91 protein-coding genes, 1 tRNA gene and 1 pseudogene (2 of these 93 cut by a window edge) are annotated in these 115,343 nt (G+C 67.6%); 45 read left to right on the forward strand and 48 right to left on the reverse strand.

The annotated features are described in order from the left end of the window. Window positions 1-45, forward strand: partial view of a site-2 protease family protein gene (locus OG326_RS00500; RefSeq protein WP_327142659.1) — the end only. Its footprint begins 738 nt before the window's first position; only the last 45 of its 783 coding nucleotides appear in the window; its start codon lies off the left edge, out of view; its stop codon occupies window positions 43-45. Here OG326_RS00500 and OG326_RS00505 read toward each other — a convergent pair. Both OG326_RS00505 and OG326_RS00510 read right to left on the reverse strand, forming a co-directional pair. Continuing rightward, window positions 42-1,136, reverse strand: coding sequence for an FUSC family protein (locus OG326_RS00505; RefSeq protein WP_327146307.1), 1,095 nt, complete (start codon window positions 1,134-1,136; stop codon window positions 42-44). The two genes, OG326_RS00500 and OG326_RS00505, sit on opposite strands and share 4 nt — an antisense overlap. A 61-nt stretch (window positions 1,137-1,197) precedes the next feature. After that, window positions 1,198-1,632 (reverse strand): DUF3151 domain-containing protein, encoded by a 435-nt coding sequence (locus tag OG326_RS00510; RefSeq protein WP_327142660.1) that lies wholly within the window; start codon window positions 1,630-1,632, stop codon window positions 1,198-1,200. 2,571 nt (window positions 1,633-4,203) lie between these two features. On the opposite strand from OG326_RS00510, the gene OG326_RS00515 reads away from it, so the two are divergent. Together OG326_RS00515 and OG326_RS00520 are read left to right on the forward strand one after the other, a co-directional pair. Further along, a complete protein-coding gene (locus OG326_RS00515; RefSeq protein WP_327142661.1) occupies window positions 4,204-4,686 on the forward strand; it encodes an Rv0361 family membrane protein in 483 nt (160 codons plus the stop codon). A gap of 244 nt (window positions 4,687-4,930) precedes the next feature. Beyond that, complete coding sequence (locus OG326_RS00520; protein WP_327142662.1) at window positions 4,931-5,980, forward strand: fused (3R)-hydroxyacyl-ACP dehydratase subunits HadA/HadB; 1,050 nt, start codon at window positions 4,931-4,933, stop codon at window positions 5,978-5,980. A gap of 199 nt (window positions 5,981-6,179) precedes the next feature. On the opposite strand, the gene OG326_RS00525 is transcribed toward OG326_RS00520, so the two are convergent. After that, window positions 6,180-7,646: a DUF4185 domain-containing protein gene (locus tag OG326_RS00525; RefSeq protein ID WP_327142663.1), complete on the reverse strand. Its 1,467-nt coding sequence runs from the start codon at window positions 7,644-7,646 to the stop codon at window positions 6,180-6,182. Between the two features lie 177 nt (window positions 7,647-7,823). Between OG326_RS00525 and OG326_RS00530 the strand changes: the two genes are divergently transcribed. Continuing rightward, a complete protein-coding gene (locus OG326_RS00530) occupies window positions 7,824-8,102 on the forward strand; it encodes a hypothetical protein (protein ID WP_327142664.1) in 279 nt (92 codons plus the stop codon). A gap of 7 nt (window positions 8,103-8,109) precedes the next feature. Here the strand turns inward: OG326_RS00530 and OG326_RS00535 are convergent, their stop codons facing one another. Both OG326_RS00535 and fbaA read right to left on the reverse strand, forming a co-directional pair. Next, a complete protein-coding gene (locus OG326_RS00535) occupies window positions 8,110-9,228 on the reverse strand; it encodes a BTAD domain-containing putative transcriptional regulator (protein ID WP_297623671.1) in 1,119 nt (372 codons plus the stop codon). A gap of 121 nt (window positions 9,229-9,349) precedes the next feature. Beyond that, on the reverse strand, window positions 9,350-10,387 hold the full coding sequence (gene fbaA / locus OG326_RS00540) for a class II fructose-bisphosphate aldolase (protein WP_327142665.1): 1,038 nt from the start codon (window positions 10,385-10,387) through the stop codon (window positions 9,350-9,352). Between the two features lie 174 nt (window positions 10,388-10,561). Here fbaA and OG326_RS00545 point away from each other — a divergent pair, with 174 nt between their 5' ends. Together OG326_RS00545 and OG326_RS00550 are read left to right on the forward strand one after the other, a co-directional pair. Then, window positions 10,562-11,251, forward strand: coding sequence for a DedA family protein (locus OG326_RS00545; RefSeq protein WP_327146308.1), 690 nt, complete (start codon window positions 10,562-10,564; stop codon window positions 11,249-11,251). A 34-nt stretch (window positions 11,252-11,285) separates the two neighbouring features. Continuing rightward, entirely contained in the window at window positions 11,286-11,969 is a 684-nt protein-coding gene (locus OG326_RS00550) for a DedA family protein (RefSeq protein WP_327146309.1), read from the forward strand. A gap of 53 nt (window positions 11,970-12,022) precedes the next feature. On the opposite strand, the gene OG326_RS00555 is transcribed toward OG326_RS00550, so the two are convergent. The 3 genes from OG326_RS00555 to OG326_RS00565 are packed head-to-tail and all read right to left on the reverse strand — an operon-like array spanning window position 12,023 to window position 14,265. After that, the gene (locus tag OG326_RS00555; protein ID WP_327142666.1) at window positions 12,023-13,165 is read right to left on the reverse strand and encodes a glycoside hydrolase family 76 protein; all 1,143 of its coding nucleotides are present in this window, start codon (window positions 13,163-13,165) and stop codon (window positions 12,023-12,025) included. 45 nt (window positions 13,166-13,210) lie between these two features. Then, window positions 13,211-13,894: a TrmH family RNA methyltransferase gene (locus OG326_RS00560; protein ID WP_327142667.1), complete on the reverse strand. Its 684-nt coding sequence runs from the start codon at window positions 13,892-13,894 to the stop codon at window positions 13,211-13,213. A gap of 44 nt (window positions 13,895-13,938) precedes the next feature. Continuing rightward, window positions 13,939-14,265 carry a DUF4190 domain-containing protein gene (locus OG326_RS00565; protein ID WP_327142668.1) on the reverse strand — a complete coding sequence of 109 codons (327 nt, stop codon included), beginning with the start codon at window positions 14,263-14,265 and terminating at the stop codon, window positions 13,939-13,941. 142 nt (window positions 14,266-14,407) lie between these two features. On the opposite strand from OG326_RS00565, the gene OG326_RS00570 reads away from it, so the two are divergent. The 6 genes from OG326_RS00570 (at window position 14,408) to OG326_RS00595 (ending at window position 20,390) form a co-directional block, all read left to right on the forward strand. After that, window positions 14,408-15,799, forward strand: coding sequence for a sensor histidine kinase (locus tag OG326_RS00570; protein ID WP_327142669.1), 1,392 nt, complete (start codon window positions 14,408-14,410; stop codon window positions 15,797-15,799). A 103-nt stretch (window positions 15,800-15,902) separates the two neighbouring features. After that, window positions 15,903-16,577: a response regulator transcription factor gene (locus tag OG326_RS00575; protein WP_327142670.1), complete on the forward strand. Its 675-nt coding sequence runs from the start codon at window positions 15,903-15,905 to the stop codon at window positions 16,575-16,577. A 79-nt stretch (window positions 16,578-16,656) separates the two neighbouring features. After that, window positions 16,657-17,235, forward strand: coding sequence for a Uma2 family endonuclease (locus tag OG326_RS00580; protein WP_327142671.1), 579 nt, complete (start codon window positions 16,657-16,659; stop codon window positions 17,233-17,235). Between the two features lie 75 nt (window positions 17,236-17,310). Continuing rightward, the gene (locus OG326_RS00585) at window positions 17,311-17,757 is read left to right on the forward strand and encodes a hypothetical protein (protein ID WP_327142672.1); all 447 of its coding nucleotides are present in this window, start codon (window positions 17,311-17,313) and stop codon (window positions 17,755-17,757) included. A gap of 175 nt (window positions 17,758-17,932) precedes the next feature. Beyond that, window positions 17,933-19,282, forward strand: a complete 1,350-nt coding sequence (locus tag OG326_RS00590) for a purine-cytosine permease family protein (protein ID WP_327142673.1) — start codon at window positions 17,933-17,935, stop codon at window positions 19,280-19,282. Beyond that, on the forward strand, window positions 19,269-20,390 hold the full coding sequence (locus OG326_RS00595; RefSeq protein WP_327142674.1) for a phosphotransferase enzyme family protein: 1,122 nt from the start codon (window positions 19,269-19,271) through the stop codon (window positions 20,388-20,390). The genes OG326_RS00590 and OG326_RS00595 overlap by 14 nt, the downstream gene beginning before the upstream one ends. A 237-nt stretch (window positions 20,391-20,627) precedes the next feature. Here OG326_RS00595 and OG326_RS00600 read toward each other — a convergent pair whose 3' ends face one another. The 7 genes from OG326_RS00600 to clpB form a co-directional block, all read right to left on the reverse strand. Beyond that, window positions 20,628-21,314, reverse strand: a complete 687-nt coding sequence (locus tag OG326_RS00600) for a lysoplasmalogenase (protein WP_327142675.1) — start codon at window positions 21,312-21,314, stop codon at window positions 20,628-20,630. 14 nt (window positions 21,315-21,328) lie between these two features. Continuing rightward, window positions 21,329-22,387: a beta-ketoacyl-ACP synthase III gene (locus OG326_RS00605; protein WP_327142676.1), complete on the reverse strand. Its 1,059-nt coding sequence runs from the start codon at window positions 22,385-22,387 to the stop codon at window positions 21,329-21,331. 84 nt (window positions 22,388-22,471) lie between these two features. Further along, window positions 22,472-23,017, reverse strand: coding sequence for an orotate phosphoribosyltransferase (gene pyrE, locus OG326_RS00610; protein WP_297623653.1), 546 nt, complete (start codon window positions 23,015-23,017; stop codon window positions 22,472-22,474). Between the two features lie 8 nt (window positions 23,018-23,025). Next, window positions 23,026-23,826 (reverse strand): SDR family NAD(P)-dependent oxidoreductase, encoded by an 801-nt coding sequence (locus OG326_RS00615; protein WP_327142677.1) that lies wholly within the window; start codon window positions 23,824-23,826, stop codon window positions 23,026-23,028. 178 nt (window positions 23,827-24,004) lie between these two features. After that, the gene (locus tag OG326_RS00620) at window positions 24,005-25,126 is read right to left on the reverse strand and encodes a hypothetical protein (protein ID WP_327142678.1); all 1,122 of its coding nucleotides are present in this window, start codon (window positions 25,124-25,126) and stop codon (window positions 24,005-24,007) included. A gap of 59 nt (window positions 25,127-25,185) precedes the next feature. Next, window positions 25,186-26,055 carry a DUF5666 domain-containing protein gene (locus OG326_RS00625; protein ID WP_327142679.1) on the reverse strand — a complete coding sequence of 290 codons (870 nt, stop codon included), beginning with the start codon at window positions 26,053-26,055 and terminating at the stop codon, window positions 25,186-25,188. 244 nt (window positions 26,056-26,299) lie between these two features. Next, on the reverse strand, window positions 26,300-28,855 hold the full coding sequence (gene clpB / locus OG326_RS00630; RefSeq protein ID WP_327142680.1) for an ATP-dependent chaperone ClpB: 2,556 nt from the start codon (window positions 28,853-28,855) through the stop codon (window positions 26,300-26,302). A 278-nt stretch (window positions 28,856-29,133) separates the two neighbouring features. Between clpB and OG326_RS00635 the strand changes: the two genes are divergently transcribed. The 3 genes from OG326_RS00635 (at window position 29,134) to OG326_RS00645 (ending at window position 32,249) form a co-directional block, all read left to right on the forward strand. Next, on the forward strand, window positions 29,134-30,111 hold the full coding sequence (locus OG326_RS00635; protein ID WP_327142681.1) for an NADP-dependent oxidoreductase: 978 nt from the start codon (window positions 29,134-29,136) through the stop codon (window positions 30,109-30,111). 121 nt (window positions 30,112-30,232) lie between these two features. Continuing rightward, a complete protein-coding gene (locus OG326_RS00640; protein WP_327142682.1) occupies window positions 30,233-31,393 on the forward strand; it encodes an FAD-binding oxidoreductase in 1,161 nt (386 codons plus the stop codon). 70 nt (window positions 31,394-31,463) lie between these two features. Then, window positions 31,464-32,249 carry an FAD-binding oxidoreductase gene (locus OG326_RS00645; protein ID WP_442790987.1) on the forward strand — a complete coding sequence of 262 codons (786 nt, stop codon included), beginning with the start codon at window positions 31,464-31,466 and terminating at the stop codon, window positions 32,247-32,249. 92 nt (window positions 32,250-32,341) lie between these two features. Here OG326_RS00645 and OG326_RS00650 read toward each other — a convergent pair whose 3' ends face one another. The 7 genes from OG326_RS00650 to OG326_RS00680 all read right to left on the reverse strand — a co-directional run bounded on the left by OG326_RS00650 (window position 32,342) and on the right by OG326_RS00680 (window position 40,239). Further along, window positions 32,342-33,511, reverse strand: coding sequence for a globin domain-containing protein (locus OG326_RS00650; RefSeq protein WP_327142683.1), 1,170 nt, complete (start codon window positions 33,509-33,511; stop codon window positions 32,342-32,344). 527 nt (window positions 33,512-34,038) lie between these two features. Next, a complete protein-coding gene (locus tag OG326_RS00655; protein ID WP_327142684.1) occupies window positions 34,039-34,431 on the reverse strand; it encodes a heat shock protein transcriptional repressor HspR in 393 nt (130 codons plus the stop codon). Further along, window positions 34,431-35,612 carry a molecular chaperone DnaJ gene (gene dnaJ, locus OG326_RS00660; protein ID WP_327142685.1) on the reverse strand — a complete coding sequence of 394 codons (1,182 nt, stop codon included), beginning with the start codon at window positions 35,610-35,612 and terminating at the stop codon, window positions 34,431-34,433. Before dnaJ ends, OG326_RS00655 begins: the two co-directional genes overlap by 1 nt. Window positions 35,613-35,696: 84 nt before the next feature. Then, window positions 35,697-36,305, reverse strand: coding sequence for a nucleotide exchange factor GrpE (gene grpE, locus OG326_RS00665; protein WP_327142686.1), 609 nt, complete (start codon window positions 36,303-36,305; stop codon window positions 35,697-35,699). Next, a complete protein-coding gene (gene dnaK / locus OG326_RS00670) occupies window positions 36,302-38,140 on the reverse strand; it encodes a molecular chaperone DnaK (protein WP_327142687.1) in 1,839 nt (612 codons plus the stop codon). Before dnaK ends, grpE begins: the two co-directional genes overlap by 4 nt. 231 nt (window positions 38,141-38,371) lie before the next feature. After that, a complete protein-coding gene (locus OG326_RS00675; protein WP_327142688.1) occupies window positions 38,372-39,139 on the reverse strand; it encodes a DUF1707 SHOCT-like domain-containing protein in 768 nt (255 codons plus the stop codon). 8 nt (window positions 39,140-39,147) lie between these two features. Continuing rightward, complete coding sequence (locus tag OG326_RS00680; RefSeq protein ID WP_327142689.1) at window positions 39,148-40,239, reverse strand: DUF1707 SHOCT-like domain-containing protein; 1,092 nt, start codon at window positions 40,237-40,239, stop codon at window positions 39,148-39,150. Window positions 40,240-40,520: 281 nt separating this feature from the next. Here OG326_RS00680 and OG326_RS00685 point away from each other — a divergent pair, with 281 nt between their 5' ends. Next, window positions 40,521-41,417, forward strand: a complete 897-nt coding sequence (locus OG326_RS00685) for an LLM class flavin-dependent oxidoreductase (RefSeq protein WP_327142690.1) — start codon at window positions 40,521-40,523, stop codon at window positions 41,415-41,417. 455 nt (window positions 41,418-41,872) lie between these two features. On the opposite strand, the gene OG326_RS00690 is transcribed toward OG326_RS00685, so the two are convergent. From OG326_RS00690 to OG326_RS00700, 3 genes are all read right to left on the reverse strand, one after another. Then, the gene (locus OG326_RS00690) at window positions 41,873-42,925 is read right to left on the reverse strand and encodes an RNA polymerase sigma factor (protein ID WP_327142691.1); all 1,053 of its coding nucleotides are present in this window, start codon (window positions 42,923-42,925) and stop codon (window positions 41,873-41,875) included. 47 nt (window positions 42,926-42,972) lie between these two features. Then, window positions 42,973-43,845 (reverse strand): haloalkane dehalogenase, encoded by an 873-nt coding sequence (locus OG326_RS00695; protein ID WP_327142692.1) that lies wholly within the window; start codon window positions 43,843-43,845, stop codon window positions 42,973-42,975. Between the two features lie 74 nt (window positions 43,846-43,919). Then, on the reverse strand, window positions 43,920-44,432 hold the full coding sequence (locus OG326_RS00700) for a MarR family winged helix-turn-helix transcriptional regulator (RefSeq protein WP_327142693.1): 513 nt from the start codon (window positions 44,430-44,432) through the stop codon (window positions 43,920-43,922). A gap of 112 nt (window positions 44,433-44,544) precedes the next feature. On the opposite strand from OG326_RS00700, the gene OG326_RS00705 reads away from it, so the two are divergent. Together OG326_RS00705 and OG326_RS00710 are read left to right on the forward strand one after the other, a co-directional pair. Beyond that, on the forward strand, window positions 44,545-46,227 hold the full coding sequence (locus OG326_RS00705) for an MFS transporter (protein ID WP_327142694.1): 1,683 nt from the start codon (window positions 44,545-44,547) through the stop codon (window positions 46,225-46,227). Window positions 46,228-46,344: 117 nt separating this feature from the next. After that, complete coding sequence (locus OG326_RS00710) at window positions 46,345-47,505, forward strand: zinc-binding dehydrogenase (protein WP_327142695.1); 1,161 nt, start codon at window positions 46,345-46,347, stop codon at window positions 47,503-47,505. A gap of 95 nt (window positions 47,506-47,600) precedes the next feature. Here the strand turns inward: OG326_RS00710 and OG326_RS00715 are convergent, their stop codons facing one another. The 3 genes from OG326_RS00715 to OG326_RS00725 all read right to left on the reverse strand — a co-directional run bounded on the left by OG326_RS00715 (window position 47,601) and on the right by OG326_RS00725 (window position 53,772). Further along, window positions 47,601-49,181 (reverse strand): dynamin family protein, encoded by a 1,581-nt coding sequence (locus OG326_RS00715; RefSeq protein ID WP_327142696.1) that lies wholly within the window; start codon window positions 49,179-49,181, stop codon window positions 47,601-47,603. Between the two features lie 327 nt (window positions 49,182-49,508). Then, window positions 49,509-51,347: a dynamin family protein gene (locus OG326_RS00720; RefSeq protein ID WP_327142697.1), complete on the reverse strand. Its 1,839-nt coding sequence runs from the start codon at window positions 51,345-51,347 to the stop codon at window positions 49,509-49,511. A 91-nt stretch (window positions 51,348-51,438) separates the two neighbouring features. Next, the gene (locus OG326_RS00725; RefSeq protein WP_327142698.1) at window positions 51,439-53,772 is read right to left on the reverse strand and encodes an IniB N-terminal domain-containing protein; all 2,334 of its coding nucleotides are present in this window, start codon (window positions 53,770-53,772) and stop codon (window positions 51,439-51,441) included. A gap of 316 nt (window positions 53,773-54,088) precedes the next feature. Between OG326_RS00725 and OG326_RS00730 the strand changes: the two genes are divergently transcribed. The 6 genes from OG326_RS00730 to OG326_RS00755 all read left to right on the forward strand — a co-directional run bounded on the left by OG326_RS00730 (window position 54,089) and on the right by OG326_RS00755 (window position 64,207). Continuing rightward, window positions 54,089-55,852: an Hsp70 family protein gene (locus OG326_RS00730; RefSeq protein WP_327142699.1), complete on the forward strand. Its 1,764-nt coding sequence runs from the start codon at window positions 54,089-54,091 to the stop codon at window positions 55,850-55,852. A gap of 14 nt (window positions 55,853-55,866) precedes the next feature. Beyond that, the gene (locus tag OG326_RS00735) at window positions 55,867-59,025 is read left to right on the forward strand and encodes a LuxR C-terminal-related transcriptional regulator (protein WP_327142700.1); all 3,159 of its coding nucleotides are present in this window, start codon (window positions 55,867-55,869) and stop codon (window positions 59,023-59,025) included. A gap of 46 nt (window positions 59,026-59,071) precedes the next feature. Beyond that, the gene (locus OG326_RS00740) at window positions 59,072-60,214 is read left to right on the forward strand and encodes a hypothetical protein (RefSeq protein ID WP_327142701.1); all 1,143 of its coding nucleotides are present in this window, start codon (window positions 59,072-59,074) and stop codon (window positions 60,212-60,214) included. A 104-nt stretch (window positions 60,215-60,318) separates the two neighbouring features. After that, the gene (locus tag OG326_RS00745; RefSeq protein WP_327142702.1) at window positions 60,319-61,677 is read left to right on the forward strand and encodes a S1 family peptidase; all 1,359 of its coding nucleotides are present in this window, start codon (window positions 60,319-60,321) and stop codon (window positions 61,675-61,677) included. Window positions 61,678-61,866: 189 nt separating this feature from the next. Further along, complete coding sequence (locus tag OG326_RS00750; RefSeq protein WP_327142703.1) at window positions 61,867-63,219, forward strand: S1 family peptidase; 1,353 nt, start codon at window positions 61,867-61,869, stop codon at window positions 63,217-63,219. Window positions 63,220-63,370: 151 nt separating this feature from the next. Further along, on the forward strand, window positions 63,371-64,207 hold the full coding sequence (locus OG326_RS00755; protein WP_327142704.1) for an NRDE family protein: 837 nt from the start codon (window positions 63,371-63,373) through the stop codon (window positions 64,205-64,207). Between the two features lie 85 nt (window positions 64,208-64,292). Here OG326_RS00755 and OG326_RS00760 read toward each other — a convergent pair whose 3' ends face one another. Then, window positions 64,293-65,132 carry a hypothetical protein gene (locus OG326_RS00760; RefSeq protein WP_327142705.1) on the reverse strand — a complete coding sequence of 280 codons (840 nt, stop codon included), beginning with the start codon at window positions 65,130-65,132 and terminating at the stop codon, window positions 64,293-64,295. A gap of 286 nt (window positions 65,133-65,418) precedes the next feature. On the opposite strand from OG326_RS00760, the gene OG326_RS00765 reads away from it, so the two are divergent. Further along, entirely contained in the window at window positions 65,419-68,706 is a 3,288-nt protein-coding gene (locus tag OG326_RS00765) for a (Fe-S)-binding protein (protein WP_327142706.1), read from the forward strand. A gap of 440 nt (window positions 68,707-69,146) precedes the next feature. After that, a complete protein-coding gene (locus OG326_RS00770) occupies window positions 69,147-69,911 on the forward strand; it encodes a copper homeostasis protein CutC (protein WP_327142707.1) in 765 nt (254 codons plus the stop codon). 350 nt (window positions 69,912-70,261) lie between these two features. Here the strand turns inward: OG326_RS00770 and OG326_RS00775 are convergent. The 3 genes and pseudogenes from OG326_RS00775 to OG326_RS00785 all read right to left on the reverse strand — a co-directional run. Next, window positions 70,262-71,551, reverse strand: a pseudogene (locus OG326_RS00775) (YibE/F family protein); the annotation flags it as partial. A gap of 411 nt (window positions 71,552-71,962) precedes the next feature. Continuing rightward, window positions 71,963-73,222: a pyridoxal phosphate-dependent aminotransferase gene (locus OG326_RS00780; protein WP_327146311.1), complete on the reverse strand. Its 1,260-nt coding sequence runs from the start codon at window positions 73,220-73,222 to the stop codon at window positions 71,963-71,965. A gap of 28 nt (window positions 73,223-73,250) precedes the next feature. Further along, window positions 73,251-74,711, reverse strand: a complete 1,461-nt coding sequence (locus OG326_RS00785; RefSeq protein ID WP_327146312.1) for a helix-turn-helix transcriptional regulator — start codon at window positions 74,709-74,711, stop codon at window positions 73,251-73,253. 151 nt (window positions 74,712-74,862) lie between these two features. Here OG326_RS00785 and OG326_RS00790 point away from each other — a divergent pair, with 151 nt between their 5' ends. Further along, on the forward strand, window positions 74,863-75,312 hold the full coding sequence (locus tag OG326_RS00790; protein WP_327142708.1) for a hypothetical protein: 450 nt from the start codon (window positions 74,863-74,865) through the stop codon (window positions 75,310-75,312). A gap of 105 nt (window positions 75,313-75,417) precedes the next feature. Here OG326_RS00790 and OG326_RS00795 read toward each other — a convergent pair whose 3' ends face one another. Beyond that, window positions 75,418-76,785 (reverse strand): Hsp70 family protein, encoded by a 1,368-nt coding sequence (locus OG326_RS00795; RefSeq protein WP_327142709.1) that lies wholly within the window; start codon window positions 76,783-76,785, stop codon window positions 75,418-75,420. Window positions 76,786-77,124: 339 nt separating this feature from the next. Here OG326_RS00795 and OG326_RS00800 point away from each other — a divergent pair, with 339 nt between their 5' ends. Continuing rightward, complete coding sequence (locus OG326_RS00800; protein ID WP_327142710.1) at window positions 77,125-77,658, forward strand: YdcF family protein; 534 nt, start codon at window positions 77,125-77,127, stop codon at window positions 77,656-77,658. A 34-nt stretch (window positions 77,659-77,692) separates the two neighbouring features. Here OG326_RS00800 and dcd read toward each other — a convergent pair whose 3' ends face one another. Further along, window positions 77,693-78,265: a dCTP deaminase gene (gene dcd, locus OG326_RS00805; protein WP_327142711.1), complete on the reverse strand. Its 573-nt coding sequence runs from the start codon at window positions 78,263-78,265 to the stop codon at window positions 77,693-77,695. 67 nt (window positions 78,266-78,332) lie between these two features. Continuing rightward, entirely contained in the window at window positions 78,333-80,114 is a 1,782-nt protein-coding gene (gene ctaD, locus OG326_RS00810; protein ID WP_327142712.1) for an aa3-type cytochrome oxidase subunit I, read from the reverse strand. Between the two features lie 335 nt (window positions 80,115-80,449). Here ctaD and OG326_RS00815 point away from each other — a divergent pair. Continuing rightward, window positions 80,450-80,520: transfer RNA gene (locus tag OG326_RS00815), tRNA-Gly, on the forward strand. A 73-nt stretch (window positions 80,521-80,593) separates the two neighbouring features. On the opposite strand, the gene OG326_RS00820 is transcribed toward OG326_RS00815, so the two are convergent. From OG326_RS00820 to OG326_RS00830, 3 genes are read right to left on the reverse strand one after another with little or no spacing between them, the layout of a single operon-like run. Continuing rightward, on the reverse strand, window positions 80,594-80,920 hold the full coding sequence (locus OG326_RS00820) for a hypothetical protein (protein ID WP_327142713.1): 327 nt from the start codon (window positions 80,918-80,920) through the stop codon (window positions 80,594-80,596). A 59-nt stretch (window positions 80,921-80,979) separates the two neighbouring features. Further along, window positions 80,980-81,276: a hypothetical protein gene (locus tag OG326_RS00825; RefSeq protein WP_327142714.1), complete on the reverse strand. Its 297-nt coding sequence runs from the start codon at window positions 81,274-81,276 to the stop codon at window positions 80,980-80,982. Beyond that, complete coding sequence (locus OG326_RS00830) at window positions 81,263-81,487, reverse strand: hypothetical protein (protein WP_297623787.1); 225 nt, start codon at window positions 81,485-81,487, stop codon at window positions 81,263-81,265. The genes OG326_RS00825 and OG326_RS00830 overlap by 14 nt, the downstream gene beginning before the upstream one ends. Window positions 81,488-81,610: 123 nt before the next feature. Here OG326_RS00830 and OG326_RS00835 point away from each other — a divergent pair, with 123 nt between their 5' ends. Both OG326_RS00835 and OG326_RS00840 read left to right on the forward strand, forming a co-directional pair. Beyond that, window positions 81,611-82,390 (forward strand): alpha/beta fold hydrolase, encoded by a 780-nt coding sequence (locus OG326_RS00835; protein ID WP_327142715.1) that lies wholly within the window; start codon window positions 81,611-81,613, stop codon window positions 82,388-82,390. Between the two features lie 54 nt (window positions 82,391-82,444). Beyond that, the gene (locus OG326_RS00840; protein WP_327142716.1) at window positions 82,445-83,203 is read left to right on the forward strand and encodes a crotonase/enoyl-CoA hydratase family protein; all 759 of its coding nucleotides are present in this window, start codon (window positions 82,445-82,447) and stop codon (window positions 83,201-83,203) included. A 15-nt stretch (window positions 83,204-83,218) separates the two neighbouring features. Here OG326_RS00840 and OG326_RS00845 read toward each other — a convergent pair whose 3' ends face one another. After that, window positions 83,219-84,142 carry an NAD-dependent epimerase/dehydratase family protein gene (locus OG326_RS00845; RefSeq protein WP_327142717.1) on the reverse strand — a complete coding sequence of 308 codons (924 nt, stop codon included), beginning with the start codon at window positions 84,140-84,142 and terminating at the stop codon, window positions 83,219-83,221. 109 nt (window positions 84,143-84,251) lie between these two features. On the opposite strand from OG326_RS00845, the gene OG326_RS00850 reads away from it, so the two are divergent. The 3 genes from OG326_RS00850 to OG326_RS00860 all read left to right on the forward strand — a co-directional run bounded on the left by OG326_RS00850 (window position 84,252) and on the right by OG326_RS00860 (window position 87,497). Continuing rightward, on the forward strand, window positions 84,252-85,193 hold the full coding sequence (locus OG326_RS00850; RefSeq protein WP_327142718.1) for a GlxA family transcriptional regulator: 942 nt from the start codon (window positions 84,252-84,254) through the stop codon (window positions 85,191-85,193). Window positions 85,194-85,469: 276 nt separating this feature from the next. Further along, a complete protein-coding gene (locus tag OG326_RS00855) occupies window positions 85,470-86,579 on the forward strand; it encodes a DUF4185 domain-containing protein (RefSeq protein ID WP_327142719.1) in 1,110 nt (369 codons plus the stop codon). A gap of 216 nt (window positions 86,580-86,795) precedes the next feature. Beyond that, window positions 86,796-87,497: a class I SAM-dependent methyltransferase gene (locus OG326_RS00860; RefSeq protein WP_327142720.1), complete on the forward strand. Its 702-nt coding sequence runs from the start codon at window positions 86,796-86,798 to the stop codon at window positions 87,495-87,497. Window positions 87,498-87,581: 84 nt separating this feature from the next. Here the strand turns inward: OG326_RS00860 and OG326_RS00865 are convergent, their stop codons facing one another. After that, window positions 87,582-88,187 (reverse strand): alpha/beta hydrolase family protein, encoded by a 606-nt coding sequence (locus OG326_RS00865; protein WP_327142721.1) that lies wholly within the window; start codon window positions 88,185-88,187, stop codon window positions 87,582-87,584. 357 nt (window positions 88,188-88,544) lie between these two features. Between OG326_RS00865 and OG326_RS00870 the strand changes: the two genes are divergently transcribed. Continuing rightward, complete coding sequence (locus OG326_RS00870) at window positions 88,545-90,371, forward strand: acyl-CoA dehydrogenase (protein ID WP_327142722.1); 1,827 nt, start codon at window positions 88,545-88,547, stop codon at window positions 90,369-90,371. 142 nt (window positions 90,372-90,513) lie between these two features. Here the strand turns inward: OG326_RS00870 and OG326_RS00875 are convergent, their stop codons facing one another. Continuing rightward, the gene (locus OG326_RS00875) at window positions 90,514-92,178 is read right to left on the reverse strand and encodes a VanW family protein (RefSeq protein WP_327142723.1); all 1,665 of its coding nucleotides are present in this window, start codon (window positions 92,176-92,178) and stop codon (window positions 90,514-90,516) included. A 283-nt stretch (window positions 92,179-92,461) separates the two neighbouring features. Between OG326_RS00875 and gnd the strand changes: the two genes are divergently transcribed. After that, window positions 92,462-93,490: a phosphogluconate dehydrogenase (NAD(+)-dependent, decarboxylating) gene (gene gnd / locus OG326_RS00880; protein ID WP_327142724.1), complete on the forward strand. Its 1,029-nt coding sequence runs from the start codon at window positions 92,462-92,464 to the stop codon at window positions 93,488-93,490. A gap of 166 nt (window positions 93,491-93,656) precedes the next feature. Here the strand turns inward: gnd and OG326_RS00885 are convergent, their stop codons facing one another. Then, on the reverse strand, window positions 93,657-94,982 hold the full coding sequence (locus tag OG326_RS00885; RefSeq protein WP_327142725.1) for a lipase family protein: 1,326 nt from the start codon (window positions 94,980-94,982) through the stop codon (window positions 93,657-93,659). Window positions 94,983-94,984: 2 nt separating this feature from the next. Beyond that, entirely contained in the window at window positions 94,985-96,289 is a 1,305-nt protein-coding gene (locus tag OG326_RS00890; protein ID WP_327142726.1) for a hypothetical protein, read from the reverse strand. Window positions 96,290-96,728: 439 nt separating this feature from the next. Here OG326_RS00890 and OG326_RS00895 point away from each other — a divergent pair, with 439 nt between their 5' ends. The 3 genes from OG326_RS00895 to OG326_RS00905 all read left to right on the forward strand — a co-directional run bounded on the left by OG326_RS00895 (window position 96,729) and on the right by OG326_RS00905 (window position 100,264). After that, window positions 96,729-97,892 (forward strand): glycoside hydrolase family 3 N-terminal domain-containing protein, encoded by a 1,164-nt coding sequence (locus OG326_RS00895; RefSeq protein WP_327142727.1) that lies wholly within the window; start codon window positions 96,729-96,731, stop codon window positions 97,890-97,892. Window positions 97,893-97,990: 98 nt separating this feature from the next. Further along, window positions 97,991-98,599 carry a TetR/AcrR family transcriptional regulator gene (locus tag OG326_RS00900; protein ID WP_297623742.1) on the forward strand — a complete coding sequence of 203 codons (609 nt, stop codon included), beginning with the start codon at window positions 97,991-97,993 and terminating at the stop codon, window positions 98,597-98,599. 96 nt (window positions 98,600-98,695) lie between these two features. Further along, complete coding sequence (locus tag OG326_RS00905; protein WP_327142728.1) at window positions 98,696-100,264, forward strand: DUF3824 domain-containing protein; 1,569 nt, start codon at window positions 98,696-98,698, stop codon at window positions 100,262-100,264. Between the two features lie 336 nt (window positions 100,265-100,600). Here the strand turns inward: OG326_RS00905 and OG326_RS00910 are convergent, their stop codons facing one another. After that, a complete protein-coding gene (locus tag OG326_RS00910; RefSeq protein ID WP_327142729.1) occupies window positions 100,601-101,470 on the reverse strand; it encodes a MaoC family dehydratase in 870 nt (289 codons plus the stop codon). Next, complete coding sequence (locus OG326_RS00915; RefSeq protein ID WP_327142730.1) at window positions 101,467-102,825, reverse strand: 3-oxoacyl-ACP reductase; 1,359 nt, start codon at window positions 102,823-102,825, stop codon at window positions 101,467-101,469. Before OG326_RS00915 ends, OG326_RS00910 begins: the two co-directional genes overlap by 4 nt. Window positions 102,826-103,017: 192 nt before the next feature. Here OG326_RS00915 and OG326_RS00920 point away from each other — a divergent pair, with 192 nt between their 5' ends. Next, entirely contained in the window at window positions 103,018-104,361 is a 1,344-nt protein-coding gene (locus tag OG326_RS00920) for an acetyl-CoA C-acetyltransferase (protein WP_327142731.1), read from the forward strand. A gap of 153 nt (window positions 104,362-104,514) precedes the next feature. On the opposite strand, the gene OG326_RS00925 is transcribed toward OG326_RS00920, so the two are convergent. Further along, window positions 104,515-105,681, reverse strand: coding sequence for an ADP-ribosylglycohydrolase family protein (locus OG326_RS00925; protein ID WP_327142732.1), 1,167 nt, complete (start codon window positions 105,679-105,681; stop codon window positions 104,515-104,517). 6 nt (window positions 105,682-105,687) lie between these two features. Next, complete coding sequence (locus tag OG326_RS00930) at window positions 105,688-106,128, reverse strand: hypothetical protein (protein WP_327142733.1); 441 nt, start codon at window positions 106,126-106,128, stop codon at window positions 105,688-105,690. Window positions 106,129-106,342: 214 nt separating this feature from the next. Here OG326_RS00930 and OG326_RS00935 point away from each other — a divergent pair, with 214 nt between their 5' ends. From OG326_RS00935 to OG326_RS00950, 4 genes are all read left to right on the forward strand, one after another. After that, a complete protein-coding gene (locus tag OG326_RS00935) occupies window positions 106,343-106,828 on the forward strand; it encodes a universal stress protein (protein ID WP_327142734.1) in 486 nt (161 codons plus the stop codon). A 108-nt stretch (window positions 106,829-106,936) separates the two neighbouring features. Next, a complete protein-coding gene (locus OG326_RS00940) occupies window positions 106,937-108,028 on the forward strand; it encodes an isochorismate synthase (RefSeq protein ID WP_327142735.1) in 1,092 nt (363 codons plus the stop codon). Between the two features lie 261 nt (window positions 108,029-108,289). Continuing rightward, on the forward strand, window positions 108,290-108,460 hold the full coding sequence (locus OG326_RS00945; protein ID WP_297628719.1) for a DUF2613 domain-containing protein: 171 nt from the start codon (window positions 108,290-108,292) through the stop codon (window positions 108,458-108,460). Between the two features lie 4 nt (window positions 108,461-108,464). Further along, the gene (locus tag OG326_RS00950) at window positions 108,465-113,132 is read left to right on the forward strand and encodes an alpha-(1->3)-arabinofuranosyltransferase (protein ID WP_442790988.1); all 4,668 of its coding nucleotides are present in this window, start codon (window positions 108,465-108,467) and stop codon (window positions 113,130-113,132) included. Between the two features lie 2 nt (window positions 113,133-113,134). On the opposite strand, the gene OG326_RS00955 is transcribed toward OG326_RS00950, so the two are convergent. Then, complete coding sequence (locus OG326_RS00955; RefSeq protein WP_327142736.1) at window positions 113,135-114,328, reverse strand: acyltransferase family protein; 1,194 nt, start codon at window positions 114,326-114,328, stop codon at window positions 113,135-113,137. Window positions 114,329-114,516: 188 nt separating this feature from the next. Between OG326_RS00955 and OG326_RS00960 the strand changes: the two genes are divergently transcribed. Beyond that, on the forward strand, window positions 114,517-115,343 hold the 5' portion of the coding sequence (locus OG326_RS00960) for a DUF3068 domain-containing protein (RefSeq protein WP_327142737.1). Its footprint extends 394 nt past the window's final position; the window shows 827 of its 1,221 coding nt (coding positions 1-827); it begins with the start codon at window positions 114,517-114,519; its stop codon lies beyond the right edge, outside the window.

Below are 115,343 nucleotides of genomic sequence, written 5' to 3' on the forward strand. Positions count from 1 at the left end.
ATCTGGTCCAGCTGGGGCGGATCGCTGACGCGCTTCTGGACCTAATCGATCGGCGTCACATAGGGATTCGGCACGGTCGGCGGCAGCAGCGCGATGGAGGAGAGCCGGCGCATACCGCACACCTGCATGAGATCGACCAGGATCGAACGGGTCTGCGCGAACACCACGTGCGCGGAAATGCCCGCGCCCTCGACCATATCCTTGGTGGCGCCCTTGGCGACCGAACGCAGGACGCGGGTGGCCTCCGCGGCATCGGGTTGTTCGCCGGGATCGGCGAGCACCATTTCGCGGACCACGTCCACGGCTTTCCCGAGCTGCTCCACCTCGAGGGTCAGGCTCGGGTTGAGGACTTCGTCGTCACGCACGAGAGACAGTGCGCGGCGGAGCAATACGCGGGTATTGCGGACGGCATTGTCGATCGGATCCGCGGTGTCTTGAATGCGCTCCAGGCGGGCGCGCGAATTCCAGTACAGCGGTGAGATTCTGCTGATCTCCCGGCCGCCGGCGAGAGTGCTGCGCAGGGTGTCGAGGCGAGTCTGGGTGCCGCGCACCGCCTCCAGCGCCGCTTTGATCTTGTCGGCGTCGTGCTCCAGCAGTCCGTCCGCGGCATCGGTGAGCGCCTTGCCCATGACACCGAGGATGTCGGCCGCCTGCTGCCTGGCCCGGCGCACCGGATGCAGTGGAATCGCCGCCACCACCACGATGCCGACCATGCCGCCGACCAGGGCGTCCACAATGCGGAAATGCGATGCCCCGCTGTGCGGCGGAATCAGAGTGGCCACCAGCACCGCCGAGGACGCCGCCTGCATGGTGATGACCGGACCGCCGTCCAGGAACACCGCCGCGCACATGGCGAAGATCACCAGCAGTGAGATCTGCCAGACGCCGGTGCCGAAGTAGGAGACGAACAGGTCGCCGATGCCGATGCCGACGGACACACCGGCGATCAACTCGACCGCCCGGCGCAGGCGCGCACCGAACGACACACCGATCGAGATCATGGCGGCCATGGGCGCGAAAAACGGCTGTGGGTGACCGATTACCTTATGTGCGATGAACCAGGCCAGGCCCGCCCCGACGGCGCACTGCACGATCGGCAGCAAGGAGAGGCGAACCCTGGCGGCAGCGGTGCGCATGCGTGCCACGCCGCTGTCCTTGGCGGCGTCGAAGGTGGTGCCCAGGCCACTGGTCAAAGTGTCAGTCGAGCCCGAGTTCGCCCGCGGCGCGCGGGTCGCAATCCTCGAGCAGGTCCAGGCAGCGGGCGTATTCGTCGTTCTCGCCGATGGTGCGGGCCGCCTTGGCCAGCACCGCGACGGCCCGCAGGAAACCCTGGTTGGGCTCGTGGCTCCACGGCACCGGGCCGAAGCCCTTCCAGCCATTGCGGCGCAACAGGTCCAGGCCGCGGTGGTAGCCGGTGCGGGCGAAGGCGTAGGCCGCCAGCGTGTCGGCGTTCACCTCACCGGCGCCGGCGATGAGAGCGGCCTCGGCGAGGTACGCCCAGGCGATGGAGGCCGTCGGATGCGCGGCTGCGACCAGCACCGCATCCTGATTCTCCAGCAGCGCTTCCTCCGCTTCCGAGTTTTCCGGGAGGAGTACCGGTTGCGGTCCGAGCAGATCACCGAAGGACGTCATGCCGATCATTCTGCACCGACCATCGAAATGCTCAGTAGGCTGACCGTCGAATCACAGTTCCGCCGAAGCGAGGGGTAGCGCGTGTCCGACTCGAACGACGACCAGCAGCCACAGGACCCTGCCCGCCCGGCAGCCCCGGGCACGGGCGCCGAACAGGACACTCCGCAGGCGCCGGCCGGCAAACAGCCGCCCGCATCGTCGAACCCGGCACCGACCGCCGCCACCGAGGTCATCCGCACCCACGGCGTCGCCCCCTCCCCCCTCCCCCCGACCCCACCGGGCAAATCCAACTTCGCCACCATCAAGTACGAACCGGCCGAAGGCCCCACCACCCGCATCCCCACCACCCCCCGCGCGGGCACAACCCCGCCGAGCGGCCCGGGCGCGCAGGGCGCCAACCCCGCCGCGCCGGGTAGTCCGGCCCCGCAAGGCGGTTCGACCCCGGGCGGCAACGCCGGTTCGGCAAGCGGTCCCACCCAGCAGGGCACCCCCGACTCTCGGAGTGGCGCTGCCGCACAAGGTGGTTCGATCCCCCAGCGCGGCGCGGCCCCGCAGCGTGACAACCAGGCATCCGCGAGCGGCCCTGCCCAGCAGGGCGGCCCCGGCTCACAGGGTGATCCCGCGCGGCAAGGTAGCGGACCGTCGCAGAGCGGCTTTGCCGCACAAGCTGGTTCGATCCCCCAGCGCGGCGCGGCCCCGCAAAGCGGCAACTCCGGATCAGCGAGTGGCCCTACGCCGCAGGGCGGCTCGGGCTCGCAGGCTGATCCCGCGCGGCAAGGTGGCCCCGCCGGCTCTGCCGCACAAGGTGGTTCGGCTTCACAGGGCGGCTCGGCAGCCCAGCGCAGTAACCTCGCATCGGCGAATGGTCCGACGTCCCACGGCGGCCAGGCGTCGCAGGGCCGCCCCGGCTCGCAGAGTGACTTTGCCGCACAGCGGGGCTCGGCCCCGCAGGGTGGCAACCCGGCGTCGGCGAGTGGTCCCACGTCGCAGGGCGGCCCGAACTCACAGGCTGATTCCGCACGGCAAGGTGACCCCGCTTCGCGGAGTGACTCTGCCGCACAAGGTGGTTCGGCTTCGCAGGGCGGCCAGGCCTCGCAGGGCGGCGGGCAGCAGGGGGGTTCGCAAGTTTTTGGGGCGCAGCAGGTTGGGCGGTCGACTATGCCTGCGGGGCCCGGGAATCCGCCGCCGTCTGGGGATGTCACCACGCAATTCAAGGTTGTTCCACGGCAGGATGCGCCGGGTGGATCGGCGCGCGGTGCGGCTGGGCAGGCGAATAGTGCAGCCGGACAGGCGGATAGCGCTGGAAGGGCTGCGGGTGGCACGGCCGGGAAGTCGGCTGCTGCCGCTGCGGCGGGCGCGGTGGCTGGAGCAGGTTGGCGGGGTCCTTCGGATGCGTCCAGTGATGATCGAAAGCAAGATGCGGGCAGTCGGTCTGACACCGCGGCCACCGGTTCCGGGGGGAATGCCGATGGTGGGCAGGGTGGTTCGCGTGGCGATGTAGCCGGCGCAGGGACGCAGGGCGGACGGGATTCCAGCCAGGCGGGTGGCGCGGGCGAGGTGGCTCGACCGGCTGCGGCGGCGCAGGGCGGCGCGTCGGGTGCGGGCGCGACCGGAGATGGTGCGCCCGGGTCCGGTGATGCGGCGGCCGATGCGAAGGGCAAGGGGCCGGACGGGGCCGACGCGGATGACGCGGGCGGGAACGCCGAGGGCGGTGCGGGTTCGGGGGCGGCGGATTCGGAAACTGTTGCGCTGTCGAAGGTTCCGGACGGGTCCGGGGACGCCACCACGCTGCTGCCGATTGTTACGGGTGAGCAGGCTACCGAGAAGATTCGGGTTTCGGGGCCGCAGGGGCGGGCGGTGAGCAAGCCGCCGGCGTCGCCGCGCATGAATGCGGGGCCGCGCAATGTGGGGCCGCGCGGGAATGCGCCGGAGCAGGTGGGCGGGGTCGAGGAGACACGACCCTCGCCGCCGCCGCGGCCGAACGCGCCGCGCCAACCGGCCAGTGCGCCTTCGCCCGCCGATATGCAACCGACCATGCCCGCACATCCGGTTCGCGGGCCACGCGCCGTTCCGCCGGGCCCGCAGCGGGTCGGGGCGGGCGCGTCGCAGGGTCCGAACGGACCTCAAGGCCCCGGAGGGCCTCAGAGCCCCAGCGGGCTTCAGGGTCCGAACGGACCTCAAGGCCCCGGCGCATCAGGTCCGAACGGACCACAGGGTCCCGGCGCATCAGGTCCGAACGGACCACAGGGGCCCGGCGCACCGCAGAGTCCGAACGGACCCAAGGGCGCTGGTGCACTACAAGGTCCGAACGGACCTCAAGGCCTTGGCGGACCTCAGGGTCCGAACGGACCTCAGGGTCCGGGTGGGCCCCGCGGTCCCGGCGGCAACCAGGGTGCTCCGCAAGGACCCGGCGGCGGTCAGGGTGCCCCGGGCGCTGGCGGCGGTCAGGGTGCCCAGGGCGCTGGTGCCGGTCAGGGTGGCCCGCAGGGGCTCGGTGGCGGGCAGCAGGGCGCCGGTGGCGTTCAGGGGCCAGGACAGGACGCGACGCGGATCATTGCCACGCCGCAGCGGGTGCCTGCTGCCGGTGAGGCGGCTGAGCCTGCGGCGGCCGGTGGGTCCAAGAAGCGGCTGTGGATTATCGCGGCGGCGGTTGTCGCGGTGCTCGTGGTGATCGGCGTGGTGATCGCGGTGGTGAAGGGTTCGTCGGACAATTCGCCGGACTCGCAGGTCACGGCATCGATTTCGACGTATACGGCGGGGCTGGCGGCCGGCGATCTGGACAAGCTGCGCGGCATCACCTGCGGTACGCAGCACGACTTCTACCAGAATATTTCGGCGGATCAGTTCGCCGGCGTGTACCGAACATCGAAGGAGCAGAAGAGCATTCCGGTGGTGAAGAGCGTGGACGCCATCAAGATCACCGGAGATTCCGCGATCGCGCAGGCCACGGTGTACACCGAGGCGGATCCGGCGAAAATGTCCTCGCGCACCTTCGATCTGCAGCACACCGCCGACGGCTGGAAAGTCTGCGATCCAGCCAACACTCCCCACTGATCTGCTAACGCTCCAGACCGACCTGCAGATGTTCCCTGTGAGCAGGTGACGCATTCGCGCACCTGCCCGCGATGAACATCACAAACACCTGGTCAGCAGACCAACTCGCCGGTAATATAGCGCGGATTGTCTGGGCCAGCCACGACGGCATCTCGGCGCCCGGGCGGCTTCGGCCGCCGCGCTGCGCTGACACCGATCCGCCACCGGCCCACCAGGTTTCGAACTTTGCAGGGAGCTGAACACCATGCCGGAGACGGCCGAGGCGCTAGCCGCCACCACCGCCACCGATCTGGTCGGACGGCACTTCCGCGTCCGCGATCACTATGACGTGGGCCGCGAGAAGGTCCGTGAATTCGCGCGCGCCGTACGAAATGATCACCCCGCCCACCATCGGGAAGACGATGCGCTCGCGATCGGCTACGCCGGTCTGGTCGCCTCGCCGACCTTCGCCTCGGTGATCGGCGCCGCCACCACGCGCGCCCTGATCGGCACCGTGCTCACCGAGTACGACGTCTCGCAGTTTCTGCAGACCGATCAGACCTTCGAGTACCACCGCCCGATCCTGGCCGGTGACCTGCTGTCGGTGGATGTGGGCATCGAGCAGATCCGCTCCTACGGCGACAACGACTTCATCACCGTCAAGGTGACGCTGACCGACGCCGACGCCCTGCCGGTACTGGTGGCGACCACCACCATCGTGGCACGCCGCGGCGTGGAGATCGATCCGGCGAGCGCGGAGACGGTGATCGGCGTGGTCATGCACGGCCACGTCCCCGACGACTCCGGCACCACCGATCCGACCGGGCTCATCCTGCTCGCACCGGAGGAGGTCACCGATTTCCGTGATCCCGCACCGGCCCGCCCGGTGCATACGGCCCACACCGCCGCGACCCTCGCGGCCGGGACCGAGCTGCCGGCCGCCAAGATGCCCGTCACCCGTGGCGATCTGGTGAACTACGCCGGAGTTTCCGGCGACCCCAACCCGATTCACTTCAGCGATGCCGCCGCCCGCCTGGTCGGCCTGCCGACCGTGGTGGCGCACGGCATGCTCACCATGGGCCTGACCGCGAGCTATCTGGTGTCCTGGCTGGGCGATCCGGCCGCGCTCACCAAGTTCAGCGTGCGCTTCTCCGGCTTCGTCCCGGTTGAGCAGACCGCACCCACCTTCGTGGAATTCACCGGCAAGGTGAAGTCCGTGAATCCCGAAACCGGTTCCGCCACCGTCGTTCTCGGCGCCACCTCGGAAGGCAAGAAGCTCTTCGGCCGCGCCGTCGCCGACATCAGGCTGAGTTGAAGGACGAACAGAGACGCAAGAGCGGGCGGCCGCCGCAGCAGTGCGGCGGCCGTGGCTTTTTCCCAATCGCGACAACTGATTTCGCGAGTTCGGGGTAACTCACCGGGTACGTCCAAAATAGTTTCGGCACCCGACCGCAAGCACGCGTGCTCCACAGTCAACGGCTCTTTGCCGCGCGCCAAAGTTTCGGGGAGGCGGGCTAGTTCAGAGTGGCGTGCATCAGGTAGACGTTGTAGTCGCTCCAGGTGGACATGGTGAAGTACAGGTCTTTGCCGGTGGACCAGGGGTGGATGAAACCGCCGTAGAGCTCCGGGAATTGGAGGGCGCTCACGGTGGGCGTACTGGGCGACCAGACGCCCTGCGGTGAATCCGATTCCCGCACAACAAGAGACGCCTTGGCGGTGTCGAGGTAACTCATCTGCCAGATCTTGCGGTCGGCGTCGTAGCGGACCGACAGTTCACCGGCGGGTGCGTCGACAATCGGTGTGGCAGCGGCGTATCCGCCGACCGGCGTCCACTGCCCGTCCCGCCAGTACTGGTAGGCGGTGGTGTTGAGGACCTGATCCTTGGGCACCCGGGCCAGCCCGACCGACCCCAGCCGGGTATTGGGCGTGCCGAACATGTAGACGAAATCACCCTGCGGCACCATGGCCGCCACCTGGAAGTTGGAGACGCCGAAAATATTGTCCCACTTGGCGTGTGGGTCTTTTGTCCAGGTTTCGCCGTGATCGTCGGAGTAGGCGAGGCCGCCGTAGTTGGTGTACCAGGTGCCCGGAATGCTGTTCCAGGTGCGAATGGACATATAGCTCATGTACTGCCGATCACCGATGGCGAAGCCCGAGGTCGGGATGGTGGTGATCTCGATATTGTCCATTTTGCGGCTGCTCAGCAGTTCGCTGGCGTGGCAGCGGTCGTCGGTGACCATGCGGTCGAAGACCACACCCCCGGCGAGATCGCGATTGGTGCTGAAGGCCAGCAGATTACTGCGCCAGTCCTCGCCCATACCGCCCGGCGGGTGGAAGTCGCGGCCCACGGTGTCACCGAAGGCGACGGCGACCTCCCCGGGCGCGCTCTCCCACATGATGCCCAGATCGGTGCCCTGCACCTGCCAGCGCTTATCGGTGCGATTGACCGAATCGGCTCCGGTCAGTTTGGCGACCTCGCGCACGTCCGACACCTGCGGCGCGGGCCGGACCGGAGCCTGCGCCGCGGCCTCGATGCTCGGAAACACCGGATCGGGTCCGGGCGGCACCGCGGGCGGATTCGGGTCGGGGAAGGCGAAATTGAAGGGCTGCGGATGAATGATCAGCCGCGGAATCCCCAGCTGCTCACCGAGACCCGGCGGCGGCGCCGGCTGATCGGTGAGATCCGGGCACGGATTGACGCACGGATCGGAAGGCAGCTCCATCTTGACCCGCTTGGTGCTCTCCACCGCGGGCCCGGGATCCACCGTGACCACCGGATACGACACCGGCACCTCCACGGTTTTGGGCACCAGCGATTCATGCACCGGTTTCGGGTCGGCGTGGCACGCCCCGATACCTGGAATCGTTGCTACCGCACCGGGTTCCGCCGGAGCAGCCACGGCGATCGACGGGTTCGCGGACACCAGCACACCTGCCCCGAACACCACCGCTCCCACCGCGGCCAGCAGCCGCTCGGCCATGCACACAACCTCTCGCCAATTCGGGCCCACCGGACACATCCGGCCGCAGACCCTACCCGCCACCCCCGGCGAACGACCGGCACTCGCCCAAGATCGATCGAATCGATATCCAGCGGATGGCCACGCGGATAAATACGAACCGAAACCAACTGGGCAGCAGCGTAATACAGTGGGGTCGTGTACGTGGAGGACGTAACCCTGACCGGGCCGATCAGCGTGGAACTGGCCGAGGAACTCGCTCAGCTCACCAGCTGCCATACCTCGCACATCATCCTGACCTGCAAGGAACGCCGACTATTCGTCGGCATGCTGCCCCTGTGCCTCGACGATCTGGAGCTACGCGCGGGCGACACCATCACCGTCACCGTGAGCGGCGGCTACCGGCCGCCGGATATGGAAGACCGGCAGGCGCTGCGCGAGACGGTGGATCTACTGGGCAAGGCCGGCGCCGCCTGACCGCCCGTCAGCGCGTGGCTTGAAAGATGAAGACAGTAGCGCCGATCCGGATGGCGTCACCGTCGGCGAGCACCGCGGCACTCTCGATGGCCGCCTCGTTGATGTACACCCCGTTCGCCGAATGCAGATCCTTGATGAGCAATCCGGCCCGGCTGGGCGTGATGTGCGCGTGGTATCGACTGGCCTTAGGATCGTCCAGCACCAGATCGTTGTCGGTCATGCGGCCGATCTTCATACCGCCCACCGCAATGGGCAGCACCCGGCCCTCCGCGGTGAGCAACTGGCCCGCCCGCACTGCCCGCGGCATTTCGGTGACCGTCTCGGTCATGGCCTTGGCCAACCGCTCGACCTCGGCGATCTGCCCGGTCAGCAAGGGTTCCTGCCGCAGCACCTGCTGTTCCAGCGCGACCAGCGCCGGACCCGGGTCGATGCCGAGCTCATCGGAGAGCACACCGCGCACGCGGCGGCAGGCCTCCAGTGCGTCGGCCTGCCGGCCCGATAGGTACAGCGCCGTGATCAGCTGCGCCCACAGCGGTTCCCGCAGCGGATGCGCATTGGTCATGGACACCAGCTCGCCGACCACCGATGAGGCTCGCCCGCAGGCAATTTCGGCATCGACCCGGGCGGAGGCGACCAGCAGTCGCTCCTCATCCATTGCGGTGGCGAAACTTTCAGCGAAGGACAGCCCCGGCAGATCGTCCAGCGCGCGTCCGGTCCACTCGGCCAGCGCCGCCGCGTACAGCCGCGCCGCGCCCTCGTGATCGCCCGCATTGGCGGCCTCGGTACCGGACCGGCGAATGCTCTCGAAACGCCCGATATCGCAATTCTCATCGGGGATTTCGAGCCGGTACCCGGAGGATTCGGTGCGCAGCACGGCGGCCGGATCGATGCCCGCATTGCGGAGCGTCTTCCGGATATTCGAGACGAACACCTGCAGGCTGGCCTGATAGGAGTCCGGCGGTTCGTCGTTCCAGACGATGTCGGCCAGGGCCTGCGAAGACACCGCCCGCCGCCGGTTCACCGTCAATGCCGCCAGCAGTGCGCGCGGCTTCGGGCCGCCGACCAGGACCGGCCGGCCGCCGACCAGCACTTGCACAGGTCCGAGGACCCGCACATCGAGAGTCATTGCGCTGCACCTCGTATAACAAGCGAGCCGCCGCGGCGACCGATTCGGTCGGAGACCGAACGGCTACCGCGGCACGCTCTGCTCACCTGGCCGGAGTTTTCTCCGGCCTCGGGGTTCAACCTTACTTGGCGCTGATAGAGCGACCGGCCGACTTCAGGTCGTTGGCGGCCTCGAAAACGCGTGCGGCCATGGAGGACTCCGCCTTCTTGAGGTAGCTGCGCGGGTCGTAGACCTTCTTGTTGCCGACCTCACCGTCGATCTTCAGCACGCCGTCGTAGTTGGCGAACATATGCCCGGCCAGCGGGCGGGTGAAGGCGTACTGGGTGTCGGTGTCGACGTTCATCTTCACCACGCCGTAGCGCAGCGAATCCTCGATCTCCGACTTCAGCGAACCGCTGCCGCCGTGGAAGACGAAGTCGAACGGCTGCGCGTCGGGGCTCAGGCCCAGCTTGGCGGCCGCGACCCGCTGGCCCTCGGCCAGCACCTCGGGCTTGAGCACCACATTGCCGGGCTTGTACACACCGTGCACATTGCCGAAGGTGGCGGCGAGCAGGTACTTGCCGTTCTCGCCGGCGCCCAGCGCGTCGATGGTCTTCTGGAAATCCTCGGGGGAGGTGTAGAGCTTCTCGTTGATCTCGGCCTCTACGCCGTCCTCTTCACCGCCGACGACGCCGATCTCGACCTCGAGAATGATGTTGGCCGCGTGGCACTGCTTGAGCAGCTCCTTCGCGATCTCCAGGTTCTCGTCGATCGGGATGGCCGAACCGTCCCACATGTGCGACTGGAACAGCGGGTTCTGCCCGGCCTTCACACGCTCGGCCGAAATGGCCAGCAGCGGGCGGACGAAGGTGTCCAGCTTGTCCTTCGGGCAGTGGTCGGTGTGCAGCGCGATGGTGATGTCGTACTCAGCCGCGATCACATGCGCGAACTCGGCGAGCGCGACCGCGCCGGTCACCATGCTCTTCACGCCCAGGCCGGAACCGAATTCGGCGCCGCCGGTGGAGAACTGGATGATGCCGTCACTGCCCGCGTCGGCGAAACCCTTGATCGCGGCATTGATCGTCTCGGACGAGGTGCAGTTGATCGCGGGGAACGCGAAGGAGTTCTCCTTGGCCCGAGCAATCATCTCGGCGTAGATCTCCGGAGTCGCGATGGGCACAATGACCTCCGTAGTGGTGTGCTGTGTACAACAAATTCTGTCAGGCGACACCCTAGGGCAGTCGTGTTTCGCCATAAGCGGTGCCCTGGAAGCGAACCACCTGAGAGCACGCTGTGCGACATTCTGTGGCAGACCGCATTCACCGGTAGGGTGGTCGCCGTGACCTTGCTGGCCTTGTCAGATGCCGTGACGACCAACGCCGCCCTGCCCGCGATTCTCGATCCCATGCATCTCCTAACGGATACCTGGATGAAGCACGCGGTGCTCCCGGCGATCTTGGTGATTGTTTTCATCGAGACAGGGCTGCTGTTCCCGATCCTGCCCGGCGATTCGCTGTTGTTCACTGGCGGTCTGCTGTCCGCGCAGTCGAATCCGCCGGTCAATTTCTGGGTGCTGCTGTTCTCGGTCATCGTGATCGCGTTCCTCGGCGACCAGTCCGGTTACTGGATAGGCAGGGCCATCGGCCCCGCGCTGTTCCAGAAGGAGGACAGTCGCTTCTTCAAGAAGCGGTATGTCACCGAGACCCACGAGTTCTTCGAGAAGCACGGCCCGAAGACCATCATCCTGGCCCGCTTCGTGCCCATCGTGCGCACGTTCATGCCGGTGCTGGCCGGTGTCTCGAAGATGGAGTACCGCAAGTTCGTCACCTTCGACATCGTCGGCGCGATCCTCTGGGGTGGCGGCGTCACCGTGCTCGGCTACTTCCTGGGCAATGTCGAATTCATCCGTAAGAACGTTGAGGCCATCTTCCTGCTCATCGTGCTCGTCTCGATCCTGCCGGGCATCGTCACCGTGGTGAAGAACCTGCGCAATCGTGGCGCGGCGCCGGAGCTGGCCGCCACGTCGAACGAGCCGACCCACTGAGCCATCGGTGTCGACCACCCCACTAACCCTCGCCATGAGCGGCTTCGGACCGCTCGAGACGGCCGGGCCGGTGCTGGTGTGGACTGTTGTCCTCACCTTCGTTTTCCTGGAGTGCGCGTTCATCATCGGGCTGTTCCTGCCCGGAGATTCGATGCTCATCACCGCGGGTGTCGTGCTGGCCTCGCAGGCCAGCGGCCAATTGCACATCTGGGCGCTGGCGGTCGGCACCATGATCGCCGCGATCGCGGGCAATCAGGTCGGCTATGTGGTCGGACAGCGCACCGGGCATCATCTGGTGGCGCGTAAGAACGGCAAATACATCAATACCCGCAATCTCGGGCGGGTGGCCGAACTACTGCACCGGCACGGGTTCCTGGCCGTCCTGGTGGCGCGCTGGATCCCGTGGGTGCGCACGCTGTGCCCCATGGTCGCCGGGGCCGCGGATATGGATCACCGCAAGTACACGATCGCCTCCACCATCGGCGCGATCATCTGGGCGCCGGTGCTGCTACTGGTCGGCTACTACGCCGGCAGCTTCCTGGAGCAGGTGTCCTGGCTGATGCCCGCCGTGATCGGGACGCTCGTGGTCGGCCTGATTCTGGGCACCCTCGTCGGCGTCCGCCAGTACCGGGCCGAAATGTCGCGGCCGGTCGAGGATTTCGACCTCGACAGCGAATGCGAGACGGTACCGCCCGAGGTGCGGCGGAAGAATATCTGACGTTCCACGCTGTTGATCCCGGCCGCAAACACGCCGGGATGACGGGGTTCGAGTCAGAGTCCGGCGGCCGAGACGGTGTGCGCCGCCTCCATGAGCTTCCAGCCCGAAAGCTGAACCGACAGATCGCGTTCGGGGGTGCGCGAGGCGGAGACCGATCCCCCTTCGAAGCGGCCCGCACCCGATACCGCGGGTAGTCGGGCCGGTAATCGCCAGTCCGGGCCGAAGAGCGGGTCGCCCTCCACCTCCAGGCGGTTCTCCCAGGCGGCCGTCGCGGAATTGCGCACGATGGCGGCCGCGGTGCGGCGCGCGTTGACCTGTGCACTCTCCTCACCGGGCAGCATCACCGCCATGAGCGCCAGGTAGCGCACGAGAATGCCGTTGAACAGGCCGCCGTCCCCGCCCCCGCCGCCGATGACCACGCCGCCGCCGACCATATGCTCCTCGATCGCGGCGAGCAGGCGCACCGCGCGCTCGACGTGCCGGGGTTCCCCGGTGCGCACGGCGAGTTCGGTTTCCAGGCCGAGCACCACGCCCTGGCAGTAGCTGTAGACGGGACGCTCGACCTCACCCGAGGGCAGATGGACGCCATCGAAGATGAGGCCGGTTTCCTTGTCGCGCAGGGTGTTGTCGAGCCAGTCGGAGATCTCCTGGGCGCGGGCGTAGCGGCCGAGCCGGGCCATCGCGATACCGACCGGGCCGTTCGCGGGAGCATTGAAGAAATCGGAGTTCCTGCGCCAGGGCACCGCACCGAACTCCGGCTCGAAGCCGTTGTACAGCTCCTTGTCCAGCGCGATCAGCGCGCCGCGGACCTCGGTGACCTGCTGGGTGCGCTCGGCACGCTCCAAAGAGATTGTCAGCCAGGCCATATCGTCGTAGTAGTTATTGGTCCAGCCGGTGAGATTGCGCATCCGCATCCCGTGCGCGATCGACCAGATCCGGCGCTGCCGCACCGGGGTCGGCGCCCGATTGGCCGCATCCACCGCGCAGTCCACCAGATGCGCCTGCCACCAGTAGTGCCAGTTCGCGAAGCCGCGTTCGCGTTTGGTGGCCGGCCACCCCACCACCCCGAGCGCGGTGCCCGGCACCGCCCACAGCGTTCTCAGATGCCGCGAAACGATCGCCGACTCGGCCAGATCGGCACGCTCCGACCAGAGCGCAGCGGTCGGCTCGATATTGCGTCCGGTCCGCGAAGTCATAGGACAAATAGTGCCAGCCGCACGCCCGGTTTCGTGGCTGATTTGTTACCAGGCGTGTGACAGATCCGCATGCTCTCTGATCCAGGCATGCATGGCGATGCCCGCGGCCACGCCCGCATTGATGCTCCGGGTGGAACCGAACTGCGCGATCGACACGGTCAGGACGGCGGCGTCACGTGCGGCATCGGTGACTCCCGGGCCCTCCTGACCGAAGAGCAGCAGGCAATTGCGGGGCAGCCGAGCGGTTTCCAGCGGGACCGAACCGGGGACATTGTCGACCGCGACCACGGTCAGGCCTTCGGACGCGGCGAATTTCAGCAGTTCGGCGGTATCGGCGTGATGGTGGATGTGCTGGTAGCGGTCGGTGACCATGGCCCCGCGGCGGTTCCAGCGCTTGCGGCCGACAATGTGCACGGCGGCCGCGCCGAAGGCATTGGCGGTGCGCACGACCGTGCCGATATTCGCGTCGTGGCCGAAGTTCTCGATGGCCACGTGGAAGGGATGCCGGCGGCTGTCGATATCGGCGATGATGGCCTCGCGGGCCCAATAGCGGTAGGCGTCCACCACATTGCGGCGGTCGCCGTGTGCGAGCAACTCCGGGTCCAGGCGCGGATCCTCCGGTGGTTCGGTGCCGTATTCCTCGCGCCACGGTCCGACCCCGTGCGGATGCTCACCCCATTCGGTGGGACCGGGGGCGAGCGATTCGTCGGCTGTCGGGCGTGAACTCACCTGCGTCATCGTAATGACAGGTCAGGGCGTACCTGCCCGGCCCGTCAGTGGCTGCCGATGATCGCGAACAGAATGATCCCGCCGTAGACCAGGACCGCCAGGCAGAGGATCGCGGTCGCGACGATCCCGCAGATCATTCCGGCCAGCAGATTGCCACGCCCGCCCAGCATGCCGCCCGAAAGCTCCACCTCCCGGCGCGCCCTATGACCCATGACCCACGCGACCGGGCCGAGCAGCAGGGGGACCAGGCACAGGAAGCCGCCGACCAGGCTGATGATCCCGAGCACCATGACCGTCGTCGCCTGCGGGTGATCCGGCGGCCGGAGGGGGTAACCGGGATAACCCTGGTAGCCGTAAGGCGGATAGCTCACCGCACCATGGTATTTCGCGGTATCCCGGAACGACGATTCATGCCGGAGCGCGACAAATCGCACGATGGTCGTGCTGGCCACACCCCGGATCGACGGGTCTGCTCGCTCGTGCTCGGCGCCCGCCGCCAGCCACGATGAGGGTATGAGCGATACGGCAGCCTTCCCCACTATCGTGCTCGATATGCCCGATCCGGAACCCGCGCCGCCGCCGCGCCCCGATCCGGCCGCCATGCTGCGCACCTTCCTGGTGGCACCGTTCCGGGCGCGCACCTGGAAGGAATTCGCCTATCTGATCATCGTCTTCGGGCTCGGCTGCCTCGGCGCGGTCTATCTGGCCTTCGGATTCGCGGGCAGCCTGTACGCGTTCATCGTCCTGATCGGCATTCCGCTGATGGCCTGTGTGATCCTCGGCGGGCGGATCTGGGGCCGGATCTACCGGGTGCTGTCCGCGCTGCTGCTGGGTACGCCGCTGCCGGAGCCGCCCCCGTTCACCTTCCAGCCCGGCATCTGGGGCTGGCTGCGCGGCGCGTTCACCGATCGAACCTCGTGGCGCGCAGTACTTTTCCTGGCCTTCGAATGCGTGCTCGGCATCGGGGTCGGCTATCTGACGCTGATGGTCGTCGCCATGACGGGATTCCTGGCGCTCTCCCCCGTTCCGTGGGCGCTGTTCCATCCCACGAATGTGGATGCCGATGGGGTGGAACACCATTCGCTCATGCAGTTCAACCAGTACTTCGTGGATACCTGGCCGCGCGTGCTCGCCTTCTCGGCGCTGGGTGTGCTCGGCTGCTTCCTGCTGCCGTGGCTGATCCGCGGCGTCTGCGTGCTGCACCGGCTGCTGGGGCAGTGGCTGCTCACGCCCACCGCCCGGGACCGCCGGCTGGTCGAACTGCAGGAGAGTCGCCGCGCGGCGGTCGACGATTCCGCCGCCACCCTGCGCCGGCTGGAACGCGATCTGCACGACGGCACCCAGGCGCGACTGGTCAGCATTGCCATGATGCTCGGCCGCGCCGAGGAACGGCTGGCCACGGGCGGTGACGCCGGTGAACTCATCGCCCAGGCCCGCACCGGCTCCAAGGAGGCGCTGACCGAATTGCGCGAACTGGTGCGCGGCATCCACCCGCCCGCACTGGATCTGGGCCTGGAGGCGGCCCTGGAAACCCTGGCCGCCCGGTGCGCGATACCGGTGGAACTGCGGGTGCTGCTGCCGGTGCGCCCCAGCCCCGCCATCGAGGCCATCGCCTACTTCTCGGTGGCCGAACTACTCACCAATGTGGTGAAACACGCTGGTGCGAATCGGATCTGGGTGGCAGTCCTGCCCACCGGCACGGACGCGCTGATGGTGAGTGTGCGCGACAACGGCCAAGGCGGTGCGCTGCAACCGGCCACCGGTCACGGGGAAGCCGCTGTTGCGGGCGGGCTTTCGGGCCTGGCCGCCCGCGCCCGCTCGGTCGACGGCACCCTGACCGTGGACAGCCCCGGCGGCGGTCCCACCGTCGTGACACTGGTCCTGCCCTTGGCCGGCCCACAGTGAAGGCGTCTGCACGCGTCACACGAGCGGACCGCCGCGACGAAGCGATAGCCGGGCCATGCGCTCCGGCCCCCGACCGTGATCGCACCGAGCGCCCGAGCACCGCATGAACGGCACCGCGGGCGCCGGGCCTGTGCCGTTGCGGGTGGTGATCGCCGAGGACAATGGGATTCTGCGTGATGGGCTGACCGCGCTGCTCACCGAGCGTGGTCATGCGGTGGTCGCGGCGGTGGGTGACGCGGACGGGCTGGCGGCGGCCGTGGGTGCGCACCGTCCCGATGTGGCGGTGGTGGATGTGCGCATGCCGCCGAGCTTCACCGACGAGGGTTTGCTGGCGGCGCTCGCGCTGCGCCGCAGTCATCCCGAAATAGGGGTGCTGGTCTTCTCGCAGTGGATCGAAACGCGCTATGCCACGGAACTTCTCGCCGCCGGTGCGGGCGGGGTGGGCTATCTGCTCAAGGATCGGGTGGCCGATATCGGTGATTTCGTGGATGCCCTGCAGCGGGTCGCGACCGGCGGCACCGCGCTCGATCCGGAGGTGGTGAGTCAGCTGATGGGTGCGGCCCGGCAACAGGATTCGCTGGCCCGGCTCACCCCGCGCGAGCGCGAGGTGCTGGAACTGATGGCGCAGGGCCTGTCCAATTCCGCGCTGGCGCAGGCGCTCACGGTGACCGAGCGGGCGGTGGAGAAGCACATCGGCAATATCTTCACCAAGCTGGAGTTGCCGCCGTCGGATCTGCATCATCGGCGGGTGCTGGCGGTTCTGCGATTGAAGGGGTGAAACGTCGCTGCGGGGTTGCCGGGCGTGAAAGACTGGCGGAATGCGTCGGTCGAGTCCTGCGGTAGCGCTGGCGGAAACAATGAAAGCTGTTGAGTCCTGGCCTGATCACCTGTTGACGCTGGCCGAGTGGTCGGCGTTCCCCGAGGAGCAGCGCGGGCGCTGCCGCGAACTGGTCGACGGGGTACTGGTGCTGGCGCCGCAGCCGCCCCGGCATCAGCTGGCGGTGTGGCGGCTGGCGGCCCAATTGGAACCCGCGCTACCCAGGCGGGTCGCGGCACTGGCCCGCATCGAATTGGTTATCGAACAGGCGCATCCGGCGACCGTCCGCGTGCCCGATGTGCTGGTGGTGGGCGGTGAGGCGGGTGCGGCGCACGCCACCCGGGTACTGCCCCCGGATGTCTTGGCCGCCATAGAGATCGTCTCGCCGGGCTCGCGGCGCACGGATCGGGTCATGAAATTCGCGGAGTACGCGGAGAGCGGTATCGAGCACTACTGGCTGCTCGATACCGAAGGGTCGGTGCGACTGTTCACGTATCGGCTGCGCGACGGCCGCTACGAACCGACCGGTGAGTATTCGGGACAGGTGACCCTCGAGCTCGACGGCATCGTCCTCCCGCTCGATCTGGATGCACTCACCGCACTGCGCACAACAGCCTGACCTCGCCCGATCCGCTACGCGGACGGAGATTCGGGACTATCCTGGAGTCCCGGAAGCCGTGGTTGGAGGGTCTCGATGGACCACGCGCGTATTTTTCGCACTGTGCTCGGCGTGACGGCCGCATATGTCGTCTCACTCTGCATCTGGCTGGCCTGGCTCGAGCCGCTGACTCCGCCCGGCACCGTACCGCTGCAGATTGTCGTGCTGGTCGGCCTGTTCGGCACCTTCCTCGGCCTCGGAATGCTGCTGGCGCAGCAGCCCTCTCGCCAGGATCGCCGGCTCAAACGCTACGGCCTGGAGGGCTGGGCGACCATCGAGGGCGTGTACCCGCTCAGTCGCACCGACCACTGCACCGAGCTCACCGCACTCGATCTGGAACTGGTGGTGCCGGGGTCGGAGACCTATCACGGCAGCATCGTCTTCGATGTCGAACCGGTGGTGCAGCCGAGAATCGCAGTGGGCGGCATACTTTCGATCCGCGTCGATCCGCGCAACCGCGACCGCATCATGCTGTGCCTGTGAGAGCGACCGAGCGGTGGCGCTGAGGACGGTGTGGATCCCGGCCGAAAGCACGCCGGGATGACGAGCGGGCCAGGCGGGACAGCGGGCGGGCCACGGCCGGATGGCGGGCGGTGTCCCGCCCGAGAGGGCGGCTAGCTGCCCGTTTTGCCCGACCCGCCCCGTAGCATCACCGATCATGACCACCGCTACACCGCCCGACCGCCAGGAAGCGCCGCTGCTGCTCGATACCGAGCCGCCGCGCACGCTGAGCTTCAGTGACCAGGCGGCCTTCTGGCTGAATCTCGGCGTCAGCCTCATCGGGTTCAGCGGCGCGGCCTACGTCCTGTTCCCCACCGGGCATCCCCCGCTGCCGATCGCGGGCGCGTTGCTGGCCACCCTGGTGGGCACCGTGGCCGGTATCGCCATGGTCGCCGGCACCGGAGCCGTCGGCACCCGCACCGGCGCGCCCGCCATGGCGGTGCTGCGCGGACTCTTCGGCACCAGGCTCTCCTACCTGCCGACGGCCGCCAATATCGTGCAGTGCATCGGCTGGGGCGTGTACGAACTCACCGTCATCGCGCTCGGTGTCTCTGCGCTCACGCACGATCATGTTCCGCACGCGCTGGTGATCGTGGCGGGTGGCGCACTCTCCACCGCCATGGCCATCTGGCCGCTGCGCGTCATGCACATCCTGCGCAAGTATGTGGCCGTGGCGGTGGGCATCGCGCTCATCTACTTCACGATTCAGCTACTGCGGCAACCGATTCCGGAGGTCGCGGGCACCAGCTGGAGTGGATTCTTCCCGGCGGTGGACACCACCCTCGCGGTATCGGTGTCGTTCGTACCGCTGGCCGCCGACTACACCCGGCACTCGCGGTCGGCGCGTACCGCCGCCGGGGCCACCGTGCTCGGCTACTCGGTGGCGCAGTTCTGGTGCTATCTGCTCGGCATCCTCGCGATTCTGCAGGCGGGCGGCGATGCCACCCGTATCTTCGACACCTTCCTGGGAGTCACTGCGGGCTGGGCCTTCTTCGCGGTACTGGTGCTGCGCGAGGCCGATCAGTCCTTCGCGAATGTGTACTCGACCGCCATGTCCATCCAGAACCTGCTGCCGCGGGTGGACCGCCGCCTGCTGACCCTCGGTGTCGGCGTGGTCGTCACGCTGCTGGCGCTGCCGGTGCACGACTTCAGCAGCTACGCCAATTTCCTCTACCTGATCGGGTCCGTCTTCGTGCCGCTGAGCGCGGTGCTGATCGTCGACTACTTCTTCGGCAGCGGACGGCACGGCTGGAATCTCGCGCAGGACGCCCCCACCCGCCCGCTCATGCTGCTGCCGTGGCTCTGCGGATTCGTGGTCTATCAGCTCTGCAATCCCGGCTCGATCGACTGGTGGGTGACCTTCTGGACCAAGGTGCAGGACGGCATCGGCTTCCATCCCGGCTGGTGGTCCTCGGCCTCCCTGTTCTCCTGGCTGGTGGCCGCAGCGGTGACCGCCGTTCTTGTTGTCGCACAGCGGCGGAGGGCCCCGGCCGATGGCAGGGTCTGATTCGGCCGGGGGTGACCGCGTCTTCGGGATGGGGTCGGATCCGCTGGTCGCGCCCGATTGGCCACCGCTGACCCAGCCCGAGATCATGGCCCTGCTCGATGCGGACGCCGTCATCGAATGGCGCAGTCCGCGACCGCTTTCCGCGACCGCGCAGGTCCGCGCCGCCAGCGGGCTCGCGGTCATCGTCAAGCGCCTGCCCCGCACCCTGCGTGATGCGGCGGCGCTGGCCGAGGAGCACGGCTTCATGAATCACCTGCGGGAGAACGGAATTCCGATCCCGCGGGTACTGCTCACCCGAGAGATGGGCGAATTCGTCTACGAGGTACAGGAACTGGGGGTCGGCGACGATCTGTACCGGGGAACGTTCACCTGGTCGCCCTATCAGTCCCTGGCGCAGGCCGAGTCCGCCGGTCGCATGCTGGCCCGAGTGCACCTGGCCGCACTCGGATACGACGCTCCGGCGCGGCCGCCCCGCCCGCTGCTGGGGAGCTTCACGGTCTTCTCCTCCCCCGATCCGATCGCGGCCATCGAGAAACTGGCCGCCGCCCGCCCCGCCCTCACCGCATTCCTGGACGGGCGCGACTGGCGCGCCGACGTGGAGCGGCTCCATCTCCCGTTCCACGCCCGCCTCTACCCGCTGCTGGACGGCGTATCCCCCCGGTGGACCCACAATGACTGGCACGGCACCAACCTGCTCTGGCAGCACGAAACCCCCTCCACCGTCATAGATTTCGGCCTCTGCGACCGCACCACCGCCGTCCACGACATCGCCATCGCCCTCGAGCGCTGCGCCGTCGACTGGATCTCCCTCCGCAACGGCGGCCCCGCGCGCACCCAGATCGACCAGGTCAACGCCCTACTCCACGGCTACGAATCCCTCCGCCCCCTCACCAGCGCCGAATCCCGCGCCCTCCCAGCACTTCTCCCCCTGGTCCACGCCGAATACGAACTCTCCGAGATCGACTACTTCCTCAGCGTGGTCCCCTCCGGCAACCCCCCCAACGCCGAAATCGCCTACCACCACTATTTCCTAGGCCACACCGACTGGTGGTCCACCGAAGGCGCCCCCCTCCTCACCCACCTCCACCACCGCCCCGCAACCCGCTAACCCCACCAAACAGCCCCTCCCCCAGTCGCACAGCCCCTACCGGCACTGTGCGACACCTACACGAGCTGTACCGCACAGATACGCGATGCGCGATGCGCACACGCGCTGGCGGGTGTGTACGCACACTGTCCGGTGAATGCGGGCACTACCGAACAGTGCCCGTCTCAATCGAACAGCCTCAATAGACGCTGTTCGGTGCGGGTACGCGCTGTTCGGTGCGGGGGAAGCCGGGCCTGCTCAGTGGTGAGCGCGGGGGTCGGCGAGGAGGTATTGGGCGGCGGCGTAGGTGGTGAGGATGACGCCCTCGGTGATATGGCGGGAGCGGGTGCTGCGGGCGAAGATCTTGCGCAGCACTATGAGGCCGTCGGAGAGGGTGAAGAGGAGAGCGCCGAGGCCTAGGCGGCTGCGCGGGTCGAGGCCCGGGATGTTCAGGCCTGCAATGTTTTTCGCGCCGGGGGCGAGGCCGGGGTCGCCCGCCAGGGTGGCGGCGGTGCCGAGAGTGGCTCCGTACGCGGTGAGCGGCAGGGCGACCGCGGGAGCCTTGGCGCGCATGAGGGCGGCCGCGCCGAGCCACGCGGCTAGGCGAGGGGCGGCGATCTGGGCGCGCGGGCGAGCGCCGCGGCGCCACCACAGCCAGGAGTAGGCCGACTGCATGAGCGCGAAAGACGAAGCGCCCGCGATCAATCGGCGATCGTCGTCCGGTGCGATGAGCAGGATGTCGCCGACCGTCGCCGCGGCGAGGGCGCCGAGTAGGACGGTGCGGTCCGCCGGGTCGAGGCCGTCGTCGTTGGTGGCGATATCCGCCGCCAGCAGCGGCATCAGCAAAGGCTTTGCGGCCCACTGGAGTTTGTCGCGGCCGGTGACGGCGCCGAACACCGTCACGGCGGCGGCGCCGGCGAACGCGGCTCGGAATGGCCTGGGCATCAGCGGATCTCGGCTCAGAAGCTGGCTTCGGCCGGGGCGGGGGGCAGTACGGCGACCTGGCCGGCGTAGGACAGGCCCGCGCCGAAACCGAGCAGCAGTGCGAGCTGACCGCCCTTGGCCTTACCGGTCACCAGCATCTCCTCGATGGCGAGGGGTACCGACGCCGCCGAGGTATTGCCGGTGTTCTCGATGTCATTGGCCATCGGCAGATCGTCGGGCAGGCCGAGGTTCTTGCGCATGAGCTCATTGATGCGCGCATTGGCCTGATGCGGGACGAACACCTCGATGTCCTCCTTGGCCACGCCCGACAGCTCGATGGCGCTGGAGAGCGCGCGCGGCAGCGTGACCGCGGCCCAGCGGAAGACCTTGGGGCCCTCCATATGCAGCGACATGCGGCCGATGGGCTCGACCTCCGGATCGGTGCCCTGCATGGCCTGCGCCTTGTTCATGTACGCGAGGAAGTCGACGTCCTGGGCGATGGCCTCGGCGTTCTCGCCGTCGCTGCCCCACACCGTCGGGGAGATGCCGTTCTCCTCGCTCGGGCCGATCACGACCGCGCCCGCACCGTCGCCGAAGATCATGGCGGTGCCGCGATCGGTCGGGTCGAGTCCGACGGTCATGGTCTCGGCGCCGATGACGAGAATGTATTCGGCCGAGCCCGAACGGATCATGTCCGTCGCCACCCCGAGGCCGTAGCAGAAGCCGCCGCAGCCGGAGACCAGGTCGAAGGCCGGGATACCGTTCATGCCCAGGTCGGAGGCGACGCTCGGCGCACCGTGCGGGGTGAGTTTGAGCCAGCTGGAGGTGCACAGCACCAGGGCGCCGATCTTGGACCGATCGATGCCGGTGTTCTTCAGCGCGCGTTCGCCCGCCGCCACCGACATCGATCGAATCGTCTCGTCACCACTGATCCAGCGCCGGTTGTGAATGCCGGTGCGGTCGAAGATCCACTCGGGAGTGGAGTCGAGCCGCTCGCACACCTCAGCGTTGCTGACGATGCGCTCGGGGCGATAGGCACCGATGCCGAGCATCGCAACATTCTGATGACCCTTGTTGATTGCAATGCTCACCACAGGTGACTCACACGACCCTTCACAACCAGTTCGACAACGTTGTCGGACAGAAAACCAGCACTCAGGCTAACCCAGGGCACCGAATCAGCCCAGAGCCAGATCCTTCAGCCCGAGAATGGACCGATACTCCAGTCCTTCAGCCGCGATCACGCCATCGGCCCCGGTTTCCCGATCCACGACGGTCGCCACACCGACCACGATGGCGCCGGCATCACGCAGTGCGCGCACCGCGGTGACCGGCGAGTTACCGGTGGTCGTGGTGTCCTCCACCACCAGTACGCGCTTGCCCACGATGTCGGGACCCTCGATCTGCCGCTGCATGCCGTGCGTTTTGGCGGCCTTGCGGACCACGAACGCATTGACGGGCCGGCCCGGCGCGTGCAGCACCGCGGCCGCCACCGGATCGGCACCCATGGTGAGCCCGCCGACAGCCTCGAAGTCCCAGTCCGCCACGAGCTCACGCAGCAGTTTGCCGATGAGCGGCGCCGCCTCGTGGTGCAGGGTGGCGCGCCGCAGGTCCACGTAGTAGTCGGCTTCCTTGCCCGAGGACAGGGTGACCTTGCCGTGCACGACAGCGAGTGCGCGCACCAGTTCGGCCAGTCTGTCCCGGTCGGTCGTCGTTACCTGCATTGCTGTGTCTATGTCCTTCCGCGTGCGTTGAAAAGGCCACGATTCAGGCGGGTCACCAGGGACCGCGGGATCAGTCCGGCGACCGCGGCGATCGCTTTGTACTGCGCGCCGGGCACGCTGATCACCCGGTTCTTCTCCAGATCGGCCAGTGAGCCCGCCACCACCTCGTCCACGGTCAGCCACAGTGGTCGCGGCAGCGAGCCCATATCGATTCCGGCCCGTTCGTGGAATTCGGTGCGGACGAACCCCGGGCACAATGCCTGCACCCGGACTCCGGTCCCGGCCAGCCCGCCTGCCAGCCCTTGCGAGAAGGATACGACGTACGCCTTGGAGGCCGAATAGGTCGAGCCCCTCCCGGGTATCAGACCGGCCATGCTGGCCAGATTCACCACCGTGCCGTCGGCGGCGTGCACCATGGACGGCACCGCCGCCCGGGTCAATTGCACGACCGCGGTGACGTTCACATCCAATTGCGCCTGCAGGGCGTCCGGCGCCAGCGTCCAGAACTCACCGGACATATCGAATCCCGCATTGTTGACCAGGAATTGGACGCCCTCACCCAGCCGGGCGGCCACCCGATCCCGATCCTTCGCGAGCGCCAGATCGGCCGGCAGTACCTGAGCACGCGCCCCGAACCGGACCTCGACATCGTGTGCGAGTGTCGCGAGCCGCGCTTCGTCACGCGCCACCAGCACCAGGTCGTAGCCGAGGGCCGCGAGCCGCAGCGCGTACGCCTGACCGATACCGGACGTCGGCCCGGTGACCAATGCCACCGGGCGATGCGCACCGGGCAAACGCGCGGCGCTCATCGCGGCGTCATCTACATGAGCATCAGGAGAGCTCTCGGTCATCGACAACCCGTCACTCGCACGATATGGGCACGGTCGGCGATGACCGGGACTGCGGACCCATTGTGGTCCCTCCTGGCTTTCCGCGCGGCGAATACACGCACGAAAACGCCCCGGTCTTCGACCGGGGCGTGGCGACTCACCGGGGAGCGGGTCCCTGGAACGGCCGGAAGCCGGGATGGAAGGGGCCGCCGGGCGGAGCGCTGCGGCCCTGATCCTTGCGCCAGCCCTCTTCGGGTTCTTCGTCGCGGAGTTCTTCGGACTCGTCCTCGTGCCAGTCACCGGATTCGGACTCGTGCCAGTCGTCGTCACCGACCAGCGGGCGGCGGGGGCGGCCCTGCTCGTCCTCGTCGGACCACTCGCCTTCCGCCTCGGGCGCGGGCGGCCAGTTGCGGCGCGGGCGATTACGCGGATCCGGCACGACTTTCAGTGCGGGACGCCAGTTCTCGGACTCGGACTCGGATTCCTCGCCGGCGATATCGTTCAGCAGCGGGCTGTACTCGTCCTCGTCGTCCGGTTCGCCGGCGCGGGCCGGGCGGGCGGCGGGGCGGTCGTAATCGCCGTCCTCGTCGTAACCGTCGTAGTCCTCGTCCTCCGGAACCGGGTGCGAGCGACCGGGTTCCGGAAGTTCGTCGCGACCGCGCTCGGAGCTGATGACCGGCGGCAGCACGTGCAGCAGCCCGGACAGCCGCAGCACCGCGTCGATGGCCATCTCCCAGTCCTTGGACACGGAGGCCACATGCAGCATGCCGAGGGTCCAGTTGCCCTCACTCCACAGCTGCTGCACGGTATCGGGCAGCGATTCGATGAACGCCACCATGCGCTGATCCACGGCATGCCTGGCGATATCCGGATTCGTGGCGAACACGACCCGATCACCAATGGCGCCAAGGAGTTCCAGATCGTGGTCCTTGGGCGGGGCAGCCGTCTTCAGGCGCAGGTCGATATCGATGTCCGAGCCGATCTGGCGGCGCACCGCGACCAGGGTGGCGGCGTCCTCCAGATCGAAGAGCACGAACTTCTCGCCCTTGCGGTTGCCGGACACCACATCCACCGCGGACAGGTAGCCGAGTTTGGCGAGCGCGCCGCGCCGCCAGGTGGAGGCCAGCGCCGGTTCCACCGAGACATAGGTGTAGCCCTGGGATTTCGCCCAGACCTGTCGCACATGTCCCGTGCGCTGCCGTTGCAGCCGATCGAAATAGAGCAGCACGATCGCACCCACCAGCGCGATCGCCGCCAACCCGAACCATATAGCCGTCATCGCCGCCTACCCTATCCAGCCGGGCGGGTGTGTGCCCGGTACGCCTGCACCCTTAATTCTCACCGAGGTCCGCTCGGCAGCGACGTACTGATGATGATCTTGGCCTGAACGGATCCGTCGGCGTTCTTATCGCCCTGCACCATCACCATCTCGCCCACGGGTAGATCCGCCACCTTGGTACTGCTCAGCGAAATCACCTGCGTCCGTTCATCGGTGTGCACGGTCACCGTAGTGCCGGACAGGGCGGTCATGGTCAGGGTGGTGCCGTCATTGCTCGCGATGGTGCCCATATTCGCGCCGAGCTGGTCGATATCGCCGAGGCCCGGGATGCTGGGGACGCCGCTCGGCAGCGGCTGCGCCGAGGTGTTGCCGGGGAAGCCCGGCATCACGAATCCGCTCGTTCGCGTGGTGGTGGCCGAGGCGGCATTATCGGATGAATCCCTGTGCGCCAGTAGCACTCCCACCACCACGCCGACCAGTGCGACCAGGGCGAACGCGGCAATGCCGAGACCGATCCAGAGATTGGTCCGCGAGGGTGGCGGCGGCGGTCCCGGCTGCTGCGGGAACCCTGCCGGTGGATAGCCGCCGCCGGGTCCACCAGGTCCGCCCGGATACCCGGGCGCGGCGTACTGGGCGGTCGGCCCGTAACCCATGCCGCCGTCGTTGCCCGGAGCCGGCCCGTAACCGGACACGGCCGGATAGGTCGCCGTCGGCGGCAGCCCGCCGCCGTTCTCGTACCCACCCCACTGCGGGTCGTGCGGTGGCAGCACCCGGGTGGCCTCCGGCCCTTGCTGCTGCGCGAAGTATTCGGTCGGCGAGACTTCCGACGCATGCCCCACCTGCTCGGCAGCCGGCCCGATCTTCTCGGTCGGACCATCCACCGGCTCAGGTTCGGGCCGCCGCGACCACGGATCGCTCGGACTAGTCATGACCTCCAGACTAGGTGGAGGAGGCCACTCGAGCCTTGAACTCGGGCTGTGTTTAATTGCCTACGCTTCGCTCCGGCCCGTTCGTGGCCCTGTTACCCGGTTCTTCCCTCCCTGCGCTCGCCGCTGCGCGGCATGGCTCCGCTCAGTCCAGAACCGGGCGGGCCACGAACTCGGAATGGATGTTCACAAGGCGACGGCCCCGAAGACCTGTGTCTTCGGGGCCGTGGACTGTGCGCAGGCCGAATCAGCGGCCGACGATGAGGGAGTCTCCGTCGGGGGTGACGTTGACCTTTACGGTGTCACCGTCCTGGACCTCGCCCGACAGCAATTCCTTGGCGAGGGTGTCGCCGATGGACTGCTGGATGAGGCGGCGCAGCGGGCGCGCCCCGTAGGCCGGGTCGTAGCCGCGGACCGCGAGCCAGAAGCGGGCCGAATCGGAGACCTCCAGGGTGAGCCGGCGCTGGGCGAGCCGCTTCTGGAGCTGGTTCAGCTGGATGTCGACGATCTCCTCCAGCTGCTCCTCGTCGAGCGGGTGGAACATGACCACATCGTCGAGCCGGTTCAGGAACTCCGGCTTGAACGCCGCGCGCACGGCATTCATGACCATTTCGTGCGAGCCGCCCGCACCCAGGTTGGAGGTGAGGATGAGGATGGTGTTCCGGAAGTCGACCGTGCGGCCCTGACTGTCGGTGAGCCGGCCTTCGTCGAGCACCTGCAGCAGGATGTCGAAGACATCCGGGTGCGCCTTCTCGATCTCGTCGAAGAGCACCACCGAGTACGGCCGCCGCCGCACCGCTTCGGTCAGCTGACCACCCTGGTCGTAGCCGACGTATCCGGGCGGCGCACCGACCAGGCGAGCCACCGAATGCTTCTCGCTGTACTCGCTCATATCGATGCGGATCATGGCGCGTTCGTCGTCGAACAGGAAGTCGGCCAGCGCCTTTGCCAGTTCGGTCTTGCCGACGCCGGTGGGTCCGACGAACAGGAACGATCCGGTCGGGCGGTTCGGGTCGGCGACACCGGCCCGCGCCCGGCGCACCGCATCGGAGACGGCCTGCACGGGCTCGACCTGACCGATGACCCGGTGGCGCAGCTCGTCCTCCATGCGGAGCAGCTTCTGGGTCTCGCCCTCCATCATCCGGCCCACGGGGATACCGGTCCACGCCGATACCACCTCGGCGATATCGTCGGGCCCGACCTCCTCCTTGAGCATGACGTCACCGTCGGAGGCACCCTTGGCCTTGGCCTCGGCCTCGCCGAGTTCCTTCTCCAGCTTGGGGATTCGCCCGTACCGGAGTTCGGCGGCCTTGCCCAGATCGCCGTCGCGCTCGGCGCGCTCGGATTCCCCGCGCAGTGCCTCGAGCTCTTCCTTGAGCCCGCTCACCGAATCGATGGCCTGCTTCTCGTTCTGCCAGCGGGTCATCAATTGGTTGAGTTGCTCACGGTCGTCGGCCAATTCGGAGCGCAGCTTCTCCAGGCGCTGTTTGGAGGCTTCGTCGGTCTCCTTGGCGAGCGCGACCTCCTCGATCTCGAGGCGCCGCACCGCCCGCTCGACCTGATCGATTTCCACGGGGCGGGAATCGATTTCCATGCGCAGCCGGGACGAGGCCTCGTCGATCAGGTCGATGGCCTTGTCCGGCAGGAACCGGGAGGTGATGTAGCGATCCGACAGCGTGGCCGCGGCGACCAGCGCGGAGTCGGTGATGCGAACGTGGTGGTGGTTCTCGTAGCGCTCCTTGAGCCCGCGCAGAATGCCGACGGTGTCCTCCACCGAGGGCTCACCGACGAACACCTGCTGGAAGCGGCGTTCCAGCGCCGGATCCTTCTCGATGTGCTGGCGGAATTCGTCGAGCGTGGTCGCGCCGACCAGCCGCAGTTCGCCGCGGGCGAGCATGGGCTTGATCATATTGCCCGCGTCCATGGCGGATTCACCGGTCGCGCCCGCACCGACGATGGTGTGCAGCTCGTCGATGAACGTGATGATCTGTCCCGCACTGGATTTGATCTCCTCCAGCACGGCCTTGAGCCGCTCCTCGAATTCACCGCGGTACTTCGCCCCGGCGACCATGGCGCCCAGGTCGAGCGAGACCAGCTTCTTACCGCGCAGCGACTCCGGCACATCGCCGGCGATGATGCGCTGCGCGAGGCCCTCCACGATGGCGGTCTTGCCCACGCCGGGTTCGCCGATGAGCACCGGATTGTTCTTGGTGCGCCGCGACAGCACCTGCACCACGCGGCGAATCTCGGTGTCGCGCCCGATGACCGGGTCCAGTTTGCCCTCGCGGGCGGCGGCGGTCAGGTCGGTGGAGTACTTCTCCAGCGCCTGGTAGCTGCCCTCGGGATCGGCGGTGGTGACGCGGGTGTTGCCGCGCACGGTGGTGAACGCCTCACGCAGTGCGTCGGCGGTGGCCCCGTACTTCAGCAGCAGCTGCGAGATATCGGAGTCACCGGCGGCGAGGCCGACCATGAGGTGTTCGGTGGAGACGTATTCGTCGCCCATTTCGGTGGCGAGCCGCTGGGCGGCCGTGATGGCGGCGAGCGCCTCCCGGCCGAGTTGAGGCTGGGTGGTCGCTCCGGATGCGCGGGGCAGCCGGTCGACAATGTCCTGGGCCTCGCGCCGGACCGTTGCCGGATCGACTGCGACGGCCTTCAACAGGGGTGCGGCGATGCCGTCGGTCTGATCCAGCAACGCCACCAGCAAGTGTGCCGGACGAATTTCCGGATTGCCCGCGGCGGAGGCCGCCTGCAACGCGGCGGTCAGAGCCGCCTGGGTCTTGGTGGTGGGATTGAACGAGTCCACGTTCACCTTCCTGCTAGTCACTTATTCGATGCAGCACTTGTTCGATGCGGCGCTCAGTGAATCCAACGCGACAAGACTTGAGTCTGTTCCGCTCAAGTCTGCAAAATTTTCGGCGCAACCGAAAGAGTCGAAGGTCATCGTTCACGCTACGCGCCACGACCAAGACCGAAAGGCCTGAATCGCGGAGTTCTCGGAGGTGAGCTGCTTACGATGGTCCGGGTTCGTTGACGCATCACCCGCTCACCGCAAGCTCGGACATCCGAACGAATGGAGCAGCAATGCGCGCGATCGTGGTTCGTGAGTTCGGCGGCCGCCCCGAGGCCACGGATATGCCCACCCCCGAGGCCGGACCCGGCACCCTGAAGATCGAACTCGAGGCCGCGGGCGTCAACCCCTTCGACCGACGCATTATCGACGGCTTCCTGGATGGCAAACTGCCGCACGACTTTCCGCTCATCCCGGGCGTGGACGGCGCGGGCCGGGTGGTGGCCATGGGCGCGGGCGTGAACGATTTCGAGATCGGCGACCGGGTGGTCGGCAAATTCCTCATCCCGCCGGTCGGGCACGGCACCTTCGCCGAATTCATCGTGGTCCCGCGCGAGAGCACCCTCGCCAAGGTCCCGGACGAGATCACCTCGATCCAGGCCGCCGCACTGCCCACCGCGGGTCTGACCGCCCTCGATCTGATCAAGTCCGCCGCGGTCACCTCCGGACAGCACGTGCTGGTCGTCGGCGCGGCGGGCGGTGTCGGCTCCTTCCTGGTGCAGCTGGCCGCCCTGGCCGGCGCGCATGTCATTGCCACCGCCCGCCCCGACGACACCGATCGGATGATCCGGCTGGGCGCGACCGAGGTGGTCAATTACGGCCGCATCACCGTCACCGACTCCCCCACCCATCCGGAGGATTCGCAGCTTTCGGTTGCCGATTCGGTGCGCACCAGCATTCCGGGCGGTGTGGATGTGCTGTTCGATCTGGTGAGCCCGCCCACGGTCTTCTCCGACAATGCGAGCCTGGTCAAAGCCGGCGGCACCGCCCTGTCCACCATCGGGTCGGCCGACGAGGCGGATCTGAAGGCGCGCGGCATCACGGGCGGCAATTTCGAATCCACCGGGGGCGCAACAGAATTGCGGGAATTGCTGCGCCATGTGGGCAATGGCGATCTGGTGGTGCCCATCGACAACACGCCTCCGCTGGAGGCGGCGCCCGATGTGATCGGCGCCTCAGGTGCGCGCGGTAAGACGGTGCTGGTCATCTGAAGTATCGAGCAGCCTCCGCTATATCCGTGCGACCACCGTTTTTTCAGGGATACTTGACGCGGAGGACGGCCTGGAACCAGGTGCGTCCGGTGTAGTAGCAAGGAAAGGAAAGCTCGACGTCGTGGATGCGCGTTCAGCAGCGCTGGTCCGCGCAAACTTCCGGACAGTCGTCGCAGCCCCTCAGGGCGCCGAACGACTTATCAGCGCGTTCTACGGTCACCTCTTCGCGGAGATCCCCGCCCTGCGGGAACTGTTCCCCACGGCGATGGATATGCAGCCCAAGCGGCTGATGACGGCCATTCAGTACGTGCTCGACAATCTGGAGGACTGGGACCGCGCACAGCGTTTCCTGGAACAACTCGCGCGTGACCACCGCAAATATGGAGTAGAAGCAGCGCATTACGACATTGCCGGTCGTGCGCTGCTCTCCGCGTTCCGCTCCTACAACGGGGTGGCGAACTGGAGCCGGCAGCTGGAGGCGGGATGGCGCGACATCACCATTCTGATCTCGGCGTCGATGGCCATAGGAGCCAATTCCGATAAATCGCAACCCTATTGGGAGGCGACGGTGGTCGGCCACCGCCGGGTGGTCGACGATCTGGCCATCGTGCGGCTGCAATCGGATACGCCGATCCCCTATCAGGCGGGCCAGTACGTACCGGTGGCGATTCCGCAGCGGCCGAAGATGTGGCGATACCTGTCCCCCGCCATTCCCACCAATCCGTACGGTGAGATCGAATTCCACGTCCGCAAGGTGCGCACCGGCTGGGTGAGCCCGGCCATCATCAATGAGACCAAGGTCGGCGACCGCTGGATGATCGCCTCCCCGCTGGGCGGTCTGCACGTGGATCTGCGCAGTCGCCGCGATGTGCTCATGATCAGCTCGGGCACCGGTATCGCCCCCATCCGCGCGCAGCTGATCGAGATGGGCCGCCGTGGTATCAATCCGCGGGTGCACCTGTTCATGGGCGGGCGCTATCCGTGCGATCTGTACGACGTCGAGAACATGTGGCAGCTCTCGCAGAGCAATCCGTGGTTGACGGTGATTCCGGTCTGCGAGAACGAAACCAATCCGTGGTGGCATCCGTACGCTCCCGCCGATCCGCCGTTCGGTATGCACCGGCGGCTGATCGGTAACCTGGGCGCGGTGGTGGCCAGTTTCGGCGCGTGGGCGGATCGGCAGATCCAGATCGCCGGTTCGGCGCGCATGATCGCCGATACCAAGCGGGCGCTGCTCGCGGTGGGCACCCCGGAGTCGGCCATCGCCTGCGATCCGGTGTGAGCGCGCCCCGGCCGCCGGCCGGGGCGAATATGGTTGCAGTGCAAGGTGTGTGGATGATCAGGAGAATGCGGTGACCCTCGGCCCGGACGATACCGGCCCCATCAGGATCGGCGAGACCGCCGAGTGGACGGCCACGGTGGTCGGCGCGCACCGCCTGCGCGAGGACCTCGCGGTGGTCCGGCTGATCGGCGAATTCGTACCCTTCGCGCCCGGCCAGTCGGTGGAGGTGCGCACGCCGCAGCACCCGAATATGGTGCGCCGCCTCTATCCCGCGCTGCCGCCCTCGCTCGACGGCAAGCTGGAATTCCACATTCGCACCGTCCCGGGCGGCTGGTGCAGCGGTTCCCTGGTCTCGGACACCCGGACCGGTGACGAATGGCGGATCAGCGCCCCCGCCGGTTGGCTGGCCGTGGACGAGGCGGCCACCGAGGTGGTCATGCTCGCCGACAGCGTCGGCCTGGCCCCGATGCGCGCACTGCTGCTGGATCTCTCGCGCCGCGAGACGCCGCCGCGCACCCATCTGTTCGTGGGCGGCAGATACCCCCGGGACCTCTACGCCGACGATATGCTGCACCTGATGGCCAATGAACTACCTTGGCTCACAGTGCTTCCCGTGGTCCTGGACGAGGACAATCCGGACTGGACCGACCACTGGTACGAGGCCTGCCGCGTGGATATCGGGTTCGAGCCGGAGGAGCTGCTGCCCGGCACCCTGGCGGAGATCGTCACCCGCTTCGCGCCGCTGGATCATCAGCACATCGTGGTGTGCGGCAATGCCGCCGCCGTGCATTCGGCCGTGGAACGGCTCGTTGCCACCGGTACGGCTCCGGAAGCCATTCGCTACGAAGGCTTTTGAGTCACGAAGCGCGTGCGTCGACACCTACGAGAAGGTGGTTCCCCGCACCGCTGCCCGAAGACCGACAGCGGCGCGGGGGCTTGGGGGCCCGCCTAGAACAGCGGGTCGTGGCGGATATTGTCGGTCGAGGTACCCGCGGCCATGAGACGGAACTTGGTGGTCTGCACCATGGAGGGCGAACCGACGATCTGCACATCGCGATCCTCCCAGGGCCCGAAACCGGCGACGATCTTGCCGATCTGGCCGACCCGGCGCGGTTGCAGACCCGGATGGTCCTGGGGCTCACTGGAATTGGCGAGCTGCCACCAGGGATTCTCATCGCTCTCGGTGACCGGGGTGACGGTGAGCCACTTGTTGGCCAGCGCGAGCTGACTGAGAATCTCGAGGTCGTAGAGATCGCAGGGGTAGTGCCCGCCCACGAACAGATCGACCTTCGGGTTGGAACGGCGCTGCGTCATGGCCATGAGTTGTGCACGGAGCGGGGCGATTCCGGTGCCGCAGGCGATCATCAGCATTTTGCGCCGGGTATTGCGCGGAACGCCGAGTCCGCCGAGCGATGATCCGATCAGCCACTGTTCGCCGACCTTGGTGTGGCCTACCATGGCCGGGCTGACCCAGCCGCCGGTGACGCCGCGCACATGGAATTCGATCTCACCGCCGGCATTGGCGGGGATGGCCGGGGAGAGATACCGCCACATCCGCGGGCGGGAAGGGATCTGCACGCTCATGTACTGGCCGGCCGCGTACTGCATCGGCTGATCCAGCTTGAGCCGCACGATGGCGAGATTGCGCAGTACTTCACGGTGTTCGATGACGGTGCCCGTCCACACCGGCGGGGTGCTCTCCTTCTCCGCCGCGCCCATCATGGTTCCGGCGATGACGCCGAGGCCCTCGTCCCAGGCGCTGTCGACCTCGTCGGTCCACATCTCGGTGCCCGCGTAGGCCTGCATGGCGGTCTTCAATGATTTGCCCACGGCCGCATAGTGTTCGGGCACCACACCGTATTTGCGGTGGTCGCGGCCGAGCTGAGCGAGGAAGGGCAGCAACTTGTCCGGCTCCTCCAGCCGATCGACCACATAGGCGATCGCTTTCACCAATCTGTCGCGCTGGGCGTCCAGCGCGGCGGGGAAGAAATCCCGCACTTGGGGATACTCCGTGAAGAGAATGGCGTAGAACGAACGAGCGAGCTTTTCAGGGCCACCGTCTTCCGCAGCAACCGACTTGAACGTCGTTCTAATCAATGCGACGGTCCGCGAATCCATTTGTGTCACAACCCCATTTCGCACTCGAACACAGCTCGGGCCGGTGAGTGCAGTGCTGCGGGACACTCGACAGCTGCCGTTGCTGAGCAAGTGTAGGCGAGGTTTGCCAGCAACGGAACGGGACGTTTCAACTACGTGCCTGTAATTCCCTAAAAACGAACAAGCAGCAAGCAAACTACCCGGAAAACAGACTGTTCAACTGGGACTCACCGTAGGACACGGGGTTTCGCACGTCGAATCTGGGACATTCGTTTTGCAAGACTCAGAAAATGAGCGATCCTCCCGCAACCTCGACGGTTGCCGAAATGCGTTGCGACATATGGACAAAACTCTCAATCAGAAGATATTAACAACCGGCCGGTCTGTATTTAATACTCCCCCAGGCTTATCCGCAATCTTTGTTTCGCACAAAGAAATGCAGCACATTGCCTGCAACAAAGAAAACAGCGCCCCTATCCAGGGACGCTGCTTCTACTTCTGCCAGGGCTCCGGGAACAGAGTCCCCGGAATCCCTTACACCGCACCGATCAGGTGCGGCGGTGGCGCGGTTGCCACACAACCAGCGCCGTACTGCGCTGCGGCGGACTCAGATCCGGGCGATATCCCGACCTGAGCCTGTCCACCTCGGCGCCCAGTTCGGCAACTCGCTGCTGCAGCTGCTCGACCTGATTGGTGAGTTCGATGATCCGTTTGATGCCCGCCAGGTTGACGCCCTCGTCCTGGGACAGGCGCTGCACCTCGCGGAGCAGCTGCACATCCCGGTCCGAGTAGCGCCGGCCGCCGCCCGAAGTACGTTGCGGCGACACCAGACCCAGCCGGTCATAGGTACGCAGCGTCTGGGCGTGCATGCCCGCCAGCTGCGCAGCCACCGAGATCAGGAAGTACTGAGCCTCGGCGGCCTGTTTCGGATCGGGATTCATCACGCACCTGCCCAGCCGGCTCGCGGATCGAAACCACTGGTCTTCTCCGCCTCCGCATAGCGCCGCAGCGCCTCGGTGGCTTCGTCGTCCAGTTTCTGCGGGATCGCGACTTTGACGGTCACGAGCAGATCGCCCGCGACGCCGTCGCGCTTGGGCACACCGCGTCCGCGCACGCGCAGGGTACGGCCGTCGGCGGTGCCCGGGGGCACCTTGACGCCGACGCGTCCCTCCAGCGTGGGCACGGAAACCGTTGTCCCCAACACCAGTTCGCTGTAACTGACCGGCAGCACCAGGGTCAGGTCGTCGCCATTGCGGCCGAAGACCTTGTCCTGACTGACGTGCACGGCGACGAAGAGGTCACCGGGCGGCGCACCGCGCAGCCCCGCTTCGCCCTGGCCCGCCAACCGGATTCGCTGACCGTCACGCACCCCCGGGGGAATGCGCACGGTGATCGTCCGGGTCCGGTTCTGGATGCCGCTGCCGTGGCAATCGACGCACGGGTCGTCGATGATCGACCCGGTGCCCCGGCAGTCCTCGCACGGCTCACTGAATCCGAACGCACCCTGGTTCCGGCTGACTACGCCGGATCCGTTGCAGTGCGGGCAGACCCGCGGGCTGGTGCCCGGCTTGGCGCCGCTGCCGTGGCAGGTGGTGCAGGCCGCCGGACTGGTCATGCGCAGTGGAACCGTCACACCCTGGGCGGCCTCGCGGAAGCCCAGTGTCGTCTCGGTCTCCACATCGCTGCCGCGCCGGGGGCGCGAGGAGGTGCGGGTGCCGCCGCGATTGAACAGCCCGCCGAGCAGATCGCCCAGCCCGCCGTCACCCGCGCCGGCTCCGGCCGTCTGACCGCCGAAGATATCGCCCAGGTTGAAGTCGCCGGAGAATCCGCCGGGCTGGCCGTAGCCACCACCGCCGGGCGAGAAGCCACCGCGGCCGAAACCGCCGTTGGCGAAGAGCTTTCGCGCCTCGTCGTACTCCTTGCGCTTCTCCGGATCGGACAGCACGGCATGCGCCTCGCTGACGACCTTGAACCGCTCCTCCGCCTTGGCGTCACCCGGGTTCTTGTCCGGATGCAGATCACGGGCGAGCTTGCGGTACGCCTTCTTGATCTCTTCCTGGGTCGCGCCGGAGGCGATACCCAGCTCCTTGTAGAAGTCCTTTTCGAGCCACTCCCGGTTCACCGGGCATCTCCTCCTTCCAGATTCCTCGATGTCGGCATCCCGTATGGGACCGACGTGGTGGCCCCATACGGGGCCGCCACCGTATTAGGCGCCAGCGGCATCGGGGCCGGCGTTCGTCGAATCCGATGCGGCCGAGCCGTTCAGATCTGCCACCCCGTCGGTGACGCCGACCAGCGCATGGCGCAGGACGCGGTCGCCGAAGCGGTAACCCTTGCGCATGACCATGCCGATCACCGGGTCGTGCCCGGAGCCCTCGTGCTGCACGGCCTCGTGCAGGGTCGGGTCGAAAGGCTCGCCCTCCGAACCGAAGTCCTCGAGGCCCTGCTTCTGCAGGGCGGTGACCAGTTTGTCGGCAACGGATTTGAGCGGTCCGTTGTCCAGGTCGCCGTGTGCGCGGGCGCGGTCGAGATCGTCGAGCACGGCCAGCAGTTCGCTCACGACCGTCGCCTTGGCATTGTCGATGGTGGCCTTGCGGTCCCGTTCGACGCGGCGGCGGTAGTTGGCGTATTCGGCGGTGAGCCGCTGCAGATCGTTGGTGCGCTCGGCGAGCTCGGCGGTGATGGTGTCGGCGAGCGAATCCTCGCTCATGGCAACATCATCCGCGGCCGAAGCCGCGGCGAATCCGTCCGCCGCGGCCTGGCCGCCCTCACCCGAGACCGTGATCGGTTCTTGTTCCGGGTTCGGGTTCGTCACTTCTTCTCCGGCTCCTCGACGACCTCGGCGTCGACGACGGTGTCATCGGCGTCGGGCGCGCTCGAGCCATTGCTCGAGGCGGCCTGATCCGCGGCACTCGCGTCGTAGATGGCCTGGCCCAGCGCCTGCGATTCGGTCGCGAGCTTCTCCACCGCGGTCTTGATGGCCGCGATATCGGTGCCCTTGAGCGCCTCGTTGGCGTCGGTGATGGCCGCCTCGACCTTGGTCTTGATCTCGGCCGGGACCTTGTCCTCGTTGTCCTTGATGAACTTCTCGGTCTGGTGCACCAGCGATTCGGCCTGGTTGCGGGTCTCGGCCTCTTCGCGACGGGCCTTGTCCTCCGAAGCGTGCGCCTCGGCGTCCTTGACCATGCGATCGATCTCCTCCTTGGACAGGCCGGAGCCGTCCTGGATCTTGATCGTGTTCTCCTTGCCGGTGCCCTTGTCCTTGGCCGTCACGTGCACGATGCCGTTGGCGTCGATGTCGAAGATGACCTCGATCTGCGGCACGCCACGCGGGGCCGGCGGGATGCCGGTCAGCTCGAAGGATCCGAGCAGCTTGTTGTGCGAAGCGATTTCGCGCTCACCCTGGAAGACCTGGATCTGCACGGACGGCTGATTGTCGTCGGCCGTGGTGAAGGTCTCGGACCGCTTGGTCGGGATGGTGGTGTTGCGCTCGATGAGCTTGGTCATCACGCCGCCCTTGGTCTCGATACCCAGCGACAGCGGGGTGACATCGAGCAGCAGGACGTCCTTGACCTCACCCTTGAGCACACCGGCCTGCAGGGCGGCGCCGACGGCGACGACCTCGTCCGGGTTCACGCCCTTGTTGGGCTCACGGCCGCCGGTCAGTTCCTTGACCAGCTCCGAGACGGCGGGCATACGGGTCGAACCACCCACGAGCACCACGTGATCGATATCGGCGACGGCGATGCCGGCGTCCTTGATGACCGACTGGAACGGCTTGCGGGTGCGGTCCAGCAGATCGGAGGTGATCTTCTGGAACTCGGCGCGGGTCAGCTGCTCGTCGAGGAACAGCGGGTTCTTGTCCGCGTCGACCGTGATGTAGGGCAGGTTGATCGAGGTCGACTGCGAGGACGACAGTTCGATCTTGGCCTTCTCGGCGGCCTCACGCAGGCGCTGCATGGCCATCTTGTCCTTGGTCAGGTCGATGCCCGAGGACGCCTTGAACTTGTCGACCAGCCAGGACACGATGCGCTCGTCCCAGTCGTCGCCACCGAGGTGGTTGTCGCCGGAGGTCGCGCGGACCTCGACAACACCCTCGCCGATGTCGAGCAGGGAGACGTCGAAGGTGCCGCCACCGAGGTCGAAGACCAGGATGGACTGTTCCTTGTCGCCCTTGTCCAGGCCGTACGCCAGCGCGGCCGCGGTGGGCTCGTTGACGATGCGCAGGACGTTCAGGCCCGCGATCTGGCCGGCCTCCTTGGTGGCCTGGCGCTGCGCGTCCTCGAAGTAGGCGGGGACGGTGATGACCGCGTCGGTGATCTCCTCACCGAGGTAGGCCTCGGCGTCGCGCTTCAGCTTCATGAGCGTGCGCGCGGAAATCTCCTGCGGGGTGTACTTCTTGCCGTCGATCTCCACGGACCAGTCCTCGCCCATGTGGCGCTTGACGGACCGGATGGTGCGATCGACGTTGGTGACAGCCTGGTTCTTCGCGGGCTGACCCACGAGAACTTCGCCGTTCTTCGCGAAAGCGACGATCGACGGGGTCGTACGCGAGCCCTCGGAGTTGGCGACGACTACCGGCTCACCGCCTTCGAGAACGGCGATGACCGAGTTCGTGGTCCCGAGGTCGATACCGACCGCACGAGCCATGGTGATTCCTCCTGATTGACGTACCGATGTGTCCTAGCGGCGGGATCTTGCCCCGAATCGGGGCAGGATCCTCAGCAACACTGAGCGTGGTCGGCTCAATCCTGCACCGGATGTCCGTCTGGTGCAACTTGAACTTGAGTCCGCCTCACTCAACCTTGTCTGAACAGCACCAACGGGCGACTCTCGACATCTATTCCAGGGAGCGCAGAAATTTTTCGGGCAGGGTCGAGATTACTGCGGGAGGTTCACCTGGATCGGCTCGCCCTGGAGCGATACCTGCAGGTATCCGGTTTTGGAGCCGTTCGCGACGTAGATGCTGACCACCGGGTCCTTGCCGGTCCTGTGCTCGATATCTATGTGACTCACCGCACGGCCGGGCATCGAGAGCGTCTGCGGCGCGCCTGCGATCAGGCCCGCGAGCTTCGGAAGATCGAGCGTGGCCAGATCGATGGAGTCGGTGCCGGACATCCGCGTGGAGTTGTCCATGGAGTCGAAACCGCCGTCGTAGCGGATGTGGTCGGAGGTATCGGTCTGCCCCACCCGCCGTTCCACCACCACATAGGTCGGAAAAAGCGTGACCTCATCGGCCACGGCGTCACCGTAGTGATTGCGGTATGCCGCAAGGAAACTCGCGAGACCGGCGGGCGTGGTCGCGTCCGGCATGGCCGGTTTCGACACGGTGGCACGGGCGAGGCAGCCGCCGAGCGCACCGGCCAGCAGCGCCACCGACAGCGCACCGGCCGCGATCTTCCAGCGCAGCGCACTGTTCCGCCGCGGCGGATGCAGCAGCGGGGTGCCGACCAGATTGCGCGGAATCTGCAGATCGCTGATCAGCACATCGAGCGCACCGAAGGTCCGCGCCTGCATGGCGTCCGCCGTTCGCCGCGCATGCTCGGCCTCGGTCAATTCGCCTTGGGCGCGGGCATTGTCGAGTAGTGCACAGGCGTCCACACGATCGGAGTCGCGGGCGCGCATGCCTTGGTTCCGGTTCTCGGCCATCTCTTCGCCTATCCGCGGAACGGGGAGGATCGGGTGATGACGCCCGCGGGCGTCGCCTCGACGTAGCCGGCCTCGTTCGCCTTGTTGCTCACGTAGACGCGCACGGTCGGTGCGGACCCGCCGCCGCGCGCCGAGGACACGTCCTCCATGTCGAACATAATGTCGCTGATGGTGCCCTGATCGACGTTCATGGTGGTCAGCGCGGTGCTGATCAATCGGCCGAGGGCCGCCGGATCGACTGCGCCCAAATCGAATACGGGGGTGTTCAGCTTGCGGGTGGTGGGATTGTCGCCCGCGGCGAAGCCCCCGCGATAGTCGTAGCGGACCTGCCTGTTCGACTGGCCCGGCACGGACCGCGTCAGGATGGCGTAGCCGGGGTACAGCGTCAGATCATCGGTGAGAACGTCACCGAACTTGGCGCGGTACAGATCGCGGAAGGTGGTAAAGCCCTCCGCGGTAAGAAGATTCGGCATCGGCACGACTACCGGCTGGACCACGCCGAGCGGCGCGACGGGCGCACCCGCCGGAATATCCGGCGGCTGATCCACCGCCACGAATCCGGCCGCGAACATTGCCGCACAGGCCGCGAGCACCGCCCACCCGAAAACCTTGCGCCGGTGCGTCTTCGGCGGTTGCGCGACGGTGGGCGCATTGTCCGGCCGCTGCAGGTCCGAGGTCAGGTCGGCCAGTTCGCCCAGGGTCGCGGCTTCCCCGGCGAGTTCGATGAGCGCCCGATGATCGGCCTCGTTCAGCTGCCCGTCGGCCAGCGCCGCGTCCAGCAGCTGTGCGGTCGCCGCCCGGTCACTGTCCCGCGCTCGGGTCCGAGTCGGATACCGGCTCAACTCCGCCGGTTTCGCGGGCGTCGCCGTCGGCGGCGGCGAGTTGCGGCCGGGCTGCAAATCCGCCACCAGCTGCCCGAGCTCGCCCACCGTCTGCGCGGCCTGAGCCCGCTGCGACCGCTGGTCGTACTCGTCCGCCCCCAGCTGCCCTTCCTCATAAGCGGCATCGAGGCGGGCGCGCGCATCCACTCGATCCACATCCCGAGCCCGCATTCGCCCGGCGCTCGCAAACCCCGACGCATCGGACGACCTCGCACTCACCCCCGAAGGGTAACGGCCCCAACCCCGACTAGCTGGGCGAAGCGGACATACCCAACGGTTCATCGGGTGCGGACCGGCGGTGCGGACCACATCCGGGACACGGCGGCCGCTCCGGATCCGCCCACCGAATCCACCGGATGCCGTGGACTTTCGATCGGGGGCTGCATTTAGCGCCTTCACCAGCTGTCATAGCTAGAAGACACGCTGGCAAAACGGTAATTCCGGACATCGCCTGCTGTGCAGTCGAAGATCCTCTTGGCGTCGCACGCGAAGGAGGCGGGATGAATATTCGATTCGGCATTTCGATCCCGCCCACCGCGGCGGCGCTGGAGGACGTCCTCGATATGGCCAAGGCCGCCGAGGACGAGGGGCTGGATCTGGTGGGGATTCAGGATCATCCGTACGCGGCGGAATTCGGGGACACCTTCGCGGTGCTCGGGGCGTGTTTGAGCGCGACCAGGCGGATCAGCGTGTATCCGGGGGTCGCGAATATGCCGCTGCGGCGGCCTTCGATGCTGGCGAAGCAGGCCGCCACCTTCGATCTGCTGAGCGGCGGGCGGTTCGAACTCGGGGTCGGGGCGGGGGCTTTCGAGGACGGCGTGGTCGCCATGGGCGGACCGGCGCTCACCGGGCGGGCGGCGCTGCGGGCGCTCGAGGAGGGGATAGAGATCATTCGCGCCGCCTGGAGACCCGGGCGGCTGGTATCGGTGCTGGGCGACGAGTACACGGTGCAGGGCATTGCGGGCGGGCCCGCGCCGGCGCACCGGATCGGCATCTGGATCGGGGCCATGGGCCCGCACGCCCTCGACCTGATCGGCCGGGTCGCCGACGGATGGGTTGCGCCACTGCCGAATTGGCTGCCCTGGGAACGGTGGCGCGCCGCGCAGGACCGCATCGATACCGCCGCACTCGCCGAACACCGCGATCCCCGCACCATCACCCGCATGGCCGCACTCCCCGGCGTCATCAGCGATCAGCGACTGCAGCCCCGCCCCCGCGGCAACGACCCGATCCAAGGCTCCGCGCAGGAATGGGCCGAAATCATTGCCGCCCTGCACAAGAACGCCCGCTTCGACACCTTCATCTACTGGCCGCCCGGCTTCGACGTAGACCAGGTCCACCGCTTCGCCCGCCGCGTAGTCCCCGCCGCCCGCAACCTACTGGCCGCACACACCTAACCCCGAATCCTCCGATGCCGGGACCGCGCAGGTCCCATCCGACCGCACTGGTCCCATCCGCCCGCACAGGTCTTGTCCGCCCGCACAGGTCCCATCTGACCGCGCAGATCCCGTCCGACCGCGCAGATCCCGTCCGACCGCGCAGATCCCGTCCGACCGCGCAGATCCCGTCCGACCGCGCAGATCCCGTCCGACCGCGCAGATCCCGTCCGACCGCGCAGATCCCGTCCGACCGCGCAGATCCCGTCCGACCGCACAGATCCCGTCCGACCGCGCAGATCCCGTCCGACCGCGCAGATCCCGTCCGACCGCGCAGATCCCGTCCGACCGCGCAGATCCCGTCCGACCGCGCAGGTCTTGTCCCAGCGGCACAACCCATATAAGGCGTGTCCGGTTCGGATAAGGGGTGTGCGGTTGCGGTTCGGGGAGTCATGGTGCTGGTACTGAGGGGACTGTCAGTCCAGGAGGGGGAAGCGGCCTGAGGTTAGGAGGGTGGTGATGGCGTCCATTTTCGCTTGGGGCGCAGCGTAATCCGGGTGGGCGCCGAGGACGGCGGCGGCGTCGTGCAGCTGCGCCATCTGGCGCTCCACCTCCTGGGCGGCGCGGCCGCCGGTTGCCGGGGCCGCGGCGCGGGTGCCTGTCAGCTGCCGGGCGGCGGTGTCCACGGTTCGCCCGCCCGCGGTGAGGGGGTGGGCGGCGAAGGCGGGGCGTCGGGGGTCGATGCGGCCCAGGTCGACGGCCTTCTCCACGCGGCGGGAGCAGCGGCAGAAGGCCTGCGGATTCGCCAGGCCGCAGGTCGAGGTGAGGAAGTTGCCGAGTCGTTTCTTGGCGCGCTCCAGGCGCTTTCGGTAGGCGGGTGCGGTGGTGCCGGAGATCCACGCGGCCTCCGCGGAGCTGAGTTCGAAGATCTCGGAGAGTACGAAGGCGAGGCGTTCCTCGCGGGCCAGGCACTGCAGCATGGCCTGACTGCAATTGAGCCGCACCTCATGGGTCAGCAGGGCCGATTCCGGTCCGCGGTAATCCTGTTCGGCCAGACCGTCTTTCAAGCCCTCGCCAAATTCGTCGAGGCTCAATTGCTGCTGCTCCTGTGGCGTCCGGCGCTTCAGGTTCAGCAGATAGTTGACCCCGATCCGGTACGCCCAGGTGAGCAGTTTGGCCTCACCCCGCCAGGTGCCCAGCTTCCCGACCACCCGCAGCAGAATCTCCTGACAGGCATCCTCCGCATCGGCTGGCCGCAACACCATCCGCAGCGCCAGCCGATAGATCGGATCCTGCAGCAGCCGAACCACTTCGGAAATCGCCCCCCGATCCCCGCCGACAGCCCGCGCCACCAACTCCCGCTCCGCCGCATCCGGCCCGACAGCCACCTCGCTCGCATGCGCCGCATCCGGCTCATTGACCTCCGGCACGACACTTCGGGCAGTGTCGGTGCCGGAGCTGCTCGCGGCGCCGTCCAACCGCAGGGCGGACTCGTCGGCGGAAGTCCGCCTACTGCCATCGGTCTCCATCCCGCCAGCTTGGGCGCGAAGGCGGAGCGATGCAAGGCAGTCGACGGTCAGGCGATTGCCGGGGCCGTGGTCAACGCGTGGCGCTGGATCCATTCGGCGACGGCGGAACCGATGGCGTCGGGCTGGTCTTCGGGGCAGTGGTGTCCGGCGGGGCCGATATTCGTGATCTCGGCGGCGGCGAAGGTGGCTGCCGCCCAGTCCATCGTCTCCGGCGAACCGAGGCCGACGCCGTTCTCGACGGCCATGACGAGCTTGGGCACCTGCGGGGTGGAGGCCATCCAGCGGTCGTAGTTCTCGATGATCGCGACCACGTCGGCCGGTTCACCGTCGAGCGGGAATTCGCGCGGCCACACCAGCATCGGCTTGCGGGATGCCGGCGTCGGGTAGGGCGCGCGGTAGGCGTCGAGGGCTTCCAGGGACAGCTTGTGGGTGGAGGCGGGCAGGTTGAATTCGATGAACATATTGCGTTCCAGCACCATCTCCTCGCCTTCCGGGGACCGGAAGCGGCGGAAGAGTTCGGCGCCCTGCGGCGGCATATCCGACCAGCGCATGGGGCGCAGGAAGGTCTCCACCACGGCAATACCGCGCACGCGGCCGGGATGCCGTGCGGCCCAGTCCATTCCGAGGGCGCCGCCCCAGTCGTGGCCGACGATGATCACCTGATCCAGCCCGAGCGCCTCGAACCAGGCGTCGAGGTAGCGGGCGTGGTCGACGAACCGGTAGTCGCTGTCGGGCTTGCCCGAAGCCCCCATGCCGATGAGATCCGGTGCCAGCACCCGGGTTTCACCGCTCACATACGGAATCACATTGCGCCAGATATAGGACGAAGTCGGATTGCCGTGCAGGAACACGACCGGGATGTCACCGCTGCCGGTGTCGCTGTAATTGAGGAACGAGTCGAGTACGTCGATGCGGGCCATGATGGCTGTCCTTCCGGGTGAATTTTGCCTTCACCTGGTTGGACACCGGCCGCAAGCCGCTGTGACCGGCAGCGTCAGTGACCTGCGTCACATCCGGAATCATCGGGTCGTTCGGTGGTGAATCCCGGATGGATGCCGGGCAGCAGACCGCTTCCAGCCGCCGCCTTCTGCAGCAGAACCAGCAGTGTCGCCCGTTCCGCGGCATCGAGCTCCGAGGTGATCTCCCGCTCCAGCCCGGCAGCGATTTCCGCTCCGCGCGTGAGCATTTCGCGACCTGCGGGCAGCAGGTACACCGCGTGCGCACGCCGGTCGGTCGGATGTTTGCGGCGCTCGGCGAGTCCACGCTTCTCCAGATCGTCGACGAGGCCGACCATCACATTGCGGTGGATGCCGAGCGCTTCGGACAACTGCTGCTGCGAGCGCCCACCACTGGCCTCGAGGATGCGCAGCATGCCGAACTGCTGCGGCTTGATGCCGAGCGGAGCCAACAGGTCGGTGAACCGGTAGGCCGCGTGCGTACCCAATTGCCCCAGCAGGAAGGGGATGGAGTCGGCGAGCAGCACGTGGCGAGGATCGGCGTCGGTCACACCGGAATTCTACATGCGAGCACTAATCATGATTGCCATCTTGCGTGATAATCACTTCAAGTGCATAGTTTGAGGGGTCGTATCACCCCCACCCAGTCGAAGAGAGCTCGCCGTGGAATCCGACACCATCCCCACCACCCTCGATCCACGCCGGTGGATCGCCTTCGCCGTCGTGCTGGCCGCCGGGTTCATGGACCTGCTCGACGTGACCATCGTCAATGTCGCGGTGCCCAGCATCCAGAAGGATCTGGGCGCCGAGTACGCGCAGATCGAATGGATCATCGCCGCCTATGTCCTGGCCTTCGCGGCAGTGCTGATCACCGGCGGCCGGCTCGGTGACATCTACGGCCGCAAACGCATGTTCCTGCTCGGCATGACCGGATTCACGCTGGCCTCGGCCGCCGGCGGACTGGCCTCCGACCCGACCATGCTCATCACCTCACGATTCGTGCAGGGCGCCATGGCCGGACTGATGGTGCCGCAGATCCTCGCCATCATTCGCGTGACCTTCCCGAAAGAGGAGCGCACCAAGGCGATTGCCATCTACAGCGGTGTCGGCGGTTCCGCCTCCGCGGTCGGCCTGGCACTGGGCGGACTGCTGGTGCAGTGGAATGTGCTCGATCTGGGCTGGCGGCCGATCTTCCTGGTGAACATCCCGATCGGCATTCTCGCGCTGGCCGCCGCCGCGGTCGTCATGCGGGATTCGCGCTCGCCGCAGCCGCCGCGCCTGGACATCATCGGCATGGTGCTGGCCGTGTCCGCGGTGGTACTGCTGGTGTACCCGCTCACCGAAGGCCGCCGATTGGATTGGCCCACTTGGACTTTCGTTCTGATCGGCGCTTCCGCGGTCACCTTCACGGCCTTCGTGCTCTACGAGCGGTGGCGCTCGCGCACCGTCGGCTCCCCGCTCATCGACCTCGAGCTGTTCCGGTCCCGGGCCTTCACCGTCGGCTTGGCGAGCTGGCTGCTGTTCTGGATCGGCTTCGGCGGGTTCTTCCTCATCTGGACCCTGTTCATGCAGGCGGGACTCGGCTGGTCACCCATGCGGGCCGGATTGACCTCGGTCTTCTTCGCGGTCGGTGCGGGCATCGGAGCCGGAACCTCGGTGAGTCTGCTGGCCCCGCGCTTCGGGCGCTGGGTGCTGATGGGCGGCGGGCTCGTCACGGCGGCCGGATTCGGGTTGTACGGCTGGATGGCCGCGCACTACGGTTCGGATTTCGCGTCCTGGCAGATGGTCCTGCCGCTCATCATCACCGGCACCGGATTCGGCATCGTGGTCGCGCCGACCATCGATATGCTGCTCGGCCAGATCCCCGATGGGGAGGCCGGAGCGGCGTCGGGGTTGCTCAATACCGGCCAGCAGCTGGGGATGGCGCTGGGCGTGGCACTGGTCGGGATCGTGTTCTTCACACAGCTCGATCATGATTCGGGGCGCGGTGTGGACGCGGTCGCGGCGCAGACCCGCACGGAGTTGAGTGCGGCCGGGCTGCCGGGGCCCGCACAGGATCAGATACTCGCCAATTTCCGTGCCTGCGTGCAGGATCGGTCCGCCGAGGTGGATCCGTCGGTCGTGCCCGACAGCTGCCGTAGCACCGGCGGCGACCCGGCCATGGGCGTCACACTCGCCAAGGCGGGCAAGGAGGCCACGGCCGTCAATTTCGCGCACACCTTCGACTACACGCTGGTGTGGGGCATCGGCATCATGGTGCTGGTCTGCCTCGGATTCGCCGCGCTTCCCAGGGACACCAAGCTGGAAGTCCACGAGTTGGCGGAGGACGAATTGGTGCAGGTCTGATCTATCCACAACTGTCCACAGCCTCGGTGCACACCGGCGCTGTGGACAGTTTTCCTTTCCACAGCACGCCGGGCGCGGAAGAATCCGACCGACAATGTCTTTCGACGGGAGTCAGCCATGCGCGCGGTCACGGTAACCAAGGGCGAATTCCGAGTCCAGGAGCTGCCCGCTCCCACTCCCGGTCCCGGGCAGGTGCTGGTGAACGTGCTGCGGTGCGGCATCTGCGGCTCCGACCTGCACGCCCGGGTGCACTGCGACGAACTGGCCGATATGGCCGCCGCCACCGGATACCAGCACTTCATGCGCTCGGACCAGAGCGTGGTGATGGGGCACGAATTCTCCGGCGAGGTCGTAGATTACGGCTCGGGCGCCCGCCGGCGGTGGAAGCCTGGCACGCCGGTGGTGTCGCTGCCCATCCTGCGAACCGGGCGCACGCCGCACCTCACCGGGCTGTCGGCCGACGCGCCGGGCGGGTATGCCGAACAGGTGCTGGTGCAGGAGTCGATGACCTTTCCGATTCCGAACGGACTCTCCGCCGAGCATGCGGCGCTCACCGAGCCGATGGCGGTCGCCTGGCACGCCGTGCGCAAGGGGCGCGTCGGCAAGGGGCAGACCGCATTCGTCATCGGTTGCGGGCCCATCGGTCTCGCCGTCATCACCATGCTGAAGGCCTCCGGTGTCGCACTGGTGATCGCCAGCGATTTCTCCCCGCGCCGCCGGGAACTCGCCGCCGCCTGCGGAGCGGATGTGGTGGTCGACCCGGGCGCCGACTCGCCCTGGACCGCGTCACCGAAGAAGTCGCGCATCACCGGTGCCAGCGACATTCTCAACCTCGGCTTCGACGCCATGGAACGACTGCGGCGGATTCCGAATCTGCCCTGGTGGTACATATTCCGGGCCGCGCACACCCTCAACAAGGGGCCCGCCGGGCCGGTCATCTTCGAATGTGTCGGCGTGCCGGGCATGATCGACCAGATCCTCACGGCCGCACCGCCGATGTCCCGCATCGTGGTGGTCGGCGTGTGTATGGAATCGGATCGCATCCATCCGGCCACCGCCATCAACAAGGAAATCGAACTGCGCTTCGTCCTCGGCTACGACCCCGGCGAATTCCGCGACACCCTGCACATGATCGCCGACGGCAAAGTCGACCCCTCCCCCCTCATCACCGGCACCATCGGCCTGGACGGCGTCGATCCCGCCTACACCACCCTCGCCTCCCCCGACCACCACGCCAAAATCCTGATCGACCCGGCCAGCACCGCAACCACCCTCTAGCGGGCATCCACCAGGAACTGGGTAGCGCGCATCGACCAGGAACTGGTGGCGGGCCGTACTCGCACAATGCCGCCACCAGTTCCTGGTCGATGACGTTATGGGTTGTGTGGTGGGGTGATTCGGGCGAAAGGGGTGGTGGGGGGTTCGTGGAGGATTTCCAGGAGGCCTTCGGCGCTGCGGGAGGCGGTCAGGCAGGCATTGACCATGGATTGGTCGGCGAGGGGGTGACGGGCTCGGGTACGCCACTTGTGGACTGCGGTCAGGGCCTGCTCGCGTTGGGTGTGGATATCGGTGTGCGGGGGCAGTCCGAGGCGGCGGTGGGGGGCTACGCCTACGCCGCCGATCAGGCGATGCAATTCCGCGAGATCGGCTGGGGGCAAGGGTAATTCGTCGGTGCGCAGGTGGCCCAGCAGCCGAAGTTCGGCGAAGCCGTGTACGTCGGAGAGCAGGGTCTTCACCCGGGGCAGCAGGGCATCGGCCTCGGTGCCGGGGTTGGCGACGAGAATGCGCGCCAGGGCGGTCAATGCGGAGTGCGCCTTCAATTCCTCTGCGCGCTGGGCGAATTGCACATCCAGGACGGTGCGCAGTTCGCCGAGGCCGCTGCGGGCGGTGAGTTCCGCTGCCAGCGAGGCGGAGTCGCGGACGCCGAGCCGAATCAGGGTGACGGCCAGGCGAATACCGAACAGGCCGAAGCGCGCCGCCAGGTGGGCGCGCAGGTCCGGCGGTACCGGGAGCGGCAGATCGGGGCGGGCGAAGCGGTCGGCCGACAGCAGGGCGGCGCTCACCTCGTCCACGGGTGCGGCGGCCAGGGCCTCGAAGGCCGCGTACTCGCGCTGCCGCAGGGTGGCCGCGGCGAAGGCCAGCAGGCCCGCGACCGGAATCACCGACTGGCACAGCCCGGTTCGCTCCAATTCGCCCGCGAATCGTGAGGCCACATCGCGCGCGGAATGCAGTGCGTCGATGCGCCCCGCACCGATCTCATCCGCACGCGACACCACACCGATCACCCCGAGCGGTCCGCCCGCGCCCGTGCCGGCGCCGATCTGTTCGAGAAAGTCCACGTCGGCGGTATCGAGCCGGCGCAGCAGGTAGACGACCGCATCCGCACCGGGCAGGGCGACTCCGGTTCCGCCGGGGGTGAGCAGGCGCGAGGTGCGCGCCGACACATCCCGCGACAGTGAGGAGATTCCGGGGGTGTCGATAATCGTGGTCTGGGCCAATTCCGCGGACGGCCACTCCACCGCCAGGTGGTCGACCTCACGGGCCCCGCCCGTATTCCAGCGCAGCGCAGCCAGATCGAAGGTGAGCCCGTGCGCACCCGGCAGCCCCTCCGCGCCGCGGCCGCGGCGCACCACCACATCGGCGCGCGAGCCCTCCGGCGAATACGCGGTGACGCGGGGTGCGGCGCCGTGCCGATACCAGGTCACCAGGCGGGTGCACTCGGTCGCATCGGTGGGCGCGATATCCTGCCCCACCAGCGCATTCAACAGTGTCGACTTGCCCGCCTTGAGCTGTCCGGCCAGGGCGATCCGCAGCGGCTCGTCCAGCCGCCGCACACATTCCTCGAGCTGCCCGCGCACCCGTCCACGGTCGGCAAAGGACCGCCGGGCGGCCGCCAGCAGTCCCCGCGTCTCACCCCCCACCCCGTATCCGGGCCCGCCCACATCAAATCTCATAGCGCTCCCGACCCGAACCACACACCGCACACATCGCCAACCTTTCGCCCCAACCCCGCCCGGTGTTAGCAACACGCCAGTTCCGGCGAGTGCGGGGCCCTATCGATGGCGCGCCCAGAGACTCGCCTCGAACCGCACCTGTGTCGTGCGAATCCCGCCTTCCGGCCGAACCAACCTCGGCTCACCGACACAGCCATGCCGGCGCAGCGGACATGCCGTGACCTGGAGACGGCGGGCTGTGGCAGACCCGCAGCGGGCCTGTGCACGCCGTAGCAGACGCGCGACCAGCGGCCTCAGGCGAGCGGCCGGAGTCGGGGTGGCGGACGTTCAGGCGGGTGGCGGGAGGGCGGCCGGAGGCTGGGCGGGGGTGAGGGTGGCGGCGCGGCGGCGGAGGTCGGCTACGGCGTGCAGGCGGCGCTCGAGGAGGGCGGTGCGGGTGGCCCGGGCGGTGGATTCGAGGGTGGCGGCCTCCTGGGCGGCGCGGAGGGATTCGTCGAGGGAGCGCAGGGTGCGTTCGGCGATCGCGGTGAAGTGGTCGCGGAGCAGGCGGTGGATGCGGTGCAGGCGGTCCTTCGTCTCCTTGGCGGTGTGGAAGGCGACATCGTCCAGGTAGCGGCGCACGGCGAGTTTGGCATCGGCGCGGCGTTTGGCCAGGCGGGCCTGCTTATCGTCGCGGAAAGCCTTGCTGCCGAGGAGAAGTCCGGCACCCAGGGACAGCGGGTTGACCAGGGACAGGCCGGCGAGGGTGCCGACCAGACCGGCCATGACCACGCCGCCGTACGACCCGCGCACGCCGACCAGGAGTTTGTGGCCGAGGCCGAGGTCCGGTTCCAGATCCGAGAGGGTGCAGGAGCCGGCGCGAGAAGCGTCGCCGTCCAGGGTTTCCCGCACATCGGGGAGGTCGACCGCGCCCAGTTCGGTGAAATGGGTGGAGACCTGTTCGGCCAGCCGCACCGCGCGCGTGCGCGTCCACAGCAGATTGTCGCCGACCGCGGTGCCGACGGTGCCGGTGAGCCACTCCTCCATGCGTTCCCAGTGCCGGCCCGGATCATGCTCGTCGATCCAGTCCTCCGCGGTGCGGGAGATATTCCGCAGCCGATTGCGCAGATCGTGGTCGACATCGCCGACCAGATCGGTGATTCCGTCCCCGAGCGTCTGCTGCCAGACGGAGGTCTTGCGATGCAGCTGCTCGGCAGCTGTTCTCGCTGACTGCAATTCACGCACCGCGGCGGCGCCGCGCTCCGGATCCCGCAGCGCCACCAGCTCGCTGCCGAGCGCCAGCGCCAAATGCTCTGTGGCGGAATTGATATCGAGCGCGACGGCCTGCCGCACCGCCGCCTGATCACGGGCGACCACATGCTCGCGCAGGAAACCGAAGACCTCGCCGAACCCGGATTCGCGTCCGAGCTGCTCGTCCTGCAGGCGCAGGGCATGGGTGCGCAGCACCGAGGACACCGGCAGCATCGGCACGTCGATTCCCGCACGGCTCAGGTGATTCCGGTTCGCCTCGGACACCTGCCGCCAGTGCGGATACAGATCGATCTTGGTGAGCAGCACCGCGACCGCCGGGCACAACTCCCGCACCTGCCGCAGGAATTCGACCTCCGGATCGGTGAGTTCGGTGGACGCGTCGGTGAGCACCAGCACCGCATCGGCCGTCGGCACCGCGCCGAGCACTCCGGCCGCACCGCTGCCGCCGTGCGCACCCAGCGCGGGGGTATCCACGACCACTATTCCGTCGGCGAGCAGCCGATTCGGCACCTCGATCTCGAGGCGTAATACCGCCCGCCCCTGCGCATGCGGTGACCGCGCGCCGACCGCGCCGATCTCCTCGACGGGCACCGGTAATCGGGTGACCTCCCCGTCCTGTGCGCCCGCGACCACCAGTTCCGCCCGGGCCGTCTGCCCGAACGCCAATACGGTGGTCACCGTGGTCGTCGTATCGTCGGCCACCGGGCAGATATCCAGATTGATCAGGGCGTTCACGAACTGGCTGCGCCCCTGATTCCCCAACCCGCACACCACGATCCGCCGCCGGGGGTCGCGCACCCGCCCCGCCACCGTCTCCAGCTGCGCGACCAGATCCCCGCGCTCCGCCCCCTCCGCCACCGCTATGGTTTCGGACAGTATCGACAGCAGCGGATCAACCGCCACGATCCCGCTCATCGCAGTCCTCGCAAATCTCTTCTCCGAGACCGCATCCCGTCAAGGATGCGGCCTCCCGCCAATACTCGCCCGGCACCGGGTCGCACCCCACTCACGAGTGCAGCATGTCCCCGATAATGTCCCCACCCGGATGCGTCCCCAGATCGATCCCGGAATGCACCCCGCCATCCCCGAACAACCCCGCATCCGCACCCCCGGCATGCACCCCCTCCCCGAACGCATTCGAAACATCCAGCCCCGCCCAAGGATTCAACCCCGACCCCACCCCAACCTCAGCCCCACCCACCCCATGCGCCCCCACATCAACCCCACTCCCCACCTGAGCCCCCACCCCACCGGCACCCTGCGCACCGACATCCACCCCGGTCCCCAACCCCCCGGAAACCCCGGCCCCCAATTCATTCCCGGCGTGCACCCCCGCCCCAACCGCAGAGTCAACCCCACCCGTAATTCCCGCACCCACCTGCGAACCACCGTGCAGCGCCGAATCCAAGCCCGAATCGAGCCCCGCGCCAACGCCACCGGCAGTCTGCGCACCAACATCGATGCCACTGGTCAACCCGGTCTCGAGACCAGCGCCAACCTGCGAACCACCGTGCAAGGCTGTATCCAAACCGGAGTTGAGCCCTGCGCCGACACCGCCGGCGGTCTGCGCACCGATATCCACACCGGTCCCCAACCCGCCGGAAAGCCCGGCAGACAGGTCATTTCCGGCGTGCACGCCAGCGCCGACCGCCGAATCGATACCACCGTTCAACCCGGTCTCGAGGCCCGCACCAATCTGCGAACCACCATGCAGGGCAGCATCCGGGCCCGAATTGAGGCCCGCCCCGAGACCACCGGCAGTCTGCGCACCGGCATCGATCCCGGTATTCAGACCGGCACCGAGCTGAGTTCCACCCCCGACAGCCGCGTTAGCTGCCCCGGAAAGCCCTGTCTCCAAACCACTTCCGATCTGCGCGCCCGCCCCCGCACCGGCTGCCAAACCACCGGAAAGCCCTGCATTCAGCTCACTCCCGAGCTGAGCACCCAGGCCGGTCGCACCGTTCACCGCACCATTCAGGCCGGTCTCCAAACCACCACCGAGCCCCACACCGGCGCCAACTGTGGAATCGATACCGCCGGAAAGCCCTGCGCCGAGATCACTTCCGAGATGCGCACCGAGATCCGTGGCACCGTTGACAGCGCCGTCGAGGCCGGTCTGCAGACCACCGGATGCACCCAGGGCTGAATTCAGTCCGCCGGAAAGGTCCGCGGCCGCGCCGGTACCTGCATTCACCGCACCGGACAAGCCGGTCGCCAAACCACCGCCGAGGCCCGCACCAGCCTGTGCACCCGCACCGATCGCGGAATCTATGCCGCCGGAAAGCCCCGCGTTGAGATCGCTCCCGAGCTGGGTGCTGAGGCCGGTTGCGGCGTTGACCGCGCCATTCAGACCGGTGGCTACGTCGCCGCCGAGGCCCGCACCAAGCTGCGCGCCCGCACCGATTGCGGAGTCGATGCCGCCGGAAAGCCCTGTGCCGAGGTCACTTCCGAGGTGCGCGCCGAGGTCGGTCGCGCCGTTCAGCGCGCCATTGAGGCCGGTCTGCAGGCCACCGCCTGCGCCGAGGGCGGAGTCCAGTCCGCCGGAAAGGTTTGCGCCGAGATCTGCGGCAGCGGCGGTGCCTGCGTTGACTGCGCCGGAGAGGGTGGCTCCGGCTTGGCCGAGGGCGTCGGCGGCGGCTTGGACTCCGGCGGTCAGGCCGGCGCCGGCGGAGAGGCCACCGGTCAGGGCGGAGGTGAGGTCGGCGGCGGCTTGGGTGCCGAGGACGCCGGAGAGGTTGGCTTCCAGGCCGGTTGCGGCGTTGGCGGCGCCGTCCAGGCCGGCGGAGAGACCGGCGCCGAGGGTGGAGGCCGCACCGGCGAGGGCGCCGATACCGGAGGAGAGGCCCAGTTCGAGGCCGGTTCCGGCGTCGCCGGTGAAGCAGACCTCGGTGCCGGTGGCGGTGGCCGTGCTGAGGTTCACGGTGGCGCCGGTCGTCCCCGCCGCGACCGTGCCGGTGTTCACCCCTACCGCACCATTGAGACCTGCGGCACCGTTCAGGCCGCTGGCGCCATTCAGCCCGGCAGCACCATTGAGCCCGGCAGCACCATTGAGCCCACCTGCACCGTTCAACCCGAGGCCTCCATTCACTCCGAGGTTCCCGTTGAGCCCGGCGCCGGTGTCGGCCCCGGCCCCGGCGGCACAGATCGCGGACAGCTGCGAACCTCCCGCTACCAGCGCGGATTCGGCCACCATCGGCGCGACGGCGGTGATGTCCTCCGGCGTCACCGACCCGAGCCCGGCGTCGGCGAGCGACTGTGCGGGGTTGGTGCAGTAGCCGGCCGCGGCTTCGTGATCCCGCAGCAGGTTGAGGATGAACTCGAGAATTGCATTGGGGCTCATGGCGAATCGTCTCCTGGGTGGGCGGGCCCGGCTGACCCGCACTGTTCGAATTGCTTTTCACGCTAGGAACCCGACCCGTTACGCCGTAACGGGGTGAACTCCCCCCGTTTCGCGTGTCGCCTCGGTAGGGGGTTGATGGCGATTAGGGGAATTTCCCCGGAATCGCGCGGGAAACGGTAACGGCGGTCCCCCAGCAACCGACAGGTCCCATGGGTCATCCGGCCTGCACCACAGCCTTTCGCACATTTCGGACGTAACAGCTTTCGGCCAGCACGCGAATCACCCGACGCGTGTTTCGATCGACAGGGGATCTCGAATGAGTCAGGGGATGGCGCTCGGCATTACTGTCGGGGCGTCCAATACGGTTGCCGTGACGACTTCGGGGGGACAGCGCAGACTGCACATCCGGCCGAGCATGATCGGCGCGGAGCACGAACTTCCGGAAAGCTTCCTGTCCAGGGTCGGAGACCCGGTGGATATCCGGATGCGAGACGGATCCGCTGTGCGCGCAGCGGATCTCGTGGCCGCGGCGATCGGCCGGGCGGTGGACGATTCCGGCCTCGCCGCGGCCATGGTGGCCTGCTATCCGGCCTGGTGGTCACAGCACACAGTGGAGGTACAGCGCGCGGCCCTCGCCGCCGCCGGACTCGACAGTGTGGCCCTGGTACCGGAACCTGCCGCCGCCATGCGCTGGCTGCAGGAGGTGCACGAATCCACCCACGACGGCGCCATGATCGTGTACGACCTGGGCGCAACGGGTTTGACCGTTTCGGTGGCACGCACCGGCGCGCTGTCCGGTCTGCTCGGCGAGCCGGTGCGGTCGACCGCCGTGGCGGGCGCCGAGTTCGACCTCCTGACCATGCGTTACGCCCTGGGACTCGCCATGGGTGAGACCGATTTCGACCCCTTCGATCCACTGGTCGAAAAGGAATTGGCCGAACTGCGGGTGCGCTGCAGGATCGCGAAAGAGGCGCTCTCCACACACACGGCGACCGTGATTCCGGTCCGCATGCCCGGCCAGAGCCCGATCGATGTCCGCCTGGTGCGTGATGAAGCCGAAGATCTCTACCGGGGTCCGCTGGTCGCCTCCATCGACCTGGTCCACGAGGCCGTGCGCCGCGCCGGACTGACCGCCGCCGAGGTGGACGGCATCCTGCTCACCGGCGGCGGCGCGGCCATCCCGCTGGTCACCGAACTGCTCTCCACCGAGTTCGGCGTCCCGGTGGCGGCCGCGGCCGATCCGGCCCATCTCAGTGCGCACGGCGCCGCATTGCTCGCCGCCGACCTGCTGGCCGATACGACCGACACCGAAGCCCATCCGACCATCGCGCCACCGGCGCGCCGCGAGGATCACGACGGCAGCCGGACTCCTGCGGGCGAACGCGGAAATACCCAGCGCGACATCGCCACTCGGCTGGATGACCCGCGCAGCATGCAGATCGCCGCGATCGGCGATCTGTCCGGCGGCGCGGTCGAACCGGTTACCGCCGTGAACAACAGCGGTGGTGAAGTCACCGGAAGCACTGTGGCAGCGGCGGTTCCACCACTACCCGAGCTACCCGACGAGGAACCTCGCACGGGTTTCACACACTGGCGCAGGGTCGCGGTGATCGGCGCGGTGGCCATCGCGGTGGCCGCCCTCGCCACCGGAACCCTGGCCATGGGTACCGGTGCGCAGTCCGCGCCCTCGAATTCCACTGCGCCACAGGCTCCTGCGACATCCGTCGTCGCGCCGAATCCTTCTGCCGCCCCGGTGAATGCCGGTGGGCAGACGGCGAATACCGGCGGGCAGACGATACCGGTCACGCACGCGGGAGCTCCGGCACACGCGGGCGCCCCCGCCCCGGGCACGACGGCGGCGGCGCCGAACGCGGCAGCACCGGCGACGCCCGGAGCGCCCGCACCCGCACCGGAGCAGGCGAATTCTCCCGCACCCCAGACGGTTCCGGCCGCACCCCAGCCGCAACTGCCCACGATTCCACAGCCCGTGATTACCGCGCCGACGGTCCAGCTTCCCGATCTGGGCCAGCTCGGCAAGGCAGTTCCCGCGGCGCCGACCATTCCGCATATCGGTGGCTGAGAGTTGGTTCTCCCGTGATAGGCAATACCCCCGTCGCACTGGATTCCCTGCCGTGCACGCGAGAGATCTTCCGGGAGTTGGATTCCGATGATCCCGCTCCCCTGCTGTATCTGATTCGCGGACGCTCCGGCACCGGCAAATCAACCCTGCTGACTGCCATCCGCAATCGCCTCCGCGCCCGCGGCATCCCCCTGATCGAGGCCGCCGCCATCATGTCGGCCGACCCCGCATCGACGCGGCACGACCCCCTTCGGCCCGATGTATCCACCGAGCCGATCGCGGGCGAGCCGCAGAGCCGCAACGGTTCCGGCACCCCGGCTGACACGGTCGCGAGCACAACGCGACAAACCCGCAACGGTTCCGGCACTCCCACCGACGCGGTCACGAGCGCAACGCAGCAGGCCCGCAACGGTTCCGGCTCCCCCGCCGCCTCGATCGCGAGCACAACGCGACAAACCCGCAACGGTTCCGGCACTCCCACCGACGCGGTCACGAGCGCAACGCAGCAAGCCCGCAACGGTTCCGGCTCCCCCGCCGCCTCGATCGCGAGCGCAGTGCCGCAGGCTCGCGGCGGTTCTGGGGCGGCGGCCCGCTCGCGGGTCGCCGTGGTGGTCGACGATGCGCACGGTTTGAGCCCGGCGGAGTTCGACAGGTTGTGTGCCGTCGCCGAATCCGGCGCCTGCACCGTCGTGATCGCGACGCTGCCCCGACCGCACGACCCGCGATTGCGCGCCCTGGCCGAACTGGTGGCGCGGCGCGGGCGGGTGGTGGATCTACGGGCCCTCGGTGCGACCGAGATCGCCCCTTTTGCACGCGAACTGGGCATGATGGTGCCTCGCGGGCTGGCGCAGCACATCCACCGCCAGACCGCCGGGATCCACGGCGGCGTGGTGGCGGCGCTGACCGCGGCCTGCGCGACCCGCCTGGACGCGGGTCTCAGCGCGGTCGACGATGCCGTCGCCGGCTGGGCGCGAGGCCGGCTGGACGACGCCGATCCGGACCTGCTGGACACCTTCGTGGTGGCCGCCATCGGCGCGGGCCTGGATACCGCCGAACTTGCCGAGGTGCTGGACGTGACCCCCACGGCCGCACAGGATCTGGTCGATCGCGCTCGCAGCAGCGCCCTGGTCACCGATGCCGATCTGCTGCTGACCCCGGCCATCGCACCGCTGCGCACGCTGGTCGGCGACCGCCGGGTGCTCGCGGTACAGCGCAGACTTCTGCAGGCCCGGCTGGACGCGGGCCTGCTGCGCGATCACACCGCACTGCTGCTGGCCGAATCCGGCGTCCGCGATCCCCGGTTGGCCGAATTCCTCTGCGCCACAGCTGAGAAGGCGGGCGACGAAGCCGTCCGCCACTACGCCGCCGCGGCCACGGCCGGCGCCGATCTCGAGGCCATCGCCCTGCGCTGGGCCGATGCCGCCGCCCGCACCGGCGACTGCGACACCGCCCTCCGCCTCGCCGAACCCGTCCTGGCCCGCCCGCATGCCGCGCCCGCGGAACTCGCTGCCGCGGTGCGCATCTGCGCGGGCGTCTGGACTCGCCGCGGTCTCGCCAATCGGGCCGCGCAGCTCTACACCTGGCTCGGCGCGGATCGAGTCGGCGCGGACTGGGCGGTGGCCGCCACCGTCCTGTACCTCGCGGGCCACGCGCCCACGGCCCGCGCCCTGTCCACCTGCTCCGCCCACTGGCCGCCCACCGAGGCCACCGCCCGCACCGCCCTCATCGCCGAAGCCCTGGCCGATTCGGTCGAAACCCTCCCACCCCCGGCACATTTCACCGCCGATCCCACAAACCGCACGTACCCGACCCCCGCCGACGCCACCCAATTCGCCCCAGCCCCACAGCGCCCCACCGCCGGATTCGCCCCAGCGTCGCACCTGCCCACCGCCTATGCCGCCCGGGGCGCAGCTGATCGGGGTGGTGAAGGTGTGGATCGGCCGGCACTCACCGGCGCTGCCCGATTGACCGCCATGACGCATGGCTCGTCCGAACTCGCGCCGGTTCCACCGCGTTTCACGACTCGGGCGGGCGAGGCCGGGCGGAGTGCGGCGGTCGCGGCGGCGTCCGCGCTGATTCACGCGGCGCATTCGGGGGTGGCGCCCAATGAGAACGGCGGGGACCGATTCCTGCCGTGCTCGGCGGTATCCATTGCGACGCTGCTGTGCCTGTCGATGGGCGAACCCCGGCGGGCCGCGGACGCCTTGCGCGGCGCCGGCCACGATCCGCAGAGCCTGGTGCTCGGCGCGTGGGTCGCCATGCTGGGCGGCGACGAGCAGGCCGCGGCCGCCGTGGTCGCCGGACTGGACCTGGCCGCACTCGATCCCCGGGACCGGCTGCTGGCGCACGGCGTCATCGTCGGATTGGCCAGGCGCAGCGGCGATCACACGGCTCTCACGCTGGCTTGGCAGCAGGCCTACCCGCTGTTCGACGAGGTGAGCGCGGACCTGCTGGCCCTGCTGCCGATCGGCGAATTGTGGCTTGCCGGAATCCGATTGCGCGATGAGGGCCGGATGACAGCCCTGGTCGACGCGGCCGGAGAACTGCTGCGCGTCCTGGGCGATCCGCCCGCATGGTCGAATGCCTTCCACTGGTACGCGATTCAGGCCGCCATCGCCCACGAGAGCCCGAACGACCTGGTGCCGCACGCCCATCGACTCAAGGCCGCCGCCGAATCCGGTGATTCGCAAGCCGCCGCGCTGGCGGACGCGGGCCGCACCTGGGTGCTGGTGCTGCGCGGTCAGGTGGAGCGCGTCCAGGTGGAGGCCGCGGTCGGCCGCCTGGCCGGACTCGGCCTGATCTGGGATGCCGCCCGCCTCGCCAGCGAGGCCGCCCTGGCCGCCGACGACCCGGTCACCGCGACCGCCCTGCTCAAGCTGGCCCGCACCCTGCGCACCCGGGCACGCCCGCCGGAGGTGCGCGCACCGGCTCCGGCCGCCCCGCCGCCGCGCCCGGAACCGCGCACCGATACGGTCCTGAGTGAACGCGAGCGAGAGGTCGCGGAGCTCGTACTGCTCGGCCTGACCTACCGGGAAATCGGGGCTCGCCTCTATATCTCCGCGAAAACCGTCGAGCATCACGTCGCCCGGATACGGCGTCGGATCGGTGCGAGCTCGCGTTCGGAGTTATTGTCAATGCTCCGCGCCATGGGTCACGGTTCCCTCCTCGTATGACCACGGCGCGGAGGAAAATCAGGACGCACCGAGTGAGGTAACCACGATGGCCACAGGGGTGGGCCTGCGGATAGCCGACGACGAATCCGTCGTGGCCGTCGTCACGGGCGATGACGCGACACTCCCGGTGCACTACATCGTGCGCGAGTCGATCCTGCACATGGCCGATGACGGTGACGCGGTGCTCGGCGGCGATCCGCCGGAGGGCCCGTCGAATTCGATCCGCGGATTCGTGAGCGCCGTCGGCGATCCGGCGGGCATGCCGGTCGACGAGGGCGAGGCGTACCGCGCCGAAGACCTGATGGCCACCGCCGCCTTCTGCCTGATCAATCTGGCCGCCGATCATCTGAACGGCCCGGCCGAGTTCTATGCCACCTATCCGACGGCGTGGCCGGACGAGAATATCCAGGCCCTGCGCGAGGCCCTCGACTATCTGGGCCTGAAGTCGGTGGTGCTGGTCAGCGAACGCGATCTGCCCCAGCCGGACGCCGACGACGCCGGAAAGTCGTTCGCACACAATGCCGCTCGCGCCGCACTGGCCGCGGTGCTCGCGACCCCCGCCGGTCTGACCCCGCCCGATCCCACCGCCAGCACCCAGAATGCCGCCGACGTCACCGATATCCTGCCCGCGCTGTCGGCGCCCGAGCCGCTCGCACAGGCGTATTCGGCGGCGTTCCCGGCGGCCACCACCGTCGATTCGGCGGTCGGTCCGATCACCGCCGAACAGCCGATCGTGCAGCTGCCGAAGCAGCGTGCCAATCGCGGTCCGTACATGATCGCCGCCGCCACGGCCATTATCGGTTTGCTCCTGGGTGGCCTCGGGGTGGCGGCGGTGTTGCGTCCGGACGACTCCCCGGCCGGTCCGCCGCGCGGTGAGGTGGCCAATCAACCGGCGGCGACCGCGGGCGCGGTACCGCCGCTGCTACCACCGAGTCCCGGCCCGCCGGCGGCCGCAGTGCCCGCACCCGCCGATTCGTTCGAAGCCCCGGCAACGACGAATCCGCCCATCACCACGGTGCCGCCGACCACCACCACCGAACCGCCCCCGCCGACCACCACGGTTCGGCCCACACCACCGCCGACCACGACGCCGGCCTACCCGCCGTATTACACGTACCCGCCGGTGCCCACCTGGCAGCTGCCGACGGCCCCGGTCTTCCAGGACCCCTGGCCACAGAGTCCGTACTGATTTAGTAGAGACCTTCTGTGGTTTGTACCCTAAAGTGGTGCGCTGACCGATGTTCCGCAAAGTAACCGGACTGTCGGTCTGCTGGTGCACTACGAAGGGACTCCATGCGCAAGTTCATGGCGCGCCGCGCCACGGTCCGAGCTGCAACCATCACGTTCGCTTCGACCGTCCTAGTCGGAACCTTGTTCGCATCGATTCCCGCCGGCGCCGAGCCGGCCGATCAACTCGCCGCCGACAAGCTGCCTGCCGAACTGGTGCAGGCGATTTCGCGCGATCTGAAGATGACGCCGTCCGAATATCTGGACCGCGCCGCCAAGGCTCAGCAATTGCGGGACTACGCAACGGAATTCCGCTCCCAGCGCCCCGACGAGTTCGCGGGCGCCTGGATGGGCACCGACGGTAAGCCCGTCCTCGCCGTCACCTCCCTCGATGCGGCCAAGGTGGTCGCCGCCGATGGTTACCAGACCCGGCTGGCTCCGATCAGCGCCGACAATCTGGAGGGTTCGGTGGATCAGCTGAACCACTGGATCACCAGCCTGCCGCGGGAAATCTCCGGCGCCATCAACTCGGTGGCAATCGATTTCCTCAACAGCCAACTGGTACTGAGTGTGGCGAACACTCCGGCCGGACATCTGCTGAATCTGCCGACCCTGATCGCGAATATCAAGGTGGTGCTGTCTCCCGACAGCGGCGGCCCGGTCGAGCGGCGCCCTATGGGTGGCGACACCTATATCAGCGCTCCCACCTCGCTCAATGATTCGGCGTTGACGACTGTGGATGTCTGCTCGTTCGGATTCAACAGTGTCGATTCGTCCGGTAATGCGCTGAACATCAGTGCCGGGCACTGCAATCCGAATATCGGCAAGGACAATCAGCAGGCCGATGTCTACCTGCCGAATGTTCACAATCTGACCGCCAGCCCGCAGCTGGGCAGCTTCGTGCGCTCACAGCTGGGTGGCGGCAATGCCCTCGACTACTCGGTGATCAAGCTGAACGACTCCGCGGTGAAGGCGGGCATGGATCAGCCGTCGGTCCGCGGCGCCAACGGCACCACGCTCACCATTACCGGTGTGGCCGATCCGATCACCGGCGCGCCGGTCTGCAAGTCGGGCCAATCCTCCACGTTCACTTGTGGTTTCGTCGTGGCCGATCGGGTCGAGACGCAGCTGTACACCTCGGAGGGCCAGTCCAAGACGGTGCGCGGCTTCGCCAGCAGCGCCTGCACCCTCGGCGGTGACAGCGGTGGCGCGATCGTGTCGGGCACCATGGCGCTCGGCATCACCAGCGGCTCGAATGCCGCCGACGCGCCGAATTGCAACGAGGCCAATACCCAGCTGGCGCAGTACGGTGGAACCGCGAGCCTGGGCATTCCGATCCGCGCCATTCTCACTGATATCGATGCGAATTCCGGCGGCGGTCTCGGCAGTGGCATTCAGGTGCGTTCGCGCTCCAACACGAACTGAATCTGAACTTCGGCCGAACGCGAGCCGAACCCGAATCCCCTGCGGGTTCGTGGTTCGGCTCGCGTTTGTGATCGAGCCGCGCACCCTACGCCTATGCCCACGAACCCTCAGCGCGAAACGCTCAGGAATTACGCTCGGGCGCGCGGCAATAAGTAGGCATAACGGGCTGGAGCCCATATAGTCGGCGTCATGCTCCTGCCACGTATGCGCTATTCCTCGCTGCCCGTGGGCCGCAGGCCGCGGTCCCTCGTCCGATCCGCCGCGATCGCAGCCGCCGCGCTGCTGGTCGCCGGGCCGATGGCGGCAAGCGCACACGCAGACCCCGCCGCTCCCCCGGCTCCCGCCGGCCCGGCGCTGCCCGCGGAACTGATCACCGCCATCACTCGCGACCTCAAGATTTCGCCCCAGGAATACCTGGACCGCGCGACCCTCGGCCAGAAGGTGGCCGCCTTCTCCGCCACCGCGCAGCGCCAGTTCCCACAGGTGTTCGCCGGCTCCTGGCTGGACGAGAACGGTAAGGCCGTCGTGGCGCTGGCCAACGGTGACGGCATCGACGGCGCCCGCAAGGCCGTCTCGGACGCCGGTTTCACCGTCAAGGACGTCGCCAAGAGCGAGACCACGCTGCGCGGCGAGAAGAACGCCTTCCAGAAGTGGCTCGAGGGTCAGCCCGATACGGTCGCCAAGTCCGTGCGCGGTGTGGCCATCAACACCATGAACAACAGCATCGCGGTGCGGGTCGACCAGGCCGGCCTGGCGCTGCCCAGCTTCGTCGATCCGGCGCAGGTCATCGTGATGGCCGTCCCGCCGACCGGCGGCGAGGACGCCACTGTCCCGCAGGCCGATCCGGTCGCCGGAGCGGGCGGCGGCCCCCTGGCCGCGGGCGACTCCTACGCCTCGGTGGCCGGCCGCATGTCGCTGCGCTGCTCGCTGGGCTTCAACGGTGACCTCAATGGCGCTGTCGTGAATATCACTGCGGGACACTGCGATCCGAACATCCCGGCGGCCGGTGGCGCGAATGCGCCCGGCGTCTACGAGCTGGCCGCGGGCGATCACATCGGCAACCAGCTCGGTTCCTTCCAGAAGTCGATCCTGGCCGCGCAGGACTACTCGATCGTCTCGATCAACGATCAGTCCCGCGATCGCTTCAGCAATAACCTGGTTCGCGTCCCCGGCGCGGCGCCGGTCGCCATCACCGGTGTGGCCGATCCGGTCGTCGGTGCGCCCGTCTGCAAGTCGGGTTCGCGCACCGGCTTCAGCTGCGGCGTGGTGAACGCCATCGACCAGACCGTCCAGGTCGGCGACCACCAGCAGACCCAGAGCTTCTCCGCCAATATCTGCGCCCTCCCCGGCGACAGCGGCGGCCCGATCGTCACCGGCACCCTGGCCCTGGGCATCTCCAGCGCCTCCTCGGTCGCCGACTACCCGATCTGCGAGATCCCCAACCTCATCGGCCTGATCACGGGCAATGCGCCCCAGCTGTTCGCGCAGCCGATCAGCACCGTGCTCTCCGACAACCCCGGATTGCGCGTCCGCACCAACTGAGCATGAGCAGCTGAAAAGGCCGGTAGCCCCAGGGCTACCGGCCTTTTCGCATTCCCGGTCCGAGCAGTGGCAGCGATCGGGCGGCAAGTCGCCCGGTAACGGCACTGTTGAGCCGTGGTCCGCGCACCGGCTGATCCGTCATGCTGGATGTATGTGTTTGGTGTTGCTCGGGTGGCGGGCGCATCCGGAGTATCGGTTGATCGTCGCCGCCAATCGGGACGAGTTCTTCACGCGTCCAACGGAATCGCTGCGCTGGTGGGACGAGGTGCCCGGAATGCTGGCAGGGCGGGATCTGGGCGCCGGGGGCGCGGTGCCGGGAACGTGGCTGGGTCTGGCCCGGGAATCGCATCGATTCGCGACGGTGACCAATGTGCGCGGGGTGAACGAGAAGCGGGCCGATGCGCGCTCCCGCGGGGCGCTACTGCTGGATTTCCTGCGGGGCGAGGCGGATTCGGAAAAATTCGTGCGCGGCGTCGCGGCCGCATCGGACGAATACAACGGCTTCAATCTCGTTGTGTCCGATCTGGAAACGCTGTGGTGGCACGGCAATCGCAGCGGGCAGGGTCCGCGCGAGCTGACCCCCGGATTCCACGGCCTGTCCAATGGCGCGCTCGCCGCGTCCCTGGAGGCGGGCGGTGAGATCCGCACCGGCACGGGCGCACCGGCGTGGCCGAAGGTCCGGGAAGGGGTGCTGGGCTTGCGCAGGGTCGTCGAAAACGATCCCGGTGAGGTATCGGCCTACCTCGGGGTGCTGGCGGACCGCACACGGGCCGCGGACGCGGAACTACCGGATACCGGAATCGGCATACTCGGTGAGCGCGTGGCCTCCTCGCGCTTCGTCAACCATCCGCTGCACGGAACCCGGTGCAGCACCGTGCTGTTGGTGCGCGAGGACGGGCGCTTCGAGATGACCGAGCGCACCTTCGCTCGCTTCGGCCGCCGCAAGGGCACGGTGTCCTTCCACGGCCGCCTCGAACTGCCGGACTGAGACGACACGCCCGGGGCGCACAGGCCGGAAAACACGACCGGCCCGCCCCGACGAAGCGGGCGGGCCGAACCGAGCGGTGGGCGTATTACTTACCGGAGGCCCACTGGGTGGTGCCATCGGGCGCCTGCATCGTATTGATGAGGTCGATACCGGTGGCGAGCAGCGCCGGGCCACCCACGGCGATGGTGCCGAGGATGCCGCCGATGCCGGCGCCCGCGAGCAGGCCGGGGACGCAGGCGGCGACGATGGTGACGATGCAGCCGATGATCGCGCCGACGGCAGTGCCGACGAAGCCGCCGATGGCGGTGGCGATACCGAACTTGCTGGAGAAGTCATTCATCGCGCGCTGGTTTTCCATCGGCGAGGCGATGGGCTGGGCAGCCGCGACCGGAGCGACCGCGACCGGCTGGGTGCTGATCTGCGCATCGGCCGGCTTGGTCGGCACGACCTCGAGGACCTTGCCGTCCTCCTTGACGTCGGCCGTGGCCGGAACCTTGGTGCCCGCGACGTCGAACTGCAGCGGGAAGGAGATCACAGTCGCCCCCTGAACGTCCTTGACGTTCACGACCGTCTGCTTCGGGTCTTCAGGCGTAGCGCCATCCTGCTGAGTGAGCTCGAAGGTCCCGTTCTTCAACGTGGACACAACGGTCTTACCGTCCACCTGCTTGCCATCGACGATGTGGCTGTCGACAAGCTTGGTGGAGTACGAGATCCCCGCGGGCTGAGCCGGAGCGGGAGCATCGTCGGCATGGGCAACGGTCATCCCCGTGGTCATTGCGCCGATGACCAAGGCAGCCGCCGCAGTGGTGCTGCGAAACTTCATTCGGTTTTTCCAATCCTTCATCAGGGTCGATCCATCGTCCGCATCTTCGCCACGCGAGGCCCTGGCTTCCCTCGGGCCCTGCCACGCGCTAACGGCAAACACTCCCCGAGCATGTGAAGATGCGCACAGACGTCGGACGGAGTGATCTTAATCGAAGGTTTGCCGGTAAGCGAGATTCCTGCTGCCCCCAAGAACTGTGTCTTTACTGTGACTTTCGAAGTAAGCCTGCCCTTTGTTAAGCGTGTGATTTGCCGGGATTTACGGTGTGGGAACACGCTGGACAGTTAAGTTACCGACGGGTAACTTACTGTTCGTTAGGATACGAGCCAACCAAGGCGGACCAGGCCGTCCTCGGAGAGCTTGTTGAACCGGTCAGAAAGGTCGCGACATGAATGCCCTGACAGTGACACTGGGCACGATTGGAGCGGTGCTCACCATCTTCTGTTGGGCATCGCTCATCGGTGGCGCGCGAAGTATCGTGCGCACCATCATGGTCGGCCAGTCCGCACCGGATCGGTGGCGGCCGTTCTTCCCCCGCCTGAAAACCATGCTGGTCGAGTTCCTCGCGCATACGCGGATGAACAAGTTCCGCACCGTCGGCTGGGCGCACTGGCTGGTCATGATCGGCTTCCTCGCCGGCTTCATCCTCTGGTTCGAGGCCTACGGTCAGGTCTTCGACCCCGAATTCCACTGGCCCATCGTCGGCGGCTGGGGCATCTACCACCTGGTGGACGAGATCCTCGGCATCGGAACGGTCATCGGCATCGTCACGCTGATCACCATCCGGCAGCTGAACCACCCGCGCCGGCCGGAGCGGCTCTCGCGCTTCAGCGGTTCCAAGTTCGCGCCCGCCTACGTCATCGAGTCCATCGTGCTCGTCGAGGGCCTGGGCATGATCTTCGTGAAGGCCGGCAAGATCGCCACCTACCACGAATCCCACACCTGGAGTGACTTCTTCACCCAGGAGGTCGCCAAGCTGCTGCCCGAGAGCGTCACCATGGTGTCGATCTTCGCGTTCATCAAGCTGATGTCGGGCGCGCTGTTCCTGCTGCTCGTCGGCCGCAATGTCACCTGGGGCGTTGCGTGGCACCGTTTCTCGGCGTTCTTCAATATCTACTTCAAGCGCGAGGCCGACGGCACCGTCGCGCTCGGCGCGCTGAAGCCCATGATGTCGCAGGGCAAGCCGATCGATATGGAGACGGCCGACCCGGACAACGACACCTTCGGTGTCGGCAAGTTCGAGGACTTCTCCTGGAAGGACATCCTCGACGTCACCACCTGCACCGAATGCGGTCGCTGCCAATCCCAGTGTCCCGCTTGGAATACCGGTAAGCCGCTGTCGCCGAAGCTGCTGATCATGTCGCTGCGCGATCACGGCTACGCCAAGGCGCCGTACCTGCTGGCCGGTGGCCGCAAGGATATGGGCGGCGACGAGATCGGTCTCGTCGATGCCGAGGGCAAGCCGGATGAGGTTGCGCTGTCGAAGATTTCGGCGGAGGCGCGGGCGGAGGCGGAGCGGCCGCTGGTCGGTGGTGCGGAGGTCAACGGCATCATCGATCCCGAAGTCCTGTGGTCGTGCACCAGCTGTGGTGCGTGTGTGGAGCAGTGCCCGGTCGATATCGAGCATGTGGACCACATCATCGATATGCGCCGCTACCAGGTGCTGATCGAATCGGACTTCCCGTCCGAGCTGGCGGGCCTGTTCAAGAATTTGGAGAACAAGGGCAATCCGTGGGGGCAGAACTCCAAGGATCGCCTGAACTGGATCTCCGAGGTGGACTTCGAGATCCCGGTCTACGGCAGGGATGCTGATTCCTTCGACGGGTACGAGTACCTGTTCTGGGTCGGCTGTGCCGGTGCGTACGAGGATCGGGCGAAGAAGACCACCAAGGCCGTCGCGGAGTTGCTCGCGACCGCGGGGGTGAAGTTCATGGTGCTGGGTCAGGAAGAGACCTGTACCGGTGACTCGGCGCGGCGGGCGGGTAACGAGTTCTTGTTCCAGCAGTTGGCGATGCAGAACATCGCGGTCCTCGATGGGGTGTTCGAGGGGGTGGAGGCGTCGAAGAAGAAGATCGTCGTCACCTGTGCGCATTGCTTCAACGCCTTGAACAACGAGTACCCGCAGGTCGGTGGCTCCTACGAGGTGGTGCACCACACGCAGTTGCTGAACCGGTTGGTGCGCAGCAAGAATTTGGTGCCGGTGTCGCCGGTCGCGAAGAACGTCACCTATCACGACCCGTGCTATCTGGGTCGGCACAACAAGATCTACGACGCCCCGCGTGAGTTGATGGAAGCTTCCGGCTCGACGCTGGTGGAGATGCCGCGCCATGGTGAGCGTTCGATGTGCTGTGGTGCCGGTGGTGCGCGCATGTGGATGGAAGAGAACCTGGGCAAGCGCATCAACGTCGACCGGGTCGATGAGGCCCTGGATACGTTGAAGGGTGGCAACGAGCCGTCGTTGATCGCGACCGGTTGCCCGTTCTGCCGGGTCATGCTGACCGATGGTGTGACCGCCCGTAAGGACGGTGGCGAGGTCGGCCAAGGTGTCGAGGTCGTGGATGTCGCCCAGTTGATGCTGGACTCGATCACCCGGGTCGAGGGTTCGGTGCTGACGCAGAACCTGAAGGTCGTGCAGCAGCCCAAGGTGCAGGAGCCGGAACCGGTTTCCGAGCCCGAGCCGGTCGCCGAGGCTGTCGTCGAAGAGGCTGCGGCCGAGCCCAAGTCCGCTCCGGCCGCGGGCAAGGGTCTGGGTATGAAGGGTCCGGCGAAGGCTCCCGGCGGCAAGGGTCTGGGCATGAAGGGCGGTCTCAAGGCCCCCGGCGCCAAGGCCGCCGCTGCGGCTGCCGAAACCGCCGCTCCGGCAGAAGCTTCCACCGAAGCTGCTGCGGCCCCGGCCGCACCCGCCAAGGGCCTCGCTATGAAGGGCCCGGCCAAGGCACCCGGTGGCAAGGGTCTCGCAATGAAGGGCCCCGCGAAGGCTCCCGGCGCGAAGGCTGCCGCTCCGGCCGCAGCCGCCGCTGAAACCGCCGCTCCCGCAGAGGCTTCCACCGAGGCCACCGCCGCGCCCGCCGCACCCGTCAAGGGCCTGGCAATGAAGGGTCCGGCGAAAGCTCCCGGCAAGGGCCTCGCCATGAAGGGCGCCGGCAAGGCTCCGGGCGCCAAGCCCGCCGCCGCACCGGCTGCTGCGGAAGCCTCCGCGGCAGCAACCGCTCCGGCGGAAGCCGCTGCGGCACCGGCAGAATCGGCTCCGGCCACTCCGGCCCCCGCCGCTCCGGCGGAATCGGGCACGGCTGCTCCGGCAGCGGCCGCCGAGGCCAAGCCGTCCATCGCCCCCAAGGGCCTGGCCATGAAGTCCGGCCTCAAGCGCCCCGGCCCGAAGGCCCCCGGCGCTGCGGCCCCGGCCGCCGCACCGGCACCTGCTCCGGCCGAACCGGCAGCTGCTCCGGCCGAACCGGCAGCTGCTCCGGCCGAACCGGCGGCTCCCGCCGCCGAGGCGCCCGCGGCCCCCGAAGCTCCGGCTCCCACCGAGCCGACAGCCCCGGAGACCAACGGCACCAAGGAAAACGGCTCCGAAGGCAATGGCAGCAAGGACAGTGGCGCCGCCACCCCTCCCGCCGCCAAGCCCGGCGGCCTCGGCTTCAAGTCCGGCCTGAAAGCCCCCGGCAAGAAGAGCTGACCGACCACGACTGACCGACACGGGCGCGCTACCCACCAGGTAGCGCGCCCGTCTCGCACTCTCCCCAACCACACAGCCCGCGTTGCGATCGCACTCCTCCACCACACAGACCGCGTTGCGATCGCACTCCTCCACCACACAGACCGCGTCGCGACCGCACTCCTCCACCACACAGACCGCGTCGCGACCGCACTACTCCACCGCACAGACCGTGTCGGGGTCGCACTACTCAACGGCACAGCAAGTGTCTGGATCACACAGCACGCGCACGGGCTGTGCCGTCACTACATACGCTGTTCCGTTGCGGTACGCGTTGTTCCGCCGCAACACGGTCTGAGTAGGGGAAGACCGCCGGGCCGAAGATGAATAGCGGGTTGCGAAGATCGAATCTGCTAATGCTTAGCAAACGCCGGGGGCGATCTTCGACCATACTTCGAGGTATGACGGAAGCGCGGGCGGTTCGGGTCGAGATCGGGGTGGAGTCGCTCGCGGGGGTGCGTATCGCGGACGTGGCCGGGGCGGCGCGGGTCGAATTGTGCACCGGATTGTCGGTGGGCGGGTTGACGCCCAATGCCGCATTGGTGGAGGCAGCGGTGGGGGCCGCGGAGAATGTCCAGGTGCATGTGCTGATTCGGCCGCGGCCCGGGGACTTCCGGTACTCCGCCGAGGAGGTCGCGCTCATGCGCGCCGATATCGAGCTGGTGCGCCGACTGGGCGCGCACGGGGTGGTCATCGGCGTACTGGACGAACACGGGCATGTGGATGCCGAAGCGAATGCCGGGCTACTGGCCGCCGCCGAGGGTATGGAGGTCACCTGTCATCGCGCGTTCGATGTGTGCGCGGATCCCTACGACGGCTTCGACCAACTGCTGGAACTCGGCTTCACCCGCCTGCTCACCTCGGGCCGACAGGTGTCGGTGCTCGACGGCGCCGCGCTCATCACCCGGCTGGTCACCCTGGCCGACGGCCGCATCGAGGTGATGGCCTGCGGTGGCCTGCGCGCCGACAATGCCCGCCGCGTGATCGAGCTGACCGGCGTCCGGGATCTGCATGCGGCCGTACGGATTCCGGTGCCGGCTCTGCCGCAGCCGGACAGCACCGAGGTCTCGTTCGAGGAGATCGGTGTGCCGCGCGGCTCCGATCACTTCGCCACGGACGCCGACGGTGTCGCAGCCCTCTGCGAGGTGGCGCGCCTCACCGTATAACCACGTCCGATCTACGGCTTGGAGTGCCGCCCGCCGCGCGGCGGTTGCTGCGGCTTGGTGGGCCAGGGCGAATTCGGATCCGCCTGGTGCGGCGGCGTATTCGCCTGCTCCGCAGCAGCTCTCAGCGACCACGGCGCGGGCGGATCGGCCTGCTCCTGCACCCGGTCGACCGGCCCTGTCACCGGCCGGAACACCTGCGTCGGCGGCTGCTGCTCACCCCGGTACGGCGGCGGGCTCACCGCGGGGTTCTGCCGTGCACCCCGGGCTGCCGGAATCGGTTGTGCATCTTCGGCTACCGGCGCCTGCCGGGCCGCGCCGGTCCGTTCCGGACGGGGCGGGCGCGCGGACTGGCGCGGACGATTCGGACCCCCGGCGCGCGGGCGCGCGGGCTGCTTGCCACCGAACGGCCGAGCCAGGATGACCGCGATGGCAGTGGTCAACGGCACCGACAGCGCGAGCGCGATACCGCCGACCGCGGACCGCGCGATCTCGATGCCGACGGCGTCACCGGTGAGCACGTCCCGAATGGAGCGCCCCGCGACACTGAACAGCAGCAGCAGCGGCAGCGCACCACCGGCGTAGGCGAGCACCAGGGTGTAGACGGTACTGGCGATGTGATCCCGGCCGACCCGCATGGCGGCCGCGAAAATGCCGCGCCGGGTGGCCTTTTCATCGAGCGCCGCCAGCTCGAACGCGGCCGAGGCCTGGGTGATGGTCACATCGTTGAGCACACCGAGCGAGCCGATGATGAAGCCCGCGAGCAGCAGTCCGGTAATGCTGACATGCTGCAGATAGGTCGCGACATTGGTGTTCTGTTCCTCGGACAGGCCCGTCAGATGCGTCATCTTCAGTGCGAGCCAGGACAATACGGCCGCCAGCACCATCGAGGTGAGTGTGCCCAGCAGCGCGGAACTGGTCCGCAGATTCACCCCGTGCGCGAGGTACAGCACCGAATAGAGAATGAGCGCACCGGCGATCAATGCCACCGGAATGGCCGGTTTCCCGTCCAGCAGCGCGGGCAGCATGAAGATCACCAGCACCCCGAAGGCGAAGATCAGTCCGATCAGCGCGCGCAGGCCGCGCCAGCGCGCGACGACGACAATGACCAATGCGAAGACCCCGACGATAATGCTGAGCGGCAACCCGCGCGCATAGTCGTCGAACGAGTACGTCGTGCCGCTGGTATCACCCGGCTTCGCCTTGGGGTCGACCTGCCGCACGATGCGCATGCGATCACCGACACGCAGATCCGGCTGCCCTGGACCGGGCGCGATTTCGAAGAGCGTGAGGCTGCCCTTGTCCGGCCCGGAGTCGATCGTGACGATGCTGCGCTGGCAGTTGTACCCGGTGGTGCGCGGCGCCTGCGGCTTCTCGTCGAACGGCTTCCCCTGCGAGGGGCTGCCGCACGCACCGAGATCCTGCGAAATCACCGTCCCGGCCTCGGTCTGCAGCGCCCCGCCGCCTCCGTTCTGCATGGGCAGCGGAATATCGACGTGCTGCGCACTGGGCCACAGCCAGAATGCCCCGGCCACAACCAGCACGCCGATGAACGTCAGCAGTCCGACGACCACACGTGCGGCGGTAGTGCCGATCGCTATGGGCCCGGAGTGGTCGTGATGGTGATGATGGTGATCGCTCACTCGGGCGAGCCTAAACGAGAACCGTTCCCGAAGTACGCACGGAGGCTCATAGTCTCACCTGAAAAGAAAGAGGTCCGAGCGGGGCGGACACGCTCGGACCAAAAGTTTGAGGGGGCGGCGGAGAGCAGGGGGATGTCTCCGCCGCCCGGGGATCAGCGGCCCAGGGGGGGTAGGCCGGCTAATCCAGGGCTGGACGTCCCAGGGGGGGTAGGAGGTCCAGCCGGGGCACCTGAGTGCCAAGGCCTACTGTACACAAAAGACCGTTCTTTGCGCTAGCTAAGTCTCTAAAAACCCAACTTTTTCGTACTAGCGGTTTGTTTTCGACCGTGTCACAACCGCGCCATTGGACAAATGCCCAGTTCAGCCGGATTCCGCGCCCGGAAACCGGGGGCGCGACCCCCGAATCCCCTACTACTGCCGATAACTCGCGAGGAAATTGCCGAAGCGCTCGATCGCCACGGACAGATCCCGGGCCCACGGCAAAGTCACGATCCGCAGGTGGTCGTGATGCGGCCAGTTGAACCCGGTGCCCTGCACCATGAGGATCTTCTCCTGCAGCAGCAGATCCAGCACCAGCTTCGAATCATCGCGGATGGCATGCACTTCCGGATCCAGCCGCGGGAACGCGTACAGCGCGCCCTGCGGCTTCACACATGAGACACCCGGAATCGTATTGAGCTTCTCCCACGCCACATCGCGCTGCTCCAGCAGTCGCCCGCCGGGCAGGATGAGATCCTCGATGCTCTGATGTCCGCCCAGGGCCACCTGAATGGCATGCTGCGCGGGCACATTCGGGCACAGCCGGGACGAGGCCAGCAGCGAGATGCCCTCCAGGAAGCCGGCGGCATGATCGGTCGGCCCGGTGATCACCAGCCAGCCGGAGCGGTAGCCCGCCACCCGGTACGCCTTCGACAGGCCGTTGAAGGTCAGGCAGAGCAGATCGGGCGCCAGCGAGGCCAGCGAGATGTGCTTGGCATCGTCGTAGAGGATCTTGTCGTAGATCTCGTCGGCCAGCAGCAGCAGTTGATGCTTGCGGGCCAGATCCACGATCTGCTGCAGCACCTCCGCCGAGTACACCGCACCCGTCGGATTGTTCGGGTTGATCACCACGATGGCCTTGGTCTTATCGGTGATCTTGGCTTCCATATCGGCGATATCCGGCTGCCAGCCATTGGACTCGTCGCACAGATAGTGCACCGGCGTACCACCGGCGAGGCTGGTCATGGCCGTCCACAGCGGATAGTCCGGCGCGGGCAGCAGCACCTCGTCGCCATTGTCGAGCAGCGCCTGCATGGTGATGGTGATCAGCTCGGAGACGCCGTTGCCCAGGTACACGTCGTCGACGTCGAATTCCGGGAAGCCGGGCACCAGCTCGTAGCGGGTCACGATGGCCCGCCGGGCCGGCAGTATGCCCTTGGACTCCGAATACCCCTGCGCGTGCGGCAGCGCGGCGATCATGTCGCGCATGATCACATCCGGCGCCTCGAATCCGAAGGGCGCGGGATTGCCGATATTCAGCTTCAGGATGCGGTGGCCCTCCGCTTCCAGCCGGGCCGCGTGCGCGTGGACCGGACCCCGGATCTCGTAGACCACGTTCTGCAGCTTGGTGGACTGCTCCAGGACGCGCGGGGACCGATGCGGTAGGTGACTGGAAGGACTCACCCGTCCAATGGTGCCATCCGCGCGCAACCAGCTTTTTTCACCGCGCGCTATCGGGCGGCAGCATGCCCTTGGCGGCGGTGGTGCCGCAGAACTCCTCGATGCTCTCGTCCAGGTCGCGGGCCTCCACGGCCTCCCGGAACTCCGGGCGGGTGAGGCGCTGTCGCAGCCCGGTGAGCCGCTCCTCCAATTGCGCGATGCGCTTGTCCTCCTCGAGCCGCAGCACCGGCCGCAGCGCGTCGGCGGCGCCGTCGAGACTGCCGTTGATCAGATGCGCGGCGGCGCTGTCCACCCGGGCCAGCGATTCCGCACCGTAGGAGCGCTGTTCGGTGGGACCGTTCGAATACAGCTCGATGGCGCGGTGGGTGGCCTCCAGCGCGGGCCGGGCCTGACCGAGATGGATGTAGGTCGCCCCGGCGTAGTAGTGACTCTTGGGCTGGTTGAAACCGAACACCCCGCCGACCTCGTCGTGCAGCATGTCACTGGCACTACCGTCGCGGGCCGTGTCCGCCGAGCGAATACAGCGTTCCGCGTCCGCGACGCTGCCCAGCCGCGACCAGATGCGCGCCTCGATATTGTGCAGCCGCACCTGCGAGGTCGCCGATTCGGCGTACTGCTGCCCGCTCTGCGCCAGCAGCACCGCCCGCCGCGGCCGCTCCGACCAGTATTCGATGAGCGCCTGCATTCCGCGGGTCCACGCCCGTAAACCGTTGTGCTCACACAGCTCCGCGTAAGCCCAAGCGGCCCTGGCCTGTTCACCGGCGGCATCGACATAGCCCAGATCGGTGCTGGCATTGGCGAGTAGACCGGACAAAGTGCCCGCGAGCAGGTACAGGTGCCCGGTATCCGCCGGTCTCTGATGGCCTTCCAGCAGGCGGTAGACGCGGCGGCGCACCCGCAGCATCTCCACCATCATCGGCACCGGCGGAATGTGCACGTACTCATTGGCTATGCGCGTGACATCGGCGTCGAGTTGTTCCAGCACGGTCGCTCCCACATTGGTGCCCTCCGCCCTCCCGGCATGCTCGCTTGCTTCGTGGGCAGCCGCCATGATCAGATCCCTCTCCGAAATCGCCGCTAACGCATCGCCTCTCATCGCACCCGCATCGACGAGTGCCAGCAAATCCGCGTCGCTGGAATAACTGGCTTGCGCCGGAATGTCCTGCCCTGCTTGGGCACTGCCCTGGCGCGCATCGAAACCGGGTACGGGGCGGTCGCTCGAGGGCTGGTCGATCAGATCCGCGAACCGTGCCCGCACCACATCGTCGGACCTGGCAAGAGATGTATCGAGGGCAGCCTGATTGACGGGACGGGGATGCACCCGATCCCCCCCGGCCTCCCACTTGGAGATCAGGCGTTCGTGCACACCCAGATGCGCCGCGAATTCCCGGATACTCATCCGTTTGGCATCGCGGAGCGCACGGGCCTCTCTACCTGACCACTGCCGGACCACGGTGTCATCCCTTCCGAACGAACTCCGATCTCCAGGGTACGAGTGCATCGTGACCTCGGCCACATGCGAGATCTAGCTGGTATCAGTCGCTTACGCGCTGGTAGCAGTGGCAGTAGTAGGGCAGCGCAAGGAGGGTGTGCGGGCATTCCCACTCCGGCGGGCTGCCGCGACCCTGGAAGAGGAGGCAAGGAGACAGGTGGTGAACGCGGACAAGCTGAGAACAGTGCAGGACTGGGTAGCGTATTACCGGCACGAGTTCGGGCTACCGGTCGCCGAGCGCGGCGGGTTCGTCATGCTGCCCGTCACCGCCAAGGTCGGCATTGTGCACGTCCCCATCACACGAGCCGAAAAGCTGCGCGGCGCACTGCAACAGCACCGCCACACCGGTCCGATGCTGGCCCGGCAGATTCGCTGGAGCTTCCTCACCGAACCCGATTCCCGCCCCGGCGATCAGGTCATGAATGTCCTCGACCGCCTCGATATCGGCATACCCGCCATCGGCAGCGCCGTCATGCTCCCCACCGGACTGGGCCGGTGGACGCGCGAGGGCTGTCACTGGGTGGTGCCGCCCGCCAAAGACCTTCAACTCCCACCCCTGTCGATGCTCATCACGACAGCTCTGGCGGTGGGAGCCGGAAGCGAGGACTGAACGCAGCCGGTCCTCGCACCGGCGCTGGCGGCGCCGGACCCACCGAGTCCGCCCCTTTTCCTGGCAGTCGACGGGGCGGACTCGGAGGGTAGCTCTCGGCGCGACTCAGTTCGGGACGGCTCCCGGTTGCGCGGCGGCCGGTGCGGGGAACAGCGGTGGGAGCGTGGGCACTACGACCGGCGGCAGGCCGGGGATGATCGTGAAGGTATTGGGACCCGGCACCGGCGGGGGCGCATCGGTGGTGGTCGTTTCCTGACGCTGCGGCGGCGCGGCCAGTTGTTCATTGGTCGCATCGGTGGTGGGCGCCACGCTGGTCGGCACGCTCGCCGACGACGGAGTGGTGGTGGCCGCGGCCGAACTGGTCGCCGCATCCGAACTCTGCGAATCATGTTCCAGGACTTGCGGCCCCCAGCCCAGGGAGACGCCGATGGCGGAGACCACCACCAGCGCGCCGACCGCCACGCCGGCCATGCTGATCTCCCGGCGCCGGCTGATCTTCTCCACCGCACCGGTATTGGTGAGCAGCGCCGTGGTCGCATCCGGCGCCAGCGTGGACGAATTCTCGAAGGCGGCCGCGAACGGTGCGGGCGCGGGCCGCGGCTGCACCGGGCGGGCCATGATGGCCGCACCCCGGGACGCGACCGTGCCCGGATTGGCGGGCACCAGCACCGGCACTCCCAGCCAACGCCGCAAAACCCGTGCCACCAGCGGAATCTGGGCGCACCCGCCGATGACGGCGACGGCCTGCACCTGCTGCTCGGAGCGCTGGATGACATCCCGGGTCATACGCGCCGACGATTCGACGGCCAGCATGATCAGGGCTTCGAAGTTCTCCTGGGACAGCAGCACCAGGCCCTCGGTGGACGGCAGTGCGACCGCGCTGCTCTCGGAGAGCTGCTCCTTGGCGGTGCGGCAGAGCGCGTCCAGTGCGGCGAGCCCGGAGGCGTCCGGCGGATGCGCGATGCGCCCGGAGGCGATCTGCTGTTCGCGGATCAGCGAATCCAGGTAGTCACCACTGATATCGCTGGTGCGCTCGCTGAAACACACCTGGCGGGTGGCGGTGTCGACCACGGTGACCGACAGCCCGGAGGCGCCGAGGTCGTAGATCGCGACGGTGCCGTAGCCCTGCAGGTCACCGGAGTATTCGAGAAACTCCAGTGCCGCAACGACATCCGGGACCAGCTCGTAATTGGTGAATTGGCGGTGCGCCAGCTCGGCGCGAATCGCACGGGCGGTCTGCTCGTCGCGGTAGGCCACGGCGGTGGCGCTGACTCGCGGATCCGCCGCCAGCACAGCGCCGATGGCGTCGGCGACCAGTTCCTCGGTGCGCCGTTCGCCGACCGGAATGTCCTGGACATCGAAGGCATCGACCGGATTCGGGCGCACCGCGCCGCGCTCGGCGGAACTCCCGGCACGTGGGCGTGCGACGCGCACTGCGCCGGCCCCCACCGACACTCCCAGTACCGAACTCATCTGCTGCCCATCTCGTTTCCACCCGCACGGAGTTTCCACGCTCACCGACCTGCGAGCGGGCCCACCCTGCCGCCTGCCGGCGTCGCGATACATTACGGTTGGGTCACTGTACCTGTCGCCGCCACCTTACGACGTGGCGAGCCATCCGTACACCCACTAGCCCGGACACTGGGCGGCATCATCACGCCACGTCCGAATCCCGGTGTGGCCCAGTCACGCTGGCAGTGCATCACAATACGGGGAATGACCAGGTCTTCCCTTCGAAATTCACGGCGCGGGCGACGGGCCGGGCACAGCGGTTGACTATGACATTCCCCAGCGCCGCCTAGCATCGGCGGAGTGCGCACACGGCGTCGGGCAGTGGCGGTCGCGGTCCTGCTGACCGTGGTGGCGGTGGTCGCCGCACTGTGGCCGGTGTACGTGCGCCCGCAACTCGATACACCGATGCGCGCCGATGCCATCCTGGTGCTCGGCGGGGCGCACGACGGCCGTGAGGAGCTGGGCCTGCGGCTGGCACACGAGGGTTTCGCGCCGCGCGTGCTCATCTCCGATCCGTATCAGAACAGCGGCCTGATCAATCGGATCTGCCACGGCGGCTACAGCTTCCGGGTCGAATGCTTCGACCCGAATCCGCGCACCACCCGTGGTGAAGGGCGGTATCTGGCGCAGCGGGCGCGTCGAGAAGGGTGGCATCGCGTCATTGTGGTGACCTTCACGCCGCATATCTCCCGGGCCCGCTACATCCTCGGAAAGTGCTGGGGCGGCGAGGTTCTGATGCTGGATTCGCACCCGCCGATCGGCCCGCTGCGGTGGGCCTACCAGTACGTATACCAATCCGCGGGCTATGCGAAGGCCGTCTTCGAGGACTGCTGACGGCCTGCGGCGGGGCTTCCAGCGGGAAGGGAACTCAGCGCTCCAGCGGGAAGTTCAGGTAGGCGCGCGACGGGGTCGGACCGCGCTGGTTCTGGTACTTGGATCCGGCTGCCGCACTGCCGTACGGGTTCTCGGCCGGGCTGCTGAGCCGGAACAGGCAGAGCTGGCCGATCTTCATGCCCGGCCACAGCGTGATCGGCAGATTCGCCACATTCGACAGCTCGAGGGTGATGTGCCCGGTGAAGCCCGGATCGATGAATCCGGCGGTGGAGTGGGTCAGCAGGCCGAGGCGGCCGAGGCTGGACTTGCCCTCCAGGCGGCCGGCCAGATCATCGGGCAGGCTGACCACCTCGAGGGTGGAGCCGAGGACGAACTCACCCGGGTGCAGCACGAACGGCTCGTTCTTGCCGGGTTCGACCAGCGTGGTCAGCTCGTCCTGCCGCTGCGCCGGATCGATATGGGTGTAGCGGGTGTTGTTGAAGACCCGGAACATGCCGTCCAGTCGCACGTCGATACTCGACGGCTGCACCAGCTTGTCGTCGAACGGGTCGAGCCCGAGACGCCCATTGGCGAGTTCCTTGCGGATGTCGCGATCGGAAAGCAGCACGCCAAGAGCGTAGTGGTCCCCGATCGCGCACCGACGCCCGGCCGCTACCCGGGCGCGTGGCACCCGATCAGTGGTCGGTCACCGAGTCCGTGGGATCCGCGCCGCCGTCCTCGATCGCGGGGGTCGCGGCCACCGCCACCACCTCGTGCCTGCGCAGCGACCAGCCCGCGTGCGCCTCGGCGTGCATGCGCTCGACCATGTGCGGATAGTGCAGCTCGAATGCCGGACGCTCCGACCGGATCCGGGGCAGCTCGTAGAAGTTGTGCCGCGGCGGCGGGCAGGTGGTCGCCCACTCCAGCGAATTGCCGTAGCCCCACGGATCGTCCACGGTGACCACTTCGCCGTAGCGGTAGCTCTTGAAGACGTTCCATACGAACGTGATCATCGACAGCCCGAGCACAAACGAGCCGACCGTGGAAATCGTGTTCAGCGTGGTGAATCCGTCACTCGGCAGATAGTCGGCGTACCGGCGCGGCATACCCTCGTTGCCCAGCCAGTGCTGCACCAGGAAGGTGAGGTGGAAGCCGAAGAACGTGGTCCAGAAGTGCAGTTTGCCCAGGCGCTCGTCCATCATGCGGCCGGTGATCTTCGGGAACCAGAAGTAGATGCCCGCGAAGGTCGCGAACACGATGGTCCCGAACAGCACGTAGTGGAAGTGCGCGACCACGAAATAGGTGTCGGAGACATGGAAGTCGACCGGCGGACTGGCCAGGATGACGCCCGACAGACCGCCGAACAGGAACGTCACCAGGAAGCCGAGCGACCACAGCATGGGCGTCTCGAAGGTCAGCTGCCCGCGCCACATGGTGCCGATCCAGTTGAAGAACTTCACACCGGTGGGCACCGCGATCAGGAATGTCATGAACGAAAAGAACGGCAGCAGAACCGATCCCGTCGCATACATGTGATGCGCCCACACCGCCACCGACAGCGCGCCTATCGAGAGTGTCGCGTAGATCAGCGTCGTATAACCGAACAGCGGTTTGCGGCTGAACACCGGGAAGATCTCCGTCACGATCCCGAAGAACGGCAGCGCGACGATGTACACCTCGGGATGACCGAAGTACCAGAACAAATGCTGATACAGAATGGCCCCGCCATTGGCCGGGTCATAGATGTGCGCACCCAGATGCCTGTCCACGGCCAGCGCCAGCACCGCCGCGGTGAGAATCGGAAACGCCAGCAGCACAAGCACACTCGTCACCAGGATGTTCCAGGTGAAGATGGGCATCCGGAACATGGTCATGCCCGGGCAGCGCAGGCAGATCACCGTGGTGATCATATTGACGGCGCCGAGAATGGTGCCGACGCCCGAGAGCGCCACACCCATGATCCACAGGTCGGCGCCCACGCCCGGCGAGTGGATGATGTCGCTCAGCGGTGTGTACGCGGTCCAGCCGAAGTCGGCGGCCCCGCCCGGGGTGATGAATCCGGCCGTCGCCATGGTCGCGCCGAACAGATACAGCCAGTAACTCAGCGCGTTCAACCGCGGGAAGGCCACATCCGGTGCGCCGATCTGCAGCGGCAGCACCGCATTGGCGAATCCGAACACGATCGGCGTCGCATAGAACAGCAGCATGATGGTGCCGTGCATGGTGAACAGCTGATTGAACTGCTCGGGTGAGAGGAACTGCAGCCCCGGCCGCGCCAGCTCCGCCCGCATGAGCAGCGCCATCAGGCCGCCGATCAGAAAGAACGACAGGGCGGTGAACAGGTACATGATCCCGAGCACTTTGGGATCGGTGGTCGTGATCGCCTTCCACAGGAAGGACCCCTTGGGCCCCACTCGGCGCGGATAGGCCCGCGCGGCTTCGACTTGCGGGATATCCCGCGACGGCACCGTGGTCATGCGTCACCCCCGAGCAGGAAGCACCGACGCGCGAGTCAGCAAACGGTCGGCGCAACCAAAGTTCCTGTGGTGGACAGGCTTTCGACCCTGCGGGACAGTCTACGACCGGCTCCGTACAAAACCCTGCGGTTCGCGGAAAGAACTCACGAAGATCGGCGCGCCGCCCCCGACACGGCGGAGGACTCACAGGGAAGATTCCCGCCCCCCCACTCCTCGGCTTACGCCGCACAGGCCCGGGACCAGGGGAAATGGGGAAAGAGTTGCGTCGCGTCAGCCTCGGTCTGATAGAGTCGCGATCGCGTGAAGGAGCACTGCTCAGGTAGTGTTCGAGCATTGCCGATGTAGTTCAATGGTAGAACTTCTGCTTCCCAAGCAGATGGCGCGGGTTCGATTCCCGTCATCGGCTCCGAACGAAGAGGCCCTCCGGTCAGCGAAATGCTGAGGGGGGCCTTTCTCGTTGCACCGCAGGTGTTTTGCGCCTACTTCAGGCAGTCTGTGACGATCTTGTTGGTGGCGGTGCGGGCCTTGTCGGCGTCGGGGCCGCTCATGCCGAGGGATTCGGGGTCGGTGGCGGTGGCGTTCTTATTGTCGTTCTTGATCATGAGGCGCAGCCCGTCCTGCGAAATCCCCTGGTCCACATAGATCTTCGCGGCGCAGTCGGCGAGCTTCACATCCTTCAGCCCGCCGTCCTGCAGCGCCTTGGAGATCTGGTCCTGGGAGACAGCCGGAGCCTTGTCGCTACTACCGCCACAGGCGGCCAGCAGCGGCAGCGCGACAAGCGCGGCGGCGATCATCGAAATACGCACTGGGGTTCCTCAATTCTCACGAAGGACGTCTCACGAAGGACGGTTCGGCCGGAACGATCTCACAGATCCATGGCCGCGCGCAGCGCTGTGTCGATTCGCTCCGCGGTCTCGCTGTCCACCGTGTCTATCCGCTCGGCGAGCCAATCCCGGTAGATACGACCGAGATTGCCCGCGTGCACCCAGCCGTGGCCGGGAATCGGCACCGCGAGAATGTCGAGCGGATCGGCGTCCATCACCTCCGCGGCGATGAGCCACGGGCGCGGCGACTCATTGATGCCGTCACTGCTGATGAGAAGAATATTGCGCACCCGCGCGGAGCCGTGCGGGTGATAGACCCAGAGTTCACCCCTGCGCACGCAACTCCTTCTCGGCGGCGGCCAGTTCGCTTTCGTCGGCGGCGGCGAGCTGTATCGGATCCATGACCGGGCCGCAGCCGGTGCGCACTGCTTCGCGGCGCGCGGCACGGGATATCCAGGCGGAGGGCGATATGCCCGCGCGGGCCGCGGCCTGCTCGGCATAAGCCCAGGACGCCTCATCCAGAGAGAGAGTCACCTTACGGGTTGCCATACCTTTTATCGTACCTCCGGAATCCGGTGATTTCCCTGGTTTCACCAGCCCGGACCCGTGTTGGCACACCGTCAACGACTGTTAGGGTGAGGTCGGCAACAGCATCTCGGCGGGGAGTCGGTCATGACCAAGTTGAACCATCACCGGTCCGGTAGCGGCGACCCGCTGGTCCTCGTGCACGGGGTCGGCAGTCGCTGGCAGGTGTGGGAGCCGATCATCGATACGCTCGCCGAATCCTTCGAGGTGATCGCGGTGGACCTCCCCGGCTTCGGCGGCAGCGAGCCGCTGCCGAACACCACCGTCTCCACCCTCGCCGACGCGCTCGTCGACTTCCTCGCCGCAGAAGGCATCGAAAACCCGCACCTGGCAGGCAATTCCATGGGCGGCGGCATCGTCCTGGACCTGGCCGCGCGCGGACTGGCCCGCTCGGTCACCGCCTACTCCCCCATCGCCTTCTGGGATACCGCCGGCCGCGTCTGGTGCCAGCAGTCGCTGGGCCGCGCCAAGACGCTCACCAGGGTGCTCGGCTCGGCCGTCCCGGCCATTCTCGGCACTCCGGCGGGCCGCACCACCTTCCTGAGCCTGGTCTTCGGCAAGCCGTGGGCGGTGGACCGGCAGATCTGCGTGGATACCGTCGAGGGCATGCTCGGCGCACCGGGCTTCGATGCCGCGCTGGCCTCGTTCACCGGCTTCCGCCTCCCCGACCGCACAGCGCTGGAGAGCATCCCGATCACCATCGCGTGGGGCAGTCGTGACATTCTGCTCACGTACGCCACCCAGTCGCGACGCGCCCGGGAGGTACTGCCCGGCGCTCGGCATGTCACGCTGCACGGCAGCGGCCACACGCCGTTCTACGACGATCCGGCCGGCTGCGCCCGGCTGCTGCTGGACCGGCTGGGATGAGAACCGGGTTCGGGGCCGCGCCCCGAACCCCCGATAGGCCCGTGAGGAAAGACCGTGAGCAATAACGTCTCCCTGCGCTTCGAAGGCAACCGCGCCTACGTCGCCCTCGACCGGCCGGACAAGCACAACGGCCTCACCATCGAGATGCTCCGCGAACTGGCACAGGTCGCACGAACCATCGAGCGCCGCAAGGATATTCGCGCGGTCATCCTGTCCGGAAACGGTCCCAGCTTCTCCTCCGGCCTCGATATCGCCAAGGCCATGAGTGATCCGCTCGCCATCATCCGCGCCTTCGTGCCGCTGCCGTGGACCGGCACCAATGTCTTCCAGGAGGCGTGCTGGGCGTGGCGGCGCCTGCCGCAGCCGGTGATCGCCGTGGTGCACGGCCGCTGCTACGGCGGTGGCCTGCAATTGGCGCTCGCCGCCGACTTCCGTTTTGTCACACCGGATTCCGAATTCTCGGTGATGGAGGCCAAGCACGGCCTCATCCCGGATATGACGGGCGCTGCCACCCTGTCCCGCCTCATCGGCATCGATCAGGCGCTACTGCTCACCATGACCGCCGATCCGGTCGACGCCGCCTACGCCGAGCGCATCGGCCTGGTCACCGAGGTGAGTGCCGACCCGCTGGCCGCCGCCGAAAAACTCGCCGACCGCATAACCGCCCGCCCGGCGCACGCGGTCGCGAGCGCCAAGAAGCTCTTCGACCGCACCTGGACCGCCTCGGTGCGCCGCACGCTCGCCGTCGAACGCGCCACCCAGCTCCCGCTGATCATCCGGCAGGCGCTGAACAGGGGTTCGAAGTCCGAGTAGGCCACAGGTTTTCGTTCAGACCGTCGCGGCGGAGGTGACGGTCTCGGCGATCACCGCGTCGATCGGGGTGGCGGACAGTCCGAAGGTGCGCTCGGTCAGAGTCGAGTCCAGGACGTCGGGATGTTCGAGGGAGTAGTACATCTCGATCATCTCGGCGACTATCGGATCCACCGCCCCGGCCCAGGCCAGCTCGTGCCGGGTCATCCGGACGAACTCTGGCTCCGGAATACCCGCCGCCGCGGCAATGCGATTCGTCAACTCGCGCACCGAGAGACGGCTGGACGGCGCATGCCACGCCCGGCCCCAGGAACGATCGTCGCGGGCCACCGCGGCCAGCGTCCGCGCCACGTCCCCGACATATGACCAGGACTTGGCGACGTCCATATCGCCGGGATACGAGACCGGTTCACCGGCAAAGAGTTTCGGCAGGACGAACATGTTGTACACCGAGGTCAGCGCATCCCGCCCGAGGAAGGCGGACGCCCGCACCTCGGTGACCCGGGCCCGGCCCGCCTCGTGCGCGGCCAGGGCGTCGAGCCACATCTGCGCGCGCACAGCGCCTTTCACCGCGATCGGCGCCATCGGCAGATCCTCGGTGAAGACCCCGTCCACCTGCCCGTACCCGTAGGTATTGCTGAGCGAGACATACCCCGCGCCCGTCCGCTCGGCCGCGGTGACCAGGGCCGCGCCGATCGGCGGAAATTCGGCGGGCCACCGGTCGTAGGGCGGCCAGGTGGTGTTGACGAGACTCGCGGCCCCGCGCGCCAATTCGGTCATGCGCGCGGAATCGGTGGTGTCACCGACGGCCAGTTCGATACCGGGATGATCCGGCCCGAGCCCACGCCGACTGACCAGCCGGACCTGTTCTCCGGCCGCGGCGAGGATCAGCGCGGTGCGGCTCCCGGTACCGCCGGCGCCGGCAATTACGTGCAGAGACATCGTGATTCACTCCTTCGCGGGCCACCCGACGGCGGCCTGGAATCAACTCTGCCGAGCCGGATCGCCGTAGAGTAGTGGCTGGAATGCCATATACCCCAAGGATCGAGCCATGCACAGGATCGCGGTTGTCGCAGTACCACCGGTGACCAATTTCGACTTGTCGATTCCGGAGGTGGTCTTTCCCGCCGCGGTCATCGACGGGCGGCCCGGCTACGAGGTGGTGCTCTGCACCGCCGACCCGGGGATCGTGCCCGGCTACAGCGGTACCGCGGTCGTGATCGAGCACGGACTGGACGCGATCGCGGCGGCCGATACGGTCATCGTGACCGGTACGGGCGCCCGCGAATTCGGTGATCCGCGGGTGCTCGCGGCCCTCACCGCCGCGGCCGCCCAGGGCAAACGGATCGCCTCGATCTGCACCGGCGCCTTCGTGCTCGCGCAGGCCGGTTTGCTGGACGGCCGCCCCGCCACCACCTATTGGCAGTTCTCCCAGGAGATGCGGGAGCGCTTCCCCGCGGTCGACCTGCAACCCGATGTGCTCTTCGTCGACGACGGCCGGATACTCACCTCCGCCGGTCTGGCCGCGGGAATCGACCTGTGCCTGCATATGATTCGCGCCGACTACGGCGCGGTCGCCGCGAATGCGGTGGCGCGGCTGGCCGTCGTCGCACCGATCCGGCCGGGCGGTCAGGCGCAGTTCATCGAGACTCCGCTGCCGCCGGAAACCGGCACTTCACTCGCGGCGACCCGGGATTGGGCGCTGCAGCGCCTCGACCAGCGACTTGCGCTGCGCGACTTGGCCGCTCACGCCCATGTGAGCACCCGCACGCTCACCCGCCGCTTCCGAGACGAGACGGGCGCCAGCCCGCTGCAATGGCTGCTGCACCAGCGCATCGACCGGGCCCGGGAGCTGCTGGAGGCGACCGAACTGCCCATCGAGGAGGTGGCCCGGCGCGCGGGTCTGGGCACCGCCGAATCGCTGCGGCTGCATCTGGCGCGGCGCAATGGACTTTCGCCCAGCGCGTATCGGACTTCCTTCAGTCGCCGGTAGCCGATTGTCGAGTGGCTGTCCCGAAGAGCGGGCATACGACGTAGGGTGGCCTCGAATGTGCGACACAGTGTCCCTGATCGTGCGGCCGACCCCCGAATCGTGGTACCAATTTATGAACGTAAGCCAATTCACGGCAAACAATTCGATCAGGCGCCCCGCAAGCCCCAGTTCCGCTGTTAGCATTTTCACACTTTGCCAGCGAGTCGAACGCATTGTGCGGCCCGTCACATACCGTGTGGTCCGCGCATATTCGGCGAGAACCGGAGGACCCACGCTTTGAACAAGACCGCCCCCCTCCTGCTGTCCGCCATTGCAGGTGCTACGGCCTTGATCCTTACCGTGACCGGACCAGCCGCGGCCAACCCCAATGCCATCAACCCCATCCCGGTGCTCAACGGCACCAACGGCCTGCCCAACCTGCCCGGGCGCACCAAGGCCGTCTTCCAGGTGACCGGGATGCAGAGCCCCAACAACACGCAGAATTACAACGTGTTGGGCACCGATCTCGGCATCATGTGGGACAACGGCAACGGCGAAATGCTCACCACCTTCGGTGACACCGCCGGACTCGGTTTCCCCAACCTATTGGCCGGCAGCATGTGGGCATGGCGGTCCAACATCCTGGTGCGCTCGCACACCCAGAACCCGTCCAACGGCATCTTCTTCGACAGCGTGGTGCGCGACGTCTTCGGTCAGGCCCGGGATCTCATTCCCAGCCCCAAGATTCCGTTCCTGGAGATCAGCCGCATCCCCACCGCCGCCATCTCGGTGGGCAATACCCAGTTCATGAGCCTCATGTCGGTGAAGAGCTGGGATGACGTGGGCCAGTGGACCACCAACTACTCCGGCCTCGCCGCCTCCGGTGACAATGGCGAAACCTGGGCGGAACTGCCCGCGACCCGCCGCCCCGACGACGGCGGCAATGCCAACTTCCAGATGAACTCGTTCGTGAAGAACGGCGGCTTCGTCTACGAGTACGGCACACCCTCCGGGCGCAACCACGCGGCATACGTCGCGCGCGTGCCGGAAGCGCAGATCGGCGATCTCGGCGCCTACGAATACTGGTGTGGTGACCAGTGGAAGAAGGGCGACGTCGACGGCGCCACCCCGGTGATCGGCGGCGGCGTCGCCGAAATGTCGGTGCAGTGGAACGACTATCTCGGGCAATACATCATGCTCACCACGGATCCGTGGAATTCGGTCGTCATGTACCGGGCGCCCAGTCCGGAAGGCCCGTGGAGCCCGCCCGAGGTGCTCATCGACACGCGCGAACTCCCGACCGCCTACGCGCCGTCGATCTTCCCGTACCAGACCGGCCGTGACCTGTACTTCCTCACGACCGTGCACAGCCAGTACAACGTGATCCTGATGCACACCACGCTGTAGCGCAGCCGCTGGCGCAGAAGCTCGGCCCCGAACACGCAAGCGTGTTCGGGGCCGAAGTATGTAGGGGGCGAACGCTCCCGCGCATCCCGCACCGACGACCCTGCCCACCGCCGACCGGCGACACCGCCGGGCCGGTGCGGGATGCGCGGGCATCCGGGGGCGAAGCTCACATCGCGGCCGAATCGGGTGGCGGCGGCTGCTCATAGACTCGAGGGCATGGATGCCGCCGCGTGGGACGAGTACTACAGCCGCACCGAATTGGTGTGGGGCGCGCCGCCCGACGATACGGTCGTCGAGCAGGTGTTCGGCCTGGAGCGGCGGCTGCCGCCCGGCCCCTTCGGCGTCGGTGAGCTGCGGCCGGAATTGCCGCGCGTGCTGGACCTCGGCTGCGGCGAGGGCCGCAACGCACTCTGGCTGGCCACGCACGGGTGGCAGGTGGATGCCGTCGACTATTCGCAGGCCGGTATCGACAAGGGCCGCACGGTGGCCTCCCGACTGTCCCGTTCGGTGCGCGGCCGCATCCGCTGGCGCCACGCCGACGTGACCGAATTGGATCCGACCGAATTCCCCGGCCCCTACGAGCTCATTCTGCTGGCCTTCCTGCACCTGCCCGCGGACGATCGCCGCGCGCTGCTGCTGCGCGCCGCCGAACTGCTCGCGCCCGAGGGCACCCTGCTTGTGGTGGGCAATGACAGTCTCAATCTCACGGAAGGGTATGGCGGCGAACAGAATCCGGCCCTGCTCTTCACCCCGGACGATATCGCCGCCGAACTCGGCCCGGCCGGCGACGACATCCGCATCCGCGTGGCCGACCGCGTGCACCAGCCCACCGAGGAGCGCGACGCCATCAACGCCCTGGTCGTGGCCCACAAACCCGCCCCCGTCCCGCCCGAGGAGCAGCCCGCTGTCGAAGCCTGACCGCCCACTAGGCCGGGCAGCCGATATCGCGATCGCACAGCCCTCGCGGGAGCTGTTCGATTCGAACACGGGCGGTTCGGCGGGTCAGGGAGCAGACCAGCGTTCGAGCCAGGGGGTTGCGGTCGCGGCGATTTCCTCGAAGCCGGAGCGGTAGGAGTGCGCTTGGCCGGGGATGATGTGGACCTCCGCGGCGTCGGCGGGGTCGGGGATGCCGAAAGGGTCTCGGGCGCCGTTGATTACGACTACCTCGATGGGGCGGGGCTCGAGCAGTTCCTCCCGCCGCGACTTCTCCGGCTTGCCGGGGGGATGCAGGGGAAACGACAGTGCGAGCACACCGCGGGCCCCGACCGTGCGCGCCGTCCGGCAGGCAACCCGGGCGCCATTGCTGCGGCCGCCCTGAATGAGCGGAACACCGCGAAACTTCTTGCGCAGCAGGGCGGTGGTCTCCACCCAGGCCGCGTCCTGAACATCAGCCTTTCCCGGCGCCCGGCGACCCGCCACCCGGTACGGCTGCGTCACCAGCGCCACCGCGCCGCCCAGCTCCAGCGCCGAATCACGCACGACCAGCAGATCTTTCGCATCGGTTCCACCGCCGGAACCGTGGGTCAGCACCAGCAGGAAAGCGGGCGGCTTCCGGGCGGGCCGCGCGATATCGGCCTCCGCCGGACCGGCACTCGTTTCGATGCGCACAGCACACGCTAACCAGCGATCCGGCCCGTGCCGGTGCGGCACACCGCCCATGGTTCCGGTCGGCGCCGACCCCACGCGACACGCTCGCTATCTGCGCCTATTGGACGCTGTAAAGCAAACCCCTGACCAGCCCTTACGACCTCACCGCCGATTCACCCCGAATGTGCGTATGAGCGGCGCGGGTGCTTCTGGTCACATTGCGCGAGATCATCTTGGCGGGACCCTTACCCGTGGGTAACATGGCACTTAAGTTACCCGTCAGTAGAACTGCTGTTTTACGGTGTCTATCGAGGGCCTAACGGGCGGGAACGGGCAATCCGAACCGCACCCATCTCAACGGAGAGTGAGTCGACGACCATGGGTCACTACAAAGCCAACGTGCGCGACCTCGAGTTCAACCTCTTCGAGGTACTCGGCCTGGGCAGCCTGCTGGACAGCGGCGCCTACGGCGACCTCGACACCGATACCGCGCGCGAAATGCTCGCCGAGGTCAAGCGTCTGGCCGAGGGCCCGCTCGCTGACTCGTTCGTCGACGGCGACCGCAACCCGCCGACCTTCGATCCCGAGACGCACACCGTCACCCTCCCCGACTCCTTCAAGAAGTCCTACCGCGCCCTCGAAGACGGCGAGTGGGCCAAGGTCGGCGTCCGCGAGGAACTGGGCGGCCTCGGCGCCCCCAGCGCCCTCACCTGGGCACTCGGCGAAATGATCCTCGGCGCCAACCCGCCGGCCCAGATGTACGCCGCCGGTGCGGGTTTCGCGCAGGTCTTCTACAACAACGGCACCGATGAGCAGAAGAAGTGGGCTCAGAAGATCGCCGACCGCAACTGGGGCGCCACCATGGTGCTGACCGAGCCCGACGCGGGCTCCGATGTCGGCGCCGGTCGCACCAAGGCCGTGCAGCAGGAAGACGGCACCTGGCACATCGAGGGCGTCAAGCGCTTCATCACCTCGGGCGACTCCGACGACCTGTTCGAGAACATCATGCACCTGGTGCTGGCTCGCCCCGAGGGCGCCGGACCGGGCACCAAGGGCCTGTCGCTGTTCTACGTGCCGAAGTTCCACTTCGACTTCGACACCGAGACCCTCGGTGAGCGCAACGGCGTGTTCGTCACCAATGTCGAGCACAAGATGGGCATCAAGGTTTCGGCCACCTGTGAGGTCACCTTCGGCGGCCACGGCGTGCCCGCCAAGGGCTGGCTGGTGGGCGAGGTCCACAACGGCATCGCGCAGATGTTCGACGTCATCGAGAACGCTCGAATGATGGTGGGCACCAAGGCCATCGCCACGCTGTCGACCGGTTACCTGAATGCGCTGGAGTACGCCAAGATCCGCGTGCAGGGCGCCGACCTGACCCAGATGACCGATAAGGCCGCCCCGCGCGTCACCATCACCCACCACCCCGATGTGCGTCGCTCGCTGGCCACCCAGAAGGCGTACGCCGAGGGCCTGCGCGCCATCTACCTCTACACCGCCGCGCACCAGAACGAGGATGTCGCGCAGCTGGTTTCGGGCGCCGACAAGGAACTGGCGTTCCGCGTCAACGATCTGCTGCTGCCGATCGTCAAGGGTGTCGGCTCCGAGCGGGCCTACCAGTACCTGACCGAATCGCTGCAGACCTTCGGTGGCTCCGGCTTCCTGCAGGACTACCCGATCGAGCAGTACATCCGCGACGCCAAGATCGACTCGCTGTACGAGGGCACCACCGCCATCCAGGCGCAGGACTTCTTCTTCCGCAAGATCGCCCGCGATCGCGGTGTGGCGCTGGCGCACGTGGCCGGCCAGGTGCAGAAGTTCATCGAGCGCGAGGGTGGCAACGGCCGCCTGAAGGCCGAGCGCAAGCTGCTCGCCACCGCCCTCGAGGATGTGCAGGCCATGGCCGCCACCCTGACCGGGCACCTGATGGGCGCCCAGCAGGATCCGAAGGAGCTCTACAAGGTCGGCCTGGGCAGCGTCCGCTTCCTGATGTCGGTCGGCGATCTGCTCATCGGCTGGCAGCTGCTGCAGCAGGCCGAGGTCGCCATCAAGGCCCTCGACAACGGCTCCACCGAGGCGTTCTACACCGGCAAGATCGCGACCGCGCAGTTCTTCGCGCGCAATATCCTGCCGGAGCTGACCGCGACCCGCACCGTGCTGTCGAACCTCGACAACGACATCATGGAGCTGGACGAGGCCGCGTTCTGATCGAGCCCTCGGCTCGAGAGCAAGAATCGGCTCCATAGCAAGACAGTGCGCCCCGGGAGGAATCCCGGGGCGCACTGCTTTGTGCGAGAGGAGTTTCCGCTGTGTGCGGGAGCTGCTCCCGCGCCGGAACGACGGGAAGTCGCTACTCGCAGTTGACGACCGGGATCGGGTCGTATTTCACGGTGCGGGTGTGGCGGGAGATCTCCTTGCCGGTGTCGGCGGCGCGGATCACGCGGGTGTCCGAGGTGGTGAATCCCGGTGCGCCGTCCGAGGGGATGCAGTTCTTGCCCGCGGGCAGCGTGACAGTCTTGGGTTCGGTCGGTTTGGTGCGGTCACCGGTGATCGATTCGACCTCAACGGTTTTGGTGCCCCAGATGCGGACCGTCAGCTCGGAATTGCCCGCGAGGGTTTCGATGTAGACGCCGTGCGGGGTGTTGTTGCGGAATTTCAGGTCGATGGCGCCGTCGAAGACGGTGGCCTCGCGGGCGGCGGGATAGCGGGAGATGTAGTAGCTGTGCTCGGTGTGGCCCGCATCCTCGAGACCGGCGAAGTACGCGGCGTTGTAGAGGGTGGTGGCGAACTGGCTGATACCGCCGCCGACCGCCACATCGGGCCTGCCGTTATTGATGATGCCGGACTCGACATAGCCCTGTGCGACGCCGCGGGTACCGGTGAAGTCGTTGAGCGAGAAGGTATCTCCGGGCCGCACCAGCGCACCGTCCACCTTGCGCGCCACGGTGCGGATATTCACCCCCGAGGGGCCGCTGAACCCGCCGGTGGTGAAGGAGCCGATCACCTGGACGATGCCGAGCTTTTCGGCGTCCGCGGTGGTCAGCCCGGGTTGCGCCGGTGCGTAGACGACGGCTTTGGCACGGTCGCCGGGCGCCGCCAGCAGCGTGGGCAGCCCCTCGAAGGTCTTGTCCCAGTTGACGGTTTCGCCGACGACCGCGGGCACGACGGACGCGCGAGTGCCGGACAGCGCGAAGGTGGCGTCCTTCGGCTCCGCCTCGGTGGACTTCAACTGCGGCCCGAGCACGCCGGTCAGGACCGCGCTGTCGTACGAGAGGGCCAGTCCGCCTTGGTCGTTCGGGTGGAAGGAGAGTGCGGCGGCGAGCTGCGCCGGCTCCAGGACGGCATTGCCGCCCTTGCCGGTGAAGGTGATGGGGGCGCGCACCGCGGGCTGCGCGATCTCGCGCATCGCCTGGTCGACGGCCTCCGCGCGCACTCGCGCCTGGGTCTCGGTGACGGGCAGATCCAGTACCGAACCGTCGGCCCAGTGGTCCACCAGCGCGGCACGGGCGGCGGGCACATCGAGTACTCGCCCCGGCACCGGCCGTACCGGCGCCGGCCTGCCCTGATCGAAGACGATGCCCCCTTCGACGGGCTGCCGATCGTGTGCGCGCAGCGCGTTCAACTGCCGGGTCAGGGCGCCGCCCCCGATCGCGGTGGCGGGCTCCACCTTTCGGGTCCCGAAGAACGACCACAATCGGGTGAAGGGGTTCACGGGCTGGCCGCCGATGCGATCCCAGGTCTCGTCCCAGTCCAGCGACAGACCCGCGTCGTGCGGCACCAGATCGGTCCGGAAATCACCGATCGTGACCGTGAGCGGTTGTACCGCACGCGGATTCAAGATCGTCTCCAGCCGGGTCTGCGCCTGTGACCGATCCTGTCCGCCGATATCCACTCCGGCGACCTGGACCCCGCGCGGCACCTGTCCCGACGACAGCGACCAGTCCACCGCGAAGGCAATACCCCCTACGGCTACCAGCACACCTGCAGCAATACCGACCCGGCGGGCTGTGAACACGAAGAATCCTCCCAGATAAGGAATAGCTACTTTCTCGCAACATAGAATAAGGACAAAAAGAAGCTCCGTGCGGTTGCCGGGTCGGGGGTCTGGCAACAGCACGGAGCCACCCCGTGTATCGACGCCTGCTCATAGGCGTTACATACCTGGCCCACAAGACCGGAAAAAATTCTCGGCAACCTCGACTGGGACAATCGAGACACAGCCACACGGCGCCCTCGCCGGAACACAGCCACGCAGAGCTCGGGGCAGACCGGGGCTCGGGACGACTCCAGGAGACGAGATGCAACTCGGAATGATCGGGCTCGGCCGGATGGGTGGCAATATCGTGCGCCGCATCGTCCGGGACGGACACACCGCCGTCGGCTTCGAACGCCACAGCGCGCAGATCGACGGACTCACCGCCGAGCTCGGCGACAGCTTTTCGGGCACCACGGAGCTGCCGAAATTCATCGCCATGCTGGAAACCCCGCGCGTCGTATGGGTGATGATCCCGGCGGGCGCGACCGGTGCGGTCATCGATCAGCTCGCCGAACTGCTGGAACCCGGCGATATCATCATCGATGGCGGCAACAGCCGGTACCACGAGGACATCAAGCGCGCGAAAGCACTGCAGCCCAAGGGTATTCACTATGTCGATATCGGCACCTCGGGCGGCGTGTTCGGCCTGGACCGCGGCTTCTGCCTGATGATCGGCGGTGAGGACACGATCGTCGCCCACCTCGAACCACTGCTGCAGTCCATCGCCCCCGGTGTCGCCGCCGCGCCGCGCACCCCCGGCCGCACCGGCGCACCGTCCACCGCCGAGGAGGGCTATCTGCACTGCGGCCCGGCGGGTGCGGGTCACTTCGTGAAGATGGTGCACAACGGCATCGAATACGGCGCCATGGCCGCGTATTCCGAGGGAATGAACATCCTGCACAAGGCGAATGTCGGCAATCAGCAGGATACGGAGCATTCGGCCGAGGTCACGCCGCTGGAGAACCCCGAGTTCTATCAGTACGACATCGACATTCCGGAGGTCACCGAGGTGTGGCGGCGCGGTTCGGTGGTCGCGTCCTGGCTGCTCGACCTCACCGCCGCCGCCCTCTACGCCGATCCCAATCTGGACTCGTTCGGCGGCCGGGTCTCCGATTCCGGGGAGGGCCGCTGGACGGTCGACGCCGCCATCGACGAGGGCGTGCCCGCACCGGTGCTGTCGGCCGCGCTGTTCCAGCGCTTCTCCTCGCGCGGTGAATCGCTCTACTCGGACAAGGTGCTCTCGGCCATGCGCCAGGCGTTCGGCGGGCATCACGAACTTCCGAAGCAGTAGTTCACGACAGTGGCTCCCGGCCTGTGGGCCGGGAGCCACTGTCGATTCGGTTCGAGGCCGGCGTCAGAAACCGAGGGCCTGCGCTGCCATTTTCGCGACCGCGAGCGGTCCGAAGGTGAGCAGGTAGACCACGCCATCCACGATTGCCATCATCAGTGCACCACTCTCAGTCGAAATTGCTGTCGATCCAGTCGATGGTCTGCATGCCGAACAGGTCGACACCCCATCCGTACATATCCGTGATGAAGCGCTCCATGCTGCAGTCCGTGGGCGCGTAGGTGACATCGGTGCCCTGCGAGCGGTAGGTGTCGGCCAGATCGCGGGCGTCCTTGGCGGGCACCAGCGACATGGGCGAATCATCCTTGGCGCAGGACGAGATCATGATCTTCGACTTGGGAGTTCCATTGCGCCCCAGCACATTGTTCTGGAAGGCGCGCTGGAAATCCGGTTCGTCGGCGGGATTGCGGCCCGAGTCGAACAGCGCCTCCATCGGCACGAACGGCAGGCCGAAGTAGGCCGGGACCTGGCACTGGGTGCGATAGAAATTCGCGAGCGCCTGTCCGGCCGGATTGAGCTTGGCGTTCACCTGCATCTCCGGGTACCAGGGCTCGAGTCCGAGCAGGGTCGCCAGGGCGAAGCCGGATCCGACCGAACCGCTGGTGACGCGCATGAAGCTGGCCGGATCGACCACCATGCCCTCGAGCACGGTCGATTTGATGTCCAGCTCCGGCGCGTACTTCGGGGCCATCTCGGCCGAGAAGGCCGCTCCCACACCGCCACCGGCGATTCCGAACATGCCGATCTGGGTGCTACTGCTCAGACCCGCCTCCGGCAGGCGCAAAGCCGCACGCGCACCGTCCAATTGAGCGTGCCCGGCGTAGCTGCCGACGAAGACCCCGTGCGGATTGCGGTCCGCGTCATTGCCGACATCGGAGATCATCACCGCGTAGCCCTTGTCGAACATGAGCGCCAGCGGGCCCAGCGCCGACCACGACGAACCGTCCAGCGGCGCGCCACCGGTCCACTGCGTGCTCGGATGGCACGACCAGCCGACGCTGTCATTGGCCTCCTGATAGGAGATCAGGCGACGTTCCGAGGCGGGCTTGCCGTCCTTCGGGATCATCAGGATGCCGGTGCTGATGACCGGGGTGACACCGTCCGGGGCCGTGGTCACGTACATCAGCTTGTAGGCCTCGACGGTGCGCGGCTTCACGCCGAGGAACATCACGTCCACCGGCTTGGACTTCAGAATCGTGCCGGGCTGCTCCGCACCGGTGAGCGAAGGCTCCTGGTAGAAGGGATCATTCGCGAGCAGGGCCGTGAATTTCTCTTCCGCCGAGGCGTTTTCGGCGGTGTCGAGCGTGCCGACCACGAAACCGTTGAAGATTCGCTCGGGTCCGGGCACCGGATTGACGGGATCTGCCGCCGCGGTGGCGATTCCGGTGAGCATGAGCGCCACGGCCAGGAGCGGTGCGGGCAATCTGAAACGCATGACTAACGTACCGCCGCTTCCACATTCGTCGGATTGGTGTTCGAGGGGGCCACATCCGAGGGGGTCACCTGGAGTTCCCGCGCCGCGGACTCGAGTAGCTGCGGAATGTTCAGCAGCGGGCGATGCGATTCCATCTGGACCTCGTACGGCGTATTCATGGTGGCCTCCAGTGCGGGCCAGTTGTTCTCGACCTGGTAGCGGTACTTGGGCAGCAGTTCGGTGGTGATGTAGTCCCAGCGCGAGTCCAGGACCGCCCAATTCCAGTCCGGCAGCGGCAGTGTCAGCAGGGCGCCGCGACCGTCGGCCCCGGTGAACGGGATGCGCACCGGATGGAATTCGCGCGGCGGAGTGACACCGGCGACGGACGGCGAACCGGCCGCACCGCTGACATAGGTGATCGCCTCGCCGACATCGCCCCTGTAGGAACGCACTTCGTCCCACTGGCGGCCGATGGCCCACTGCTGTTCGCGGCGCAGCAGCACACCGTTGCCGGTGGCAATGCGATCGCCGTCGCCGGAGGCGACATCACGCCAGGCGCTCAGAATGTCGTCGCCGAACAGGCCCGCGGCGCGGAACTCCTCCAGGGCCGGCAGCCCCGCGGTGACGTAGGCGTCGTGCATGGGCATCAGATCCGAGAAGATGTTCTTCTGCATCACCAGGATCATCCCGATGATGTAGCGCACATCGTCGGGCGTGATGTTCGGACCGGCGGCAGCCAGTGCGCGCAGACCGCTGGGCAGCTGTGCCACCGCGGCCGGTCCGGCGGCCTGCTGCACCGCGCCCATGACGGAGCGGGCCGATTCGGAAAGTCCCGGCAGGCCATAGATATCGGAGCCCATGAGCTCGAAATCGATGAGCCCGCCACCGAAGTCGGCGCCGACCTGGCCGCCCATTCCGGCCCACTGCAATTCGCGATGCGCGAGCTGCAGGTCCTCGTAATAGCGGTAGGACTTGATCAGATTGTCGCGATTGGCCTGCACTCCGGTGCGCGGATTCCACGCGGCCAGATCGATTCCGGCCTTGCCGGTCGCGTCGACCAGCCAGTACTGGTACAGGAGGGCGGCATACCGCGTCGGCGAAATGCCTTGGGCGCGAGCCTCGTCCAGAAGTCTGCCGAGCTCGGCGCGGTCATAGGGCAGGGCCGCGTTGACGCCGCCCGGAGCCTGCGAGGCATCCCGGTTGGTCAGCGGCAGGTCGAGATAGCGGTCGACCTCGCTCGCGGTGGCGGGCCCGGCACTCGCGAGCCCGAGCCCGATCGCCACGGCCACGCCCAGCGCGGCCGTGCGCAATAACGCACTCATTCGCATATTGATCCGGTTCTCCCTCGTTTTTCGCCGGACCGCATCGACCACCCTGGGTAGCCAAAACGATGCTCGATGCCGAGGCACGACGGTTTTCGATGCCTTCACACCCGCCGGTACCGGACAGCGCCCCACCGCTCCGATCGACCAACAGGCAGACATACGCAGCTGACACCACCTGTCAGACGTATGGACGGCACGCTACTAGCAGTCGGGGGCGGGAAGGAAATTAATAGATGTGTTGATCGCCACACGTTTGCTGAAAATAGCCTTTTACCTGGGGTTTACCAAATTATTACCGAGCCGTCGGCCAAAGTGACCGCCGAGGATTACGCGCGGCCGCACCACCTCGCCCGCGAACGAAGGGGCCGGCGACGCGCCGCAGCGGGTCGCAACACGTGTCTGCGGTAGGCAGTGGCCGCGCGGGTCGCTACCGTCGGGGGTCATGCGCAACCTTCCGGTTCTCGTACTGGCTATGACCGCCGTCGTGCTGACCGCATGCTCGGGCGGCAGCTCCGCCCCCTCGACCCAATCGTCATCGACCACAACGGGATCCAGCGGCGGCACCACGCCGCCGTCCACCACACCGGCGCCACAGGATTGCAATGCCGCCTATCTGGGGCAGTTCACGCAGCGCCAGAAGCTCGCGCAGCTGCTCACCGTGGGCGTCACCGGCGAGGCCGATGCCGAGAATGTGGTGCGCACCGAACAGGTCGGCGGAGTCTTCGTCGGCGGCTGGACCGATAAGGCGCTGCTGGCCCAGGACCAGATCGCGAAGGTGCAGGCCGCCTCGCGCACGCCGGTCATGGTCACCATCGACGAAGAGGGCGGCCGGGTTTCGCGGGTCAAGGACCTGATCGGCGCCGCACCCTCCGCGCGCGAGATCGCCAAGACCATGAGCGTGGACGATTTCTACACCTTCAGCCTCGACCGCGCGAAGAAGCTGAAGGCCCTGGGCGTCACCGTGGATTTCGCGCCCGATACCGATGTGAGCAGCCAGCCCGATGATTCGGTCATCGGCGACCGCTCCTTCTCCGATGATCCGAATGTGGTGGTGCAGTACGCCGGAACGTTCATTCGCGCGCTGCACGATGCCGGCGTGGGCACCGTCATGAAGCATTTCCCCGGGCATGGTTCGGGTTCCGGCGACTCGCACACCGGTGCGGTGCGCACCCCGCCGCTGGATCAGATGCAGACCTCGGATCTGGTGCCGTTCCGCAAGCTGATCGACTCCGGGTCGGCGGTCATGGTCGGGCATCTGGACGTGCCCGGACTGACCGAGCCGAATATCCCGGCGAGCATCAGCAAGGAGGCGATGGCACTGCTGCGCCAGGGCACCGGATACGGCGCGGACCCCTTCGACGGGGTGATCTTCACCGATGATCTGGGCGGCATGGCGGCCATCACGGCCCGGATGAGCATCGAGGACGCGGTCGAGGCCGCTCTGGTCGCGGGCGCCGACAATGCCCTGTGGATCACCACGGACGCGGTATCGAAGGTGCTGGACCGGCTGGTTGACGCAGTACAGAGTGGCCGCCTGCCGGGAAGCCAGGTGGATGCATCGGTACTTCGCATGGCAAAGTTCAAGGGCACCGCTCCACACTGCTGAGCGCCATAGTGGCGAATCACCGGCAATTCGCACTCGCGGAACTTACCTTCGAGTAAGATAGGAGCTTCGACGTGTATTAGCACGGTCTAGGAGAGTGGATGGCAGGCGGAACGAAGCGGCTTCCACGCGCGGTACGTGAGCAACAGATGCTCGACGCCGCCGTGGAGGTCTTCTCGCGCAAGGGTTATCACGACACCTCCATGGATGCCATCGCCGCCGAGGCGAAGATCTCCAAGCCCATGCTGTACCTGTACTACGGATCCAAGGACGAGCTCTTCCGGGCGTGCATCCACCGGGAGAGCATGCGGTTCATCGAGGCCGTGGCGGTTGCGGGCAATCCCAAGCTCACCCCGCACGAGCAGCTGCGGGCCGGCCTGGAGGCCTTCCTGTCCTATGTCGACCAGAATCGCCTGTCCTGGCAGGTCCTCTACCGGCAGGCACTCGGCCAGCAACCCTTCGCCTCGGAGATCTCCAACAGCCGGGACCGAGTCATCGAGCTCACCGCGAAGCTGCTCGAGTCCAGCGCCAAGTACGCCGAACCGGGCACCGACTTCGAGGTCGTCTCGGTGGCGGTGATCGGCGCGGGTGAGGCCATCGCCGACCGGGTCGCCAGCGGCACCGTGGATATGGCCCAGGCCGTGGATCTGCTCGACACGCTGGCCTGGCGTGGTCTGTCCGGTAAGAAGAAGGAAATTCAGGAGGCGTAGCCCGCTCGCCTTGCAAGCCTCGTTAACGCCTGCCACAGTCACTCGGATTGTGTTGTAGGACGGTCGGTTCGAATCGACCGGGGACGGGGACGCAGATTGTTCGGGTTACTCAAGCCGTGTGCGCACGGTGCGGCGAAGTACGGCATCGAATCCACCGGCTGGCAAACCCAGATGTGCGGGCTCTGCCTGGGCTTGCGGGACGGGCACGGGCAGCTGGCCCGGGCCGCGACCAATACCGACGCCCTCGTGCTCGGCATGCTCACCGAGGCGCAGCAACCGCAGCCCGCGGCCCGCATCACGGCGGGCCCGTGTCCACTGCGCGGAATGCGGCGCGCGAGCGTCGCTCCGGCCGATTCCCCCGGCGTTCAGCTGGCAGCCACCGCCTCACTGCTGTTGGGCGCGGCCAAGATTCGTGATCACCTCGACGATGGCGATACCGGCCGCATGCCGGGACGACCGCTCGCCCGCGTCTCCGATCGGTGGCGCAGCCGAGCCCGGGCCGCGGCGGAGCCGATCGGCTTGGATATCGAATCCCTCATCGCCGCAATCGAATCCCAGGGTCGGCTGGAAGCGGCCGCCGCAAGTTATCCACAATCGTCCACAGCCGCCGAGCGCCGGGAACTGCTGCACAGCCTGACCGCCCCGACGCAGCTGTGTGCGGGAGAACTGTTCGCGCACACCGCGATTCTGGCGGGACGCCCCGAGAATGCCGAGGCCCTGCGCGAGGCCGGTCTGCACTTCGGCCGCATCGCCCACCTCGCCGATGCGATCGAGGACATCGACGCAGACCGTGCGGCAGGCAAATTCAATCCACTCACAGCCACCGGTACAACTGTGGATGAAGCGCATACCCTACTGCGCGAATCGAATTCACTCCTGAAGGCGGCGCTGAGGCGGGCCGCCCTGGAGCGCGTCGCCACCGTCCGCTGGATGCTGCTCGACCCGCTCAGCAGCGTAATCCGCAAGCTGGGCAAGGATTCCGGCGTAATCCACACCTGCACCACCCACACCTGCCGCACCACCCACACCGCGAAATCCGCTGCGCCCCTCCCCTATCCACACTATTCACCCACCCTGAGTTATCCACAGGACCCAAACTATCCACAGGGCCCCGCCTACCCCCAAAGCCCTGGTCAACCCGGACCTGGCTATCCCCAACAACCCGGTTATCCACAAGGACCCGTCGACCCGAGCCCCGGCTACCCCGCCCCCGGCTATGAGAGCCCCCCGTACCCGAATCCGGTTCACCCGGCACCCGGCTACTCCGACCCCGCGTATTTCGGCGGCTCCGTGTATCCCGGTGGCCCGGGAGAGTCCGGTACGCCCAACGGTCCGGGTGGTCCCAACGGTCCGGGTGGTCCCGGAGGCCCTTGGGGTCCGGGTGGCCCCGGGGGCCCGCAAGGTCCCGGAGGTCCCGGCAGTCCTGGCTACCAGCCGCCACAGCCGCCGCAGCGGAACGGGCTGTGGCTCGGGCTCGGGGTCGTCTGCCTGCAGTACTGCACCTGCTATGCCTGCTGCGCGGAGCACACGAGCCCGTGCAGCGGCGAGCGTAAGAAGAGCTGGGTCGATCGCGGGTGCTGCGACGATTGCGACCCTGGTTGCTGCGACTGCTGCAACTGCTGTGATTGCGACTGCGACTGCTGCGACTGCGATTGCGGCTGCTGAACGCAGCGGCTGCTGAACGTAAAAGCCGCGCGCCGATTCGCGGACCGGATGTAGAAACCCCTGCGTGGCGACATACGGTTGCGAATCGGTGCGCGGCTCTCGCCCCTCCCGTGGGGGCCACGCTGTCGAACGGCCCGACATTACCTGTGGTTGCCGGGCGCTGTGGTGGTTCGGGAACCACCGGATCAGCGCGACCCCTGGTCTTCAGTTGTACTGTCTCGAACTTGCCACGACCGGCGTACCCGTGTGGCCTCGGTGCGCCACCGTCGCGGCGGTGACGCCATGCTACGCCGAGCCCGGCCGGCAGCGGGTGGTCACTGCCGGCCGGGCCGCGGTTCAGCGGAGGGTGGCGGTGAGGTGCGGGAAGCCCTTCTTCGGGTTCTTGAGCGCCAGATCCCAGCCGCCCGCCACCTGATCGGTGTAGACGTTGACCGTCGACGGCAGGAAGATCGGCTTACCGAATTTCACCGCGTAGGTGGTCTTTTCGGGGATACGACCCTCGATATTGCCGAGGATGTTCGCCGCCGACCACATGCCGTGCGCAATGGGCTTCGGGAATCCGAAGGCCTTGGCGCCCAGGGCGGAGGTGTGGATCGGATTGTGGTCACCGGAGGCCGCCGCGTACCGGGTGATCGTCTTCTGATCGACCCGGATGGTGCGGAACGGCGCCGGCGGCACCTCGTCCGGCTTCGGCTCGGGCTTGGGCCCGCCAGAGAGCGAGGTGCGCTGCTGGTGCAGGAAGGTGGTGACCTGCCGCCACACCAGCTCCCGGCCCACACTCACCTCGGTGACCGCGTCCACGAGCAGACCCTTGGGGTGCTCGCGCAGGTTCTCGATATGGGTCTCGAAATCCAGCGGCTCGGCGACCGAGATCTCCCGGGTCCGCTCGATCACGTTCTCCGCGTGCACCGCGCCGACCGCGACGAACGGGAAGTCGCGGGCGACGACCAGCTGCATGGCGAGCGGGAAGCTGAGCACGAACGGATAGGTCAGCGGCAGTGAATCATTGAACCGCAGCCCGGTCGCCCGGCAGTACGCCGCCAGGTGATCCGGATCGACCTTGAAGCCCTCGAGCCGGACAGTCCGATCGGGCACGGTGGATTTGCGGGCCGACAGCCCGGGCACCGGCACCGCGCCGAGCGCGGCCTTCACGAACAGACTGGTGTTCTTCGGCGCCTCGGTGAGCTTGATGGTCTGGCTCATCATGCTCCGATCAGGCTCTGGCCGCAGACGCGAACGATATTGCCGCTCACCGCATTCGACGCCGGGGAGGCGAAGTAGGCGATGGTCTCGGCGACGTCGACGGTCTGGCCGCCCTGCAGCAGCGAGCTCATCAGGCGGCCGGCCTCACGGGTGGCGAGCGGGATCGCGGCGGTCATGGCGGTCTCGATGAAGCCCGGCGCGACGGCGTTGATGGTGATGCCCTTCTCCGCCAGCTTCGGCGCCTCGGCGTTCACCATGCCGATGACACCGGCCTTGGAGGTGCCGTAGTTGGTCTGGCCGCGGTTGCCCGCGACACCGGCGATGGAGGACACGTCGATGACGCGGCCACCGGACTTGAGCGCGCCCGCGGCCACCAGACCCTCGGTAATGCGGTGCGGCGCAGCCAGGTTCACATTGATGACCGAGTTCCAGCGGCCCTCGTCCATATTCGCGAGCAGCTTGTCGCGGGTGATGCCGGCATTGTGCACGATGATGTCGATGCCGCCGAAGCGCTCGGTGGCGAAGGCGGCCAGCTTCTCGGCGGCGTCGGGGGAGGTGACGTCGAGCGCGAGAGCGGTGCCGCCGACCTTGTTGGCGGTGTCGGACAGCGCTTCTCCGGCGGCCGGGATATCGGCGACGATGACGGTGGCGCCGTCGCGAGCGAACACCTCCGCGATGGTCGCGCCGATGCCGCGCGCGGCGCCGGTGACCACGGCGACCTTGCCCGCGAGGGGCTTGTCCCAGCTGGCCGGGGCGGTGGAGTCGTCCTTGCCGACGCGGAAGACCTGGCCGTCGACGAAGGCCGACTTGGCCGAAAGGATGAAGCGCAGTGTGGATTCCAGGCCGGTGGCGGTGGCCGCGGCCTCCGGGTGCAGGTACACCAGGTTGCCGGTGGCGCCGCGCAGCAGCTCCTTGGCGATCGAGCGGCTGAAGCCCTCGAGGGCGCGCTGCGCGATCTGCTCGTCGACGGTCGCGGTCAGCTCGGGCGTGGTGCCGATGACCAGGACGCGGCCGGACGCGCCGAGGCTGCGCAGGGCGGGCTGGTAGAACTCGAACAGTTGCTGCAGTTCCTCGATGCTGCGAATGCCGGTGGCGTCGAAGACCAGTGCGCCGAGCTTGACGCCCGGGGTGACGGAATCGGCGAAGTCGTAGTCCGACAGCAGGTTTCGCGCGGCGTCGGCGACGCGGCCCTTACCGCCCAGCAGCACCGCACCGGCGAGTGCGGGCTGGCCGGCGACATAGCGGCGCAGGTTCTCCGGCTGCGGCAGGCCCAGCTTGCCCGCGAGGAACGCGCCGGGCGCGGAGTGGATGAACGATCCGTACAGGTTGGGAGCGCCCTTGCTCTTGCTGGCTGCCACTGTTCCTACCTTCTCTGTCTCGGGATTGTCCGTCTCGTACGTCCCGGCCCGGAGCGGTTTCCGCCACAGACGGGGGTACGGTGTCGACAAATGAACTTACTCCAGAGTAAGTTTAATGTAAACCGACCGACGCCGGTCCCGCGGGATCGATGCGAGTACGGAAATCCACCCGACGAGACACTGGAGACTCGAGTGACCACCAAAGCCCGTTCGGCGAAGCCCGCGGCGCAGCCCGCGGACCGGACAGCCAAGACCGCCAAGCAGGCCAAGCCTGTTGCCATCCTCGGCGGCAATCGGATTCCGTTCGCCCGTTCCGATGGCAAGTACGCACACGCCTCCAACCAGGATATGTTCACCGCCGCGCTGAACGGCCTGGTCAGCCGGTTCGGGCTGCAGGGCGAGCGCCTCGGCATGGTTGTCGGCGGCGCTGTCCTCAAGCGCGTCGGCGAGCACGGCATGATCCGCGAGAGCGTGCTCGGCTCCACCCTGTCTCCGTACACCCCGGCCCACGATCTGCAGCTCGCCTGCGGCACCGGCCTGCAGGCCATTCAGACCGTGGCCGACGGAATCGCGCTGGGCCGCTTCGAAGCCGGCGTGGGCGGTGGCACCGACACCACCTCCGACGCCCCCATCGGCGTGAGCGAGAGCATGCGCGAGTGGATGCTCGACGCCAACCGCGCCAAGAACAACAAGGATTACGCCAAGCTGGTCGGCCGCCTGCGCCCGTCCATGGTCGGCATCGAGATCCCGCGCAATGCCGAACCGCGCACCGGGCTGTCGATGGGTGAGCACGCCGCCATCACCGCCAAGGAATTCGGCATCGCCCGCGAGGCCCAGGACGAGCTGGCCTACCTGTCGCACAAGAATATGGCCGCCGCCTACGACCGTGGCTTCTTCGACGACCTCATCACCCCGTTCCTCGGGCTGACCCGGGACGACAACCTGCGTCCCGGCTCGACCATCGAGAAGCTGTCGACCCTGAAGCCGGTCTTCGGCGTCAAGCTCGGCGATGCCACCATGACCGCGGGCAACTCCACCCCGCTGACCGACGGCGCCTCCGCGGTGCTGCTCTCCAGCGACGAGTGGGCCGCCGCGCACAAGCTGTCGCCGCTGGCCTACCTGGTCGACTCCGAGGTCGCCGCGGTCGATTACATCCACGGACCGGACGGGCTGCTCATGGCCCCGACCTACGCCGTGCCGCGCATGCTGGCCCGTAACGGCCTGACGCTGCAGGACTTCGACTACTACGAGATCCACGAGGCCTTCGCCTCCGTGGTGCTCGCCACCCTGCAGGGCTGGGAGTCGGATCAGTACTGCAAGGAGCGTCTGGGCCTGGACGGCGCGCTGGGGTCCATCGACCGCAGCAAGCTGAACGTGAACGGCTCCTCGCTCGCGGCGGGCCACCCGTTCGCCGCGACCGGTGGCCGCATCATCGCCGCCACCGCCAAGCAGCTGGCCGAGAAGGGTGGCGGCCGCGCGCTGGTCTCCATCTGTGCCGCCGGCGGCCAGGGCGTCGTCGCCATCGTGGAGCGCTAGTCACCACTTCGGCTCCCGTACAGGAGCTTTCGCGCCGCTAGACCGGTGTGGGTGATCGAGGGCGGTGCCCGGTTCAGGACGACGAACCGGTGCACCGCCCTCGTATTTCAGGGGATACCGCCCTCGGGTTTCAGGGGATGCCGCCCTCGTGTTTCACGGGAGCAGGTGCAGGGTGCGGGTGGCCAGTTCGGAGATGCGGGTCGTGGTGTGACCGGCCACCGCACTGCGCAGGGTGTCCCCCAGCGGTGCGGTCCACCGTTCCGGGATACGGGCGGCGCCGGTGAGGATTCCGGCCACCGAGCCCGCCGTCGCGCCGTTCGAGTCGGCGTCCCAGCCCGATTCCAGGGTCAGCGTGACGGTGCTGGTGAAATCACCTGCACCCCAGAGCAATCCGGCGGTGATGAGGCAGGCGTTCCCGATCGCATGGAACGGGTTGTAGTGGCCGTCGCGGGTGCGAATCCGGTCCACCGCCTGCTCCCAGGTGCGACCCCGCGCATGATCCTCGACGACCTTCGAAAGCTCCACCGCGAGACGGGATTGCGCGGGAATCACCGCACCCGCCCGCGCCAGCGCCTCGCCGGGATCGCCCGCGGTGAAGGCCGCCGCGATCAGCGCCGCCGCCCACATGGCCGCCCACAGGCCGTTGCCGGTGTGCGATACCGAGGCATCACGCGCGGCCAGCGCGGCCGCGCGCGTCGGAGCGCCGGGGCTGGTGTAGCCGTAGATATCGGCGCGCATGAGCGCACCCGCCCACTCGCGGTAGGGATTTCGGTGCGTGGCGGTTTCGGGCGGGGCGAAGCCGTCGATGAGATTGCGGTAGGCGACCCGTTCGGCGGTATAGGTCCGCAGGAAGGGCAGGCGTTCGAGCCAGAGTGCGCAGACATCGTCGGCCAGGAAATCGGCGCCGTACTGCTCCAGCAGGTGCAGGCCCAGCACGGTGTAGTCCAGTGGCTTGGTCTGCGCGCCGACGGCGCAGCGGCCCAGCCAGCCGCCGTGGATCCGGTCGAACAGTTCGGCGTGGGCGAGATCGGCGAGCGGGATATGCGCTGCCGAATCACGCAGCGCGCCTGAACCATCGGCGGCGGCCGGTTGATCGTCCCATTCGGTGAACGGCCAATCGGCCAGTCGCGGTGCGGATTCGATGCGGTCGAGCAGTCGCCAGCACGCGGCCTCCAGCGGCCGGTCCGACTGCGCGAGGTCGTGCACCTCCTCGTCGAACTCCGCTACCGCATAACCGGATTCGATGCGCTGACACCATTCGTAGTAGAGCAGGGCGCGGGGGTCGGCCTCATGATGACCGAACGCTTCGATGGCAGGCACCGCAGGTCACAGCACCGCTAGGGCGGCGTCCAGCACCTCCGATAGCAGCGGTAGGGATTCATCGCGCTCGGGTGCGCGCGCCCACCAGCGGCCCTCATGGGTGTGGCGGCCTAATCCCGTGGGCAGGATGACATTACTGCGGTGCGGTCCGATATCCACGCTGTTGCGCTCCAACTGTTCGAGGCATTCTTCGGAGGGGTAACCATCGAACATCGCCAGGAAGGTGCGGCGCGGCGGCCGGTCGCGCACCAGCACCGGGCCGGGCACGCCGCGCAGCGTCAATTCGTCGAGTAGCAAGGCGCCCAACGGTTCCGGGGTATTGAGGGCCGCGATCGTATCCACCAGCGGCAGTACCACGAACCCCGGCGTGGTCACGTGCACATGCGGCAACCCGAACAGGGAGCGATACACACTCGCCCATTCCTGTGGGGTCGTCAGCTCGTCCAACCGCACAATCCACCCCTCGTCCGGGCTCTGCTCCAACGACGGCGATGTCGGTTATCAGTCAAAACCGGGCCCGTGCATCCCACCACCGATTTGGGTGAATCGTTCGCAAACTGTGGAGTACTCGCGACGTGCCCGGCGTCGCCAAGTCAGTGTACGAGCAGAATTACCGGGTAGCCTCCCAGTAGAGACAGGCATTCCCACCAGGAGGTTTGTCATGCCCTGCGATTTGATGCTGATCGCCTACGACGGATCCGAGAATGCGCGCCGCGCGGTCGAATACGCCGGGCGCTTCCTGGCCGCCGACCGAGCCGTGGTGCTCACCGCCTGGGAACCCATGGCGCGACAGGCCGCCCGGCTCTCCGGACTGTCGGGCGTGGTGCAACCGGAGTGGATGCCCGACGACGAGATCGAGGACATCGCGTTCGCGGATGCCAAGAACATCAACTCCGAGGGCGTGCGGCTGGCGAAACTCGCCGGACTCAATGCCGAGGCGCGGACCGTCGAATGCACCACCACCATCTGGAACGGCATTGTCGAGGTGGCCGACGAGCTGGATGTGGACATCATCGTGGCGGGCACCCGCGGAGCTACCGGAATCCGCGCGCTGCTGCACTCCAGCGTGGCCGACGCGGTGCTCAAACACTGCCATCGACCGGTGCTGCTGGTGCCGCCGGGCCGGACGCCGGAACCAAAACCGTGAGTGCACAACAACACTGGTCAGACGGTGTGAGGATGAGCACGGCGCGAGTCTGAGATCTGCGTCGCTCTGCGGTTTCGGCTCCGGCGGCGCGGACTATGGTCGGAAGCCATGGACGGATTTCTGCTCGCGACGCCCGCCGGCGTGGTACGCGCCACCGGGACCCGTATCGCCTTCGACGACGCGGGCGCCGCGGCGGCGGCGCTGCGGGCCGGTGATGTGGAGCTGATCGTCGGCGCGCTGCCGTTCGATCCGCGGCGCCGGGCCGCGCTGAGCGCACCCGCGCAGGCCGTCCACACCGCGGGACCGTGGCGACCGGCCGCACTGCCCGCACTGCCGCAGGTGCGGGTCGTCTCCGAAATGCCCAGTGCCGCAGAACATGTAGCGCGGGTGACGAAACTCGTCGAACAGCTCAACGATCCGGGGCAGCCGCTGCGCAAGGTGGTGCTGGCGCGCTCGCTGCTCGCCGAGGCCGATGCGCCGCTGGAGCCGGAGGTGGTCGCCGCGCACCTGGTGACCCGGCATCCGCGCGCGAATGTCTACGCCGTCGACCTCACACCCGCCGGACGGCCCGGCGATACGCTGCTCGGCGCGACGCCCGAGGTGCTGGTGGCACGGCACGGCCGCACCGTCACCCTGAAACCGCTGGCCGGCACGCTGCCGCGGCTCGCCGATCCGGACGCCGACGCCGCGCAGGCACGAGAACTGCTGGCCAGCAGCAAGAATCGCGATGAGCACGCGTATGTCATCGACTGGATCCGGGAACAGCTCACGCCGGTATGCAGCGAACTGCGCATCCCCGACGGGCCCGAACTGCTGCATACGCCCGAGGTATGGCATCTGGCCACACCCATCACCGCGGAATTGCGCGATCCCGGGATCACCGCCCTCGATCTGGCGGTGCTGCTGCACCCCACCCCCGCCATCTGCGGCACTCCCACCGATCTCGCGCTCGACGCCATCAACGACCTCGAGGGCGACCGCGGCTTCTACAGCGGCGCGGTCGGCTGGTGCGACGCCCGCGGCGACGGTGAATGGGTGGTCGCCATCCGCTGCGCCGAACTCTCCGCCGACGGCCGCTCGCTGCGCGCGTTCGGCGGCGGCGGCATCGTCGCGGCCTCCGATCCGCAGGCCGAACTGGTGGAAACCACCGCCAAACTGCGTACGTTCCTCAACGGGTTGCAGTGCGCGGTGCCGGAGTAACAAACGGCCGTCGTTCGGCCACAAACGGGTTCACGCCCCTAACCGATCCCGCCCCGGCACTCCAGCATCACCCGCCCCAAGTTCGCGGCCCGGCTCGGTCTGGACTGAGTGGAGCGGGGGAGCGAAGCGGAGGAGCGGAGGGAGGGAAGACCGAGCTAGCAGGGCCGCGAACCCGCCCGGAGCGAAGCGGAGGGCCAAAGGCAGAGCCCACCTGCTAGGTTTGCTCGAGTTACGCATGCGTCGATGTATGGGAGTACCGCGATGAAGTTTGCCGTCCCTGGTGTAGCGAGCGCTGCCGGCGGAGCCTTGATCGGGCTGGCTGCGGTCCTGGTCATCACGATGGCTGCGTCGCAGGACAAGCGCCCGGACATCGACCGGAGCGGCGACGCCGGCTCATCGCTGCTCAACAACGTTGATTACGGCGCGCGCTGACCGGCTGACCTCCGATCCTGCCGCCGCGACCGGTCCGTTCGGAGACCGGTCGCCGAATATCGAACCGCTGGGCCGCCGCTGGCTGCTCGGCACCATTGTCGCCGCCTTCCTGCTGACCTTCCTGCAGGCTCCCGGCCTCACCGTGGCCGATACCAAATACGACCTGGCCCAGAATCCGCTCGGCTTCCTCACCCGCGCCGCGCACCTGTGGAGTAGCCAGGCCCCGATGGGTCAGGTGCAGAACCAGGCCTACGGATACTTCTTCCCGCACGGCGCGTTCTTCTCCCTCGGCCATCTGCTCGGCCTGCCCGCCTGGATCACCCAGCGCATCTGGTGGGCGCTGCTGCTGCTGGCCGGCTTCTGGGGCATCATCCGCCTCTGCGAAGCCCTCGGCATCGGCAGCCGCGGCTCCCGCATCATCGCCGCCATCGCCTTCGCCCTCTCCCCCCGCGTCCTCACCACCCTCGGCTCCATCTCCTCCGAAACCCTCCCGATGATGTTGGCGCCCTGGGTCTTGCTCGCCCCGGCCGCCCTCGGAGCCGCGATAACCCGCCGCCGCACCGCCGGCGACAACCCCTCGACCCGCGAAAACACCTCAGCGCCAAGCGGCCTCGCAGCAGGGGCTCGCCAGATGTGGCACGGCATCATCCATCGGCGGCCGGGCGACCCGGCCTCGGCGGCGGCGAAGCCGAGGGCGGCCGAGGCGAACGGCGCGCGGGCCCACGCTTCCGCAGCTGCTCCGGCAGCCGGCGCGGATGTCTCTGTGTCCGATGGTGGCCGGGTAGTGCGGTGGTGGCGCGGATTCCTGGCCGGCGGGGGTCAGGGATTGCGGGGGGCGGCTACTCCTGCCGGGAGCGCAATGGCGCTGGCGCTCATGGGGTCTGTGAATGCGGTGGCCACGGCGGCCGCGTTCTTGCCCGCGGCGCTGTGGTGGGTGTCGTATCGGCCCAATCGGGCGTGGTGGCGGTTCACGCGGGTGTGGATTCCGATGTTGGTGCTGGCCACGTTCTGGTGGGTGGTGCCACTGCTGTTGCTGGGCAAGGTGAGTCCGCCGTTCCTGGACTTCATCGAATCGTCCGGGGTGACCACGCAGTGGGCGTCGCTCGGGGAGGTGCTGCGGGGGACCGACAGTTGGACGCCGTTCGTCTCTCCGGAGCGGATCGCGGGTGCGGTGCTGGTGACGCAGCCTGCTGCGGTGCTGGCCACCGGGCTGCTGGCGGCCGCGGGGATCGCCGGGCTGGCCATGCGGTCCATGCCCAGCCGGGGGCGGCTCGTACTGATTCTGTGTGTGGGACTGGTCGGAATCTGCGCCGGCTATGCCGGGGATCTGGGTGGGCCGTTCGCGGAGCAGGTGCGGACCTTCCTCGACTCCGGCGGTGCGCCGCTGCGCAATGTGCACAAGCTGGAGCCGCTCATCCGGCTGCCGCTCGTGCTCGGGCTGGCACATCTGCTGAGCCGGGTGCCGCTGCCCGCCTCGGTGCCGATGCCGGTGTGGCGCAGGGCATTCGCACATCCCGAACGCGATCGCATGGTGGCGGTCGGCGCGCTGATCCTGACGGCGCTGGCACTGTCGACCTCGCTGGCCTGGACCGGGAAGCTCGCGCCGAGCGGTGCGTACGAGAAGGTCCCGGGCTACTGGCAGCAGACGGCGGATTGGCTGGCGCACAATGCCTCCGGCACCCGGGCGCTGGTGGTGCCGGGCGCGCCCTTCGCCAGTCAGATATGGGGCCTGACACGCGACGAACCGCTGCAAGCCCTGGCGAGTACACCCTGGGCGATCCGAGATTCGGTGCCGCTCAACCCACCCGGCGCGATTCGGGCCATGGATTCGGTACAGCGGCTCATCGCCGACGGGCGGCCCTCGGTGGGGCTCGCGGCCACGCTCACCGATCAGGGCATCGGAATCCTGGTGCTGCGCAATGATCTCGACCCGGAGACCTCACGGTCCACCCGTCCCATGCTCGCGCACCGCGCCATCGAAGGTTCACCGGGACTGAGCAAAATCGCGGAATTCGGCGATCCGATCGAGACCGGGCATGTGGACGGTCTGGTCGCGGACGCGGATCTGCGGCCCAGCTATCCGGCCATCGAGATCTACCGCGTCGCGGGTAGGGCACTCGGCACGCCGACCGAACTGCGCAGCGGAGTCGGCGCGCCAGATTCGTTCCCGGGCGCGTACACCGTTCCGCTGGACAGTGTTCCGGTGGTGCAGGGCGGGCCGGAGGCGCTGGAACGATTGCGGCGCAATCCCGCAACACCCAGCGGGCCGACCCTGCTGGCCGCCGATGCGGCGCAGGCGGGACTGCCGACGGATGGGGTCACAATTACCGACACACCGATGGATCGGGAAACCGACTTCGGGCGCGTCGACAACCACAATTCGGCATTGCGCGCGCCGGGCGATCCCCGGCGCACCCACAATCTGGTGCCCGACTATCCGGTGCCCGGGGCGCCGCTGGTGGAGGGCGAATGGTCCGGCGCGACCGTCACCGTCTCCAGTTCCGCGGCCGATGCCACGCAGCTGGGCGGGGCCGCACCGGGCAGTTCGACCGCCGCGGTGGTGGACGGGGATCCGTCCACGGCCTGGATCAGCAATGGCACCGAACACGCACTGGGCCAATGGCTTCGACTGGATCTGGACAAGCCGGTCAGCTCGGCCGTGCTGCATGTGACCACCAGCGGCGCCGCCATCGGCAGCCCCGTGAAGTGGCTGGAGGTGGCCACCGCCAAGGGCACCGTCGCCGCGCGCATCAGCGAACCCGGGGTGTCGGTGCCGGTCGCACTGCCGCCCGGTAAGACCGATTGGGTGAAGATCACCGCCGCCAGCACCGAGAACGGCAGCAGCGGTGGGCAATTCGGCATCAGCGAACTGAGTCTGGACAATTACGCGGACCGGGATAATCCGGTCACCGTGGATATCCGGCATCGCACCGTCCTGCCGGCCACACCCGCCGGTGCGCAGGTGCGGGGCTGGGATCTGGGCCAGGAATTCCCCGGCCGCAGTTCCTGTTTCGACTCCCCCGATCGGGTGCGCTGCAGTAAGGCATTGGCGCTGTCCGCCGAGGAACCGGGCCTGTTCGAGCGCACCCTGACCGTGCCGCAACCCCTCACCGTGACACCGGATCTGCTCGTCCGCGCACGGCCCGGACCGGCCCTGGACAACCTGCTCACCGATCACGACCGCCCCGCCGCGCACGGTCAGGCCGATGTCGCCGACCCGCGCGGCTCCGCCCTCGCCGCCACCGACGGCGATCCACGCACCAGCTGGACCGCGCCGGAGACCACGGTCCGCGAAAAGACCGGCGGCAAACCCACACTCACCATCGACCTGCCCGGGCCCACCCTGGTGACGGGCCTGGAAGTGGCGCCCGCCCTGGGTGATCTGCCCGCCCACCCGACCGCCCTCTCGGTGAACCTCGGCGACGGCCCGCAGGTCCGCACCGTCGACCCCGCCTCCGGCGTCGCCACCCGCATCGAACTGCACCCGCACGTCACCGACCGCATCGAGCTCAGCATCCAGTCGTGGGATCCCGTACTCGACCAGACTGCACTGGGTTTCGCACAGGAACAACCCCCCGGCCTCGCCGAAGTAATCGTCCTGGGCCCCGACTACCCGGCCCCCGCACCACCCGACCGCCTCCTCACCATCGACTGCGACCACGGCCCCACCCTCGCCGCCGCCGGCCGCCTGCTGCACACCACGATCACCGCCACCGCCGCCGAATTACGCTCCGGCGCACCGATTCCCGCCACGGTCTGCGCCGAGGACAGCACCACACCCGCAGACAGCAGCACCGGACCGCACGACAATCGCGTTCCGAACGGCGACTCTGCCGATCCGAACGGCGACTCGAGCGGCACCGCAACCACATTCGATCTGCCGACCGGGCCCATCGACGTCACCGTCGCCCCGACCGACCTGTTCAGCGTCGATGAGCTGCGCTTGAACCGAACCGCATCGGCTGCGGACGCCCCGGCGACTGCCGCCGGTACAGCGGCTCCCGGAAGCCCTGCGGCCCAGGCGGATCCGGCCCCCGGTGGAGCACCATCGAGCAGCGTGGCGGGTACCGCATCGGCTGGAGTGCGTGCACCTGCGGGGACTCAGCTGCTGGTGCTGCCGCTGAGCACGAATGTCGGCTGGCGGGCCGTGACTGCCGACGGGCACGTGTTGAAGCCGGTGGTGATCGACGGATGGCAGCAGGCGTGGTTGGTGCCGCCGGGGACCAAGGGGCCGTTCACCCTCGAGTTCCCGGCCGATCGGTGGTATCGGGTCGCGATCTTCGGCGGGTTGCTGCTCCTGATTCCCCTTGTGGTGCTGGCTTTCCGGAGCGCCCGCACGCCGGTCCGGGCGGACGGTCCCGCGCCGCGGACGTGGCGCAGTCGCACCGTGGGCGCGGCCGGGCTGGCCGTCGCGGCGGGGCTGATCGCCGGTCCGACCGGAATCGTGCTCACCGCACTGGGATTGGTCGCGGCGTATTTCCGGCCGCGGGAGTGGTCGCGAGTACTCGTCGCGATCGCCTTTGCGGGAACGGCGATTTCCGCTGCCGCGCTCTCCACCGGTCCGTGGCGTTCACCCGAGGGGTACATGGGCGCCTCGCTGTGGGTGCAGTTCCCCGCGCTCGTCGCGATTGTCGCGCTGGGTCTTTCCGCGCTGCCGTCGCGCCGGGACTGAATTCAGCCGACGCGGCGGCGCATCCACTGCCGCACCGGCTCTTCGACGAGCGCGAAACTGGCGGCGGCCAGCGGCAGGGTGAACGCCAGGGTCAGCACATAGACCAGCACGAAATGCCCGCGGAACGGAATGATGCCGAAGACCGGGAAGATGATCGACAGTACGGCCAGATGCCAGATGAAGATTCCGAACGACCAGCGGCCCAGGGTCGCGGCGGTGCGGCTCTCCAGCCATCGATGCCGGATATCGGGCCGCAGCACCAGCGGGGCCAGCAGGCTGAATCCGATGACCGCGCCCAGCAGCGTCTTCATGACGTACTGCCAGGGTTCGCCGTGCTTGAGCCCCTCCGGACCACCCAGATCGGTCGCGGCCAGCAGCATGGCGGCCACCGCCAGCGGCCACATCAGCCAGCGATTACCGGCGATGCGCCGCCAGTGCGGCGCCTCGAGATCGATGAGCTCGGCCAGCAGCATCCCCATGGCGAACCACGGCAGATATCCCGGCAGCCAATTGTCGGCGTGAATCGCCTCCGGCGTGGGGACCGGAATGAAATTCCAGCCCAGGAAGACGAAGGCCAGCCCGAGTATCACCGGCACCCGCCACCGCGCTCGCGCCCCGCGCAACCACACCATGGCGAAAGCCAGCAGCGGCAGCACCGCGTAGAAGGCCACCTCGACCGACAGACTCCACATCTGGGTGAGCCCGTCGGTGAGGGTGTAGGGCACGAAGACCTGCGTCAATGCGAGATTGGACAGCCACACTCGCAGTCCCGCGGTATGCGCGGCGTTCGGCAGCAGAATCAGCACCGTGCACACCACAACCCAGTAGGCGGGCAGGATGCGGGCGGCGCGATGCAGCAGATATCGACCGGCCGGAGGCGAAGCGCCGAGCCCCCGCGCGGCCGCGGCATGCGGACGCCACAGCAGGAATCCGGAGAGCACGAAGAAAACCGCGACCGCCATATCGAAGCGCTCGAGCACCCGGCCGATCACCGGATAACCCGCGGCGCCGGTTTGGAACGCCACGTGCGTGAGCATGACGCCGAGTGCGGCGAGCGCGCGCATGCCCTCCAGCGCGGGCACGAAAACGCCGGGGCGGCGGACGGATCGGGCATCGAGGTCCGCACTCGCCTCGGGTGAGGCGGCCGCCCGGACCGGCGGAACCGGTTCGGAGGGCGGGTGCAGAGTCGCTGTCATCGTGTCCAGTTTGCCTTGTCGCATGGATGTGTGATCACCCCGTGTTTGACTTCCGGCCGTTTCGCGATATTTTCCCGCCTCGGCGAGACTCTTCCGGGCCCTGGACTGTTAGTGTCGGGGCTCACGAGTGCTGTGCGGCGACCACAGTACTAATCGGAATGACCTGTTCGACGACGAGGAGAACCTGCATGGCACTGAGTGCCGGTACCAGAAGGACGGTGGCCTGCCTGCTCGTGGGGCTGGGTGCATTGCTGCTCGTCGCCGCGATCATGATCCCCACCTACACGGTGAGCCGTCTCGCGAAAACCCCGCTTGACCTGGAGATCACGACCGTCGCGACCAACGTCCCAGGAGCGCCCAGCGAAGTCCTCGACTCCAAGTCGCTGACCTCACCGACCGGTGCGGCCAAGGTCGACACCAACGTTCCGCTGTTCTCACAGCGCTTCCTCACCGTCGAAGATCCGTCGGACGCCTCGGAAATGACCATTCAGGCCGGTCAGACCCTGCGGCGCACGGATAAGCAGGGCGACACCGGCCTGCTGACCGCCCTCGTCGACCGCGTCACCATCGATCGCAAGAACGGCATGCCCGTCGATGCCGTCGACGGCGGCCCCAACGGCTCGATCGCCGCGACCGTCGACAAGAAGGGTGCGGCAGTTATGGAACCGGTGCAGCACACCGGACTGCAGTACCGCTTCCCGATCGGCACCGACAAGAAGACGTACCCGTACTTCGACGTCAATGTGCGCAAGACCTTCGACATCAATTTCGTCGAAGAGACCGAGATCAATGACATGAAGGTCTACCACTTCCAGCAGACCATCCCCGTCACCGATCTCTCCACCGTCGTCAACTCCCCCACCAACAAGCTCGCGCTGCCCGCCGAGAAGTGGGGCGTGGACGGCGGAGACACCCCGATCACCATGACCCGCTTCTACACCAACACGCGTGACGTGTGGGTGGAGCCGAAGACCGGCACGGTCATCAAGGGTGGCGAGCAGATCCACCAGTTCTA

Source organism: Nocardia sp. NBC_01327 (assembly GCF_035958815.1).
Classification (GTDB): domain Bacteria; phylum Actinomycetota; class Actinomycetes; order Mycobacteriales; family Mycobacteriaceae; genus Nocardia.

Bases quoted from the DNA above. Each gene is read 5' to 3' on its own strand.
- OG326_RS00520 (WP_327142662.1), top strand. From the start codon at position 4,931: ATGCCGGAGACGGCCGAGGCGCTAGCCGCCACCACCGCCACCGATCTG.
- OG326_RS00785 (WP_327146312.1), bottom strand. From the start codon at position 74,711: ATGCACTCGTACCCTGGAGATCGGAGTTCGTTCGGAAGGGATGACACC.
- OG326_RS00535 (WP_297623671.1), bottom strand. From the start codon at position 9,228: ATGACTCTCGATGTGCGGGTCCTCGGACCTGTGCAAGTGCTGGTCGGC.
- OG326_RS00845 (WP_327142717.1), bottom strand. From the start codon at position 84,142: ATGTCTCTGCACGTAATTGCCGGCGCCGGCGGTACCGGGAGCCGCACC.
- OG326_RS00945 (WP_297628719.1), top strand. From the start codon at position 108,290: ATGAAGTTTGCCGTCCCTGGTGTAGCGAGCGCTGCCGGCGGAGCCTTG.
- OG326_RS00850 (WP_327142718.1), top strand. From the start codon at position 84,252: ATGCACAGGATCGCGGTTGTCGCAGTACCACCGGTGACCAATTTCGAC.
- OG326_RS00710 (WP_327142695.1), top strand. From the start codon at position 46,345: ATGCGCGCGGTCACGGTAACCAAGGGCGAATTCCGAGTCCAGGAGCTG.
- OG326_RS00585 (WP_327142672.1), top strand. From the start codon at position 17,311: ATGGACCACGCGCGTATTTTTCGCACTGTGCTCGGCGTGACGGCCGCA.
- OG326_RS00675 (WP_327142688.1), bottom strand. From the start codon at position 39,139: ATGGCCGAGAACCGGAACCAAGGCATGCGCGCCCGCGACTCCGATCGT.
- OG326_RS00525 (WP_327142663.1), bottom strand. From the start codon at position 7,646: ATGGCCGAGCGGCTGCTGGCCGCGGTGGGAGCGGTGGTGTTCGGGGCA.
- OG326_RS00555 (WP_327142666.1), bottom strand. From the start codon at position 13,165: ATGACTTCGCGGACCGGACGCAATATCGAGCCGACCGCTGCGCTCTGG.
- OG326_RS00750 (WP_327142703.1), top strand. From the start codon at position 61,867: ATGCTCCTGCCACGTATGCGCTATTCCTCGCTGCCCGTGGGCCGCAGG.
- OG326_RS00890 (WP_327142726.1), bottom strand. From the start codon at position 96,289: ATGCGAATGAGTGCGTTATTGCGCACGGCCGCGCTGGGCGTGGCCGTG.
- OG326_RS00635 (WP_327142681.1), top strand. From the start codon at position 29,134: ATGCGCGCGATCGTGGTTCGTGAGTTCGGCGGCCGCCCCGAGGCCACG.
- OG326_RS00655 (WP_327142684.1), bottom strand. From the start codon at position 34,431: ATGAATCCCGATCCGAAACAGGCCGCCGAGGCTCAGTACTTCCTGATC.
- gnd (WP_327142724.1), top strand. From the start codon at position 92,462: ATGCAACTCGGAATGATCGGGCTCGGCCGGATGGGTGGCAATATCGTG.
- OG326_RS00575 (WP_327142670.1), top strand. From the start codon at position 15,903: ATGAACGGCACCGCGGGCGCCGGGCCTGTGCCGTTGCGGGTGGTGATC.
- OG326_RS00650 (WP_327142683.1), bottom strand. From the start codon at position 33,511: ATGGATTCGCGGACCGTCGCATTGATTAGAACGACGTTCAAGTCGGTT.
- OG326_RS00600 (WP_327142675.1), bottom strand. From the start codon at position 21,314: ATGCCCAGGCCATTCCGAGCCGCGTTCGCCGGCGCCGCCGCCGTGACG.
- OG326_RS00870 (WP_327142722.1), top strand. From the start codon at position 88,545: ATGGGTCACTACAAAGCCAACGTGCGCGACCTCGAGTTCAACCTCTTC.
- OG326_RS00690 (WP_327142691.1), bottom strand. From the start codon at position 42,925: ATGGAGACCGATGGCAGTAGGCGGACTTCCGCCGACGAGTCCGCCCTG.
- OG326_RS00795 (WP_327142709.1), bottom strand. From the start codon at position 76,785: ATGAGTTCGGTACTGGGAGTGTCGGTGGGGGCCGGCGCAGTGCGCGTC.
- OG326_RS00765 (WP_327142706.1), top strand. From the start codon at position 65,419: ATGAATGCCCTGACAGTGACACTGGGCACGATTGGAGCGGTGCTCACC.
- OG326_RS00725 (WP_327142698.1), bottom strand. From the start codon at position 53,772: ATGAGCCCCAATGCAATTCTCGAGTTCATCCTCAACCTGCTGCGGGAT.
- OG326_RS00755 (WP_327142704.1), top strand. From the start codon at position 63,371: ATGTGTTTGGTGTTGCTCGGGTGGCGGGCGCATCCGGAGTATCGGTTG.
- OG326_RS00885 (WP_327142725.1), bottom strand. From the start codon at position 94,982: ATGCGTTTCAGATTGCCCGCACCGCTCCTGGCCGTGGCGCTCATGCTC.
- OG326_RS00615 (WP_327142677.1), bottom strand. From the start codon at position 23,826: ATGAGCGCCGCGCGTTTGCCCGGTGCGCATCGCCCGGTGGCATTGGTC.
- OG326_RS00685 (WP_327142690.1), top strand. From the start codon at position 40,521: ATGAATATTCGATTCGGCATTTCGATCCCGCCCACCGCGGCGGCGCTG.
- OG326_RS00860 (WP_327142720.1), top strand. From the start codon at position 86,796: ATGGATGCCGCCGCGTGGGACGAGTACTACAGCCGCACCGAATTGGTG.
- OG326_RS00620 (WP_327142678.1), bottom strand. From the start codon at position 25,126: ATGACGGCTATATGGTTCGGGTTGGCGGCGATCGCGCTGGTGGGTGCG.
- pyrE (WP_297623653.1), bottom strand. From the start codon at position 23,017: ATGCAGGTAACGACGACCGACCGGGACAGACTGGCCGAACTGGTGCGC.
- OG326_RS00695 (WP_327142692.1), bottom strand. From the start codon at position 43,845: ATGGCCCGCATCGACGTACTCGACTCGTTCCTCAATTACAGCGACACC.
- dnaK (WP_327142687.1), bottom strand. From the start codon at position 38,140: ATGGCTCGTGCGGTCGGTATCGACCTCGGGACCACGAACTCGGTCATC.
- OG326_RS00510 (WP_327142660.1), bottom strand. From the start codon at position 1,632: ATGACGTCCTTCGGTGATCTGCTCGGACCGCAACCGGTACTCCTCCCG.
- OG326_RS00570 (WP_327142669.1), top strand. From the start codon at position 14,408: ATGAGCGATACGGCAGCCTTCCCCACTATCGTGCTCGATATGCCCGAT.
- OG326_RS00935 (WP_327142734.1), top strand. From the start codon at position 106,343: ATGCCCTGCGATTTGATGCTGATCGCCTACGACGGATCCGAGAATGCG.
- OG326_RS00720 (WP_327142697.1), bottom strand. From the start codon at position 51,347: ATGAGCGGGATCGTGGCGGTTGATCCGCTGCTGTCGATACTGTCCGAA.
- ctaD (WP_327142712.1), bottom strand. From the start codon at position 80,114: ATGACCACGGTGCCGTCGCGGGATATCCCGCAAGTCGAAGCCGCGCGG.
- OG326_RS00955 (WP_327142736.1), bottom strand. From the start codon at position 114,328: ATGACAGCGACTCTGCACCCGCCCTCCGAACCGGTTCCGCCGGTCCGG.
- OG326_RS00625 (WP_327142679.1), bottom strand. From the start codon at position 26,055: ATGACTAGTCCGAGCGATCCGTGGTCGCGGCGGCCCGAACCTGAGCCG.
- OG326_RS00895 (WP_327142727.1), top strand. From the start codon at position 96,729: ATGCGCAACCTTCCGGTTCTCGTACTGGCTATGACCGCCGTCGTGCTG.
- OG326_RS00910 (WP_327142729.1), bottom strand. From the start codon at position 101,470: ATGATGAGCCAGACCATCAAGCTCACCGAGGCGCCGAAGAACACCAGT.
- OG326_RS00580 (WP_327142671.1), top strand. From the start codon at position 16,657: ATGAAAGCTGTTGAGTCCTGGCCTGATCACCTGTTGACGCTGGCCGAG.
- OG326_RS00900 (WP_297623742.1), top strand. From the start codon at position 97,991: ATGGCAGGCGGAACGAAGCGGCTTCCACGCGCGGTACGTGAGCAACAG.
- OG326_RS00770 (WP_327142707.1), top strand. From the start codon at position 69,147: ATGACGGAAGCGCGGGCGGTTCGGGTCGAGATCGGGGTGGAGTCGCTC.
- OG326_RS00595 (WP_327142674.1), top strand. From the start codon at position 19,269: ATGGCAGGGTCTGATTCGGCCGGGGGTGACCGCGTCTTCGGGATGGGG.
- OG326_RS00730 (WP_327142699.1), top strand. From the start codon at position 54,089: ATGAGTCAGGGGATGGCGCTCGGCATTACTGTCGGGGCGTCCAATACG.
- OG326_RS00745 (WP_327142702.1), top strand. From the start codon at position 60,319: ATGCGCAAGTTCATGGCGCGCCGCGCCACGGTCCGAGCTGCAACCATC.
- OG326_RS00505 (WP_327146307.1), bottom strand. From the start codon at position 1,136: ATGCGCACCGCTGCCGCCAGGGTTCGCCTCTCCTTGCTGCCGATCGTG.
- OG326_RS00740 (WP_327142701.1), top strand. From the start codon at position 59,072: ATGGCCACAGGGGTGGGCCTGCGGATAGCCGACGACGAATCCGTCGTG.
- OG326_RS00715 (WP_327142696.1), bottom strand. From the start codon at position 49,181: ATGAGATTTGATGTGGGCGGGCCCGGATACGGGGTGGGGGGTGAGACG.
- OG326_RS00940 (WP_327142735.1), top strand. From the start codon at position 106,937: ATGGACGGATTTCTGCTCGCGACGCCCGCCGGCGTGGTACGCGCCACC.
- OG326_RS00590 (WP_327142673.1), top strand. From the start codon at position 17,933: ATGACCACCGCTACACCGCCCGACCGCCAGGAAGCGCCGCTGCTGCTC.
- OG326_RS00550 (WP_327146309.1), top strand. From the start codon at position 11,286: ATGAGCGGCTTCGGACCGCTCGAGACGGCCGGGCCGGTGCTGGTGTGG.
- OG326_RS00830 (WP_297623787.1), bottom strand. From the start codon at position 81,487: ATGGCAACCCGTAAGGTGACTCTCTCTCTGGATGAGGCGTCCTGGGCT.
- OG326_RS00835 (WP_327142715.1), top strand. From the start codon at position 81,611: ATGACCAAGTTGAACCATCACCGGTCCGGTAGCGGCGACCCGCTGGTC.